The 115,094-nt window shown below is 70.9% G+C and carries 101 protein-coding genes and 2 pseudogenes (1 of these 103 running past the window's edge); 36 read left to right on the top strand and 67 right to left on the bottom strand.

Features of this window, described 5'->3' with window-relative positions; genetic code table 11:
• Positions 1–325 precede the first annotated feature (325 nt).
• A pseudogene (locus tag ABD220_RS18055) lies at positions 326–478 on the top strand (IS30 family transposase); the annotation flags it as partial.
• A gap of 240 nt (positions 479–718) precedes the next feature.
• On the opposite strand, the gene ABD220_RS06395 reads toward ABD220_RS18055, so the two are convergent.
• The 5 genes from ABD220_RS06395 to ABD220_RS06415 all read right to left on the bottom strand — a co-directional run bounded on the left by ABD220_RS06395 (position 719) and on the right by ABD220_RS06415 (position 5,857).
• The gene (locus tag ABD220_RS06395) at positions 719–1,123 is read right to left on the bottom strand and encodes a cytochrome c oxidase subunit 4 (protein WP_344120841.1); all 405 of its coding nucleotides are present in this window, start codon (positions 1,121–1,123) and stop codon (positions 719–721) included.
• 2 nt (positions 1,124–1,125) lie between these two features.
• On the bottom strand, positions 1,126–2,838 hold the full coding sequence (ctaD, locus tag ABD220_RS06400; RefSeq protein ID WP_344120843.1) for an aa3-type cytochrome oxidase subunit I: 1,713 nt from the start codon (positions 2,836–2,838) through the stop codon (positions 1,126–1,128).
• Positions 2,839–2,847: 9 nt separating this feature from the next.
• The gene (ctaC, locus tag ABD220_RS06405) at positions 2,848–3,729 is read right to left on the bottom strand and encodes an aa3-type cytochrome oxidase subunit II (RefSeq protein ID WP_344120845.1); all 882 of its coding nucleotides are present in this window, start codon (positions 3,727–3,729) and stop codon (positions 2,848–2,850) included.
• A 250-nt stretch (positions 3,730–3,979) separates the two neighbouring features.
• A complete protein-coding gene (locus ABD220_RS06410; protein WP_344120847.1) occupies positions 3,980–4,351 on the bottom strand; it encodes a HesB/IscA family protein in 372 nt (123 codons plus the stop codon).
• 84 nt (positions 4,352–4,435) lie between these two features.
• On the bottom strand, positions 4,436–5,857 hold the full coding sequence (locus tag ABD220_RS06415; RefSeq protein WP_344120849.1) for a dipeptidase: 1,422 nt from the start codon (positions 5,855–5,857) through the stop codon (positions 4,436–4,438).
• A gap of 106 nt (positions 5,858–5,963) precedes the next feature.
• On the opposite strand from ABD220_RS06415, the gene ABD220_RS06420 reads away from it, so the two are divergent.
• Positions 5,964–6,524, top strand: coding sequence for a DUF3043 domain-containing protein (locus ABD220_RS06420; protein WP_344120851.1), 561 nt, complete (start codon positions 5,964–5,966; stop codon positions 6,522–6,524).
• Positions 6,525–6,628: 104 nt separating this feature from the next.
• Here ABD220_RS06420 and ABD220_RS06425 read toward each other — a convergent pair whose 3' ends face one another.
• Positions 6,629–7,714 (bottom strand): quinone-dependent dihydroorotate dehydrogenase, encoded by a 1,086-nt coding sequence (locus tag ABD220_RS06425; protein ID WP_344120853.1) that lies wholly within the window; start codon positions 7,712–7,714, stop codon positions 6,629–6,631.
• A gap of 88 nt (positions 7,715–7,802) precedes the next feature.
• On the opposite strand from ABD220_RS06425, the gene ABD220_RS06430 reads away from it, so the two are divergent.
• A complete protein-coding gene (locus ABD220_RS06430; protein ID WP_344120855.1) occupies positions 7,803–8,861 on the top strand; it encodes an alpha/beta hydrolase in 1,059 nt (352 codons plus the stop codon).
• Here the strand turns inward: ABD220_RS06430 and ABD220_RS06435 are convergent.
• The 8 genes from ABD220_RS06435 to ABD220_RS06470 form a co-directional block, all read right to left on the bottom strand.
• Entirely contained in the window at positions 8,813–9,607 is a 795-nt protein-coding gene (locus ABD220_RS06435) for an isoprenyl transferase (RefSeq protein ID WP_344120856.1), read from the bottom strand. The genes ABD220_RS06430 and ABD220_RS06435 overlap by 49 nt on opposite strands.
• A gap of 2 nt (positions 9,608–9,609) precedes the next feature.
• On the bottom strand, positions 9,610–10,362 hold the full coding sequence (recO, locus tag ABD220_RS06440; protein ID WP_344120858.1) for a DNA repair protein RecO: 753 nt from the start codon (positions 10,360–10,362) through the stop codon (positions 9,610–9,612).
• A 112-nt stretch (positions 10,363–10,474) separates the two neighbouring features.
• A complete protein-coding gene (gene leuA, locus ABD220_RS06445) occupies positions 10,475–12,220 on the bottom strand; it encodes a 2-isopropylmalate synthase (RefSeq protein WP_344120860.1) in 1,746 nt (581 codons plus the stop codon).
• A 174-nt stretch (positions 12,221–12,394) separates the two neighbouring features.
• Complete coding sequence (locus ABD220_RS06450) at positions 12,395–13,864, bottom strand: LCP family protein (protein ID WP_344120862.1); 1,470 nt, start codon at positions 13,862–13,864, stop codon at positions 12,395–12,397.
• 150 nt (positions 13,865–14,014) lie between these two features.
• Positions 14,015–15,094, bottom strand: coding sequence for a GTPase Era (locus tag ABD220_RS06455; protein ID WP_344120864.1), 1,080 nt, complete (start codon positions 15,092–15,094; stop codon positions 14,015–14,017).
• Positions 15,087–16,418 carry a hemolysin family protein gene (locus ABD220_RS06460; RefSeq protein ID WP_344120866.1) on the bottom strand — a complete coding sequence of 444 codons (1,332 nt, stop codon included), beginning with the start codon at positions 16,416–16,418 and terminating at the stop codon, positions 15,087–15,089. Before ABD220_RS06460 ends, ABD220_RS06455 begins: the two co-directional genes overlap by 8 nt.
• A gap of 6 nt (positions 16,419–16,424) precedes the next feature.
• A complete protein-coding gene (gene ybeY / locus ABD220_RS06465; protein WP_344120868.1) occupies positions 16,425–16,931 on the bottom strand; it encodes an rRNA maturation RNase YbeY in 507 nt (168 codons plus the stop codon).
• Positions 16,931–18,001, bottom strand: a complete 1,071-nt coding sequence (locus ABD220_RS06470; protein ID WP_344120870.1) for a PhoH family protein — start codon at positions 17,999–18,001, stop codon at positions 16,931–16,933. Before ABD220_RS06470 ends, ybeY begins: the two co-directional genes overlap by 1 nt.
• A gap of 287 nt (positions 18,002–18,288) precedes the next feature.
• Between ABD220_RS06470 and ABD220_RS06475 the strand changes: the two genes are divergently transcribed.
• Positions 18,289–19,236 (top strand): GerMN domain-containing protein, encoded by a 948-nt coding sequence (locus tag ABD220_RS06475; protein WP_344120872.1) that lies wholly within the window; start codon positions 18,289–18,291, stop codon positions 19,234–19,236.
• Between the two features lie 25 nt (positions 19,237–19,261).
• On the opposite strand, the gene ABD220_RS06480 is transcribed toward ABD220_RS06475, so the two are convergent.
• The 3 genes from ABD220_RS06480 to hrcA form a co-directional block, all read right to left on the bottom strand.
• Positions 19,262–20,041: a 16S rRNA (uracil(1498)-N(3))-methyltransferase gene (locus ABD220_RS06480; protein ID WP_344120874.1), complete on the bottom strand. Its 780-nt coding sequence runs from the start codon at positions 20,039–20,041 to the stop codon at positions 19,262–19,264.
• The gene (gene dnaJ / locus ABD220_RS06485; protein WP_344120876.1) at positions 20,038–21,189 is read right to left on the bottom strand and encodes a molecular chaperone DnaJ; all 1,152 of its coding nucleotides are present in this window, start codon (positions 21,187–21,189) and stop codon (positions 20,038–20,040) included. The genes ABD220_RS06480 and dnaJ overlap by 4 nt, the downstream gene beginning before the upstream one ends.
• Before the next feature lie 72 nt (positions 21,190–21,261).
• Positions 21,262–22,269: a heat-inducible transcriptional repressor HrcA gene (gene hrcA / locus ABD220_RS06490; protein WP_344120877.1), complete on the bottom strand. Its 1,008-nt coding sequence runs from the start codon at positions 22,267–22,269 to the stop codon at positions 21,262–21,264.
• Positions 22,270–22,444: 175 nt separating this feature from the next.
• Here hrcA and ABD220_RS06495 point away from each other — a divergent pair, with 175 nt between their 5' ends.
• Positions 22,445–23,308 carry a DUF3097 domain-containing protein gene (locus ABD220_RS06495; protein WP_344120879.1) on the top strand — a complete coding sequence of 288 codons (864 nt, stop codon included), beginning with the start codon at positions 22,445–22,447 and terminating at the stop codon, positions 23,306–23,308.
• A 153-nt stretch (positions 23,309–23,461) separates the two neighbouring features.
• Positions 23,462–23,926 carry a DUF4870 domain-containing protein gene (locus ABD220_RS06500; protein WP_344120881.1) on the top strand — a complete coding sequence of 155 codons (465 nt, stop codon included), beginning with the start codon at positions 23,462–23,464 and terminating at the stop codon, positions 23,924–23,926.
• A gap of 130 nt (positions 23,927–24,056) precedes the next feature.
• On the opposite strand, the gene hemW is transcribed toward ABD220_RS06500, so the two are convergent.
• Both hemW and lepA read right to left on the bottom strand, forming a co-directional pair.
• The gene (gene hemW / locus ABD220_RS06505; RefSeq protein WP_344120883.1) at positions 24,057–25,295 is read right to left on the bottom strand and encodes a radical SAM family heme chaperone HemW; all 1,239 of its coding nucleotides are present in this window, start codon (positions 25,293–25,295) and stop codon (positions 24,057–24,059) included.
• Positions 25,295–27,151 (bottom strand): translation elongation factor 4, encoded by a 1,857-nt coding sequence (gene lepA, locus ABD220_RS06510; protein WP_344120885.1) that lies wholly within the window; start codon positions 27,149–27,151, stop codon positions 25,295–25,297. Before lepA ends, hemW begins: the two co-directional genes overlap by 1 nt.
• 168 nt (positions 27,152–27,319) lie before the next feature.
• On the opposite strand from lepA, the gene ABD220_RS06515 reads away from it, so the two are divergent.
• Positions 27,320–27,895 (top strand): type II toxin-antitoxin system PemK/MazF family toxin, encoded by a 576-nt coding sequence (locus ABD220_RS06515; protein ID WP_344120887.1) that lies wholly within the window; start codon positions 27,320–27,322, stop codon positions 27,893–27,895.
• Between the two features lie 191 nt (positions 27,896–28,086).
• Positions 28,087–28,347, top strand: coding sequence for a 30S ribosomal protein S20 (gene rpsT, locus ABD220_RS06520; protein WP_058873591.1), 261 nt, complete (start codon positions 28,087–28,089; stop codon positions 28,345–28,347).
• 122 nt (positions 28,348–28,469) lie between these two features.
• On the opposite strand, the gene holA is transcribed toward rpsT, so the two are convergent.
• Positions 28,470–29,471 (bottom strand): DNA polymerase III subunit delta, encoded by a 1,002-nt coding sequence (holA, locus tag ABD220_RS06525; protein ID WP_344120890.1) that lies wholly within the window; start codon positions 29,469–29,471, stop codon positions 28,470–28,472.
• A 220-nt stretch (positions 29,472–29,691) separates the two neighbouring features.
• On the opposite strand from holA, the gene ABD220_RS06530 reads away from it, so the two are divergent.
• Positions 29,692–29,916 (top strand): hypothetical protein, encoded by a 225-nt coding sequence (locus ABD220_RS06530; RefSeq protein WP_344120892.1) that lies wholly within the window; start codon positions 29,692–29,694, stop codon positions 29,914–29,916.
• 267 nt (positions 29,917–30,183) lie between these two features.
• Positions 30,184–32,889 (top strand): cation-translocating P-type ATPase, encoded by a 2,706-nt coding sequence (locus tag ABD220_RS06535; RefSeq protein WP_344120894.1) that lies wholly within the window; start codon positions 30,184–30,186, stop codon positions 32,887–32,889.
• Between the two features lie 54 nt (positions 32,890–32,943).
• Here ABD220_RS06535 and ABD220_RS06540 read toward each other — a convergent pair whose 3' ends face one another.
• From ABD220_RS06540 to leuS, 3 genes are all read right to left on the bottom strand, one after another.
• Positions 32,944–35,523: a ComEC/Rec2 family competence protein gene (locus tag ABD220_RS06540; RefSeq protein WP_344120895.1), complete on the bottom strand. Its 2,580-nt coding sequence runs from the start codon at positions 35,521–35,523 to the stop codon at positions 32,944–32,946.
• On the bottom strand, positions 35,520–36,569 hold the full coding sequence (locus ABD220_RS06545) for a helix-hairpin-helix domain-containing protein (protein WP_344120897.1): 1,050 nt from the start codon (positions 36,567–36,569) through the stop codon (positions 35,520–35,522). Before ABD220_RS06545 ends, ABD220_RS06540 begins: the two co-directional genes overlap by 4 nt.
• Before the next feature lie 213 nt (positions 36,570–36,782).
• Positions 36,783–39,275, bottom strand: a complete 2,493-nt coding sequence (gene leuS / locus ABD220_RS06550) for a leucine--tRNA ligase (RefSeq protein ID WP_344120899.1) — start codon at positions 39,273–39,275, stop codon at positions 36,783–36,785.
• A 222-nt stretch (positions 39,276–39,497) separates the two neighbouring features.
• Here leuS and ABD220_RS06555 point away from each other — a divergent pair, with 222 nt between their 5' ends.
• The 9 genes from ABD220_RS06555 (at position 39,498) to ABD220_RS06595 (ending at position 48,175) form a co-directional block, all read left to right on the top strand.
• Positions 39,498–40,631: an alpha/beta fold hydrolase gene (locus ABD220_RS06555; protein ID WP_344120901.1), complete on the top strand. Its 1,134-nt coding sequence runs from the start codon at positions 39,498–39,500 to the stop codon at positions 40,629–40,631.
• Positions 40,628–41,749 (top strand): glycosyltransferase family 4 protein, encoded by a 1,122-nt coding sequence (locus ABD220_RS06560; protein WP_344120903.1) that lies wholly within the window; start codon positions 40,628–40,630, stop codon positions 41,747–41,749. Before ABD220_RS06555 ends, ABD220_RS06560 begins: the two co-directional genes overlap by 4 nt.
• Positions 41,750–42,231: 482 nt before the next feature.
• Positions 42,232–42,795, top strand: a complete 564-nt coding sequence (locus tag ABD220_RS06565; RefSeq protein ID WP_344120905.1) for a dihydrofolate reductase family protein — start codon at positions 42,232–42,234, stop codon at positions 42,793–42,795.
• A 210-nt stretch (positions 42,796–43,005) separates the two neighbouring features.
• Positions 43,006–44,142 (top strand): hypothetical protein, encoded by a 1,137-nt coding sequence (locus ABD220_RS06570; protein WP_344120907.1) that lies wholly within the window; start codon positions 43,006–43,008, stop codon positions 44,140–44,142.
• A gap of 618 nt (positions 44,143–44,760) precedes the next feature.
• Positions 44,761–45,192, top strand: a complete 432-nt coding sequence (locus ABD220_RS06575) for a hypothetical protein (protein ID WP_344120909.1) — start codon at positions 44,761–44,763, stop codon at positions 45,190–45,192.
• A gap of 11 nt (positions 45,193–45,203) precedes the next feature.
• Entirely contained in the window at positions 45,204–46,472 is a 1,269-nt protein-coding gene (locus tag ABD220_RS06580) for a serine hydrolase domain-containing protein (RefSeq protein ID WP_344120911.1), read from the top strand.
• Positions 46,469–46,996, top strand: coding sequence for an anthrone oxygenase family protein (locus ABD220_RS06585; RefSeq protein WP_344120913.1), 528 nt, complete (start codon positions 46,469–46,471; stop codon positions 46,994–46,996). The genes ABD220_RS06580 and ABD220_RS06585 overlap by 4 nt, the downstream gene beginning before the upstream one ends.
• A 356-nt stretch (positions 46,997–47,352) precedes the next feature.
• Entirely contained in the window at positions 47,353–47,694 is a 342-nt protein-coding gene (locus tag ABD220_RS06590) for a CPBP family glutamic-type intramembrane protease (RefSeq protein ID WP_344120915.1), read from the top strand.
• 208 nt (positions 47,695–47,902) lie between these two features.
• On the top strand, positions 47,903–48,175 hold the full coding sequence (locus tag ABD220_RS06595) for a hypothetical protein (protein WP_344120916.1): 273 nt from the start codon (positions 47,903–47,905) through the stop codon (positions 48,173–48,175).
• 587 nt (positions 48,176–48,762) lie between these two features.
• On the opposite strand, the gene ABD220_RS06600 is transcribed toward ABD220_RS06595, so the two are convergent.
• The 5 genes from ABD220_RS06600 to ABD220_RS06620 form a co-directional block, all read right to left on the bottom strand.
• A complete protein-coding gene (locus tag ABD220_RS06600) occupies positions 48,763–49,506 on the bottom strand; it encodes an alpha/beta fold hydrolase (protein WP_344120918.1) in 744 nt (247 codons plus the stop codon).
• Between the two features lie 302 nt (positions 49,507–49,808).
• On the bottom strand, positions 49,809–51,017 hold the full coding sequence (locus ABD220_RS06605; RefSeq protein WP_344120920.1) for an FAD-dependent oxidoreductase: 1,209 nt from the start codon (positions 51,015–51,017) through the stop codon (positions 49,809–49,811).
• Positions 51,014–51,622: a TetR/AcrR family transcriptional regulator gene (locus ABD220_RS06610; RefSeq protein WP_344120921.1), complete on the bottom strand. Its 609-nt coding sequence runs from the start codon at positions 51,620–51,622 to the stop codon at positions 51,014–51,016. The genes ABD220_RS06605 and ABD220_RS06610 overlap by 4 nt, the downstream gene beginning before the upstream one ends.
• 758 nt (positions 51,623–52,380) lie before the next feature.
• A complete protein-coding gene (locus ABD220_RS06615) occupies positions 52,381–52,872 on the bottom strand; it encodes a TspO/MBR family protein (RefSeq protein ID WP_344120923.1) in 492 nt (163 codons plus the stop codon).
• A 106-nt stretch (positions 52,873–52,978) separates the two neighbouring features.
• Positions 52,979–53,626, bottom strand: coding sequence for a TetR/AcrR family transcriptional regulator (locus tag ABD220_RS06620; RefSeq protein WP_344120925.1), 648 nt, complete (start codon positions 53,624–53,626; stop codon positions 52,979–52,981).
• Positions 53,627–53,702: 76 nt separating this feature from the next.
• Between ABD220_RS06620 and ABD220_RS06625 the strand changes: the two genes are divergently transcribed.
• From ABD220_RS06625 to ABD220_RS06635, 3 genes are read left to right on the top strand one after another with little or no spacing between them, the layout of a single operon-like run.
• A complete protein-coding gene (locus ABD220_RS06625) occupies positions 53,703–54,665 on the top strand; it encodes an NAD-dependent epimerase/dehydratase family protein (protein ID WP_344120927.1) in 963 nt (320 codons plus the stop codon).
• 11 nt (positions 54,666–54,676) lie between these two features.
• Complete coding sequence (locus ABD220_RS06630; RefSeq protein WP_344120929.1) at positions 54,677–55,624, top strand: CPBP family intramembrane glutamic endopeptidase; 948 nt, start codon at positions 54,677–54,679, stop codon at positions 55,622–55,624.
• Positions 55,621–56,133: a hypothetical protein gene (locus ABD220_RS06635; RefSeq protein ID WP_344120931.1), complete on the top strand. Its 513-nt coding sequence runs from the start codon at positions 55,621–55,623 to the stop codon at positions 56,131–56,133. Before ABD220_RS06630 ends, ABD220_RS06635 begins: the two co-directional genes overlap by 4 nt.
• Before the next feature lie 318 nt (positions 56,134–56,451).
• On the opposite strand, the gene ABD220_RS06640 is transcribed toward ABD220_RS06635, so the two are convergent.
• The 7 genes from ABD220_RS06640 to ABD220_RS06670 all read right to left on the bottom strand — a co-directional run bounded on the left by ABD220_RS06640 (position 56,452) and on the right by ABD220_RS06670 (position 64,273).
• On the bottom strand, positions 56,452–57,180 hold the full coding sequence (locus tag ABD220_RS06640) for an SDR family NAD(P)-dependent oxidoreductase (protein WP_344120933.1): 729 nt from the start codon (positions 57,178–57,180) through the stop codon (positions 56,452–56,454).
• Positions 57,181–57,487: 307 nt separating this feature from the next.
• The gene (locus ABD220_RS06645; RefSeq protein ID WP_344120935.1) at positions 57,488–58,048 is read right to left on the bottom strand and encodes a GNAT family N-acetyltransferase; all 561 of its coding nucleotides are present in this window, start codon (positions 58,046–58,048) and stop codon (positions 57,488–57,490) included.
• A 121-nt stretch (positions 58,049–58,169) separates the two neighbouring features.
• Positions 58,170–59,012: an ABC transporter permease gene (locus ABD220_RS06650; protein ID WP_344120937.1), complete on the bottom strand. Its 843-nt coding sequence runs from the start codon at positions 59,010–59,012 to the stop codon at positions 58,170–58,172.
• A gap of 5 nt (positions 59,013–59,017) precedes the next feature.
• Positions 59,018–59,941 carry an ABC transporter ATP-binding protein gene (locus tag ABD220_RS06655; protein WP_344120939.1) on the bottom strand — a complete coding sequence of 308 codons (924 nt, stop codon included), beginning with the start codon at positions 59,939–59,941 and terminating at the stop codon, positions 59,018–59,020.
• A 304-nt stretch (positions 59,942–60,245) separates the two neighbouring features.
• Complete coding sequence (locus ABD220_RS06660) at positions 60,246–63,503, bottom strand: heavy metal translocating P-type ATPase (protein ID WP_344120941.1); 3,258 nt, start codon at positions 63,501–63,503, stop codon at positions 60,246–60,248.
• Positions 63,504–63,531: 28 nt separating this feature from the next.
• A complete protein-coding gene (locus ABD220_RS06665; RefSeq protein WP_344120943.1) occupies positions 63,532–63,981 on the bottom strand; it encodes a hypothetical protein in 450 nt (149 codons plus the stop codon).
• Positions 63,982–64,030: 49 nt separating this feature from the next.
• Positions 64,031–64,273 (bottom strand): heavy-metal-associated domain-containing protein, encoded by a 243-nt coding sequence (locus ABD220_RS06670; protein ID WP_344120945.1) that lies wholly within the window; start codon positions 64,271–64,273, stop codon positions 64,031–64,033.
• A gap of 133 nt (positions 64,274–64,406) precedes the next feature.
• Here ABD220_RS06670 and ABD220_RS06675 point away from each other — a divergent pair, with 133 nt between their 5' ends.
• Together ABD220_RS06675 and ABD220_RS06680 are read left to right on the top strand one after the other, a co-directional pair.
• Positions 64,407–67,151, top strand: a complete 2,745-nt coding sequence (locus tag ABD220_RS06675) for an ATP-binding protein (protein ID WP_344120947.1) — start codon at positions 64,407–64,409, stop codon at positions 67,149–67,151.
• Positions 67,152–67,269: 118 nt separating this feature from the next.
• Complete coding sequence (locus ABD220_RS06680; protein ID WP_344120949.1) at positions 67,270–67,773, top strand: DUF6010 family protein; 504 nt, start codon at positions 67,270–67,272, stop codon at positions 67,771–67,773.
• Between the two features lie 221 nt (positions 67,774–67,994).
• Here ABD220_RS06680 and ABD220_RS06685 read toward each other — a convergent pair whose 3' ends face one another.
• Positions 67,995–69,044 carry a serine hydrolase domain-containing protein gene (locus ABD220_RS06685; protein WP_425552529.1) on the bottom strand — a complete coding sequence of 350 codons (1,050 nt, stop codon included), beginning with the start codon at positions 69,042–69,044 and terminating at the stop codon, positions 67,995–67,997.
• 545 nt (positions 69,045–69,589) lie between these two features.
• On the opposite strand from ABD220_RS06685, the gene ABD220_RS06690 reads away from it, so the two are divergent.
• From ABD220_RS06690 to ABD220_RS06720, 7 genes are all read left to right on the top strand, one after another.
• Positions 69,590–70,399, top strand: coding sequence for an ArsR/SmtB family transcription factor (locus ABD220_RS06690; RefSeq protein WP_344120953.1), 810 nt, complete (start codon positions 69,590–69,592; stop codon positions 70,397–70,399).
• Positions 70,396–70,965, top strand: coding sequence for a maleylpyruvate isomerase family mycothiol-dependent enzyme (locus ABD220_RS06695; protein ID WP_344120955.1), 570 nt, complete (start codon positions 70,396–70,398; stop codon positions 70,963–70,965). The genes ABD220_RS06690 and ABD220_RS06695 overlap by 4 nt, the downstream gene beginning before the upstream one ends.
• A 312-nt stretch (positions 70,966–71,277) precedes the next feature.
• On the top strand, positions 71,278–72,105 hold the full coding sequence (locus ABD220_RS06700; RefSeq protein WP_344120957.1) for an AraC family transcriptional regulator: 828 nt from the start codon (positions 71,278–71,280) through the stop codon (positions 72,103–72,105).
• Entirely contained in the window at positions 72,102–72,527 is a 426-nt protein-coding gene (locus ABD220_RS06705; RefSeq protein WP_344120959.1) for a VOC family protein, read from the top strand. The genes ABD220_RS06700 and ABD220_RS06705 overlap by 4 nt, the downstream gene beginning before the upstream one ends.
• 189 nt (positions 72,528–72,716) lie before the next feature.
• Positions 72,717–72,971, top strand: a complete 255-nt coding sequence (locus ABD220_RS06710) for a hypothetical protein (protein WP_344120961.1) — start codon at positions 72,717–72,719, stop codon at positions 72,969–72,971.
• Between the two features lie 1,170 nt (positions 72,972–74,141).
• Positions 74,142–76,319 carry a LuxR C-terminal-related transcriptional regulator gene (locus tag ABD220_RS06715; RefSeq protein WP_425552520.1) on the top strand — a complete coding sequence of 726 codons (2,178 nt, stop codon included), beginning with the start codon at positions 74,142–74,144 and terminating at the stop codon, positions 76,317–76,319.
• Between the two features lie 217 nt (positions 76,320–76,536).
• Entirely contained in the window at positions 76,537–77,007 is a 471-nt protein-coding gene (locus ABD220_RS06720) for a hypothetical protein (RefSeq protein WP_344120965.1), read from the top strand.
• A 192-nt stretch (positions 77,008–77,199) separates the two neighbouring features.
• Here the strand turns inward: ABD220_RS06720 and ABD220_RS06725 are convergent.
• Together ABD220_RS06725 and ABD220_RS06730 are read right to left on the bottom strand one after the other, a co-directional pair.
• Positions 77,200–77,385, bottom strand: a pseudogene (locus ABD220_RS06725) (recombinase family protein); the annotation flags it as partial.
• 133 nt (positions 77,386–77,518) lie between these two features.
• A complete protein-coding gene (locus ABD220_RS06730) occupies positions 77,519–77,707 on the bottom strand; it encodes a hypothetical protein (protein ID WP_344120967.1) in 189 nt (62 codons plus the stop codon).
• Between the two features lie 296 nt (positions 77,708–78,003).
• On the opposite strand from ABD220_RS06730, the gene ABD220_RS06735 reads away from it, so the two are divergent.
• Complete coding sequence (locus ABD220_RS06735) at positions 78,004–80,418, top strand: hypothetical protein (RefSeq protein ID WP_344120968.1); 2,415 nt, start codon at positions 78,004–78,006, stop codon at positions 80,416–80,418.
• Between the two features lie 980 nt (positions 80,419–81,398).
• Here the strand turns inward: ABD220_RS06735 and ABD220_RS06740 are convergent.
• The 5 genes from ABD220_RS06740 to ABD220_RS06760 all read right to left on the bottom strand — a co-directional run bounded on the left by ABD220_RS06740 (position 81,399) and on the right by ABD220_RS06760 (position 83,883).
• Positions 81,399–81,635: a hypothetical protein gene (locus ABD220_RS06740; protein WP_344120970.1), complete on the bottom strand. Its 237-nt coding sequence runs from the start codon at positions 81,633–81,635 to the stop codon at positions 81,399–81,401.
• 126 nt (positions 81,636–81,761) lie between these two features.
• Entirely contained in the window at positions 81,762–82,601 is an 840-nt protein-coding gene (locus tag ABD220_RS06745; protein ID WP_344120971.1) for a sigma factor, read from the bottom strand.
• A 51-nt stretch (positions 82,602–82,652) separates the two neighbouring features.
• Positions 82,653–83,045: a RidA family protein gene (locus ABD220_RS06750; RefSeq protein ID WP_344120973.1), complete on the bottom strand. Its 393-nt coding sequence runs from the start codon at positions 83,043–83,045 to the stop codon at positions 82,653–82,655.
• Positions 83,042–83,638: a CGNR zinc finger domain-containing protein gene (locus ABD220_RS06755; RefSeq protein WP_344120974.1), complete on the bottom strand. Its 597-nt coding sequence runs from the start codon at positions 83,636–83,638 to the stop codon at positions 83,042–83,044. Before ABD220_RS06755 ends, ABD220_RS06750 begins: the two co-directional genes overlap by 4 nt.
• Positions 83,635–83,883, bottom strand: a complete 249-nt coding sequence (locus ABD220_RS06760; protein ID WP_344120976.1) for a YdeI/OmpD-associated family protein — start codon at positions 83,881–83,883, stop codon at positions 83,635–83,637. The genes ABD220_RS06755 and ABD220_RS06760 overlap by 4 nt, the downstream gene beginning before the upstream one ends.
• Positions 83,884–84,125: 242 nt before the next feature.
• Here ABD220_RS06760 and ABD220_RS06765 point away from each other — a divergent pair, with 242 nt between their 5' ends.
• Positions 84,126–84,716, top strand: coding sequence for a GNAT family N-acetyltransferase (locus ABD220_RS06765; protein WP_344120978.1), 591 nt, complete (start codon positions 84,126–84,128; stop codon positions 84,714–84,716).
• A gap of 287 nt (positions 84,717–85,003) precedes the next feature.
• Here ABD220_RS06765 and ABD220_RS06770 read toward each other — a convergent pair whose 3' ends face one another.
• Both ABD220_RS06770 and ABD220_RS06775 read right to left on the bottom strand, forming a co-directional pair.
• Positions 85,004–85,828, bottom strand: a complete 825-nt coding sequence (locus ABD220_RS06770; protein ID WP_344120980.1) for an alpha/beta fold hydrolase — start codon at positions 85,826–85,828, stop codon at positions 85,004–85,006.
• A 146-nt stretch (positions 85,829–85,974) separates the two neighbouring features.
• Positions 85,975–87,510: a glycosyltransferase family 39 protein gene (locus ABD220_RS06775; RefSeq protein WP_344120982.1), complete on the bottom strand. Its 1,536-nt coding sequence runs from the start codon at positions 87,508–87,510 to the stop codon at positions 85,975–85,977.
• 1,121 nt (positions 87,511–88,631) lie between these two features.
• Here ABD220_RS06775 and ABD220_RS06780 point away from each other — a divergent pair.
• Positions 88,632–89,033 carry a YciI family protein gene (locus tag ABD220_RS06780; protein WP_344120984.1) on the top strand — a complete coding sequence of 134 codons (402 nt, stop codon included), beginning with the start codon at positions 88,632–88,634 and terminating at the stop codon, positions 89,031–89,033.
• A gap of 3 nt (positions 89,034–89,036) precedes the next feature.
• A complete protein-coding gene (locus tag ABD220_RS06785; protein WP_344120986.1) occupies positions 89,037–90,284 on the top strand; it encodes an RNA polymerase sigma factor in 1,248 nt (415 codons plus the stop codon).
• Positions 90,285–90,494: 210 nt separating this feature from the next.
• On the opposite strand, the gene ABD220_RS06790 is transcribed toward ABD220_RS06785, so the two are convergent.
• From ABD220_RS06790 to ABD220_RS06810, 5 genes are all read right to left on the bottom strand, one after another.
• Positions 90,495–90,785 (bottom strand): putative quinol monooxygenase, encoded by a 291-nt coding sequence (locus ABD220_RS06790; protein WP_344120989.1) that lies wholly within the window; start codon positions 90,783–90,785, stop codon positions 90,495–90,497.
• 342 nt (positions 90,786–91,127) lie between these two features.
• Positions 91,128–91,946, bottom strand: a complete 819-nt coding sequence (locus tag ABD220_RS06795; RefSeq protein ID WP_344120991.1) for an alpha/beta fold hydrolase — start codon at positions 91,944–91,946, stop codon at positions 91,128–91,130.
• A 15-nt stretch (positions 91,947–91,961) separates the two neighbouring features.
• Positions 91,962–92,771: an alpha/beta fold hydrolase gene (locus ABD220_RS06800; protein WP_344120993.1), complete on the bottom strand. Its 810-nt coding sequence runs from the start codon at positions 92,769–92,771 to the stop codon at positions 91,962–91,964.
• The gene (locus ABD220_RS06805; protein WP_344120995.1) at positions 92,768–93,277 is read right to left on the bottom strand and encodes an SRPBCC family protein; all 510 of its coding nucleotides are present in this window, start codon (positions 93,275–93,277) and stop codon (positions 92,768–92,770) included. Before ABD220_RS06805 ends, ABD220_RS06800 begins: the two co-directional genes overlap by 4 nt.
• Positions 93,274–93,615, bottom strand: a complete 342-nt coding sequence (locus tag ABD220_RS06810; protein WP_344120996.1) for an ArsR/SmtB family transcription factor — start codon at positions 93,613–93,615, stop codon at positions 93,274–93,276. Before ABD220_RS06810 ends, ABD220_RS06805 begins: the two co-directional genes overlap by 4 nt.
• A gap of 449 nt (positions 93,616–94,064) precedes the next feature.
• Between ABD220_RS06810 and ABD220_RS06815 the strand changes: the two genes are divergently transcribed.
• Entirely contained in the window at positions 94,065–94,652 is a 588-nt protein-coding gene (locus tag ABD220_RS06815) for a recombinase family protein (RefSeq protein ID WP_344120997.1), read from the top strand.
• 4 nt (positions 94,653–94,656) lie between these two features.
• On the opposite strand, the gene ABD220_RS06820 is transcribed toward ABD220_RS06815, so the two are convergent.
• The 17 genes from ABD220_RS06820 to ABD220_RS06900 form a co-directional block, all read right to left on the bottom strand.
• Positions 94,657–95,250 carry a recombinase family protein gene (locus ABD220_RS06820; protein WP_344121284.1) on the bottom strand — a complete coding sequence of 198 codons (594 nt, stop codon included), beginning with the start codon at positions 95,248–95,250 and terminating at the stop codon, positions 94,657–94,659.
• Positions 95,251–96,225: 975 nt separating this feature from the next.
• Positions 96,226–97,707 (bottom strand): glutamate-cysteine ligase family protein, encoded by a 1,482-nt coding sequence (locus ABD220_RS06825; protein WP_344120998.1) that lies wholly within the window; start codon positions 97,705–97,707, stop codon positions 96,226–96,228.
• A gap of 128 nt (positions 97,708–97,835) precedes the next feature.
• A complete protein-coding gene (locus tag ABD220_RS06830) occupies positions 97,836–99,950 on the bottom strand; it encodes a primosomal protein N' family DNA-binding protein (protein WP_344120999.1) in 2,115 nt (704 codons plus the stop codon).
• Positions 99,951–99,952: 2 nt separating this feature from the next.
• A complete protein-coding gene (metK, locus tag ABD220_RS06835; protein ID WP_344121000.1) occupies positions 99,953–101,158 on the bottom strand; it encodes a methionine adenosyltransferase in 1,206 nt (401 codons plus the stop codon).
• An 81-nt stretch (positions 101,159–101,239) separates the two neighbouring features.
• Positions 101,240–102,466, bottom strand: a complete 1,227-nt coding sequence (coaBC, locus tag ABD220_RS06840; RefSeq protein ID WP_344121002.1) for a bifunctional phosphopantothenoylcysteine decarboxylase/phosphopantothenate--cysteine ligase CoaBC — start codon at positions 102,464–102,466, stop codon at positions 101,240–101,242.
• Positions 102,467–102,500: 34 nt separating this feature from the next.
• Entirely contained in the window at positions 102,501–103,046 is a 546-nt protein-coding gene (gene rpoZ, locus ABD220_RS06845) for a DNA-directed RNA polymerase subunit omega (protein WP_344121003.1), read from the bottom strand.
• A gap of 29 nt (positions 103,047–103,075) precedes the next feature.
• Positions 103,076–103,675, bottom strand: a complete 600-nt coding sequence (gene gmk, locus ABD220_RS06850; protein WP_344121005.1) for a guanylate kinase — start codon at positions 103,673–103,675, stop codon at positions 103,076–103,078.
• 72 nt (positions 103,676–103,747) lie between these two features.
• Positions 103,748–104,062, bottom strand: coding sequence for an integration host factor, actinobacterial type (gene mihF, locus ABD220_RS06855; protein WP_344121006.1), 315 nt, complete (start codon positions 104,060–104,062; stop codon positions 103,748–103,750).
• Positions 104,063–104,238: 176 nt separating this feature from the next.
• On the bottom strand, positions 104,239–105,141 hold the full coding sequence (gene pyrF / locus ABD220_RS06860; protein WP_344121007.1) for an orotidine-5'-phosphate decarboxylase: 903 nt from the start codon (positions 105,139–105,141) through the stop codon (positions 104,239–104,241).
• Complete coding sequence (gene carB / locus ABD220_RS06865; protein WP_344121009.1) at positions 105,134–108,454, bottom strand: carbamoyl-phosphate synthase large subunit; 3,321 nt, start codon at positions 108,452–108,454, stop codon at positions 105,134–105,136. The genes pyrF and carB overlap by 8 nt, the downstream gene beginning before the upstream one ends.
• A 1-nt stretch (position 108,455) precedes the next feature.
• A complete protein-coding gene (gene carA / locus ABD220_RS06870) occupies positions 108,456–109,712 on the bottom strand; it encodes a glutamine-hydrolyzing carbamoyl-phosphate synthase small subunit (RefSeq protein WP_344121011.1) in 1,257 nt (418 codons plus the stop codon).
• A 73-nt stretch (positions 109,713–109,785) separates the two neighbouring features.
• Positions 109,786–110,289, bottom strand: a complete 504-nt coding sequence (locus ABD220_RS06875; RefSeq protein WP_344121013.1) for a PH-like domain-containing protein — start codon at positions 110,287–110,289, stop codon at positions 109,786–109,788.
• 39 nt (positions 110,290–110,328) lie between these two features.
• On the bottom strand, positions 110,329–111,639 hold the full coding sequence (locus ABD220_RS06880) for a dihydroorotase (protein WP_344121015.1): 1,311 nt from the start codon (positions 111,637–111,639) through the stop codon (positions 110,329–110,331).
• A gap of 5 nt (positions 111,640–111,644) precedes the next feature.
• A complete protein-coding gene (locus ABD220_RS06885; protein ID WP_344121017.1) occupies positions 111,645–112,643 on the bottom strand; it encodes an aspartate carbamoyltransferase catalytic subunit in 999 nt (332 codons plus the stop codon).
• Positions 112,640–113,263 carry a bifunctional pyr operon transcriptional regulator/uracil phosphoribosyltransferase PyrR gene (gene pyrR, locus ABD220_RS06890; RefSeq protein ID WP_344121018.1) on the bottom strand — a complete coding sequence of 208 codons (624 nt, stop codon included), beginning with the start codon at positions 113,261–113,263 and terminating at the stop codon, positions 112,640–112,642. The genes ABD220_RS06885 and pyrR overlap by 4 nt, the downstream gene beginning before the upstream one ends.
• 129 nt (positions 113,264–113,392) lie before the next feature.
• Positions 113,393–114,184: an ABC transporter permease gene (locus ABD220_RS06895; protein ID WP_344121020.1), complete on the bottom strand. Its 792-nt coding sequence runs from the start codon at positions 114,182–114,184 to the stop codon at positions 113,393–113,395.
• Positions 114,174–115,094 carry the 3' portion of an ABC transporter ATP-binding protein gene (locus ABD220_RS06900; RefSeq protein WP_344121021.1) on the bottom strand. Its footprint extends 12 nt past the window's final position, so only the last 921 of its 933 coding nucleotides appear in the window; its start codon lies beyond the right edge, outside the window — the gene reads right to left on this strand; the stop codon is at positions 114,174–114,176. The genes ABD220_RS06895 and ABD220_RS06900 overlap by 11 nt, the downstream gene beginning before the upstream one ends.

The following is a 115,094-nucleotide window of genomic DNA, read 5'->3' on the forward strand; positions in this document are numbered from 1 at the left end:
ACACCTCGGAACCGACACGCTCCCTAGCGCCGCCATCACCGAGCAGACAAACTAACCACAACCACGTGGCCCACTATTCGACGAGCACCACCGGCCCACAATTCCAAGAGCGCTGACACGGGCGGATTCCGCGGTGGGTTCCAGCGTGTCGAAGCCGTCTGGATACTGGCCCTCAGGCGCGGGGCGGGTTCCAGCGGTCGTCGCAACATCCCTGGTCGATGGAGGGATGGAGATGGGCCTCAGAGGGCGCAAGCGGCGGCTGGTCCTGGAGAACGAGTACCGGGCGCTGCTGTGGGCTGGGGCGGGCACGGTCGAGGCGTGCCGGATGTTCGGTATCGGGCGCACGACCGCGTATCGGTGGCGAGCCGAGCTCGGCGGATTGGCTCCCGACCGGAGAGTCGGGGCGCAGCAGTCGGAGCGGTACCTGTTGTTGCTGGGACGAGAACGGATCGCCGTGCTGCGCCGACACGGCCTGTCGATCCGGGCGATCGCCGCCCGGCTGGGCCGGGCGCCCTCGACGGTCTCCCGGAAGCCGCGGCGCCACATCGTCGCACACGACCGCGGGGGCTGCGACCCGGTGCCGGCCCACGCCCGGGCCCGCACGGCCCCCGATGGCACCGGCCCGAAGTGCTGGCCCACGACGAGCAGCGGTCCGGAGGGACGCGAGAGGCCCCGGACACCAGGTGTCCGGGGCCTCATCGAGGAACAGCTGTGCGCCTCAGTGGGCGTGGTCGCCGCGGGAGTACTCGAAGATCAGACCCAGCAGGCTCAGCACCGCCACGGGAGCGGCCACCCACAGGATCCACCAGCCCATGGCCAGGGCGGTGAACGCCAGGGCGCAGCCCGTGCCCAGCAGCAGGGGCCACCAGCTCCACGGGGAGAAGTGACCGTACTCACCGGCCGACTCGACGATCTCACCGTCGAGCTTGTCCTCCGGGAGGACGCCACCGGTGTTGCGGTCCACGAGCCAGAGGTAGACCGCCAGCATGAACGACATGGCACCCACGGCCAGCAGCCCGGGGAAGCCCACGAGCTCGTCGAAGCGCGTCAGGAAGCCGTAGACCACGGCGGCCGCGAGGCTGAACCCGCCCAGGAGAATGAACAGTTTGATGGACAGTTTCATGCTCAGCCCTTTCGCGTGGCGATGGCGCCGTCGTCGACCGGGGACTGCTGCGGGGACTCCGCGGCCAGCTCCGGGTGGTGCAGGTCGAGTGCCGGCCGCTCGGAGCGGATCCGCGGCAACGAGGTGAAGTTGTGCCGCGGCGGCGGGCAGGAGGTCGCCCACTCCAGGGATCCGCCGAAGCCCCAGGGGTCATCGACCTCGACCTTCTTACCGTTGCGGTGGGTGATGTAGACGTTCCAGAACCACGGGATCATGGATACGCCGAGCAGCATGGCCCCGACGGTGGAGATCTGGTTCATCCAGGTGAAGTTGTCCTCCGGCAGGTAGTCCGCGTAGCGGCGCGGCATGCCGTCGACGCCCAGCCAGTGCTGGATGAGGAAGGTCATGTGGAAGCCGACGAACAACAACCAGAAGTGGATCTTGCCGATGCGCTCGTTGAGCATGTAGCCGGTGAACTTGGGCCACCAGAAGTAGAAGCCGGCGAACATGCCGAACACCACGGTGCCGAAGATCACGTAGTGGAAGTGGGCGACCACGAAGTAGGTGTCCGAGACGTGGAAGTCCAGCGGCGGGGTCGCCAGGATCACGCCCGTGAGCCCGCCGAACAGGAAGGTGAACAGGAAGCCCAGGACCCACAGCATCGGCGTCTCGAAGGTGATCGAGCCCTGCCACATGGTGCCGATCCAGTTGAAGAACTTCACGCCGGTGGGCACCGCGATCATCATGGTCATGAAGGCGAAGAAGCTCAGCATCACCGCGCCGGTGACGTACATGTGGTGGGCCCACACGGTCACCGACAGGGAGGCGATCGCGATGGTCGCGAACACCAGGCCCTTGTAGCCGAACAGGGGCTTGCGCGAGAAGACCGGGATGATCTCGGACACGATGCCGAAGAACGGCAGGGCGAGGATGTAGACCTCGGGGTGGCCGAAGAACCAGAAGAGGTGCTGCCACAGCACCGCTCCCCCGTTGGCCGGGTCGAAGATGTGCCCGCCCAGGGTCCGGTCCATGCCCAGTGCGAAGAGTGCGGCCGCCAGGGGCGGGAACGCCATGATCACGAGCAGAGACGTGATGAGCACGTTCCAGGTGAACAGCCCCATCCGCCACACGGTCATCCCCGGAGCACGCATGCACAAGATGGTGGTGATGAAGTTGACCGCACCCATGATGGTGCCGAAGCCCGACAGGGCCAGGCCGAACACCCACAGGTCTCCGCCCACCCCGGGGGTGAACGAGGCGTTGCTCAGCGGGGTGTAGGCCGTCCACCCGAAGGAGGCTGCGCCCTGGGGGGTCAGGAAGCCGGCGGTCGCGATCAGCGAGCCGAACAGGAAGAACCAGAAGGCGAGGGCGTTGAGCCGCGGGAACGCCACGTCCGGGGCGCCGATCTGCAACGGGACGATGACGTTGGCGAAGCCGGCGAACAGCGGGGTGCCGAACATGAGCAGCATCAGTGTGCCGTGCATCGTGAACAGCTGGTTGTACTGCTCCTTGGTCTCCAGGATCTGCATGCCGGGCTGGAAGAGCTCGGCGCGGATGAGCAGCGCCATGACGCCGGCGATGCAGAAGAACCCGAAGGCTGAGATCAGGTAGTGGTACCCGATGACCTTGTGGTCGGTGGACGTCAGGAGCTTGACGGCCCACCGCCCCCTGGACTGGGGTACCACGCGCGGAGCGACGGAGGCTGCCTCGTCCCGTGAATACTCGAGTGTGGACACCGGTACTCCTTAGTTGTTAAAAGTTTCGTCTTGCTGGCTGTCCGCGCTCGGGTAGGAGTCGCGGCTGTACTCCTCGCCCAGGGCCCCGGTCTGGCCGGCGTCGCGCAAGGACTGGATGTGGGCGTCGTACTCGGCCTGGCTGACCACGTTGACGTTGAACAGCATCTCGGAGTGGTACTCGCCGCAGAGCTCCGTGCACTTACCGAAATACTCGCCCTCGCGGCCCGTGGTGATGCTGATGTTGTTCGTTCGTCCCGGGAACATGTCCGCCTTCTCGAGGAACGCGGGGACCCAGAAGGAGTGGACGACGTCGCGCGAGGTGACCTGCAGCTCGACGTCGCTGTCGACGGGCAGGTACAGGGTGGGCACCCGTTCGGGGACGCCCTCCTCGCCGTCGAGGTGGCCCTGGAGGCCGGTGTCCCAGACGTCCTCGCTCAGGTAGTTGAAGTCCCACGCCCACTGCTTGCCGTAGACCTGGACGGTGACGTCCGGGTCGTCGTGCACGGCGGTGATCTCGGCCTGGGTCCGCTCGGTGAAGAAGAACAGGGACATGATCAGGGCGATCGGGACGATCGTGTAGAAGACCTCGAGGGGGGCGTGGTAAGCGACCTGCCGCGGGTAGCCGGTCTCGTACTTGCGGCGGCGGTAGGCGATCATGCACCAGAGCATCAGACCCCAGGTGATCAGTCCCACCACGAGGGCGGCGATCCACGACCCGATCCACAGGTCGAGGATCATGTCGGCGTTGTCGGTGGTGCCACGCTCGGTGGGCATCCAGCCGAGCTTCGCCTCTTCCGAGCATCCCGTCAGCGCGGTTGCTGCCAGGACTGCTACCGCAGACACCTTCGCCGTGCGGCGCCGGAGGCTGTCGGTTCGTGTGTGCGAACTCACAGACGGCCCTTCCTCTTCTTCTCGTGCTCGTCGTCTGCGCGCCGAAGGCCCCGATTCGAAGAGCCCGGACACAGTCAGGTGAAATGTTTCCCTCCGAGCTTACCCCGTGCCGCTGACATCTGGTGACACAGTGTCAGCTTCCGCGCGGCGCCCGGAGGCCCCTGTGGGAGCCGTTCGCAGGGGGCTTCCGGAATGCCGAGAGGCCCGTCGTCCGGGCGGACGACGGGCCTCTCGCGACGCGCGGGCGGACTCAGTGGAAGGAGTCGCCGCAGGCGCAGGATCCTCCTGCGTTGGGGTTGTCGATCGAGAACCCCTGCTTGGAGATCGTGTCCTCGAAGTCGATGGTCGAGCCGTCGAGGTAGGGCACGCTCATCTTGTCCACGACGACCTCGACGCCGCCGAAGTCACGCACGGAGTCCCCGTCCAGGATGCGCTCGTCGAAGTACAGCTGGTAGATGAGGCCGGAACAGCCGCCGGGCTGCACGGCGACGCGCAGCCGGAGGTCGGTGCGGCCCTCCTGCTCGAGCAGAGCGCGGACCTTCTGGGACGCGACGTCGGTCAGGTTGACACCGTGGGTGGGCAGGCCGTCCACTGCGGCGCCGTTCTCGGTCGAGACGCTCATGATGCTCACTTTCTGTGGAGGGGTGCCGCACGGGGTCGGGCCGGCGGCGGGTCTGTCACGGGCACAACGGATGGGAGTCCGGGTTCATTCCCGGCGACCCTGCGCAGCACGGGCCGCGTCGTCGAGGGCGAGCAGCATGTGCGTCTCCGCGACCACGGCGCGCTCGAACTCGGCCAGGTGGAGGGACTCGTTGGCGCTGTGGGCGCGGGAGTCGGGGTCCTCGACGCCCGTGATGAGGATGGCGGCGTCCGGGTACACCTCCATGAGGTCCGCCGTGAAGGGGATGGAGCCGCCGATCCCCATCTCCACGGCGGGCCGGCCCCACGACTCCCCCAGCGCCCAGCGGGCGATCCGGGCGGCCTCGGAGTCCATGCCGGTGCGGAAGGACTGTCCCGTCTCCTCGAGCTCGAAGCTCACGTGCGCGCCGAACGGCGCATGCTCCTCGACGTGGCGCCGGAGTGCCTCCGCGGCCTGGGCAGGGTCCTGCCCGGGGGCTGTGCGCAGGCTCAGCTTCGCCCGGGCGGAGGGGGCGATCGTGTTGGCGGCGATGTCCACGGGCGTGACGTCCATGCCGGTCACCGACAGGGCCGGCTGCGTCCAGAGCCGGGAGGCGATCGAGCCGCGGCCGGCCAGCCGGACGCCGTCCCTGACCGCGGCGTCGACCCGGAACCGCTCCTCGTCGTAGACGAGGTCGGTGCGGTCCTCGGCGAGCAGCCCCTCGACGGCGACGGCGCCGTCGTCGTCGTGCAGGGTGGCGATGAGGCGGGCCAGCAGGGTGGGAGCGTCCAGGACCGGTCCGCCGTACATGCCCGAGTGGACGGCGTGCTCGAGCACGGACAGCTCCACGACCGCGCCGACCATGCCGCGAAGACTCGTGGTCAGGGCGGGTACGCCGACCTCCCAGTTGGCGGAGTCCGCGATCACGATGACGTCGGCGGCCAGCCGGTCCCGGTGGGCCTCCAGGAAGTCCCGGAAGGACGGGGAGCCGGCCTCCTCCTCCCCCTCCACGAAGACGGTGACACCGAGGCCGAAGCCGTCCCCGCGGCCGGCGGTCGCGGCGCGCAGGGCACCGACGTGTGCCATGATCCCGGCCTTGTCGTCGGCCGCGCCCCGCCCGTAGATGCGGCCGTCGCGCTCCTCGGCGGCGAACGGCTCCGAGTCCCACAGCTCCCGCCGTCCCGGGGGCTGGACGTCGTGGTGGGCGTAGAGCAGGACGGTGGGGTGACCGGGCGCGGGCCGGCGGTGGGCGACGACGGCGGGGTGGCCCGGGCCGCCCCCCAGGGGCACGCGGAGGATCTCCACCTCGTCGAGCCCGGCGTCCGCGAGCACGCCGGCCACGGCCACCGCGCTGCGCTCCAGCTGCGCGGCGTCGAAGGACTCCCAGGCGATGCCGGGGATCGCCACGAGCTCCACGAGTTGCTCGAGGGTCCGTGGCATGCCCGCGTGCACGGCCTCGCGCACGGCGTCGACGGGAACGGGGTCGGTCGGGGCCCAGGGCTCGCTCATGGCCCCACCCTATGTCCGGTGCCCGGCGGGGACCGGCAGGTCCGTCGGCTATCCTTGACGGGTGTTTGGACGCAAGAAGGATGCAGACCGAGCAGGGTCAACGTCGGTGACCGCTGCGCCCGCCCCCACGGAACCGGTGGCCGCCCCGCGGCGGACGCCGGGCAAGGGCCGGCCCACGCCCAGCCGCCGGCAGCAGGAGGCCGCCCGCCGCCGCCCCCTGGTCCCGGAGGACCGCAAGGCCGCGAAGGCCCAGTCCCGCGACGCCGCCCGCGAGCAGCGGATGCGGGCGCAGGCCGGCATGGCCGCCGGGGACGAGCGCTTCCTCGGGCCGCGGGACCGGGGCCCGCAGCGTCGCTTCGCGCGGGACTGGGTCGACTCCCGGCTCAACGTCGGCGAGTACCTCATGGTCGTGGCGCTGCTCGCGCTCGTCATCCTGTTCTTCCCGGTCCAGGACGTGGCCGCCTACGGCGTCTACGTCATCTGGGCGCTGATGGTCCTCGGCATCGTGGACGCCGTCCTGTCGACGGCCCGGATGAAGAAGGCGATGCAGGCGAAGTTCGGGACCGTGGAGCGGGGCGTGCGCTGGTACGCCGCGATGCGCTCCTTCACGATGCGCCGCCTCCGCCTGCCCAAGCCCCAGGTCGCACGCGGTGAGCGCCCCTCCTGAGCCCCCCGGCCCGTGTCCGACGCGGACGCGGGGCCCGGCCCCGACAGCACTGCCCCCGGACCCTGCGGTCCGGGGGCAGTGCTGTTCCGGCTCCGTGGCCGCCGTCAGCGCGGGGCCCGGCCGGCCCCGGCCAGGCCCCGGTTGATGCGGCGCGCCCAGAAGGGGCCCTCGTAGAGGAAGGCGGTGTAGCCCTGCACGAGGGTGGCGCCGGCGTCGAGGCGCTCCCGGACGTCCTCGGCCGTGGTCACGCCGCCCACGGAGACCAGGGCCAGCCGGTCCCCCACGCGCTCGCGCAGCAGCCGCAGCACCTCGAGGGAGCGCCGCCGCAGCGGGGCGCCGGAGAGCCCGCCGGTCCCGTGGGCCTCGATCTCGGCGGGGTCGGAGAGCAGGCCCAGCCCGTCCCGCGCGATGGTGGTGTTGGTGGCCACGATGCCGTCCAGGCCCAGGTCGAGGGCCAGGTCCGCGACCGCCAGCACGTCCTCGTCCGAGAGGTCCGGGGCGATCTTCACGAGCAGGGGGACGTGCCGGTCCGCGGACTCGTCGGCGGTGCGGCCCACCGCGCTCAGCAGGGGCCGCAGGCTCTCGATCTCCTGCAGCTGCCGCAGCCCCGGGGTGTTGGGCGAGGACACGTTGACCACGAGGTAGTCCGCCAGCGGGGCGAGGGCCCGGGCGCTCTGCAGGTAGTCGTCGACCGCGTCCTCCAGCGGCACCGCCTTGGTCTTGCCGATGTTGACGCCCAGCACCGGCCGGGCGCGTCCGCGGTGGTCCGCCTCGAGCGCGCGGCGTGCCTGCGCCAGGCGCGGGGCCACGGCCGACGCCCCGTCGTTGTTGAAGCCCATCCTGTTGATCACCGCGCGGTCCCGCACGAGCCGGAAGAGGCGGGGCCGAGGATTGCCCGGCTGGGCCTGCGCGGTCACGGTGCCGATCTCGACGTGGCCGAAGCCGAGATCGGTGAGCGCGCCGATTCCTTCCCCGCCCTTGTCGAAGCCCGCCGCCAGCCCGAACGGGGACGGGAAGCGCAGGCCCAGGGCCTCGACCTCGAGCGCGGGTTCGGGCCGGGTGTACACCCGCAGTGCCGCGCTGGTCCGCGCGGCCCGGGCCGCCCGGATGCCGAGGAAGCCGACGTGGTGGGCCTTCTCGGGATCCATCCGGGAGAAGACGGCCCTGAAGAACGTAGGGTAGAAGCGCATGGTCCCAGTCTTCCACAGGGCGCTCCTCCGGCCGGGCGGTCGCGGAGGGGCCGGCGCCCCCGACGGACCGCCCGCGCGAGGTGAGGGCATGAGCGCTCCCCCGGACCCATGGGTGCCCGACGTGCTGGGGACGGGCTTCCGCGCGCGGACCGTGGACCTGGGCCCCCATTCCGCCCCCCACTCCACCGCCACGGTGGTCCGCTACCGGCCGGGGGACGTCCCGCCGGCGCCGGGCAGCCTGCGCGGGGCCGTGCTGTACCTGCACGGCTGGTCCGACTACTTCTTCAACGCCGAGCTGGCCCGCACATGCGCGGCCGCCGGCTACGCGTTCTACGCCCTGGACCTGCACGGCTACGGCCGGAACCTCACGGACGAGGTGCTGGCCGTGGCGGACGGCTGCCCGGGGCACGCCACGGACCTCGCGGACTACGACGACGACATCGCCGCCGCGCTCGACGTGCTGGCCGAGGACGGGTTGCCCGGCCCGGAGGGCCGGCTCGTGCTCATGGGCCATTCCACCGGGGGTCTCACCGCGGCGATGTGGGCCTCACGGCACCCGGGCCGGCTGGACGGCCTGGCCCTCAACGCCCCCTGGATCGGCAGCCACGGCTCCGACGCCGTGGGCGCCGCACTGCGCCCCGTGGTGGCCAGGCTCGCGGAGCAGCTCCCGGACCACGCGGTGCGAGCCCGGCTGCGCAGCCACTACTACCGGGTGATCAGCGAGCACGCCGAGGGAGAGTGGCCGATCGACTCCCGCTGGCGTCCCGAGACCAGCTTCGACATCACCCCGGGCTGGCTCAACGCTGTGCTTCAAGCTCAGGGTGAGGTTGCAAAGGGACTGAACCTTCACCTTCCAGTACTGGTGCAGACCTCGGCCCGGTCCTGCATCCGCCCATGGTGGAGCGAGCGGATGCGCTCGGCCGACACCGTGCTGGACGTCCGGCAGATCCGACGGCACGCGTCCGACCTCGGCACGGACGTGACGCTGCGCTCCTACGAGGGCGCCGTCCACGACGTCCATCTCTCCCGGGAGGCCGTGCGGCGGGCCGCGCAGCGGGACCTCGCGGCCTGGCTGCGCGGCCTGCGGCGGCGCCGGCCTCAGCCGGAGGCGCCGGGGCCGGCCACGCGGTCGACGGCCCCGCCGTAGCGGCGGTCCCGGCGCGCGTACACCTCCACGGCCTCCCACAGGGTGCGGCGGTCGACGTCCGGCCAGAGCACGTCCTGGAAGACGAGCTCGGCGTAGGCGGACTGCCACAGGAGGAAGTTCGAGATCCGCTGCTCCCCGGAGGAGCGCAGGAAGAGGTCGACGTCCGGCAGGTCCGGCTCGTCGAGGTAGCGCTGGACGGTCTTCTCGTCGATGCTGCGCGGGTTCAGGGTGCCCGCGCGGGCGTCGGCGGCCATGGCCGCGGCGGCATCGGCGATCTCGGCCCGTCCTCCGTAGTTCACGCACATGGTGAGGGTGACGACGTCGTTGTCGCGGGTGGCCCGCTCCGCCTCCTCCAGGCGGTTGATGACCGAGCGCCACAGGCGGGGCTTGCGCCCGGCCCACCGGATCCGGATCCCCCACTCCTGGAAGGTGGGCAGCTGGCGCTCCATGACGTCGGCGGTGTAGTTCATCAGGAACGTCACCTCGTCCAGGGAGCGCTTCCAGTTCTCGGTGGAGAACGCGTAGGCGCTGACGTAGGGGATGCCCATCTCGATGGCCCCGGCCATCACCTCGATCAGGGCCGCCTCTCCCGCCTTGTGGCCCTCGTTGCGCGGCAGGCCGCGCTGGTTGGCCCAGCGCCCGTTGCCGTCCATGACCACGGCCACGTGCCGTGGCACGAACTGCGGCGGGATCGGCGGGGCGCAGGCGCCGCTGGGATGGGCGGGCGGGGCGGCAAAGCCGGGCATGGTCAGCTCCGTTCCACGAGGTTCAGGGACCGGACGGCCCTTTCCAGGTGCCACTGTACGTAGGTGGCCACGATGCCGGCGGCGGCCCGGGCCGTGCGGGGCTCCGCGGCGTCGATCCGCTCCCACTCCCCGGTGAGCAGCGCGGAGAGGTGCTCGACGGTCGCGGGGTCGGGGGCGGCGGCCCCGGGCGGGCGGCAGGCGGGGCAGACGGCGCCGCCGAGCGGTGCCGAGAACGCCTCGTGCGGGCCGGGTGCGCCGCACCGGGCGCAGTCGGTGAAGCTCGGGGCCCACCCGGCCGTGGACACGGCACGCAGCAGGTAGGAGTCCAGGACGGCCCCCGGTGCGTGCAGCCCGCGAGCCAGGGCGGACAGGGCGCCGACGAGCAGCCGGTACTGCTGGGCCGAGGACTCGTCGTCGTTCTCCGTGAACTTCTCCGCGGCCTCGGTCATGGCCGCGGCGGCGGTGTACTTGGCGTAGTCGGCGGCGATGACCGACCCGTAGCCGCGCTTGCCGAGTGCCTGCGAGACGATGTCGAGGTTGCGGCCGGTGACCAGCTGCAGCTCGGCGACGTTGAACGGCTCGAGCCGGGAGCCGAAGCGCGACGTCGTGCGCCGCACGCCCTTGGCGACGGCCCGGACCTGCCCGTGGTCCCGGGTCAGGAGCACGACGATCCGGTCGGCCTCGCCGAGCTTGAAGGTGCGCAGCACGACGGCGTCGTCCCGGTAGCTGCGTGATGCGAAGGTCGTCCTGGCCACCGGATCATTCTCCCACGCCGGTCGGACGGCACAGCCGGACGGACCGGCCGGGACGACGGCGGCGGGCCGCCCCTCGCCAGGGTTGGCCCGCCGCGCCGCGGTGGCTCGGCGCTCAGTCCTGGGCGTCCCGCACGGCCCGGTTCACCGCGGAGACGACGGCCTTCAGGGAGGCGCGGGTGGTATTCGCGTCGATGCCGACGCCCCACAGGACCCGGTCTCCCACGGCGGCCTCGACGTAGCTGGCGGCCTGGGCGTCACCACCGGCCGAGAGGGCGTGCTCGCTGTAGTCGAGCACGCGCACGTCGACGCCCTCCGCCCCGAAGATCCCCAGCAGCGCCTCGATGGGGCCGTTGCCCTGCGCCGTGCGGTGGTGCTGGACGCCGTCGACGTCCAGGCCGATCTCCAGGGTGCTCTCCCCGTCCTCCTCGGAGGTCGTGGTGATGTTGGTGATCCGGTACCGGCCCCAGCGCCCGGCGTCCCCGTCCTGGACGGTGGGCAGGTACTCGTCCGCGAACACCTTCCACAGCTCCGCGCCGGAGACCTCCCCGCCGGAGGTGTCGGTGTGCTCCTGGACCACGCGGGAGAACTCGATCTGCGCCCGCCGCGGCAGGTCCAGCCCGTGCTCGCTGGCGAGCAGGTAGGCGACCCCGCCCTTCCCGGACTGCGAGTTCACGCGGATGACGGCCTCGTAGGTCCGGCCCAGGTCCTTGGGATCGATGGGCAGGTAGGGCACGGCCCACACCAGCTCGTCGACGCTCCGGCCCTGCTCCTGGGCGTCCCGCGCCATCCTGTCGAAGCCCTTCTTGATGGCGTCCTGGTGGGAGCCGGAGAACGCCGTGAACACGAGGTCCCCGCCGTAGGGGGCACGCTCGGGGACGGGCAGCTGGTTGCAGTACTCCACGGTCCGGCGGATGTCGTCGATGTCGGAGAAGTCGATCTGCGGGTCCACACCCTGGGTGAGCAGGTTCAGGCCCAGGGTGACCAGGTCGACGTTGCCGGTCCGCTCGCCGTTGCCGAACAGGCAGCCCTCGATGCGGTCGGCGCCGGCGAGGTAGCCCAGCTCGGCCGCGGCCACGCCGGTGCCGCGGTCGTTGTGCGGGTGCAGGGACACCACGGTGGCGTCCCGGTCGTAGAGGTTGCGGCACATCCACTCGATGGAGTCGGCGTAGACGTTGGGGGTGGCCATCTCGACGGTGGCGGGCAGGTTGAGGATCATCTCCCGGTCCCCGCCGATCTCGAAGATCTCGGCCACGGCGTTGGCGATGCGCGCGGCGAACTCGAGCTCCGTGCCGGTGTAGGACTCCGGGGAGTACTCGTAGGTCACGGAGGTGCTCTTCAGCTGCTCCTCGTACTTCCGGCACAGCCGCGCCCCGGTCAGGGCGATGTCCACGATCCCGTCCATGTCCTGGTCGAACACCACGCGCCGCTGCAGCGTGGAGGTCGCGTTGTAGAGGTGCACGATCGCCTTGTCGGCGCCGTCGATGGCCTCGTAGGTGCGCTCGATGAGGTGCTCGCGGGACTGCGTCAGGACCTGGATCGTGACGTCGTCGGGGATCCGGTCCTCCTCGATGAGCCGGCGCACGAAGTCGAAGTCGGTCTGGGAGGCCGAGGGGAACCCGACCTCGACCTCCTTGTAGCCCATCCGCACGAGCAGCTCGAACATCCTGAGCTTGCGGTCGGAGTTCATGGGATCGATCAGCGCCTGGTTCCCGTCGCGCAGGTCCACGGCGCACCAACGGGGGGCCTCGGTGATGACCCGGTCCGGCCAAGTGCGGTCGGGGAGGTCGACGGGGAACTGCTGCTGGTACGGGACGTACTTGTGGATCGGCATGCCGGAAGGCTGCTGGTAGTTGCGCATGGGATTGGCCTGTTCTGCTCGAGACGTCTACGGGTGGCCGGGCATCAGGAACTCCGCAACGGGAGGCCGGCCATACGACGACGGGTCAGGCCCCGTTGCGGCACGTAAGGAGGAGGGTCCCAGTCCGCATGCGTCCAACTTACCACGGGCCGTCCGGCGCGCCGGGTCGCGTTCTCACCAGTCGCCGGCCGCCTGCTGGCAGGTGTACTGCTCGGCGGTCTGCCCGTTGAGCCCCCCGGGCAGCTCCGTTCCCAGCTCGAGCCGGTCCCCCTCGCGGAAGTCCTGGCCCACCGAGACGAACACCCCCGAGACGTCCGTGGTGGGCACGATCTGCGAGGAGGGGACGCCGAGCAGGTCGGCGATCTCGACGGCCGCCTCATACCAGCCCGCGCCGAAGAAGACCTGTGTGCCCGGCAGCTCGGTGGCCTGCGGGCCGGACTCGACGGCGGTGTAGCCCTCGTCCTCGAGCACGTCGGCGATGTCCGCGTCCCGGCCGTCGACGCCGGAGACGTTGGCGACCGTCAGCGGGACCGTGGCCGGGTCGACCGTCGGGGCCGGGTCGGTGGTGCCGGGGGACGGGGTCGCGGAGGAGGTCGGGTCGCCGGTCGGCTCCGCGGAGGGCGAGGTGAGCGGCCGGTCCTCGCGCAGGGCCTCGAAGAGGCGCTCGGCCGGCTCCTCGTCGAGCTGGAGCCGGTTGGGATCCAGCACGTAGGGCTCGTTGGGCACGGTCACGAAGACCATGCTGCCCAGGTCGATCCCCCGGACCGCCGTGCCGAGGCCGACCACCGTCGGGACGGAGGCCAGCCCCTCGTCGACGTGCAGGTTGCGCGTGGCCACGTCGGCGATCTCGTAGAGCTTCGGCAGGTCCCACAGCGTGCCCTCGTCCTTGATCTTGCGCGCCAGGGATGCGAGGAACGACTGCTGGGACCGGATCCGGCTCGTGTCCCCGCCGTCGCCGAAGGCGGCGCGGCTGCGCAGGAACGCCAGGGCCTGCTCGCCCTCGACGGACGACACCCCGGCGGGCAGCTTCAGTCCCGACTTCGGGTCGTCGACGGCGTCGTTGACGCACACCTCGACACCTCCCACGGTCGAGGAGAGCTCTTTCACGGCGTTGAAGTCGGCGAGCATGAAGTGATCGATCTTGAGACCGGTCATCTCGTTGACGGTCGCGACCGTGCACCCGGGGCCGCCGTTGGCGATCGCCGAGTTGAGCATCGCGTCCTGCGCCGCCGGATGGACCTCGCCGGACTCGGGGTCCGTGCAGCGCGGGATGTCGGCGACCAGGTCGCGCGGCAGGGACACCACGGTCACGCCGCTGCGGTCCTCGCTGACGTGCATCAGCATCATGACGTCGGTCAGGCCGGCTCCGCTGCTGTCCTCGTCGTCGCCGTACCGGTCGTTGCCCTCGCCCTCACGGGTGTCCGTGCCCATGACCAGGATGTCCAGCGGGCCGGACTCGGGCTCGGTCCCGTCGCCCAGGTCCAGCGGGGAGGTGTTCAGGTTGGACTGCAGCCGCCAGGTGGCGGCCACGCCGGCCCCGAGGACCGCGAGCAGCACCACGACCAGCGCGACGGCGGCCCAGCGCCTCCGGGACCATCGGCGGATTCGGTGGCGTCCTTGGGCGTCGGGGGGCGTTGAGGACACGGTGACTCTCTCCTGGCAGGTCCCGGGCACGAGGGCCGGGGTGGGGGACGGCGCCCGGCCGGGGCGCCGGGTGTCATGGTAGCCGCCCGCCCCGGCGCACGGGGCGGGCGACGCGGCGGGGCGCGGGTGCGATCGGGGCGCGCCCGCGGCTCAGAAGCCCAGGCGGGAGAGCTGCTTGGGGTCGCGCTGCCACTCCTTGGCGATCTTCACGTGCAGGTCGAGGTAGACCTTCGTGCCCAGCAGCGCCTCGATGGCGGTCCGGGACCGGGTCCCGATCTCGCGCAGCCGCGAGCCGCCCTTGCCGATGATGATGGCCTTCTGCGACGACCGCTCGACGTAGACGTTGACCCGCACGTCGAGCAGCGGGCGGTCCGCGGGTCGGCCCTCGCGGGGGACCATCTCCTCGACCACGACCGCGAGGGAGTGCGGCAGCTCGTCGCGCACCCCTTCCAGGGCCGCCTCCCGGACGAGCTCGGCGACCATCGTCATCTCGGGCTCGTCGGTCAGCTCGCCGTCCGGGTACAGGGCCGGGGACTCCGGCATCCGGCCGATGAGCAGCCCGGCGAGGGACTCGACCTGGAACCCGTCCACGGCGGAGACGGGGATGACGTCGGCCCAGCCCGGGTCGCCGGCGTCGGGACGGGGCGCGTGCGCGGCTCCGGCGCGGTGGCGGGGCTTGCGGGCGGCCCGTTCGGCCCGCTCGGCGCGGACCTGGTGCTCGGCCTCCATCACGGAGCGGCCCAGCTCGGTCACCGCCAGCAGCTGCTCGGCGAGCTCGGCGCGGGAGACGGTGTCCGTCTTCGTCACGATCGCCACGACCGGCTTGTTGCCGGAGGCCGCGAGCTGCTGGGCGATGAACCGGTCCCCGGGTCCGATCTTCTCGTCGGCGGGCACGCAGAAGCCGATGACGTCGACCTCGGCGAGGGTGTCGGCCACGAGGTCGTTGAGCCGCTCGCCGAGCAGCGTCCGCGGCCGGTGCAGGCCCGGGGTGTCCACGAGCACGAGCTGGCCCTCGGGCCGGTGCACGATCCCCCGGATGGTGTGCCGCGTGGTCTGCGGCCGGCTCGAGGTGATCGCGACCTTCTGCCCGACCAGGGCGTTGGTGAGCGTGGACTTCCCGGCGTTGGGGCGGCCGACCAGCACGGCGAAACCGGCGCGGAACGGGACGTGCTCCCCGGCTGCCGCGGGCTCGTCCGCTCCGGCGGGAACGGCGGGTGTGGGCTCAGACATGGTGGTGGGTCTCCTCCTCGGACTCCTGGGCGGCGGGGTCCACGGCCGTGGAACCCGGGGGGACCCAGTCGGGGTCCCGGTGGACCTCGAGCTGGCCCACCCGGTTGCGCCGGCCCTCCAGGGTGACGGCCTCGAGGACGATGCCCTCGACGGTGGCGCGGGAGCCCACGATGGGCACCCGGCCGATGGACTTGGCGAGCAGCCCGCCGGCCGTGTCCACCTCGTCGTCCTCGAGGTCGACGCCGAACAGGTCGCCCAGGTCCTCGACCCCGAGCCGGGCGGAGACGCGGTAGCGGCCGTCGCCGAGCTCGGCGACCTCGGGCTTCTCCCGGTCGTACTCGTCGACGATCTCCCCGAGCAGCTCCTCGATGAGGTCCTCCAGGGTGACGAGCCCGGCGGTGCCGCCGTACTCGTCCACGACGATCGCCACGTGGATCGACTCGAGCTGCATCTCGCGCAGCAGCTCGTTGACCTTCTTCGACTCGGGCACGTACCGGACCTCCCGGGCGAGCTCGGAGAGCCCCGTGAGCCGCAGCCCGGTGCCCAGGCGGTGCACCCGCTCCGCGAGATCCTTCTGGTACAGGATGCCGAGGACCTCGTCGGCGCTCTCCCCGATCACGGGGATCCGGGAGTAGCCGGAGCGGAAGAAGAGGTTCAGGGCGTTGTCCACGGTGTCGTCGTCGTCGACGGAGACCATGTCGGTGCGGGGCACCATGACCGCCCGGACGTTGGTGTCGTCGAGGTCGAAGACCGAGTGGAGCAGCTCCGCCTCGTTGTCCTCGATCAGGGCCTGGCCGGTGGAGCGGTCCACGAACTCGAGCAGCTCCTCCTCGGTCAGATAGCCCGGGGCGGTGCGCTCCGGGTCCCGAGCGACGGACGAGCCCAGGCGCACGAGCATCCCGGGGACCGGGCCGAGCACGATGCGAAGCACGCGCACGAGGCCGGCGGTCGCCCGGACGGTGCCGGCGGCGTTGCTGCGCCCGACCTGCCGGGGCGAGACCCCGGTGAGGACGAAGCCGACGGCGGCCATCACCACGGTGGCCAGCAGCCCGGCGAGCCAGACGTCGTCGAAGCCGTCGAACATCGCGAGGGCGACCGCCACGGCGGAGGCCGTCTCGAACCACACGCTCCAGAAGCGCAGGGCCTGCAGGTGCGCGGTGGGCGTGGCCAGGATCCTGGCCGCGGAGGAGTCGGGGTCGTCCCGGGCGATGGCCTCGGCGTCCGCGCGGGGCAGGTAGGTGAGGCCGGTCTCGGCGGCCGTGAGGACGAAAGCCGTGCCCAGGAACACGATCGCCGCGACGACCAGGACGGCAGTGGTCATCATGGGGCGCTACTCCATGGTCTCGACCGGCGCGGGCCGGCCGAGGAAGTCCGTGAGCAGATCGCGCTGGAGGGCGAACATGACCCGCCGCTCCGCGGGCTCCGCGTGGTCGTGCCCCAGCAGGTGCAGGATCCCGTGCGTGGTGAGCAGGCACAGCTCGTCCGCGACGGAGTGCCCGGCGGCCTCGGCCTGCCGGCGCGCCACCGGGGGGCACAGCACGATGTCGCCCAGCGTCCCCTCCGCGGGCTCCTCCGGGGTGCCCGGGCGCAGCTCGTCCATGGGGAAGGACAGGACGTCCGTGGGGCCGGGCAGGTCCATCCACTCGACGTGCAGGCGCGCCATCTCGTCCTCGTCGACCACCGCGATCGACAGCTCCGCGTCGGGGTGGACGTGCAGCCGCTCCAGGACGTGCTCCGCGAGCCGGCTCAGCAGGTCGACGTCGACCGCCTCGTAGGCCATCCGGTCCTCGGCGGGGACGTCCCGCGGGTCGGCCTGCAGGTCGAACTCGACGGCCATCAGGCCTCGGCCCCGTCCGGGTCGGCGGCGCGGGCGGCACGGGCGTCGTCCTTGCGCCGGCGCCGCTCGTTGCGGTGCCGGTTGGTCGTGTCGAAGGCGTCGTAGGCGCTGACGATCCTGCTGACGAGCTCGTGGCGCACCACGTCCTCGGCGGTCATCTCCGTGAACGCGACGTCCTGGACCCCGCCGAGCACGTGCTGCACCTGGCGCAGCCCCGAGGACGCGCTCCCGGGCAGGTCCACCTGGGTGACGTCCCCGGTGACGACCATCTTGGAGCCGAAGCCGAGCCGGGTGAGGAACATCTTCATCTGCTCGGGCGTGGTGTTCTGCGCCTCGTCCAGGATGATGAACGCGTCGTTGAGGGTGCGTCCGCGCATGTAGGCCAGTGGTGCGACCTCGATGGTGCCCGCCTCCATGAGGCGGGGGATCGAGTCCGGGTCCATCATGTCGTGCAGCGCGTCGTACAGCGGGCGCAGGTACGGGTCGATCTTCTCGCTGAGCGTCCCGGGCAGGAAGCCGAGCCGCTCCCCCGCCTCCACGGCCGGGCGGGTGAGGATGATCCGGGACACCTCCTTGGCCTGCAGCGCCTGGACGGCCTTGGCCATGGCCAGATAGGTCTTGCCCGTGCCGGCGGGACCGATGCCGAAGACCACGGTGTGCTCGTCGATGGCGTCGACGTAGGCCTTCTGGTGCAGCGTCTTGGGGCGGATCTTGCGGCCGCGGCTGGAGAGGATGTTCTGGGTCAGGGCGCCGCTGGGGCGGACGGAGAGGTCCCGGCCGATCAGCTCCAGCAGCTGGCTGATGACCTGGGGGGTGATCGCGGTCTCGCGGCCGGCCAGGACCTTGAGCTCGTCGAAGAGCGTGGCGGCGATCTGCACGGGGCCGCTCGGGCCCTCGATGCCGAGCTCGAGACCGCGCGGGCTGGTCGTGAGGCCGGGGAACGCCGTCTCCACCTGGCGCAGGGTGTCGTCCCCGGAGCCGAGGCACCGGACCATCGTCTCCCGGTCGGGGAAGGTGATGACGGTGCGGGCCGTCAGGGGGTGCGTGGTGCCAGGCAGCGTCTCAGTCATGGGTGCGGCCGCGCGGGCCGTGCTCTCGCTCTCTTGTGGGTGCCGACGGAGGGACGGGCGTACGGGACCCGTCCTCCTCCAGGGTACCGCGCGGTTCCGGCTCCGGGGGGCCGCCGGCCGCACATTCCGATTTGGTATCGGTCACGGCTGCCGGGGCTTCTCGGCTGGGGCGTCCACAGTCGCTGTGCTGGAATGGTCCGGTCCTCCGGCAGGGGGACGGGTGCGGCCTCCCCCGGTGCCGGCACCGCCCCCCACGAATCCCGGAATGCCGAGGTGAGCGTCCCCCCATGTCCACAGCCCGCTCCCGGCCCGCCCGAGCCCGCGGCCGGGTCCCCGTGCTCGCGCTCTCCGCCGCGGGCGTCCTCGTCCTCGGCGCGTGCGGCACCGGTCCGGAGCCCGCTCTGGACGGCACGGCCATCACGTCGGCCACCACGTCGGCCACGGCGCCCGCCACGTCCACCGCGGCGGACGCCGCCGACGGCAGGGTGCCCACCACGAAGCTGCCCGTCTACTGGGTGGGCCGCGCGGACGGCGAGGAGCGGTTGTTCCGGGAGTTCCGCGACGCCTCGGAGGCGGCCGCGGCCGTGGACCCCATTGCCGCGGCCGCGACGCTGATGACCAGGGCGACCCCGGAGGACCCGGACTACCGGACCCTCTGGTCCCCGGTGGACCGGGTGGGCGCCTCGACGTCCCCGGGAGGGACCATCACCGTGGACCTGCCGTCCGGGGCCTTCCGCACGGACCTCGACGACCGCGAGGTCCGGCTGGCCCTCCAGCAGCTCGCGCACACGGTGACCGCCACGGCGGTCACCGCGGGCCTGCTGCCCGTGGGCTCCGAGGCCGAGGTCGTGGTGCTCGTGGACGGACGGCCCGGCGAGGAGGTCTTCGGGTCCGTGCGCCTCGACGGCCCCCTCCGGCCCGACGACGGGGTGGAGGCGCCGCTCTGGCTCGACGAACCGCGGCAGGACGAGCGGTCCGAGGGGTCCCTCACCCTGTCGGGCCGGGCCCTGGACGGCGTCCGGGGCTGCCGGTGGAGCGTGACCGGGCCGGACGGGGAGCGTGTCTCGGGCGGTGCGGCGGCCGTGCTCCCGCAGGGCGGCGGGACCACCGCGTTCCGGGTGGAGCTCGAGCTGGAGCCGGGCGAGTACGTGGTGACGGTCGTCGGCCGGGACGCCGGGGGCGGGACCGTGCGCGACGACAAGGACGTCGAGGTCCTGCCCGGTCCGACCGGCTGAGCCGGCTGCACCCGCCCGGCCCGGCTCAGTCGGATCCGGCCGACCAGCGGCCGAGGGCGGCGCTGAGCACCGCCAGTGCGGCGGGTCCGGCGGTGGAGCTGCGCAGCACCTCCGCGCCGAGCCGGACCGTGCGGGCCTGCCCACCGGTCAGGACGTCGAGCTCCGCCGGGGCGATGCCCCCCTCGGGGCCCACCACCAGGACGATCCGCTCGGCGCCCTCCCACGGTGCGCCCTCGGCCCTCGACAGGTCGGCGAGGGAGTCGCGCGCCTCCTCGTGCAGGACCAGGCCGCGCGTGCCCGGCTCGCCGAGCAGGCGGGCGAGCTCACGGGTCGCGCACAGGGGCAGCACCTCGGGCCAGGCCGCCCGCCGGGACTGCTTCGCGGCGGCCGCGACGGTGTGGACCCACTTCTCGTGGCTCTTGGCGGCGCGCTCCTTCTTCCACCGCACGATCGAGCGGTCGGCCTGCCAGGGCACCACGGCGTCGACGCCCAGCTCGGTGGCCGTCTCCACGGCCATCAGGTCCCGGTCGCCCTTCGCGAGGGCCTGGGCGAGGACCAGCCGGGGCGTGCGGGCCGGCTCGGCGGCCACCGAGAGGACGCGGACCTCCATGCTGTCCCGCTCCCCCGTGCGCAGCTCCCCCGTGGCCCGGGTCCCGGCACCGTCGACGAGCTCGAGGCGCTCACCGGGCGCGAGACGGCGCACGGTGACGGCGTGGCGGGCCTCCGGGCCGGTGACGGTGAGCGCCGCGCCGGGGTCGAGGCCGTCGAGCCGGCCCGGCTCGACCTTGAAGACCGGCAGGCTCACAGGTCGGAGAACCTGTCCTTGAGCCGGGAGAAGAAGCCGCCGGAGCCGGCCGGGGAGTTCAGGGTGGTGCCGGTGGACTGGTCCTCGCCGCGCAGCCGCGACAGCTGCTCGAGCAGTTCGCGCTGCTCGTCGTCGAGCGCCGTGGGGGTCTCGACCTCGAGGTGGACGAACAGCTCTCCCCGGCCGCCGCCGCGCAGCCGCGTGGCCCCGAGCTCGTGCAGGGTCACAGTGTGGCCGGTCTGCGTGCCGGGGCTCACGGGCACCTCGCGCTCGCCGTCGAAGGTCTCGAGGGTGACGGTGGTGCCGAGGGCCGCGGAGGTCATGGGCACCCGGACGCGGGCGTGCAGGTCGTCGCCCTGGCGCTCGAACGTGGGGTCGGGGTCGACCTTGAGCTCGACGTAGAGGTCGCCGTTCGGGCCGCCGGCGGTGCCGGCCTCGCCCTGCCCCGAGAGGCGGATCCGGTTGCCGGTCGAGACGCCGGCGGGGATCTTCACGGTGAGCGGGCGACGGTCGCGCACGCGGCCCTCGCCGTAGCACTCGTGGCACGGGTGCTTGATGACGGTGCCGAACCCCTGGCAGGTCGCGCACGGCGCCGCCGTGACCACGGTGCCGAGGATCGACTGGACCTGGCGCTGCACCTGGCCGGACCCGCGGCAGACCTCGCAGGTCTCGGGCTGGGTGCCCGCCTGGCAGCAGGTGCCGTCGCAGGTGGGGCAGACCACGGCCGTGTCCACGGTGATCTTCTTCTCGGTGCCGAAGACCGCGTCCTTGAGGGTGACCCGGACGTTGATCAGGGCGTCCTGGCCCTGGCGCGTGCGGGACGCGGGCCCGCGCCGGCCGGAACCGGCGCCGCCGGCGCCCTGGAAGAAGGTGTCGAAGATGTCGGCGAAGCCGAAGCCCGTGCCCGGGAAGCCTCCGCCGAAGCCGGTGTCGGTGCCGTTCTCGTTGCCGGTTGCGTCGTAGACGCGCCGCTTCTCGGGGTCGGAGAGGACGTCGTTGGCGTGGGAGAGGCGCTTGAAGTCCTCGGCGGCCTCGGGGCCGGGGTTGACGTCCGGGTGCAGCCGCCGGGCCTTCCTGCGGTAGGCCTTCTTGATCTCTTCCTGGCTGGCGTCCCGGGACACACCCAGGGTCTCGTAGTGATCGCTCACCGTGGTCCGTTCTGTCGAGAGGTCTGTTGTGGGTTTCGCTGGAGGGCCCCGGGGAAGGGGGCCCGCGGGGGCTCAGCCCCCGAGGATACGGGAGAGGTAGCGGGCGACGGCGCGCACGGCGGCCATCGTGGACGGGTAGTCCATGCGCATGGGGCCCACGACCCCCACCTTCGACTGCGGCCCGTAGCCGGTGGCGACGACCGCCGCCTCGGACAGGGGGCCCTCGGCGTTCTCCGTGCCGATCCGCACGGCGACCCCGCGGGCGTCCTGCTCCATCTCGGAGAGCAGCCGGAGCATCACCACCTGCTCCTCGAGGGCCTCGAGCACCGGGCCGATGCTCAGGTGGAAGTCCCCGGTGGCACGGGCGAGGTTGGCGGTGCCGGCCATGACCATCCGGTGCTCGGCCCCGCCCGCCGCGAGGGCGCCGACGGCCTCCCCCACGGCCGCCGCGGCCGGCTGCAGCGGCGGCGCGGTGCCCGCCGCCATCACCGCGAGGGCGTCCGGCACCGCGGTCAGGGAGCGCCCGACCACGGCGGCCAGCACCCGGGCGCGCAGCTCGAGCAGCTGGGACTCCTCGAGGGGCGTCCGCAGCACGACCACCCGCTGGGCCACCCTGCCGTTGGTCGGGATCAGCACGACGAGCACCCGGCCGGCCCCGAGGTCCACGACCTCCACGTGGCGCACGGTGACCCCGGAGGCGTGCGGGTACTGCACGACCGCGACCTGCTGCGTGAGCTGCGCGAGCAGCCGCACGGTGCGCTCCATGACGTCGTCGATGTCCGCGGCGTCGTCGAGCAGCCGCTGGATGGCCCGCCGCTCCGGGCCCGAGAGCGGCTTGACGGCCGCGATCTGGTCGACGAACGTGCGGTACCCCTTGTCCGTGGGGATCCGACCCGAGCTCGTGTGGGGGGCCGTGATCAGGCCCTCCTCCTCGAGCGCGGCCATGTCGTTGCGCACGGTCGCGGAGGAGACGCCGAGCCGGTGCCGATCCACCAGGGCCTTGGAGCCCACGGGCTCGCGGAAGTGCACGTAGTCCTCCACGATGGCCTGCAGGATCTGCAGTCGTCTCGGATGGTTCACGTCGCTCCTCCCCGGTTCGTCGGCGCCCCCGAGCCTTCTTGGCACTCGGGCGGCCACAGTGCCAGCGCAGTCCAGTGTAGCCCCCGTGCCCGACGGCCGGTCCGGCACCCCTGGTTTGGTACGCTTCCGGCTGATCCGCGCCGGACGCGCGGCACGGCGACCCGGGAGGACGACCATGAGCGACCACGGCTGGGGGCCGCGCAGCCTCGACGACGACGCCCTCGCCCGCCGCCGGCCCGTTTCCAGGGAGGTCCCGGTCGCCCCGGGGATGCTCCTGGAGGACGTCACGACCGGCTGGGTCGGCGCCGTCGTGTCCCTGGAGACCATCGGCGGCATGCGCGTGCTGGGCCTCGAGGACCGGAGGGGGCGGGTCAAGGCCTTCCCCCTGGGACCGGGCTTCCTGCTCGAGGGCGAGCCCGTGGTCGTCGTCGGGCCCCGCCAGGCTCCCGGCACGAAGAAGCCCTCCCGCACGCGCTCGGGCTCGGTGGCCGTCGAGGGGCTGCGCGCGAGCACCGCGAAGGCCTCCCGCGTGTGGGTCGAGGGCTACCACGACGCCGAGCTGGTGGCCAAGGTCTGGGGCCACGACCTGGCAGTGGAGGGCATCGTCGTGGAGCCGCTGCACGGCATCGACGACCTGCCCGCCGCCGTGGAGCAGTTCGGGCCGGGGCCCGGGCGGCGGCTCGGCATCCTCGTGGACCACCTCGTGGCCGGCTCCAAGGAGTCCAGGATCGCCGCGGAGACCATGCGCCTGCCCGGCGCGGCGGGCAACGTCCTGGTGCTGGGGCACCCGTACGTCGACATCTGGCAGGCGGTCAAGCCGCGCACCCTCGGCGTCGACGCCTGGCCCGTGGTCCCGCGGGGCACCGACTGGAAGACCGGCACCGCCGCCGCCCTCGGGTGGCCGCACCGCACCCCCGGCGACCTGGGCCGGGCCTGGCAGCACATCCTCTCCCGCGTGGACAGCTACGCCGATCTCGAGCCGTCGTTGCTGGGACGGGTCGAGGAGCTCATCGACTTCCTCACCGCCCCCGGGGCCTGACCCGGCGGCCCCGCGCGCGGGCGCGGCCGCGGGACGTCACAAAAGCACACGCGCGCGGGCGCGGGCGCCCGGCCGGGCGGACCGGTCGGTAGGATGGTCGTGTCCCACCCACCGTCCGCGGCCCCGCCGCGATCCCACCGCCGAAGGACATCCGTGCCCGTGCAGACCGACCCCCGATCGAGCCGCGACGACGCCGGGGCCCCGTTCGAGGGCCTCTCCCCCGTGGCCCAGCCGCTGACCGTCACCGAGGACCACCAGTGGGCGACCCTGGCGCACTTCGGCGGCGTCGTCGGCTTTCTTCCCTCGTTCCTGGTCCACCGCGTCTTCCGCGGACGGGGACCGTTCACGGAGCAGGAGTCGATGGAGGCCATGAACTTCACCCTGTTGCCGACCCTCGTGGTGGTGGCCGGGATCCTGCTCGCCCCGGTGCCGTTCATCGGCTGGTTCTTCGCGCTCGCCGCCGCTGCCGCGTGGCTGCTGCTGGCCGTCGGCTCCCTGATCGGCGGGGTCAGGGTCAACCGCGGCGAGCCGCACCTCTACCGCTTCAACACCCGCCTCTACGACCGGCTCGCCGACCGGCTCCGCGCGCGGTCCCGGGAGCGCACCGCGCGCGGCTGAGACCGTGCCCGCCGGGCGCACCCGACCGGGGTGCCCGGCTCCGGTGCCGGCGTCCCGGACAGGAGCCGCGACCGTGGCGCCGCGGACCGGGGGGCTCCCGGCGCGGGCGCTCCGGACCGGGGCGCCCGCATCAGGCGAGCAGCCGCCGCACCACTGCGTCGCCCAGGAGGCGGCCCCGCAGGGTCAGCACCACCGCGCCGCGCAGCGCCGCCGCGGGCTCCACCAGCCCGTCGGCGATCAGTCCGGCCACCGCGGTGCGCCCGCCCTCGGGGAGGGCGGCCGTGGGCAGCCCGTCGCGGATCCGGGCCTCCAGCATCACGCGTTCCAGGTGCCGGGTGTCCGCGTCGAGGATCTCGCGCCCGGCCGCGGGCGACTGTCCCGCGCGCACCCGGTTCGTGTAGGGCACGGGGTGCTTCAGGTTCCACCAGCGCGTCCCGCCCACGTGCGAGTGCGCCCCGGGGCCGATCCCCCACCAGTCCTGGTTGCGCCAGTAGGCGAGGTTGTGCCGGCTGCGGTGGGCCCCGGGGTCCGTGCCGGGGCGGGCCCAGTTGCTCACCTCGTACCACTCGAAGCCGGCCTCCGCGAGGATCCGGTCGGCGAGCTCGTACTTGTCGGCCTGGTCGTCCTCGTCGATCGGCGGGACCTCCCCGCGCCGCATCCGGGCCGCCAGCTTCGTGCCGTCCTCGATGATCAGCGAGTACGCCGAGACGTGGTCGGGCTCGTAGCCCACGGCCGTGCGCACGGAGTGCTCCCAGTCGGCCAGGGACTCCCCGGGGGTGCCGTGGATGAGGTCCACGCTGACGCCCAGGCCCGCCTCGCGCGCCCACCGGACCGCGCGCGGCACGTTGTCGGGGTCGTGCGTGCGGTCCAGGACGGCGAGCACGTGCGGGACGGCCGACTGCATCCCGAAGGACACCCGGGTCACCCCCGCGGCCGCGAGCACCGCCAGGGACCCGGGCGTCACGGAGTCCGGATTGGCCTCGGTGGTCACCTCCGCCCCCTCGGCGAGCCCGAAGCTCTCGCGGGCCTGCGCGAGCACCGCGGCGAGGTCCTCGGCGGGCAGCAGCGTGGGGGTGCCGCCGCCGAAGAACACGCTGTGCAGCGGGCGGGTGGCCACCCCGGAGTCGTCCAGCACCCGGCGCGCCCAGCGGACCTCCGCCGCGGCGTCGCCGGCGTAGGCGTCCTGGGACACCCCGGGGCCGAGCTCCACGGCCGTGTAGGTGTTGAAGTCGCAGTACCCGCACCGGACCGCGCAGAACGGCACGTGCACGTAGAGACTCAGTGTGCGCTCGGCGGAGCCTTCCGCGGCAGAGGGCGGCAGCAGTCCGTCGAGCGGGCCGGGCAGGCCCTCCGGCTGGGCGGGGGCCACTACTTCTTCTTGTCCTTCGCCCCGGACTCGTCGGAGGACAGCGCCGCGACGAACGCCTCCTGGGGGACCTCCACGCGCCCGACCATCTTCATCCGCTTCTTGCCCTCCTTCTGCTTCTCGAGCAGCTTGCGCTTGCGCGAGATGTCGCCGCCATAGCACTTGGAGAGCACGTCCTTGCGGATCGCCCGGATGTTCTCGCGGGCGATCACCCGGGAGCCGATGGCCGCCTGGATGGGGACTTCGAACTGCTGGCGCGGGATGAGCTCGCGCAGCTTGCCGGTCATCATCACACCGTAGGCGTACGCCTTGTCCCGGTGGGTGATCGCGCTGAAGGCGTCCACCGGCTCGCCCTGCAGCAGGATGTCCACCTTCACGAGGTCCGCGGCCTCCTCGCCCTCGGCCTTCCAGTCCAGGGAGGCGTATCCCTTGGTGCGCGACTTCAGCTGGTCGAAGAAGTCGAAGACGATCTCGGCCAGGGGCAGCCGGTAGCGCAGCTCCACCCGGTCCTCCGAGAGGTAGTCCATGCCCTTGAGCTGACCGCGCTTGGACTGGCACAGCTCCATGATCGCGCCGATGAACTCGGACGGGGCCAGCACCGTCGCGGCGACCATGGGCTCCCGGATCTCGGCGATCTTCCCCTCGGGGAACTCCGACGGGTTCGTGACCACGCGTTCGGAGCGGTCCTCGAGGGTGACGTTGTAGCTCACGGAGGGCGCCGTCGAGATCAGGTCGAGGTTGAACTCGCGCTCGAGGCGCTCCCGGACGATCTCCAGGTGGAGCAGGCCCAGGAAGCCGCAGCGGAAGCCGAAGCCCAGGGCCGCGGAGTTCTCGGGCTCGTAGACCAGGGCGGCGTCATTGAGCTGGAGCTTGTCCAGCGCGTCGCGCAGGACCGGGTAGTCGGAGCCGTCGATGGGGAACAGTCCCGAGAAGACCATGGGCTTGGGGTCCTCGTAGCCGCCCAGGTTCTCGGCCGCCGGCCGCTGGTGGTTGGTCACGGTGTCCCCCACGCGGGACTGGCGCACGTCCTTGACCCCGGTGATGAGATAGCCCACCTCGCCCACGCCGAGGCCCTCGGTGGGCTTGGGCTCCGGTGAGATGACCCCGATCTCCAGCAGCTCGTGCTGCGCGCCGGTGGACATCATCCGGATCCGCTCGCGGGGGGTCAGCCTGCCGTCGACCACCCGGACGTAGGTGACCACCCCGCGGTAGGTGTCGTAGACGGAGTCGAAGATCATGGCCCGCGAGGGTGCGTCCGCGGCGCCCTGGGGGGCGGGGATCAGCTCCACGATCCGGTCGAGCAGGGCCTCGACGCCCTCGCCGGTCTTGCCCGACACCCGCAGCACGTCCTCCGGGTCCACGCCGATGAGGTTGCCGAGCTCCTGGGCGTACTTCTCCGGCTGGGCCGCGGGCAGGTCGATCTTGTTCAGCACCGGGATGATCGTGAGGTCGTTCTCCATGGCCAGGTAGAGGTTCGCCAGGGTCTGCGCCTCGATGCCCTGGGCGGCGTCCACCAGCAGCAGCGCGCCCTCGCAGGCGGCCAGGGAGCGGGAGACCTCGTAGGTGAAGTCCACGTGCCCGGGGGTGTCGATCATGTTCAGGGCGAAGTCCTGGCCGTCCACGTTCCAGGGCATCCGCACGGCCTGGGACTTGATGGTGATCCCGCGCTCGCGCTCGATGTCCATCCGGTCCAGGTACTGGGCCTTCATCTCGCGCGTGGTGACCACGCCGGTGGCCTGCAGCATCCGGTCCGCCAGCGTGGACTTGCCGTGGTCGATGTGGGCGATGATGCAGAAGTTGCGCAGGATCGACGGGTCGGTCGAGGCGGGAACCGGGGGGTTGACGGCCAGCGGTGACACGGGCGGTCCTTTCTCCGGGAGATCGTCGCTTCCGGCAGGTCCTGGGGCTACCGGCGGGTGGACGCGCCGGGTGATTCAGCTGTCCAGTTTCCCACGTTCGGTCATGGAGGGCCATTTCGCTCCGCAGGGGACCGGCGACGCCGGAACGCCCCTGGCTAGAGTGGGCGCATGACGCTGAACCTCGGCACCCTGGCCCGGCTCGCCGCCCGCGCCGCTGACACCTACCGGCGCGCCGGACGACACCGCCCGGAGCGCCCCCGGCCGGGCGGGAGCGCCGTCTCCCGTCCGGCGCGGCCCCGGCCCACCGTGCCGTCCCGGGCCGGCGCCGACCGCCCCGAGGGCCTCTCCCGGCCCTACCCCGGGGACTGGGCCGGACCGGTCCGGCCCGTCTACCGCCCGCTGTCCGACGGCGAGGCCGATCCCGGCGAGATCGTCTGGACCTGGGTGCCCTTCGAGGAGGACCACCGCCGCGGCAAGGACCGGCCCGTGCTGGTCGTGGACCGGGCCGGGGACCGCCTGCTGTGCCTGATGCTCACCTCGCGGGACCACCACGACGGGCCGGCGCAGGATCCCGACCGCGTGGACGTCGGGACCGGGCCGTGGGACCCCCGTGGCCGGCCCTCCGAGGTCAGGCTCGACCGCGTGGTCCAGGTGCTGCCCGCCGACGTCCGGCGGGAGGGCGCGGTGCTGCCCGAGCACCTCTTCGACCGGGTGGCGGGACGGCTCCACCGCCTGCGCGGCTGAGCTCACGGCGCCGTGTCGGCGCCGCCCGGCGCCGGGGCTCGGTCTGCTAGACTGTTCTGCTGTGTGTCCGCGCTGGTCGTCGGGCACTGCAGGGCGGTCGCCACACGGGCGTCCCCACTCCCACTCAGTCACATGGCCGGCCTGTTTGCCCTCACTGACCGAATTCCGCACCCATCGCCAAGGAGTTATACGTGGCCAACATCAAGTCCCAGAAGAAGCGCAACCTCACCAACGAGAAGGCGCGCCTGCGCAACAACGCGTACAAGTCCGAGCTGAAGACGCTGGTCCGCCGCGTCGACGAGGCCGTCGGCGCCTCGGACAAGGAGACCGCCCAGGACGCCCTGCGCGTCGTCTCCCGCAAGCTCGACAAGGCCGTCAGCAAGGGCGTCCTGCACAAGAACAACGCGGCCAACAAGAAGTCCGGTCTGGCCAAGCTGGTCGCCAAGATCTGATCACGGTTCCCCGCGAACCGCGCCCGCCGCACCGGCGGGACGCACGGAGGCCCCGTCCCGCGCAGGGACGGGGCCTCCGTGCGTCCCGCCGGCGATCCGGCCAGGCCGGCGCCGGGGAGGGCTCAGCGGCGGCCGGACAGGGCGATGGTCGTGATGGCCCGCTCCACCGCGTAGGCGGGGTCCCGGCCCTCCCCCTTGACCTGGGCGTCGGCCTCGGCCAGCGCCCGCAGCGCCCGCACGAGGTCCTCCTCGGAGAAGCGCCGGGACTCCTCCTGGGCCCGCTCCACCTGCCACGGGGCCGCCCCGATGCGCTGGGCGAGCTGGCCCGCGCCGCCGCGGGTCCCGTGCACCTGGGCGATCGTGCGCAGCTTGGCGGCCAGCGCCCCGACCATCGGGACCGGGTCCACCCCGGTGTCGAGCGCCTGGCGCCACAGCTTGAGGGCGCTCTCCGCGCGCCCGGCCAGCGCGGCGTCCGCGACCTTGAACGCGGTGGCCTCCACGCGCCCGCCGTAGTACTTCTCGACGTCGTCGAAGCTGATGCTCTCCGGCCCGTCGGAGAGCAGCTGGGCGCACGCGGCGGCCAGCTCCGCCGTGCTGCTGCCCACGGCCGCCGCGAGCGCGCGGGCGGCGTCGGGGTCGATGCGGCGCCGGTGGGTGCGGAACTCGGTGACGATGAAGTCGGTCTTGTCCCGGTCGTTCTTGAGGGGCTTGCACTCGACGACGGCGGCGCCGGCGGCCTTGAGGGCGTCGAGGAGCTTCTTGCCGCGGTTGCCGCCGCTGTGCTCCCAGAGCACGACGACGTCCGGGTCGGGTGCCCGGACATAGGCGAGGCCGTCGGCGAGGCAGTCGTCGTTCATGGCGGCGAGGTTGGTGACGTGGATGAGCTTGGCGTCGTCGAACAGGGAGGGGCTGGCGAGCGCCGCGAGCTGCCCGGGGGCGTAGGCGGCGGCGTCGACGGTGGACAGCTCGACGGGGCCGCGCCGGTCCTTGAGGGCGGCGCGGACGCGGTCGCGGGCGCGGGCGGCGAGGTAGTCCTCGGGGCCGGTGAGCAGGACGAGCGGGGCGGGCTCGACGTCGCGCCAGGTGGGTCCTGCGGTGGGTGCGGGGCGTCTCGGTGGGGTCATGGCCGCCTCCTCCTGTCGTGGCGGCCGGGTCGGGCCGCGTGCTGCGGTGGGTCCCAGCCTCTCACGGCGTGGGGACACCGGCCGGCCCGGGCCGCCGGGTGGTGGACCCGGCGGGTCTGCGCCGGAACTCGCGGCGCGGAGAACGGTGGAACGGACGGCCGGCCTCCTGTACGGTCGGGAACGGCATGTGAGACCCGTCACCCCCCTCGAAGGACGCCCCATGACCGCGCTTCCCCGCCTCGCCGTCCCCGCACTCGCCCTGGGCGTCCTGAGCATGGCCGTCTCCCCCGCGACGGCCGGCCAGACCGGTCCCGCCGCCGGGTCCGTCACCGAGACCGCGCCCGCCGCCGCGTCCAGCGCCCCGGGCTACGCCGTGGCCGGTGCGGGCGTGCTCGCCGTGGTCGGCTCCGCCGTGGTGGCACGGCGCCGCAGCGGCATCCGCTGAGGCACCGGCTCGCCGGGTCCTCGCGGGACAGCCGCCCGAAGCGGGTTCTCCGGTCGGCGGGCCGGCCCGCAGCGGTGGCCCGCGCGCCGCGCCCGGATCGTCGCCTCCGGCACCGCGGAGCCGCAGCGCTCCCGGTGCCGGCCGCTGCCTCGCCGGGAGGGGGCCGGGGCGCCGATCGCCGCCGGGGCCGGAAAGGTGCTGCCCTGCTCCGACCGGCCGCGATCGACGGCGCTAGTCTGGGGGCACAGTCGAGCAAGCGAGGCCGCCATGAGCATTCCTTGGCACATCCGTCCCGCCGCAGACGTCACCGGAGTTCTCGGCGTGGACCCGGCGCAGGGGCTGTCGAGCGGGCAGGTCGCGGAACGGACCCGGCGCCACGGCGCCAACGTGCTGGCAGAGCCCGCCGGGGTCCCGGTCTGGCGAAAGGTCCTGAGCCTGCTCTCGGACCGGATGACGGTCGTGCTGCTGGTCGCGGCGGTCGTCTCCGCGCTCGTGTCCCGGGAGTGGAAGACACCGGTGGTGATCCTGCTGGTGGTGGGCTTCAACACGGTGCTCAACTACGTCCAGCAGGCGCGGGCCGAGTCCTCCCTGGCCGCGCTGCGGACGCTGTCCGTGGTCACCGCCCGGGTGCGCCGGGACGGCCACGTCGTGGAGGTGGACCAGGCCGAGCTGGTGCCCGGGGACATCGTGCTGCTGGAGGCCGGGGACCTCGTCCCGGCCGACGCCCGGGTGCTCGAGGCGGCACAGCTGCAGGTCGCCGAGGCGGCTCTGACCGGGGAGTCCCAGCCGGTGGACAAGAGCTCAGCCGCGGTCCCCGATCCGGACGTGCCGCTCGGGGACCGGTCCGACCTGGTCTTCATGGGCACCGAGATCACCCGCGGGCGCGGTGTCGGGGTGGTCACCGACACCGGGGCGGCCACGCAGATGGGCGCGATCGCCGGGATGCTCGAGGCCGCCGGCGAGGCCCGGACGCCGCTGCAGCGACGGATCGACCGCCTGGCCCGTCTGCTGACCCTCATCGCGTTCGTGGTCGTGGGCATCGTCGTCGTCCTCGGCCTGGTGCGCGGGCAACCCTGGACCGAGCTGATGCTGACCGCCGTGTCCCTGGCCGTGGCCACCATGCCCGAGGGGCTGCCCGCGGTCGTCGCCTTCACCCTGGCGATGGGCGCCCACCGCCTGGCCCGGCGCGGGGTGATCATCAAGCAGCTGGCGGCGGTGGAGACCCTGGGGTCCACCACGCACATCGCCACGGACAAGACGGGCACTCTCACCCTCAACGAGATGACGGTGCGGCAGCTGCTCCTGGAGGGCTCCGCGTACCGGGTCACCGGTGAGGGGTACTCCACGGAGGGGGACATCGTCGGTGACGGCGACGCCCCGGTCCGGCCGTCCCCCGAGGTCTACCTCGCGATGGCGCTGTGCAGCAACGCCACCGTGCGCGACGGGCAGGCGATGGGCGATCCCACGGAGGGCGCGCTGGTCGTGCTGGCCGGCAAGGGCGGCGTGGACGTCGAGCGGGCACGCCGGCAGCACCCGCGCGTGGCGGAGGTGCCCTTCGACTCCGCCTACATGTTCCACGCCACCTTCCACGCACAGACGGTCGCCCACGGGAGCGCCGGCTACCGCATGTTCGTCAAGGGTGCACCGAGCGTGCTGCTGGACCGGGCCGGCTCCATCCTCACCGCCGAGGGCCCCCGGCCCCTGACGGCCCAGGACTGCGACCGCATCCTCGCCGGTGTGGACGAGCTGGCCGGGCAGGGACTGCGCACCCTGCTGATCGCCGGCGGCCGCCTGGACGGTGGCGAACCGGACGCGGACCCGCTGCCCGACGACGGGGCGCAGCTGCGTGACCTCGTGCGGAGCCTGACCCTGTACTGCCTCGTGGGCATCATGGACCCGCCGCGGCCGGAGGCCGCCGATGCCATCGCCGCGGCGCACGGCGCGGGCATCGCCGTGCACATGATCACCGGGGACCACCTGCGCACCGCCTCGGCCATCGCCGAGTTCCTCGGGATCCCCGCACGTGCCGTCTCCGGAGCGGACCTCGACGCGATGGACGACGCCGAGCTGGCCGAGCGCGCCACCGGCTACGGGGTGCTGGCCCGGGTCGCCCCCGAGCACAAGATCCGCTTCGTCAAGGCCCTGCAGTCGGGCGGGGAGGTGGTGGCGATGACCGGCGACGGCGTCAACGACGCCCCGGCCCTGAAGCAGGCCGACATCGGCATCGCCATGGGCATCACCGGCACCGACGTGGCCAAGGGCGCGGCCCGGATGATCCTCACCGACGACAACTTCGCCACCATCGTGGCCGCCGTCGAGGAGGGACGGGGCATCTACGCCAACATCCTCAAGTTCGTGCGCTTCCAGCTCTCCACGACCTGGGGGTTCGTCATGGTCTTCCTGATCTGCGGGGTGACCGGGATCGCCGGCGGCGCGCCGTTCACGGCCCTGCAGATCCTGTGGGTCAACGTCATCATGGACGGTCCCCCCGCCCTGGCCCTGGGCGTGGATCCCACCGACCCCGAGGTGATGCGCCGTCCGCCGCGCCCGCCCGGGGAGGCCCTCCTGACGAGGGGGCGGGTGGCGCGCATCCTCCTGGCCGCGACCGTGATGACCGCGGGCACCCTGTCGGTGCTGCTGCTGGCCGGCACATGGTTCCCCGGCATCCCGGCCGCCGGTGCCACGGCCCTGGCGTTCACCACCTTCGTCTTCTTCCAGGTCTTCAATCTGCTCAACGTCCGCTCCGAGCACCGCACCGTGTTCAGCCGGCGCACGTTCAGCAATCGCGCCGTCTGGGCGGCCCTGGCCGCGGTCGTGGTGCTGCAGGCCGCGGTGGTGCACACCCCGCTGCTGCAGGGCGTGTTCGACACCGCCGCGTTGACCGGCGCCCAGTGGTGCGTGGCCGTGGCCATCGGGTCGACGGTCCTGTGGGCCGAGGAGCTCCGCAAGCTCATCGGGCGGACACGGCGCTGAACGCCGGCGTGCCGACAGGACTGTGCGCGGGCACGGGCGGTCCCCCGGCGCCACCTAGCGCAGGGGCACGGCGAGCAGGCGGTGCTCCCGCTGGACGATCGCCACGGCGCCGTGCTCGTCGGTGCGCAGCAACGGCACGCCGCTGCGCTCCAGATGGGCGAGGATCGCCGGGTGGGGGTGTCCGTAGTCGTTGTCCCGCCCGGCGGAGACGACGGCCAGCGCGGGGTCGGCGGCGTCGATGATGGCGGTGCCGCCGTTGCGGGCGCCGTGGTGGGAGACCTTCAGGACGTCGACGTCGACGAGCGGGCCGGCGGTGCGCAGGAGGGCGCGGGCGCCGTCCTCCTCGAGGTCCCCGGTGAGCAGCCAGGAGGTGGTCACGCCGTCCTCGCCGGTGAGCTCGGCGCGCAGCACGAGAGAGGCGTTGTTCTCGTCGGAGGAGGTCGGGTCGCTCCAGCGCCCCGGTGCGGTCGGCGGCGGGGCGAGGACGGTGAGACGCAGTCCGCCCAGGGTCCGGGTCTCCCCGGGGACGGGACGGCGGGCCGGGGTCCCCGGCAGGGCCTCGGTCAGCCCGCCCGGCGGCGCCGCACCCGCGGTGGCGTACCAGACCTCGCCGATCCGCCCGTGCTGCGCGAGCGCGGGCAGCCCGCCGGTGTGGTCCGCGTGGGCGTGGCTGAGGACGACGAGGTCCAGGTGCTCGACCCCGCTGCGCCGCAGGCACCGGGCCAGGGCCTGCGGCTCGGGACCGGTGTCCACGAGTACGGCCCGCCCGGGCGCGGTGCGCAGGAGGACGGCGTCCCCCTGGCCCACGTCGCAGAGCACGGCCTCCCACACCGGCGGCGGGCGCCGGCCGTCCACGGCGGCGCGGACGGCCAGCAGCGCGACGACGAGCAGCACGGCCGCGGCGGCGGCCGTGCGCCGGCGCCGACGCAGGTGGGCCAGCCCCCGCCAGTGCTCCTCCGGGAAGGGGGCCGGGGCGGGGCCCTCGTGCAGGGCCCCGGCCGTCGGGGCCGGGCGCCGACGGCGCACGTCGAGGGCGTGCACGGTGCACAGGAGCGCCGCGGCGGCCAGGGTCATCAGCAACACGCCCGGCAGGCCCTGGGGCCACGGGGCCAGCGCCCCCGGGACCCCGGCCAGCGCCCGGGCAGTGCCGGCGACGAGCCGCGCCGCGAGCGCGCCCGCCTCCAGTGGCAGCAGGGCCGCCGCGGCCCCTGCGCCGCCGGCGAGGTTCAGCAGCAGCAGGCCTGCCAGCCCGCACACGGTGACCACCGGCACCAGCGGTGCGGCGAGGACGTTGGCCGGCAGCGAGTACACGGGCACGGCGGGCTGGAGGAGCACGAGCACCGGGGCGCACCACAGCTGGGCGGCCGCCGGGATCGCGACCGCCACGGCGAGCACGTCCGGCACCCCGGTGCCCAGCCACCGGGTCAGGGGCCGGCCGCTGACCACGATCCCCGCGGTGGCCAGCACCGAGAGCACGAAGCCGTACTCGGCGGCGAGCGCCGGGCGAACGACGACGAGGACGATCACGGCGCCCGAGAGGGTGGCCAGGGACACGGCGGTGCGTCCCGTGAGCAGGCTGAGGGCGGCGAGTCCCCCCATCACGGCCGCGCGCAGCACGGAGGGGTCGGGGCCGACGAGGAGCACGAACGCCGCCAGGGCGCCGAGGCCGGCGGTGAGGCAGGCCCGCCGGCCGGCGCCGAAGGAGAGCGCCGCGTGCCCTGCCAGGGCCGTGACCAGGGCACAGTTGGCACCGGAGACGGCTGTCAGGTGGGTCAGCCCGGTGTCCCGCATGGCCTGCTCGAGCTCGGGCCCGATCCCGGCGCGCTCGCCGAAGGTCATCCCGGGCAGCAGCCCCGCGGCGTCGGGGCCCAGTCCGGCCGTGGCGAGCACGAAGCGCTCCCGGACCTGCTCCCGCCGGCCGGGCTCCCGCCCCGGCAGGTCCGCGGGCGGGGCGGCGGCCCGCAGCACCGGGGGCCCGGGGGACGGCGGGCCGGCGGTGAGCACCGCGGTGATCCGCTGGCCCGGGACCAGCCCCGCCCACGCGGGCCCGTCCGCGAAGACCGTGGCCGTGGCGTCGGCGGGTCCGTCACGGCCCTCGTGGGTGACGTGCTCGAGGCGCAGCTCGAGGACCACGCCGGTGCGGTCCTCACCCTCGGGTGCGGGCCCGGAGGCGGGCGCGGTCCACCGCCGGGGCGGCTGCGCGACCTCCGCCGTGACGGCCAGCGTCCCGCCTGCGGCGAGGGCCTCCCCGAGCGGGCCCCGGGAGGTGTCGTGCCGGACGGCCGCGTCGCTCAGCAGCACCGCCGTGACGGCGAGGGCGCTCAGGGCCACGGCCGACCACGGCAGGGCCCGCCACGGCCCGGCGGCGCGGGTCCGCCCGGGCGGGGGCCCCTCCCGCCGGAGGGCGCGGGCCACGACGGGCACCAGGGCGGCGCCGAGCAGCAGCGCCGCCAGGTAGAGCGCCCCGGCGGCCGCGACCCGTTCCGGGGGCAGGTGCACGGTGAGCAGGCCGGTGAGCCACGCGCCCAGGGCTGCGGGGACGAGCCGCAGGTCCCACGTGCGGCCCGGGGCGCGGGCGTCGCGGTGCTCCTGGTGCTCCAGGGCACCGGCCCACCAGTCGGCGGGGTGCCTCACACGGTCACCAGCGGGCCGATGGCCTCCATCAGGGCCGGGCCGATCCCCGGCACGGCGTCGAGGTCGGCGACAGCGGCGTATCCGCCGTGCTGCTCGCGGAACTCCACGATCCGGCCGGCCAGCACCGGGCCGACCCGTGGGAGGGTCTCGAGCTGGGCCGCGGTGGCCGTGTTGAGGTTCAGCACTCCGCCGGGGGCCGCGCCGTCCGGCTGCCCGGTCCCGGGCGGCGTTCCGGGGCCCCCGGGCGGCAGCGGGGCTCCGGGCCCGGCCTGGGTCCCGGCGTCCGGGACGGGAGCGGCTGCGCTGTCGGGGACGAGCACCTGCTGGCCGTCCGTGACCGGGGCGGCCAGGTTCACGGTGTCCGTCACCGCGGCGTCCGTGAGTCCGCCGGCGGCCTCGACCGCGTCGACGACACGCGCCCCGGCCGCGACGGACACGACGCCGGGGCGAGCCACCTCCCCGGTCACGTGGACGTACAGCGTGGACCCCGCCGAGGGCGCCGGCGCGCCGGGCGGCCCCGGCGGTACCGTCCCGGGTCCGGTTCCCGCCCCGGTGTCCGCACCGGCCGAGTCACCGTGCCCGGTGCCGTGCCCCAGGCCCTGCCCGCCGCTCTGCTGGGCGCCCGGTGCGGCAGCACCGTCCAGCTGCGCCTCGGCGAGGACGGGGCGGCCGGCGGTCTCCGGGGCCTCCCCGGTGTCCTGCCCGGGTCCCAGGACCGTCCAGGCTGGCCAGACGAGCGCGGCCACGGCGATGAGCAGCAGCGTGCCCGGGACCCGGGTCCGGGCGGCGACCTGCCGGCGGTGCCCGGGGCGCGCTCCCGGCGGCCGGTCCGGCGAGCGTCCCTCCTGCTCGCGGGCACCGGGGTGCGTGCCGGCTTCGGCCAGCAGCGCCGCCAGCCGTTCGGCGGGCCTCGCAGCGCCGGGCACCGCGCTGTCGGCGCCGGCCGCCACGGCGGGAGCAGGAGGGTCGTCGGGGGCGGAGAGGGTGCCGGGCGCAGGCGGGGTGGAGGTCGTTCGCCGTCGGTCGCGCGGCACGGTACCGTTCATGCCCCCAAGCTCACCCCGGCCGGGCACCCCCGGGGGACGGCCGGGCCCCGGCTGGGGACGCGTGAGGTCGTGGAGGGTGTCTGTGGAGCGGGGGCACCGGCCGGGGCCCGGAACCCGGTGCAAGACCCGGTGCGGGACTCGGTGCACGCCGCCGCGGGGCGGGATCCCCCAGCCGCGGGGCGGCGGAGTGCCCCCCGCGGCGGGAGCGCCTGCTCAGGCCACGATGTTGACGAGCTTGGGCGCGCGCACGATCACCTTGCGGATCTCGGCGTCGCCCAGCTGGCGGCGGATCGTCTCCGAGCCCAGAGCCAGTTCGCGCAGGTCGTCCTCGCCGATGTCGGCGGGCACCTCGAGCCGGTCCCGGACCTTGCCCTTGATCTGCACCACGGCGGTGACGGTGTCGTCCACCAGCAGCTGCGGGTCGACCTCGGGCCAGCCGGCCACGACGACGGAGCCCTCGTGGCCCAGCGCGTGCCACATGTCCTCGGCCGTGTACGGGGCGACCAGCGACAGCAGGACCGCGACGGCCTCGACGGCCTCGCGCACGGCGGGGTCGGCGGGCCCGCAGCCGGAGTCGATGGCCTTGCGGATCACGTTGACCAGCTCCATGGTCTTGGCGATCACCACGTTGAACTTCGCGGCGTCGAGCAGCTGGGCGGCGTCGTCGACGGCGCGGTGGGCGGCCCGCCGCACGGAGACGTCGCCCGCGGCCGGGTCGGTCCCCGGGGCACAGGCCACGTCCTGGGCCAGGCGCCAGGCTCGGGCCAGGAACTTCTGGGAGCCCTGCGGGGAGACGTCGGCCCAGTCCACGTCGTCCTCCGGCGGGGAGGCGAAGACCATGGTCAGGCGCACGGCGTCGACGCCGAACCGGTCGAGCTGCTCGCCCAGGTCCACGCCGTTGCCCAGGGACTTGGACATCGCCCGGCCCCCGTTGAGCACCTGGCCCTGGTTCAGCAGCGCCTTGAACGGCTCGGTGAAGTCCACCAGCCCCAGGTCGAAAAGCACCTTGGTGAAGAACCGCGAGTAGAGCAGGTGCAGGATCGCGTGCTCCACGCCGCCCACGTACTGGTCCACGGGCAGCCACTTGCGGGTCTCCTCGAGGTCGAACGCGGCGTTCTCGTCGTTCGGGGAGGCGAAGCGCAGGTAGTACCAGGAGGAGTCCACGAAGGTGTCCATGGTGTCGGTGTCGCGCTGGGCGGGGCCGCCGCACGCGGGGCACGCGACGTTGACCCAGTCCTCGGCCGCCGCCAGCGGGGACCGGCCCTTGGGCGCCAGCTGCTCGCCGCGCAGGTCGTCGGGCAGCCGCACCGGGAGCTGCTCCTCGGGCACCGGCACCTCGCCGCACGCGGGGCAGTGCACGATCGGGATGGGCGCGCCCCAGAAGCGCTGGCGCGACAGCAGCCAGTCGCGCAGCCGGAAGTTGACCTGGCGGTTGCCCGTCCCGGCGGCCTCGACCAGACCGATGGCGCGCTCGATGGCCTCGGTCTTCTCCAGCCCGGACAGCTCGCCGGAGTTGATCAGGGTGCCCTCGCCCGTGGTCGCGGTCCCGGTCGCGGCGGGGTCCTCCTCCCCGGTGTCCAGCACCGCGCGCACGGGCAGCCCGAAGGTCCGGGCGAAGTCGAGGTCGCGCTGGTCGTGGGCGGGCACGGCCATGATCGCGCCGGTGCCGTAGTCGGCCAGCACGTAGTCCGCGGCCCACACGGGCAGCTTCTCGCCGTTGAGCGGGTTGACGGCGTGCCGGCCCAGGAACACCCCGGTCTTCTGCCGGTCGGTGGCCTGGCGCTCGATGTCGGACAGCGCCTTGACCTGCTCGCGGTAGGCGGCCAGCTCCTCGGCGTGCTCCGGGGCGACGATCTCCCCGGCCAGCTCCGCGTCCGCGGCGACCACGAAGAACGTGGCGCCGTAGAGGGTGTCGGGGCGGGTCGTGAACACGGTGACCTCGCGGTCCGTCCCGCCCTCGCCGGCGCCCTCGATGGCGAAGCGCACGTGGGCGCCCTCGGAGCGCCCGATCCAGTTGCGCTGCATGGCCAGCACCCGCTCGGGCCAGTGCCCCTCGAGGGCGGACATGTCCTCGAGCAGCCGGTCGGCGTAGTCGGTGATCTTGAAGTACCACTGGTTCAGGGCCTTCTTCGTCACCGGGGTGTGGCAGCGCTCGCACGCCCCGTTGACGACCTGCTCGTTGGCGAGCACCGTCTGGTCCTTCGGGCACCAGTTGACCGGCGAGTTCTTCCGGTACGCCAGGCCCTTGCGGTGGAACTGCAGGAACAGCCACTGCGTCCACCGGTAGTACTCGGGATCGGAGGTGTGGATCTCCCGCGACCAGTCCGCGCTGATCGCGTAGCGCTGGAAGGAGGCCTTCTGCGTCGCGATGTTGGCGTAGGTCCACTCCGCCGGGTGGGCGTCGCGCTTGATCGCCGCGTTCTCCGCCGGCAGCCCGAAGGAGTCCCAGCCGATCGGGTGCAGCACGTCGTAGCCGCGCTGGCGCCAGTACCGGGCCACCACGTCGCCCATCGCGAAGGCCTCCGCGTGCCCCATGTGCAGGTCCCCCGAGGGGTACGGGAACATGTCCAGGACGTAGCGGCGCTCCCGCGAGCCGTCGTCGACGGGCGCGTAGACCTGCTGCTCGGCCCAGAACGACGGCCACGCCGCCTCGATGGCGCGGAAGTCGTACCCGGTGGTCTCGGTCGTGTGCTGCTGTTCGGTCACGGTCCTCGCCTTCGCGGTGGTGGACCGGGCGCCTGCCCAGGAACGGGCGGCGCGCGGTCGCGTGGGCGGCACCCGGGCATCACGGATGCCCGGCGGTGCGCCGACGGTGGTGGAATCCGTCCCATCCTAGCCCAGGGCCGCCCGGCGTCCCGGCCCGCAGGCGCTAGCATCGACAGCGGGCCGGGGCGCACCGGGTGCCTGCCGGGCCCGCAGGGAGGAACCATGGCGGCAGCGGCCGGCGCACCGGGCGGCGGCGGGCCCACCGGCACCGGGCACGACGCCGGCGTGCCCGCCGGCGCGCTGGAGAACCCCTGGGCCGAGCGGCGCAGCATGGTCCTGGACGGGCACAAGGTCCGCTACTGGTTCTACGACGTCGACCGGGCCCCCAAGCCCCTGCTCGTGCTCGTCCACGGCTTCCGCGGCGACCACCACGGCCTGCAGCTGATCGCCGACCGGCTGCGCGAGCGCTACCACGTCGTGGTCCCCGACCTGCCCGGCTTCGGCCGCTCCGAGCCCTTCCCCGACCGGCCCCACGACATCGCCGGGTACGCGGACTTCCTGCGCGACTTCGTCACGGCCCGCACGGGCGGCGCGGTGCACGACGGCGCCGAGCACGGGGTCGCCGTCCTGGGCCACTCCTTCGGCTCCGTGGTGGCCGCGCACTTCGCCGCCGCCCACCCGGCCATGGTCGAGCGGCTGGTGCTCGTCAATCCCATCTGCGAACCGGCCCTGGAGGGCGCGCAGGCGCTGCTGAGCCGCCTGACGGTGGGCTACTACCGGCTGGGCCGGGTCCTGCCCCGGCGGCTGGGCCACCGGCTGCTCTCCAGCTGGCTCGTCACGGACGCGATGAGCGGGGTGCTGACCACGTCCCAGGATCCGCGGGTCCGCGGCTACGTCCGCCACCAGCACCGGGCGTACTTCTCGGCCTTCGCGAACCGCGACGTGCTCCTGGAGGCCTACGAGGCCTCGATCTCGCACACCGTCGCGGAGGTCGCGATGCAGCTGACCATGCCGACCCTGCTGGTCGTGGGCGCGCAGGACCAGCTGGGCTCGGTCGCGGCGCAGCGGACCATGGCCTCCTGGATCCCCCGCCACCGCCTCGAGGTCCTCGACGGCGTGGGTCACCTCATCCACTACGAGTGCCCCGGGCGCACCGCCGAGCTGGTCCACGACTTCCTCTCCTCCCCCGCCCCCGGGCCGGCTCCCGGCCCGGCTGCCGGGCCGGGCGGCGAGCCGCCCGCGCTGCACGCGCAGGCGCCCCCCGCCGACGCCCCCGCCGACACCGCCCCGTTCACCGGGCTGCAGCGCATCGTGCGCCGCGCACGCCGTGGCCCACGACGAGGACACCGCCGGTGAGGCTGCTCCTGGACGCCCGCTACACCCGCCTCGACCGCCACGACGGGATCAGCCGCTACGGGGCGAGCCTGGCCGGGGCCGTGGCCGGTCTCGCCGGCCGGACCCCGGGGCTGGACGTGGCCGTGCTCGTCAGCGACCTGCGCCAGCTCGCCCTGCTGCCGGACCTCCCCCACGTCACCGGCCCCTCCCCGGTGTCGGCCGCCGAGGCCGCCACCGCGCTGGTGCTCAACCGGTACGCCCCGGACGTCGTGTTCTCGCCCATGCAGACCATAGGCTCCGCGGGCCGCCGGCACGGGCTGATCCTCACCCTGCACGACCTCATCTACTACGACCACCCCCAGCCGCCCGCGGACCTGCCCGCCCCCGTGCGCGCGGGCTGGCGGCTCTACCACCGGGCCTGGTGGCCCCAGCGGGTCCTGCTGGACCGCGCCGACGCCGTGGTGACCGTCTCGGACACCACCCGCGAGCTCATCGCCGCCCACCGGCTCACCCGCCGGCCCGTGCACGTGGTGCCCAACGCCCCCCAGCCCGGCTCCGTGCTGCCCACCGCGGAGGCACTGCAACGGCTGCCCCGGCGCGGCAGGAAGCTGCTCTACATGGGCTCCTTCCTGCCGTACAAGAACGTGGAGACCCTGCTGCGCGCGGCGGGGCGGCTGCCGGAGCACGAGCTGCACCTGCTCTCCCGGATCTCCCCCGCCCGCCGCGCCCAGCTGGAGGCCCTGGTGCCGGAGGGGGCACGGGTCGTCTTCCACGACGGGGTGGACGAGGCCGAGTACACCGCCCTGCTGGCCGAGGCGGCCGTCCTGGTGCACGCCTCCCGGGCCGAGGGCTACGGGCTGCCGCTCGTGGAGGCGCTCGCGGCCGGTACCCCGGTGGTGTGCAGCGACCTGCCGATCTTCCGGGAGGTCGCCGGGGCCGCCGCCGCCTACGCCGCGCCCGACGACGACGCCGGGTTCGCCGCCGCCGTGCGCGCCCTCGAGGACCCGGCCCGGGCCCGCGCCCAGGTGCTGGCCGGGCTGGACCGGGCCCGGTCCTACTCGTGGGAGGCCTCGGCGCAGGAGCTGCTGGCGGTCGCCCGCGGGGTGCACGAGCGCCGCGCCGGCCGCGGCTCCGCCTGATCCCGCCCCGCGGGTCCGGAAGCGAACGCAAGGACGAAGTGGCTTGTCGTGTGCGCCACTGCATCGCCAGGCCTCCTTGGAGGTCTGGTGTTCCGACGACTCCGTGACCCCTGATCCAGGATGCCCCTGCGGCAAATTGTCGCCTGGACGTGGCGGGTACTGGGTTCCGGCCCCTTGGAGTCCGCGCCAGTTGGTTCCAGGACGGGCTCGGCATGACTCACCGCCACATGCCGTGTCCACAGATCGCCCGGCGAGGCAAAGGTCGAGGAACAGCGGCCAGGCGCCGGACTGTCCGCCTGATCGTCTCGGATACCGATGACGGTGTCCGCGGATCCGCCATATGTACCGTGCAGAGCGTCTAGTTGCCTTGTCGTCCCGCGAGGGTCCGCGGGGCAGCCGCAAAGCGTGCGACGCCGGCAGGGGAACCTCGATTGCGCTCCTCCTCTTGTGCCCGAGGATCTCAGGCGGGTTGAGTGGGGGTCATGGGGAAAGTGATCTACTCCGTCGCCTCCTCCTTGGACGGCTACAACGCCGACGACCAGGGCGACTTCTCCTGGGCGGTGCCCGACGAAGCCGTCGTCGCCGCCCTGACCGCGGACCTGGCTTCGGTGAGCACTTACCTCTACGGGCGGCGCATGTACGAGACCATGGCCGTGTGGGAGACCGATCCGGCCGCCGCGACATGGTCTCCGGAGTCGGCGCACTTCGCGGACACCTGGAAGCGCGCCGAGAAGGTGGTCTTCTCTTCAACCCTCCACCAGACCTGGACCGAGCGCACCCGAACCGAGCGGGATCTCACCGCCGAGACTGTCGCGCGCGCGAAGTCCGAAGCGTCCGGTGACCTCACGATCGAGGGACCGACCCTGGCCAAAACGGCTCTGCAGCTGGGGGTGGTCGATGTGATCGAGCTCCTGCTGTGCCCGGTCACCATCGGAGGCGGCACCGCGGTCTTCCCGGACGGGCTCTCACTGGACCTGCGTCTTGTGCGCGAGCGACGCTTCGACAACGGCATGGTCCAGATCACCTACGAACTCGCGCGCCGCTAGCTCACCGGACGCAGACGAAGCGCACAAGCCCACCACTATTGCAACGCCGCACTCTGGCCTTCCACCACCGGGCACGGACACCTGGCACCCGGGCGTGATGCCCTTGGCGCTGCCACGGGAGCCGGCCGTGGCCACCAGGGGCGTTGACAGGGCACGGCGGGAAGCTCACCGTGATGGTGATCGGGCATGTGCACCGATGGAAGGACGGCCATGGCGGCTGCGAAGCAGAATCCGATGGGCTCGGCCGGTCCGGGCGAGGCGTTGTTGACCGCGATGGTCAGCGCGTCCTGGGACCGGCCGGTGCGCATCGCGTCCTGGGAGGTGGAGAAGGTGGACTACCCGTTCGCCTCACCGGCCACCGCGGGGCTGTTCCGGGTCCGGGGCACCACTGGGGAGAACCAGCCGTGGTCGCTGTTCGCCAAGGTCCTCCAGCACCCCCGGCACTGGGCGGGCATCGACCAGGTGCCGGCGGAGTTGCGGGAGGACTTCGAGGCGGCCTTCCCCTGGCGCGGTGAACTCGTGGCGTGGGAGCCGGCTTTCGTGGCCGCTCTGCCACCGGGGCTGCGGGTGCCGTTCCTGCACCGGGTGGTGGACCTGGGCGCGGACCGGCTGGTGCTGTGGATGGAGGACGTGGACATCGACCCCGGCCCCTGGGATCCCCCGCGCTTCGCCCGGGCAGGGCATCTACTCGGGGGACTGGCCGCGCGCCGCTGCGATTGCCGGGCACTGGCAGCATCCGGGGTGCCCGCCGGTCTGGGGTTGCGCCGCTACGTCAAGGGCCGGGTGCTGCCCATGCTCCAGGTGCTCCAGCGCGACGAGTTCTGGGCGCACCCTCTGGTCGCGGCCGTCGTCGATGCGCGGCTGCGTCGGGATCTGGCCGAACTGGCCGGTCGGCTGCCCGCGGTCCTGGACCGCCTGGATCGGTGCCCGCAGTCCCTGCCCCACGGTGATGCCAGCCCGCAGAACCTCCTGCCGGTCAGGAACGAGCCGGGCACCCTGGTGGTCATCGACACCGCCTTCCAGTGCCCGCAGGCCATCGGCTTCGACCTCGGCCAGCTGCTGATCGGGCTCGTGCACGCCGGGGAGCTGTCTGCTGCCTCCCTGGAGTCCGACGATGCGCAGATCATGGCCGCCTTCGCCCGGGGACTGGCCGAGGGAGGTGTCGACGTCCCGGCCGCCGAGGTGGTCTACGGTCATCACGGGAGCCTGCTGGCCCGGGCCGGCTTCACCGCCTTCCCCCTGGAACACCTCGGTGATCCGCCCACTCCCACCCTGGAGGAGCTCTTCGCCCAGCGCGCCGCACTGACCCGCTACATCGCCGACTCCGCTCTGGCCCTGCAGCCCTGACCCGCACCCGTTGCCGCCCCAGCAGTGAACCCCTTGCGCAACGTGGCAGGTCGCCCTGGTCCTGCACAGCTGTTAGCGCTGCCGACTCCCGGGACCCAGCCGGTGGTGCCGGCATCGGTTCGGCGCCTACTCGTCGGTTAGGGAAATGTGGGCCGGACACGGTGGAGATCCGTGGCGCGCTGAGGGAACGCTTTCTACCGTCGAGACAGGCCCCTGCCTGGGACCGATGATGTCGCCCGCGTTGAAGGGTGCCGCCATGGACCACAGGATGTCCGTGCTCGTCCCGGCCGATCGTGGTGCTCACCGGGTGCGCCTGGTGAGCACCGGATGTCTGAGCGAGGCCAACCGGTTCGCCCGGTGGCCCCTGCCCCGGCGGGCGCGGACGTCGGGACCCTCGGCGACGATCGGCACCGGCCGCACCGCTTCCGAGCACGTGGCAACGATCGCGGTCCAGCTGTTGCCCTGGACCCACGATCATCAGCACGACCGATTCCGGGACGGCGTCGGCCCGGCAAAGATCCTCGCCGGCGCCCAGTGGTCGGATCATCCACCCGCCCCCACCGGCCGGTCCGGACATGCGGGGACCGGGCTCCAGCGTCCGGGGTGAAAGAGGCCACCATGAGCACAGAAGATGTCCGGCAGTACCGCTCTGCGCGCAGCCTGGGGGGACTGCCCTTGATTCACGTGGCGCTGGGCGGCCGCGGCGCGCACGGCCGGTACCGGCTGGGGCGGGCCCGGGGGGTGATCGCCATCGGCGACATCTCCGTGGGCGTGGTGGCCGTCGGGGGTGTGGCCGGCGGGCCGGTCGCGATCGGCGCGTTGGCCGTAGGCCTGCTCGCCGTCGGTGCCGTGGCGGTTGGGCTGCTGGCGGTGGGCGGGGTCGCGGTGGGGGTGCTGGCCATCGGTGCCGTGGCCGTCGGGGTCGCCGTCATCGGAGCCCTGTCCCTGGGCGGGACCCAGGCCGGGGTCTTCGTCCTGGGACGACACACCCTGGCCACGGAATCGGACGGCAAGGCCCCGGCGGCACCCGCCCCTGAGACGCGGCGGTAGGCGGGCCGGTGATGGCGTCGGTGTCGGGCGCGCTCTTGGCGGTGGTTCTGCTCGCCGGTGCGGGGTGGTGCGCGTGGGTCACCGCGCGCTCCGTGCGTCGGCACCGCGGCACAGTGGTCGCGGCCGTCGTGGCCGTCGTCATCCTCGCCGGGACGGGGCTCCTCGCGGTGCAGGTGTGGGCCCGGGCGATGCTGGAGAGCTCCACGGTGGCCCGGTCGGTGGTGTGGCTGGAGGCCGACACCGAGGACTGGCGCCGCCTCCCGGCCCGGCACCTCCAGGCCGCGGCCTCGCCGCTGCCACTGACGCCCGTGGCCCTGCCCCCGGAGGCCCTGCAGACGGTCCCCGTGGCCGAGGGCGGACCTGTCATCCCCTTGGCCCAGCTGCTGGCAGAGACGAACACCACCGCCTTTCTCGTCCTGCGCGGGGAGGAGATCCTGATGGAGACCTACCCCGACGGCTCCTCCCGCGAGACGGTCCGGACCTCGTTCTCGGTGGCGAAGTCTCACCTGTCCACCCTGCTCGGGACCGCCGTCGAGCGCGGTGAGATCGGCAGTCTCGAGGACCCGGTCACCGACTGCGTCCCCGAGCTGCTGGATCAGGACCCCGCGTTCGCCCGGGTTGCCCTGGGCCATCTGCTGACCATGTCCTCCGGCATCGGTAACGAGGAGACCGGCACCTCCTGGGGCGACGACGCCCGCACCTACTACGCCCCGGACCTGCGGGCGACCGCACTCCCGGCGATGGTGGTGGAGCCTCCCGGACGCCGGTGGCACTACAACAACTACGACCCGCTGCTGATCGGCCTGGTGCTCGAGCGGGCCACCGGCCAACCCGTGGCCGACTACCTGGAGCAAGTACTGTGGCAGCCGATGGGCGCCCAGTACGGGGCCTCCTGGAGCCTGGACAGCACCGCCGGCGGCTTCGAGAAGAAGGGGAGCGGTCTCAACGCCACCGCCACCGACTACCCCCGCTTCGGTCACCTCTTCGCCCACGAGGGCCGCACCGCCGGACGGCAGGTCGTGCCCACCGACTGGGTCCAGGAAGCCACCGCTGCCGGCACCGCCGCGGACCCGGCCGCCCACTACCAGTACTGGTGGTGGGTCGACACCACCCGCCAGCACCGCTACTACGCCCGGGGCAACTTCGGCCAGTACATCTACGCCGACCCCGATACGGACGTGGTCGTGGTCCGGCTCGGCGAGGACACCGGCGGGGCGGACTGGCCGGCAATCCTGCGCGATGTCGCCGACCAGGCCCAACGCCTCCCCCGGCAGGGATGAGCGTGGTGCTGGCGATCGCCCGGTTACTCCACCTGCTGCTGGTGGCGGTGCTGGCCGGGCTGCTGGTGGGGGTCGCACTGGTGGAGCTCGCGCTGCTGGAAGTGGGGCCCTCGGTCTACACCGCCGTCCAGAAACCCAAGCACCAGGTCTTCGCCCCGATCATGCCCGTGCTCAACACCCTGGTCATCGCCGCGGGCCTGCTGGTGCTGCTCCTGATGACCCGCGCCCCGCGCACCCTGGCACCAGGTGCTCTGGCCTTCACCGCGGCAGGGTTGGCGTGCACCATCGCGCTGACGGTCACCACCGTGCTGGTCAACGTCCCGATCAACGCGGAGATCATCAGCTCCTGGTCGGTGGAGCACCCGCCGGCGGACTGGGCCCAGGTGCGGGACCGGTGGAACCTCTTCCACGCCGTGCGCACCGTGCTGGCGCTGCTGGCGGTGGGCTGCCTGCTGGTGGCCATGCTGCCCGCCCCGCACGGGCGGACCGGCACCGCAGGTGGGCGCGCCCGGGGTGGTGCATGAGACCGTGACGATCTCTCCCCTGTCCTGCGGGAGGCACCGACCATGACCGTCTTCCCCCGTTCGCACCCCGCACCGCGCCCGTCTGGTGCTCGTGGCCGTCGGACTGACTCTGTGGTGGTTGCTGGTCCTGCACCGGGCCGCCGCCCTGGTGCCGCCGGCCACGGTCGCCTGGGTGAGCGACCTGCGGGCGGCCGCAGTCAACCTCATCGCCGCGTGCGTGCCTGCGACCGTGATCCTCCGGTGGCCGTGGTGGACGCGGGCGGGCCTGGGCGCCCCGCCCGAACCGCTCCTGGTGGGCGCTGCTGCCGCTGCTGGTGGTGTCGGCCGGCTACGCCGCCGGTGGGATCAGCGGGTCGGTGGCCACCTTGGCTTCCGGCGCGGTGCCGTTCCTGCTCCTGGGCATCAACGAGGAGATGATGTTCCGCGGGCTCGTCCAAGGAGTCCTCGACCCGTTCCCCCTGGGGTCCCGGTGCGTGCTGGTCGGGCTGGTCCTCGGCGCCCAGCACACCGCCAATCTGCTCTTCGGCCACACCCTGTACGACACCGGCGCCCAGGTGCTCTCGGCCACCGGCTCCGGGTTCGCCTACGCCGCCGCTCGCGCCCGCATCGGAACGATCTGGCCGCTGGCCCTGCTGCACGGGCCGGGCAACTTCTCCGACACCCACGCCACGGTCCCGTTCACCCCAGCCTGCACCTGACCTATCCGGTCCTCGAGCTGGTCTACGGGACCTGGCTGATCCACCGGACCCGCCCACCCGGCCCGTGGCAAGAACTCGGCGACCACGACCTCGGCAGCGCCGCGACCGGTGCGGAGGCCCCCCACGAGCCGATCGAACCGCAGCCGTGGCTCGCGGGATCGGCGTCGCTCTTCCTACAATTTTGGATGCGCACCCACGAGGAGGAGAAGTGATCCTCATCATCGCCGAGGTCGCCGACTTCGATCAGTTCCTGAAGACGTTCTCCACCAAAGGTGTCAAAAAGCGGGAGGAGCACGGTTGCAAGGGCTCCTGGGTCTTCCGCGATCCCGATGACCCCAACCGCGTGTGGGCAGTCTTCGATTGGCAGCTTGAGGACTACGACAAGTTCCTGGCCGACCCCGAGATCCCGGCCATCGCCGCGGAGCTCGGAGTCCGAGGGGCGCCCCTGATGGCTGCCCCTGTCGCCCGGTTCGACTCCTGACAGCACCGCGCCGCAGAAGTCGTGAGCGAAGGGAAGGGGCGGCAGTGAAGGTACCAGTGGCCAGAGTTTTCTCGACCCGGGACGAGGAGGGAGCGGTCCAGTACGAGGAACAGGCGATGTTCATCAGCCCGGCCGTGGAAAAAGCGACGACCGCCCGCTGAGTGCCTGCACCGCCTCACTCAGCCGCGGGGAGCGAGCCGATCTGCCAGCGCCCTACGACGAGGTATGGGTGGTGTTGCGCGGCCGCATCCGGGTCGGCGAGGGCAGCCATGTGATCGAGGCAGGCGCCGGGGACTACGTCCATGTCCCCCAGAACACTCCTGGTGAGTTGTTCGCAGTGGAGAAGACGACGATGGTGTGTGTAGCCGCACCAGCCCACTGATCGGTCCACCGTCATGGAACGGCTCCCGCGGCGGAGAACCAGGGCAGCAGGGGACGCATCGGTTGCCAACCAGCGCAGACGCGGCCACTCGTCCCGGCCCCGCCCGCAAGAATCCGGGGAACCCCTGTTGCAACGTTGGTCGCAACGCGTACTGGTGCCGGCCGGCAGCGTGCGGAGCGTCGCTGGTGCTGCGTGCGGCTGGTGATCACCGGTGTCCTCTGCGACGTCGTATCGGGGCGAACGTCGCCGGCTTGTCGGCGGCGTGGAAGTCGGTGATCAGCTGAGCGCACAGGCCAGGCTTCTCGACCAGCACCCCGTGAGAGGCGTGCGGGACCACGGCCAGCTCCGCGTGCGGCAAGGCCCGGTACATGGCCACCACATGCTCGAGGCGGACCTCGTCGTCGTCACCGGCGAGCACCAGCACAGGCACCTGCAGCCTCGCCAGATCAGTGTCCGCGAAGGCTGGCTCCACCGCGTGCATCTGCTGCAGCTTCTCCACCACCTGCCCGTAGTGCTCACGCCCGTCGGGTGAAACCTCCGCGTAGGCATCGACCATGAACTCCGGGACCTCCGCCGCACCTTCGAGGACTCCCGGCTCCCAGCCGTTGTGGTGGTAGACCCCGGAGGCGAAGACCAGATCGCGGATCAGATCAGGACGCTTCATCGCCACGTGCAGGGCGATGACAGCCCCGTCGCTGTAGCCCAGCAGATGCACCGGCACCGGTGTCTCCTGCTCGAGGAAGGTGATCGTGTCCTGGGCCATCGCCGCATAGGACAGTGGTCCGCCCCAGTCCCGGGTGTGGCCGTGGGCGCGCTGCTCGGGGGTGATTGTTCGATACCGGTCGGCCAGTTCCTCCACCAGCGGCCCCAACGCTCGAGAATCCGTGCCGCCGGGGTGGAGCAGCACGAAGGTCTCCCCCACCCCGGCGGCACTGAACCACATTGGCATGGCTCGACCCGCTGTCTCATCGCTCATGGAGCCCAGTATCGCCAGCCCCCAGGCCGGCCCACCAGCCTTACAGCATGGCGGCGGTGGGTCTTCGGTGCGGCTCGCCACCAAGCCCAGCTCAAGCGCTATGAGCGGAGGTAAGGCCCGGACAGGAACCCCTATGGCAACGCAACCCGCCTCTGACCGGACCATATGTGAAGCACTACGACCAGCCGCCCCTGCATCCGGTGTACGTGGACGAACCGAAGACTGCACAGCCACCCCTCGGACCTCGGCCACGCCCGTCCAAGGGACAAGCCGGATCAGATGTCACCCATCCGTACACCAGTCCCCTCGCTCGCGCCCAGCTCTGTCAGGGACTGAGGTGTCTTGCCCACCAGGCTGGCGCCGATGATCTTGTCCCAGCCGGGCAGGGCGGCCAGAGCCAGCGAGGCGCGACGCAGCCACAGCCGCGCCCGTGAGGAGGGCAGGAACCACTGCGCGCTGCGGCGGCCGGCTTCCTGCTTCGCCTGGACGACCGGCCTCCAGGCCCACTCGTAGCGGGACAAGGCGTCCTCGACTGAGTTCTCGGTCATCAGCTGCTCGCCGAGGACATAGGCGCCGGCGACCGCCAGTGAGGCGCCCTGGCCGGCGAGCAGGGAGACGGCCTGACAGGCATCGCCGAGCAGGACGACGCGGCCGCGATGCCACCGTGGCACCTCGACCTGCGCGACCAGGTCGTAGAACAGTTCGCTCGGAGGCGGACAGCTCTCCAGCGCTCGGGGTACGACCCAGCCGAGCGAGGAGTAGGAGTCTCGCACCGCGGCGCGGGTGTCCGCCGGGATCACCGCTGCCGGGTCGCGGTGAACGGCGAAGGCGGCGACTCGTCCGTCCCGCAACCCGTAGAACCCCATCTCACGGTCGACCGTGTCGGTCAGGGCGTACCGGTCGCCGATGCGCCGCCGGATCACCGGGTCCTCGAAGACGTAGGCCGCCGTATGGATGCCCAGATAGCGCAAGAACCGCGCTTCGTCCCCGAAGACCATCTGACGGACCGAGGAGTGAATGCCATCCGCGCCGACCAGCAGATCAACCTCCATGACAGTGCTATCGGTCAGGATCACGCGGACGCTGTCCGGCCGGGGCTCCAGGGACGCGACCGTGCACCCGAACCGCAGCTCGGCCACCGGTGCGACCTGCTCACGCAATACCCGTTCCAGATCGGGCCGCATCAGAGTCAGCAGCCGCCCTCCGGCCAGCCGGGCCCCGCGCACGTAGTCGATGCGTGCGCGGGGCCGTCCCGACGCATCGACGTAGGTCACCTCCTCGATCGGATAGGCGAGCTCACGCAGCCGCGGCAGCAGACCCATTGCCTCGGCCGCGTCGTAGCCCAGGCCGAAGAAGTCGATCATGTACCCCTGCTCCCGGGGACGCGGCGTGCGCTCCACGACGGTGACCGCCCACCCGTGGGCGCTCAACCGATGCGCCAGCGCGAGACCGGCGATACCGGCTCCGCAGATCAGTGCTCTCATCGTCGCTCGCTCCGCTCCTTCTCCTGCGTGCCGCTCCCGGGGTCACCCAGCAACCGGCGCAGCACGGGCCCGATCTCCCCCGTGGTCATCGCCGGCTGCAAAGCGCGGTGCAGCATCACACCGTCCAGCGCTGCTACCAGCACGGCGGCCGTCGCGGCGGGCGTCGGTGTGCCCTGCGCGTCGAGCCATGCCGTCAGGGCAGCGCGCACCTCGTCGAGCAGGCCGCTGAGCTCCGCCCGCAGCTGGGAGTCCCGGGTCGCCGCCAGGTACGCCTCGAGGAACAGCAGAGACGTCGAGTCCGTGCCATCGAAGTCGTCGAAGGACGCGAGCAGTTGCCCCAGCGCCTCCTCCCCAGATCCTGCTCCTGAGAGCACAGGCGGGACCGCAGCCAGCACTTCCCCCATCACCTCGACGACGGCCTGCCGGAGAAGCGACTGCACCGAGTCGAAGTGGTAGTGCACCAGCCCCGGGGCCACGCCGGCCTTCTGGGCTACGGCCCGGGTGCTCACCCCGCGCCAGCCCACCAGGGGGATCAGTTCCGCGGCGGCCGCAAGCAATCGCCGGCGGACCTCGACACCGCGCTCGGTCGACGTCAATGGAGTCACCGCCTGCACCTCGATTTGGGCAATCGCCTTGGGCATCTGCCCAAATAATATCCGAGCCTTGTCCGGAGCGGAAGACGGAGGTTCCGAGGCGGTCTTCGATCCACGGGTCGCTACGCACATCCTCACCTCTGCACCGGCCCGAAAACCATAGAAAAGCCTCGTACGCCGCTGGAGCGACAGACCCCGGTTCATCCCCAGACCATGACTCGAGGCCGATTCGAAGCCCTACCCCTAAACCGCTGTTGCGCGCCGATGTCGCTGGTGATGAGGAAACCTGTCTTTGACCGGCCATATGCAAAGCGGAAGGATACTGGAGCGAGATCAGATGTCATCCGATGGCGCGGCAGTTCCCTCGACCGTGACCCTCGCGGCACGAAACTCCACCTGTCACCTATCGGTGCGGCAGTCCCCGGAGATCGGCTCGTGGAGCAGTTCCAACGCACCCGGCGTGACCATCAAGACCGAGCTCTGTCGATCAGAGGGTTGACGAGCAAGCATCGGGTGCACCGGTGCAAGGTGCGCGCGGAACCGACATGCGGTCCCTCCAGTTCGCCAGGCTCCCGAGCGTACGGCGCCGGTGCTGACCCAGGACCGGGGCGCGCCGCGCAAGCAGCGGCACACCGCCCGCAGGCTCTGACAGCGGCTGCTCGAGAAAGAGGAGGGGCGCAGGTGGCCGAGTCCACGCTGGGCAACACGGTCGCGCGGTTGCGCATCGCGGTCGGCGCGTGCCGGGCGCAGCTGATGAGCGGGCCGCCCGGTCAGTGCTGGGTAACACGATTCAGTCGCCACAGGCTGTACGTCCAGGGCAGGTCGTAGCCGATGACCCATAGGGTGTACGGGGTCAGGGCGAGGACAGACGGCCGGTCTGTGGCCACGGCCTTCTGCAGCGCCAGAAGCGGCGCCAAGAACGCGATGATCCCGAGGAACCCGGCGCGTGGATCGCGCCGCCCGAAGAACGACGCATTCCAGAGCTCGTTACCCGCGAGCACGAGGAGGGCGAGCCGCCGAACGCGCCGGTCGTCGTTGCGGTGAGCGCGATAGAGTACGGTGCCGATCTCGAGGTAGTAGATCGCTCCGACGACACCGAAGGCGGGCAGGGGCAGTTGCATCCGCGGAGCCTTCAGCTGACGGAACCAGCCCATGGCCTCCTTGCCGATGAAGGAGTTCCCCAGCACTGCGGCGACCACCGGTGGACCGCCCACGGCGGTCCATTGCCTCACGCGAGCCCAGTGCTTCATGGGGTTCAGCATGCCACTTGCAGCCGCCCAACACCGTCACGTACCACGAGTGGGGAAGACCACGAGTGGGGAAGGGCTGGATAGGACGTGCCGCCACGAAAACCGGACGGTCAGGAGCTCAACGACCATCGCTCGCAGGGGACACCAACCCGGTCAGATAGCTGCCCACCACCGCGGCGATCTCGGCCTGGGACTGCGGCGTTCCGGGGTCGGCTGCTGACAGCGAGCCCACCCCCACGAGCCGGTCGAACTGCAGCCCGTCGATCAGGGCGACCAGGCCGTCGGCCTGTCGCGGCGGGTCACCGGCGCCGAGCCGGGTGAGGGCAGCGATCGCCATCTTTCGGAAGACGTCTCCTGCGTGCAGGATCTCGCGCAGGTCCGAATCTGAGGCGACCTCGATCTCGCAGGCCATCCGGGCCAGGGTGTGTTCCCGCTGCTGGGTGAGCTGATCATCGATGAACACCGCGATCCGTTGGGCCAGCTGATCGGCTTCCGCGAGCCGGCCGGCCCGCGTGGCCGGCACGTCAACGGCCTCGGTGGGTGGACCCGGCACCCGGGACAGCCGCTCGTGGTTGATCTCCGCGATCCGCGAGAGCACGCCGCGCAAGAGGTCGCGGCGGGTCCGGAAGTGGTAGGAGGTCGTTCCGTACGGAACCCCGGCGGCGGCGTCCACCGCCCGGTGGGTGAGCGCCCGCATCCCGCTGCCGGCAATCACGCCGATCGCGGCGTCGGCCAGCAGTCGTGGCCGGTCCGTCTTGACAGGCATCGCTCTCGTAATCCCTTCCACTTTCCCCACTACGGCTGTAACGTACCCACTACACATGTAATGCTACATGTGTAGCATGAAGAAGGAGACAGCGATGTCTGGACAACCACTCCACGTGGTGGTCGGGGCGGCTGGAGCGACCGGACGACGCGTAGTCGCCCACCTCGTCGCGGCCGGGTGCGAGGTGCGGGCACTCACGCGCGACGGCCGCTCGATCGGTCACCCGGAAGCGGAGCTTGGCGCCGCCGACGCCACTGATCCGGCGGCGCTGGTGGCGGCGACGGTCGGCGCCTCGGTGATCTATCACTGCGCGATGCCATTGATCGGCCGGTGGCGGCAGGACTTTCCCTCCCTCACGGACGCCGTCGTGAGCGCTGCGGAGGAGGCCGCCGCCCGGGTGGTCTTCGCCGATGACACCTGGATGTACGGGCGGGTCGGTGGGCCGATGACCCCGGATCTGCCCTACCGGCCGCTCAGCTCTCTGGGGGTGTTGCGCGCGTGGCTGGCGGAGCGCCTGCAGCACGCGGCGGCTGCGGGGCGCATCCGGCTGTCCCTCGTCCGGGCCGGGGAGCTGTACGGGCCCGGAGTGCGCTCGATGATCGCCGGCAACGTGTTCCACGCCCCTGGCCCCGGGGGCCGCGCATTCTGGTTCGGCTCACCCGACCTGCCGATCACGCCGACGTTCATCGAGGACTTCGCTCGCACCATCGCCACGGTGGGTCGGGAGGACACCTCGGACTGCGCGACCTGGCACGTGCCGCATCCGGAACCGACCACTGGGCGCGCTCTGGTCGCGTTGGCCGCTCGCGAAGCGGGCCGGCGGACCGCCGTGACCGCTGTCCGCAGCTGGCGCCTGCGCGCGCTGGGCACCGTTGTGCCACTCGCCCGCACCGGCGTTGAGCTGCTCTACCAGTTCGAGCAGCCATTCGTCGTCGACGGAACAGCGACCACGAAGGCGTTCGATCTGTGGCCGACCCCGTACGTCGTCGGCGTGCGCGAGACCCATCGCGGCGCGGGTCTCCAGCACTCCTTCTCCTGACGGGAGCAGACATGTCCGCGGCATTCAGGCGCGAGAGCTCGACAGCGCTCCCTCCGGACGGTGGGCCGGTCGTCCGGTTCGTCCGCCGTCGCCCCCTGGTGTCGTTCCTTCTCTGGGCCTACACCGTGGGGCAGGTCTTGCCCTGGTCGGTGGTGCTGACCGGGCTTGCGGACCGGGGTTGGTGGTTGCAGGGATCGGTGCTGGTCAGCACCCTTCTCGGCCTGCTGCTGCCCGCCCTGCTCATCACCTGGATCACCGACGGACGCGATGGGCTGCGCGCCCTGTGGCGACGGACGGTGACCCTGCGCGTCGGCCCGGGGTGGTATGCGGCGGCCCTCATCCTGGTGCCAGCGCTGACCCTGACCATTGGCGTACTGATCGGCGGCACCCCGGCAGATCGGTCCGCCGGGTTCCTGCTGACCGGGCTGGGCGCGCACTTCCTCCTGCCGTTGCTGATCACTTTCGTGTTGATCAACTGGTGGGAGGAGGTCGCCTGGATGGGTTTCGTCCAGGCCAGACTCCAGGACCGGCAAGGCGCACTGCTGGCCGCGCTCACCGTGGCACCGCTGTTCGCACTACAGCACAGCTCCCTGGTCGCCGGCCATTCCCTGATGGCGGGGGCGGTGATGCTGGTCCTGCTGGCAGCCCTCGCGGTGCCGTTCCGGTTCGCGCTCGGGTGGTCCTACAACCGCACCGGAAGCCTCTTCCTGGTCGGGCTCCTCCACGCCGCCGGCAACGCCACGACCGGCGGCGACGGGTTCAACGCCGGCTACCTGCGCAACCTGTACCCAACCGATACGAACGTGACCATGGCGCACCTCGTGGCGATGTTTCTGCTCGGTCTGCTCGTCGTCTTTGCCACACGCGGGCGGCTCGGACACCGGACCTCGGGTGCTCCGCCGGCGGAGCGCTTCGAAGGGGTGGGGGCGGCCACCCCCGGAACAGCGGAGGAGTCATGATCGGGTCCCGCTGGGGAGTGACCGACAGTGAGACCGCGCTGCGCTACCCGTGCGACGCGTTCCTTCCCGCACCCACACTCGAGGCATGGCGCGGCGTCACCGTCCAGGCGGAGCCAGAAGCACTCTGGCCATGGCTGACACAGATCAGGGTCGCGCCGTACTCGTACGACTGGATCGACAACCTCGGGCGCCGGTCCCCGCGCAGACTCCTCCACCTGCCTGAGCCAAGAGTCGGCGACGCGTACACCACCGCCGGGCGCCGCGAGATGGGTCGTATCGTCGCCGTCGAACGCGAACGTCATCTCACCGGAAAGATCCTCGGGGCGTACATGTCCTACCTGCTGGTGCCCGGAGAGCACGAGACCACGCGGCTGCTCCTGAAAGTCATCGCGGAGGTCAGCCCACTGGTCGCGCCAGCACTGTCCGTCGGTGACCTCGTGATGGCCAGACGACAACTACTGAACCTGAAGGCCCTCGCCGAGGAAACACCCAGCCCGGGAGGCCGGTGAACTCACCGGCGTTCGCTGGAACCCCTCGCAGGACAAAGACGTCTGCCCAGACCAGCGCGCCTCCACGCTCCGTGACCGCGAGGTGTCCACCAGCACCGCTCAACAGAATCCGGTGCACGCTGGACGCATCATGATGTGCAGAGGAAAGACGGACTCAGATGGTCGTCGGGAGCTCCCGTAGCGTGGTGGCCGGTAGCTGGGCCATATGTGAACCCGGTGGGTGCACTGCTCGTGTGTGCCGGCGACAAGTGGGATTGGTTTCGCCCGCGGTGTCTACGATCAGGTCCTGGACATGCTGATGCGCCGCCCGGGGGCGCGTCAGAGTCCTCCGGTGATCCGCAGGGTCGTCCCGGTGGCGTAGGAGGCGTCCTCGGAGAGCAACCAGGCCACCGCCCCGGCGATCTCCTCGGGCCGCCCGGCACGGCCCATCGGGATCGTCGCGGCGACCTTGGCCGGCCGGTCCGGGTCACGGTGGAAATCCGTCCACACCGTGCCCGGGGCCACCGCGTTGACCCGGATGTTCACCGCGGCCAGTTCCTTGGCCAATCCCACGGTGAAGGCCTCCACCCCGGCCTTGGCCGCCGCGTAGTGCACGTAGGTACCGGGCCCGCCCAGAGACGCGGCGACCGAGGAGATGTTCACGATCGCGCCGCCGCCGGCGCGCCGGAGCGGGCCGATGGCGTGCTGGGTGCAGGCGATGACCCCGAAGAGGTTGACCTCCAGGTCTCGGCGGATGTCCTCGAGGTCGTTGGTCTCCAGCGGGCCCACCGCCGTGGCGGCCCCGGCGTTGTTGACCAACCCGGTCAGGGCCCCGAAGGCGGAGACCCGGTCGAAGAGCTCGGCGATCGAGCCCGGATCGGTCATTTCCACCGCCGCAACCAGGGCGCGGCGGCCGCTGCGGCGCACCTGGTCGGCGACGTTCTCGGCGGCGTCCTGGTCCCGCCGGTAGGTGATGACCAGGTCATGGCCGGCCGCGGCGAGGCGGCGGCTGATCGCGGCCCCGATGCCGCGGCCGCCCCCGGTGACGACGGTCAGCTGGGTCGACATCGTGCTCCTCCTCGCGCCGGCGGTGTCAGGGACCGCCCACGCTAGTCGAGGTCGACGCCACATCATCCTCAGCGCCGAGAAGTAAGACGTACCCGGACAGAAGCCACCAGGCGCGGACATCACGGACCCAGGTGGCACCCCGACTGCAACGAGGCCGTTGTAGAACATGGCCCATGATGGTTTCACGGTTGCATCCATCCCTTTGGTCTTGCCTGGCGCGCAGTCTCCGGGGCTTGATCGCAGCCGATTGGAACTTCGCGCACGTGTCTCCCTTGTTTGATGCAGCGGCGGGCTGGATGGACACCGGTCAGCTGGTGCGGGTCATGATCCACACCGGAGGGCCCGGAGTGCTCACGAGAGCATCGGTGGTGAAGCCGAGGCGTCGGTAGAACGGCAGGTTCCGGGGATCGGAGGTCTCCAGCAGGCAGGTTCCACCGTGGCCGTCGATGGCCTCCACCCCAGCGCTGACCACAGTTCTGCCCAGTCCGTGGCCCTGGGCCGTAGGAGCCACGCCCACCGTGGCCAGTACCCAGTCGTGGACGGGTCTGCGGGCCGCCACCAATTCCTCCGCTTCCAGCAGGGCCGCCAGACGGTCCCCGTGGGCATGCGTGACTTGTTCCAGCACCGCCGATGGCAGGTCCGGGATCGGAGAGGGCAGGAAAGCGGCGACCGCGGTGTGATCGGGCACTGTCCACACCATGCCGTACGGCAATCCCGCGTGCTTGAGGTAGAGCAGTTGCAGTGCGCGGATCCGCTCGTGTCGGTCCTGGGTCGGGATGGTCCAGTTCGTCCAGGCATAGTCGTTGAAGGCGTCGGCGAGGACATCGGCCAGCCGGGGCAGATCGGCGGCAGTGGCGGGTCGTGGCACGGGGGTTCCTTTCAATGGGGGGGTGTCCATGACGTGTGGAGCCCTTCTGCTCCGGCATGAGTGTGGTGGCCGTGGTGTCGACCACCACGGCCATCACATCAGGGAGGGGTGCCGTGCTCGGTCAGACGTCTCGTCGCTTCAGGAGCACGGTTGCGGCGATCAGGGGCACGAGGGCCCAGACACCCATGACCAGCCCTCCCTGGAGCTGGGTGAGGGCGTCGTCGGCGATCTCAATGGCCACGAGCTGGTTGCCGGCGTTGGACGGCAGGTACTCGGCGATCTCGGCCACCAAGTCCCCGGAAATCACGCTCAGGGCGGTGGGCAGCACCAGCAGCAGGGCACTGAGGGTGACGATCCCCCCGGCGCTGTTGCGCAGCAGAGCGCCCAGAGCCAGGGCCATCAGGGCGACCAGGGCCAGGTAGAGACCGGTGCGGGCGATGCTGCCGGCCACCCCTGTCGTGGTGAGGACGAAGTCCAGGTCGTCGGGGCGCAGGAGGGGCTGGACGGCGGCGTGGGTGAGCAGCGCGGAGCCGGTGCCCACCGCGTACGAGACGGCCGCGATGATCAGGGCCTTGGCCGCCAGTACCGCGGTGCGGGTCGGGACGGTGGTCATGGTGGCCTGGATCATTCCCGAGGCGTACTCGGTGGAGATGAACAGCACGGCCAGGGCGCCGATGAGCAGTTGCCCGAAGGCCAGGCCCCCGCTGGGCAGGGCGTGGATCATCGCATCCGTGACGGGTTGCCCGTCGTCCATGGCCGCGGTCAGGCCCCAGGCGCTGAGGGTGCCGAGTCCGACCATGGTGGCCACCGTGGCCAACAGCAGATAGAGAGTGGAGCGCAGGCTCCGGAACTTGATCCACTCGGCGTGCAGGACCCGGCCGAAGGTGACGCGGCCGGAGGCGATCGCTGCGGATCCCCGGTGGTGGAGGGTGGTGGTCATACTGGTGGTCGTACTGGTGGTCATGGTGGTCATCGTCCTTCGGTGGCGAGTTCCAGGGAGTGGTATTCGACGTCGTCCTTGGTCAGTTCCATGTAGGCGTCCTCCAGGGAGGCCTGCAGGGTGACGAGTTCGTGGACGAGCACGTGGTGGTCCAGGGCGATGCGGGCGATCTGTCGTGTGGTGAGTCCTGTCGCCTCGAGGGCGTCGCTGCTACCGGTTATCACGTGTCCGCCGGCGCTGGTGAGCAGGTCCGCCAGGCGAGCCGGTTCCTCGGTGCGCACGCGGGTGCGGGCGCGGGTGCCGCCGTCGAGGATCTCGCGCATCGGGGCGTCGGCGATGAGCCGGCCTCGTCCGATGACGATGATGTGGTCGGCGGTCTGGGCCATCTCGGACATCAGGTGCGAGGACAGGACCACGGTGCGCCCCTCGGCAGCCAGTTGCCGGGTGAGGGTGCGCACCCACAGCACGCCTTCGGGGTCCAGGCCGTTGACCGGTTCGTCGAGGATGATCGTCTGCGGATCACCCAGCAGGGCCGCGGCGATGCCCAGGCGCTGGCCCATGCCCAGGGAGAAGCCACCGACCCGTTTGCCGGCTACGGCGCTGAGCCCGGTGAGGTCGATGACCTCCCGCACTCTTGTCCTGGGGATGCCGTGGGTGGCGGCCATGGCGCGCAGGTGGTCATAGGCGCTGCGGCTGGGGTGCACGCCCTTGGCGTCGAGCAGGGCCCCGACCTGGTGGACCGGTGCCCGGTGCTGTGCGTAGGGCTTGCCGTTGACCGTGACGGACCCGGTGCTGGGGCGGTCCAGTCCCAGGATCATGCGCATGGTGGTGGACTTGCCGGCTCCGTTGGGGCCCAGGAAACCGGTGACCCGGCCGGGCTGGACGGTGAAGCAGAGGTCGTCCACGGCGGTCTTGGCGCCGTAGCGTTTGGTCAGGTGGTGTGCCTGGATCATCGGGGTGTCCTTTCAGCGGGTGCGATGTGTGTCGTTGTCTGTGCCGTCGGATCGAGGTGGGCGCCGCAGTGTCGGTGCGGTGTGCGGCAGCGGCTCGGAGAGACAGTTGGTGCTGTTGCCTGGCATCCAGGTTCCGATGCCGGGTCGGCGGCTCGCGCCGGTGGAATTGCCGGGATGCGATGACGTGTCGCCGGGTGTCCGAGCGGGGAGCGTCCACGTCGTTCCAGAGCAGGAGCCGTCGGGCACGACTCGCCTGCGGAGCGATTTCGAGCGGTGTCCCGGGCGGCGCCCGGTCGGAGGACTGTCAGTCGGCGTCGACGGTGAAGGGCACGGTGAGCACCCGGCCGTCGGCGAGGCGGAACTGCCCCCACAGCTGGTGAAGGCCTGGCTCCTCGAAGTGGGTGTGCACATCCAAGGTGGGTCCGTACTGCTGACCCGGCAGGGCGAAGACGGGGTTACCGTTCTCGTCCTCGACCTCAGCGTGCTCGTGGGCGAAACTGTGACCGGCGGCGTCCATGACGACGACGTGACCGGCGGCGGCGAGATAGGGCTGCAGGTCTTCGACGGGTTGCCCGGTGGCCGCGTCGGCGAAGGCGAAGGTCAGGTCGCCGGTCTCCCCCACCCGGGCGTCGCCGGTCAGGGTGATGCGCACACCGTCGACCGTCCGGGCCCGTGGGCTCGGAGTGAGGTCCACCGGGGCCGGGGCGGTGCCGTCGACGACGACCTGCTGAGTGTCATGGACGTCGGTCATCTGCCCCTGGCGGCGGAACTCGGTGTCCATTCGGTAGGTGCCGGCCGTCGGGAAGGTCACATCCACCGCCAGCTGCCCTGGTTCCCCGGTGGGCTCGGGGTGCAGGTGGGCGAAGCTCCCCAGATCCGTCCGGGTGACGATCAGGTGCATCCAGACCTCGTGGCTCCGCCCCAGGTCCTCCACCGGTGTCCCGGTGGCGGCGTCGGTGAGGCTGACCAGCACCCGGGCAGGTTGCCCGGGGCGGACGTCGCCGGGGATGTCGAGGCGGACGTCGATCCGCGCTTCGACGGCGGGGATTGGGGCGGTCTCGGTGGTCATCATGGTGCTCATGGCCGGGCGCATGGGCATGCCGGTGGACTGTGCCCAGGCCAGCACCCCGTTCATGCCCCGCTGGGCGGGATGGCTGTAGCTCAACGCAGTGAGGGCGGCCCCGATGACCAGGGCGAGCCCGGCGACGCCGGCCAGGTAGGCGTAGTGGCCCACCCGAGTGCGCAGCGGCGGGTGCAGGATCTCCTGCACTCCGGCCGGGCGGGTGAATCCGCGCAGGCGCAGGGCGTTGGTGATGACACTGACCGAGCTCATGGCCATGGCTGCCGAGGCCAGGATCGGGTCCAGCAGCAGCCCCGTGGCCGGGTACAGGGCACCGGCGGCCACCGGGATGAGCAGGGCGTTGTAGGCGAAAGCCCAGAACAAGCCTTGCTTGATCGTCGCGACGGTGCGCCGTGACAGGGCGACGGCCGAGACGATGCCGTTCAGGTCACCGCCGATCAAGGTGATGTCGGAGGCGGCGATGGCCACGTCGGTGCCGGTGCCGATGGCGATGCCCAGGTCGGACTGGGCCAGAGCCGGTGCGTCGTTGATGCCGTCACCGGCCATGGCCACGATGTGCCCCTGGGCCTGCAGGGCCGCGATCTGCTCGGCCTTCTGGGCGGGCAGCACCTCGGCCAGCACGTGGTCGATGCCCACGGCCGCGGCCACGGCGGTGGCGGTGTCGGCGTTGTCACCGGTGACCATCCATACCTGAAGCCCGAGGGCCTTCAGCTGGGCGACGGCTTCGACGGCCTCGGGCCGCACGGTGTCGGCCACACCCAACAGCGCTGCGGCCTGTCCGTCCACCGCCGCGAACACCGGGGTCGATCCCGTCCGGGCCGCTGTGGTGGCCGCAGTGGCCAGGCTCGAGATATCCACCCCGTGGGCGGCCATCAGGGCCGGGTTGCCGATCAGCACCGTGTGCCCGGCCACCACGGTTCGGAGGCCGTGGCCGGGCAGAGCTTCGAAGTGCTGCACGGGCGGCAGTTCCAGCCTGCGGTCCCGAGCGGCGGCGACGAGGGCTTCCCCGAGGGGGTGTTCGCTGCCCCGTTCGGCGGCCGCTACCAGGGCCAGGATGTGATCCGGTGCCCATTCCCCTGCCGGGGTGATGTCGGTGAGGGCTGGGCGCCCGGTGGTGATGGTGCCGGTCTTGTCGAGCACGATCGCACTGACCCGGCGGGCCTGCTCGAGGGCTTCACCGTTGCCGATGAGGATGCCCAGTTCGGCGGCCTTCCCGGTGCCGACCATGACAGCGGTCGGGGTGGCCAGACCCAGGGCGCAGGGGCAGGCGATGATCAGCACCGCGATGGCGGTGGTGATGGCCAGGGTCATGCGGTTCTCGTCGGGACCGAAGAGGGCCCAGGCGGTGAAGGTGGCCGCGGCGAGGAGCAGGACGGCGGGGACGAACCAGGCCGAAACCGCGTCGGCGAGCCGTTGCATCGGGACCTGTGAGCCCTGGGCGTCCTCGACGAGACGGACGATCTGGGCCAGGGTGGTGTCCGCGCCCACGGCGGTGACCGACACCACGAGGGAGCCGGTGCGGTTGGTGGTGGCGCCGATGACGGTGTCCCCGACCGCCTTGTCCACCGGGACGCTCTCCCCGGTGAGCATGCTCTCGTCCACGCTCGAGGCCCCCTCGACGACGGTGCCGTCGACCGGGATCTTCTCCCCGTGGCGCACCCGCACCAGATCGCCGACCACGACGTACTCCACCGGCACATCGAGCTCACCGCCGTCGCGGATCACTCGGGCGGTGGGCGGTGCCAGGTCGGTCAGCGCCCGGATCGCGGCGGCGGTGCGCTTCTTCGCCCTCGCCTCCAGCCACCGTCCCATCAGCACCAAGGCCAGGATGACCAAGGAAGTCTCGTAGTACACGTGCAGGGGCAGACCCCAGGACTCCGCGGCACCGGGCCAGAGGGTGACGAAGGCGCTGTAGCCGTAGGCGACCCCGGTGCCCAGGGCGACCAGGGTGTTCATGGTGGTGGTGCCGTGGCGGGCCGCAGCCCAGGCGGCGGCGTAGATCCCGCGCCCGGCCCAGAACTGCACGACCGTGGCGACCACCAGCAGTCCTGGCATCAGCCAGTCCATGGCGTCGATGGGCAGCGGCACGTACATCAGCACCATCAGACCCAGGCCGGTCGTGAGGGCCACCTGCCACTTGCGCCGCAGGGCGGTCAGTTCGGCGTCCTGCTTGGTCTCGCGGTCGTCCGTGGCGGTCGGTGGCACGGCGGTGGGTGGTGCCGGTGTCGGACTCGTCCCCTGTGTCCGGCCGGTTCCTCGTGGCCGACCGGTGTAGCCGGCCGCCTCCAGTGCGGTGGTGAGGTCCTCCAGCTGGACCGTGTCGGGGTCGAAGGCGACCGTGGCCGTTTCGGCGGCCAGGTTCACGTGCGCAGCACTGACCCCTTCGAGCTTGGTCAGGGCCTTCTCCACCCGCCGCACGCAGGAGGCACACGTCATGCCGCCGACCTCGAGGGTGCATTCGGTCAGGGTCTGGGTGCTCATGATCACTCCTTCAGCTGGGCAGGCCTTCTCAGACCTGCTGCGCGGCGTGGTGGGCGTGGGTGTACTCCTGCGGGCGCAGCCGCATGGCCCCGGCCATGGCCACCAGCATCAGCAGGTGCCCGGCGACCATCAGGGCGGCCTCGGAGATCAGCCCGGCCCACAGGGGCACGAACAGGATGATGAAGGGCAGGTACATCGCTGCGGCCATCTCGGCGATCGGGGCCCACCCGTGGCCGCGGAATCGCATCCAGGCCGACATGGCAATGGTCATGTCGGTGGCCATCACCAGGGCGGCCAGGTCCGGGCGGGCAAACAGCTCGATGGCGCCGATCCACTCAGCGACCCAGGACCAGACCGGGGCGAGGGCGATCATGCCCACGAACATGGCGACCACCATCTCCAGGTAGTGGCGGGCGAAAGCCCGGGCAGGCCGGTATCGGGCGGTGGACGGGACAGTGGCGGTGTGGGTGGTGCTCATGGCGTTTCCTCCGGAACGTGGATGCGGTGTTGCGGTCAGCGGGACGGGGTCACAGGAGGGTGCATCCGGCCTCTTCGAGGGCAGCGGCGACGGCGCTGCGGGTGAGGGGGCGGTTGCTGAGCACCGTTACGTGCCCGGTGGACAGCTCGACGTCGACCGCACCCACGCCGGTCAGAGCGCCGACCTCCTCGATGACGGCGGCGCGGCAGTGCCCGCAGGACATGCCAACGACCTGATAGGTGGCGCGGACCGTGTGCTCCGCGGCGGAACGGGACGGGACGGGAGCGTGCATGGTTCCTCCTCAAGATGGTTCGAAAGCAGCTCGGCCACCGATGACCGGTGGATTGAGCATGTGCGCCCGTCACAGTGCCTCGGACCGGTGAAATCACCGGGTTTGCCACCCGGCGCGTCAGTAGACTGCCGCCGTGATCCAGGGACGACAGCAGGAACGCGCTGCTATCACAGCGCTGATCGAACAGGCCCAGGCCTCGCGTGGTGGAGCCCTGGTCGTGCGTGGCCTGCCGGGGGTCGGCAAGTCCGTGTTGCTCGAGGACGCCGCCGCTGGCACGCAGGCGGTGCAGGTGCTGCGCACCCGGGGGGTGGAATCCGAATCGCCATTGGCGTTCGCGGCCCTGCACCGTCTGCTGCGCCCGCTGCTTGCGCACATCGGACAGTTGCCGGCTCCGCAGGCCCACGCTCTGCGGGCGGCGTTCGGGGAGATCACCGCAGAGGGCGTGGATCGGTTCCTGGTCTTTCTGGCCGTGCTGAGCCTGCTGGCCGAGGCCGCCGAGCACTGCCCTGTGCTGGCCGTGGTCGACGACGCCCAGTGGCTGGACGACGTGTCGGCGGCCGCTCTGCTGTTCGTGGCCCGCCGGCTGGACGCTGAACGCGTCGCGCTGCTGTTCGGCGCCCGGGACGGGGACGAGCGCCGCTTCGACAGCGGGGATCTTCCCGAGCTGAATCTCACCGGGCTCGACACCATGGCCGCTGCTGAGCTGCTCGAGCGGCAGTCGGGGACTGCCGTGCCCGCCGACGTGGTCCGAGAACTCACAGCGAGCACGGGCGGCAATCCGCTGGCTCTGGTGGAACTGGCCCGGTCCTTGACCCCGGAGCAGCTGGCCGGCACGTCCCGGCTACCCCGTCCCTTGCCGTTGACCACCGGGGTAGAACGGGCCTTCCTGGACCGGTGTCGGCGCCTGTCCGAGGCCGCCCAGACCTTTCTGCTGGTCGCCGCAGCAGACGACACCGGCCGGCTGACGACCGTATGCCGGGCAGCACACACCCTGGGTGCCGGCGACGAGTCCTTGGACGTCGCCGAGGCCTCAGGGTTGCTGCGCATCGCGGGAGGGCATCTGGAGCTGCGGCACCCCCTGGTCCGTTCCGCCGTTTACGGGGCCGCCACCGACTACCGCCGCCGCCGCGTGCACCAAGCCCTCGCTGAGGTCCTGACGGGCGAGGACGCCACCGAGCGGCGCGTGTGGCACCTGGCCGCCGCTGCGCAGGGGCCCGACCCTGCCGTGGCCGCCCAGTTGGATGAGGTGGCCCACCGATCCCGCTCCCGGGGCGGGCACGAAGCCGCCAGTGCGGCCTGGGAACGGGCCGCGGAGCTGACCACAGCGGCCGAACGGCGCGCCGAGCTGCTCTACGAGGCCGCGCAGAGCGCCTATCTGGCCGGGCAGATCACCCGTGCCAGAACACTGAACGAAACGGTGGCTGCCGTCACCCAGGACCCGGGTCTACGCGCCGATGCCGTGCGCCGCCGGGCTCGGATCGAGTGGAACACAGGTTCACTGCAACTGGGACATCACATGATCCTGCAGGGAGCCCAGGAGGTTGCCGGGGCCGATCCCGCCCGGGCCCTGGAGATGGGGATGTTTGCCGCCGCCGTGGCCACCTTCGGGGGAGACTCCGGGATCGACATCCGCCCCACCACACTCATCCCAGAGCCTGCCACCACGGCTCCCGCCCGTGTGCACTGCTTTTGGCACCTGCTCGTGGGCCTGGACCACATTGCCCGCGGCGACATCAACCAGGGCGTACCAGCCCTGCGCGCAGCCTTCGCTGACAAAGTCACGTTGGAGGGCATCGATCAGGACCTGTTGCCCAACCTCGGCATCGCCGCCCTGCACCTGGGTGATGACCACGCGGCCCGCCATTACCACGATCTGTTGCTTTCCAGAGCCCGCTCCACCGGCGCCTTGGTGATGGTGCTCTATGCCCTCACCCGGCGAAACCTCACCGACATCGCCGTCGGCGACTGGGCCACCGCCCGTGCAGGGGCCACCGAAGCCCTGCAACTGGCTCAGGGCATCGGCCAACCCGGCCTCATGGCGTTTCCCCATGCTCTGCTCGCCCTGCTGGACGCCCTCCAAGGTCAGGAGACATACCTCCAGCATCTGGCTGCAACCGAGCAGATCGTCCGGCGCCATCCGACGGGTATTGTCACCGGAATCGTGCATGACCTGCTCCACTGGGCCAAAGCCGTCACCGGCGAGGACCCGGCATCCACGCAGCACCACCTGGCCCAGATGAGGCTGCCGATGGTGTGCCGCCAGGCCGCCATCGATCGCGTTGAGACCGCCGTGCGCGCTGGGCACCCCGACCAGGCCCGCGCCTGGGTCGACGACGTGAAGAGATTCGCCGAGGCGACCGGCACTGCTTGGCCTTCTGCCGCGGCACTTCACGGTCAAGCTCTGCTCACCGACGGGCCTGAAACCGAAACGTACTACCGCGCAGCCTTGGACTGCCATCAGAACTCTTCACGTGTGTTCGATCGCGCCCGTACCCAGCTGGCCTACGGCGAGTACCTGCGGCGGATACGCCGCAGGGTCGATGCCCGCGCCCCACTGCAGGCGGCCCTGGAAACCTTCACCGATCTCGGGGCCATCCGCTGGGAGCAACGCGCCACACAAGAACTACGGGCTTCAGGGCGCACGGCCCGCCGCAGGAGTTCCTCCACGACCGTCTCCCTCACCCCACAGGAACTCCAGGTCGCTGCCCTGATTCAGCAGGGAATGACCAACCGGGAGGCTGCCGCCCATCTGTTCCTCAGCCCCCGCACCATCGATTTCCACCTGCGCAACGTCTACGCCAAGCTCGGCGTCTCCAGCCGCTCCGAGCTCATATGCCACCCCCTCGACGCCAGCCCACTCATTCCCAGCGCTTCCTGACCCCGGTGATTTCACCGGTGTGAGTCCCAACGAGACCTTCCTATCTTGATGCCAGTCCCCTGAGACACCGGCCGGACCCCCGGCAGCAGGGGCATCACCGCATAGGAAGGATCCGATCATGGAGATCTCAGTGCCGTCGGCCAGCTACCTGCTGGGCGGAGCCGTCAACGGCGCCATCCTGGCTTTTGTGGCGTATCTGCTCTCCCGCTACGTACGGGACATCGCCGGCCGAGCGCTGCTGGCCGTCGTTCTCGTGGCCACCGGTGGCTTCTATGTCGGCTTCGCCATCACCGCCGGAGCCGGCCCCCATTGGGTGGTACTCGAACTGGTCCAGACCGGGGTCCTGGCCACCTTCGCCGTGCTCGGCCTGCGCCGGTTCCCCTACTGGCTCGCCGCCGGCTGGGCCCTCCACCCACTCTGGGACATCCCCCTGCACCTGTGGGGCCCCGGACACGCCTTCGCTCCGGAGGCCTACGCCGTCTCGTGCCTGACCTATGACTGGGCAGTGGCCCTGTACGTGATCATCGCCTACACCGCCACCGGTACAACGCGTTTTCGAGGCCGTCGTGCACTGATGACAACCGCACACCAGGAATCTCGTCAGCACCGGCCCACAACGTAGAACGACCTTGCACCGTCTGTTTCAGGTGTTGCGAGAGCACCGCCCGAGCCGGAGGCAATCTGGACCACCAGGTGCTGTTCCCCCTCGACGCGACCTACATCTTCGACCGTTCGGCAGCAGACGGCACCGCGGTAGCCGCGGAGGAAATCGCCTACGTGACTGCAGAGGTCCTGCACCGCGAAGTCGCCATCATCGTCACCACCGCCCAATGGCGGAAGGGCTCACGGCCAGGATGCGGTCGTGAGGAGAGCGAAGAGGGGCTCGAAGTCGTAGGTTGTGGTGCTGTTGGTCATGACCACGATGCCCAGGCCCTGTTCTGGGTAGAGGCGCATGACGTTCCAGAATCCGGCTCCGGCTCCCAAGTGCTCGACCCAGTCTCCAGCCTTCTGGGTGGGGCGGCGGAACCAGCCGATGCCGTGGTCGAAGGGCTTGCCCGGGTGCTCGATCACGCGCATGGATCGGGCCGTTTCGGCGGACAGGATGCGGCGCCCCTGGATCCGACCATCACCGAGGTGCAGTCGTAGAAAACGTCCGGCATCCGCCACGTCGCCGACCAGACCGCCGTAGGCGGCTCCGTCGACGTAGAAGGGCCGCAGGCCCAGGTAAGCGCTGTGACGGGTCCCGGCCACCCCGGGTGGGAGCAGGCGGCGCAGCAGTGGATCGGCGGCGCGCGGGGCACGTACGTAGCCGGTTGCGGCTGGAGTGCCTGGGCGGTAGGCGAACCCGGTGCCGGTCATACCCGCCGGATCCAGCACCGCTTGCTGCAGATAGGACGTCACCGGCATACCGCTCACTGCTTCAATGCTCTGGCCCAGCGCCAGATAGCCGATGTTGGTGTAACGGGCCATTTGCCCCGGGGCGTGCCGGTAGGCGCGTGGTCGGCTCATCACCGACCGCAGCAGGTCCTCGACCGCCGGCGGCTCCTGCTCGGCCGGGTGGACCCATCGCAGCGGCAGTGGATTGGACAAGCCCGCGGTGTGGGTGAGCAACTGCCCCACCGTGGGCTGAGAGGCACTCGGGGCGCGCAGGTAGTCCACGTAGTCGGCCGCCGGGGCGTCCAGCTGAAGGCGACCGTTCTCGACCAGGGTCATGGCGGCAGTGGCGGTGACGATCTTGGTCATGGAGAACCACAGGTACGCCGTCGTCGGAGCCGCCGGTGCCCCAGTGGCCGGATCGGCTGTTCCGAACCCACCGGCGTACAACGACCGTTTCGAGTCGACCACGACAAGGGACAGACCCGGGATGCGTCCGGTGTCCATCATGGTCGCCACCGCTTCCGCCAACCATTCAGGAGTCTCCCCTGGCGAGTCGGTGGAATCATCGGGGTGGTGCTCGGACGGATAGCTGTGCATGGCATCCCCCAGGTGCGCGGCTCAACGGACGTCGCAACGCCACCTTGAAATCCCATCGCTGTGCCGTCAAGGCCAGACCCGTCCACGCCGCCCGGAAGACGGAGTTCGCCAAGACGATGCTCCAGGCCTATCGGCACCACTCAACGACGAATCCCGCCCCGGACTCATACGGACTGCAGAGGACCGCTGCATCAGCAGGGGGAACATCTGCCGCAGCACAGTCCGCCGCTAACCGGGCCATATGTAAAGCGAAGGGGGTGGAACCGTCCGGAACACGCGCCGTCCGTGGAGCATCCAGGAGTTTTCCGGTGCCCTCTTGTCTCTGGCGCGGACAGACCGGGACGACCTGTGGCACTGGGTACACCCCAGTGCATTACGCGTCATCAGTGACTTGACGCTTATGCCGATGAGCACGCGCCAGGGTGCTACTTGATTATGCAGGCAATCACCTGCATAATAGTCGCATGAGCAAGCCTGAAAGCGGGCTGGACGCAGCATTCAAGGCCCTGGCCGATCCGACCAGGCGTCTGCTACTCGATCGACTCCGGGAGCGGAACGGCCAGACGCTGACCGAGCTGTGCCACAGCCTCGACATGACCCGCCAGTCAGCAACACAGCATCTCGACCTCCTCGCGGGCGCCAACCTGGTCACCGTCGTACGGCACGGGCGGCAGCGTCTGCATTACCTCAACCCCGCACCAATCCACGAGATCGGTGAGCGCTGGATCGGGGCGTACGACGCTCCCCGACTGGCACAACTGAGCACCATCAAGCGACGAGCAGAGGAGAACGCCATGACCGAACCCACCACACCCATGCCCACCTACGTCTACGTCACCTACATCCGCGCCAATGCCGAACAGGTGTGGACTGCCCTTACTGACGCGGATCTGACCGCACGCTACTGGGGACACTCCAACGTCTCCGACTGGCAAACCGGCTCACCGTGGGAGCACCGGCGGGTCGATGGCTCCGGCGCCGTCGACGTCACCGGAACCGTGCTCGAGGCCCACCCACCGACCCGCCTAGTGATCACCTTCGAGGACTCCGTCGAAGAACGCCCCCACGGGGCATCGGTCGTCACCTTCCTCGTCGAGCCCCACGACGACATCGTTCGGCTCACGGTGACCCATGAGAACCTGCCCAATACCGCCATGCTGGAAGGCATATCCCGTGGTTGGCCCGCGGTGCTGGCAAACCTCAAGTCCATGCTCGAGACCGGGGACGTGCTGCCGACCGCCCCTTGGGAGATGTCAGAGGCCGGGCACGCATGAGCAGTGAACTGTTCCGAGCAGCAACGGACTACGTCCGCGATGTGACGTCAGGCTTGAGCAATGACGCCCTGGGCTTTTCCACGCCGTGCGATGGCTGGGACACAGGCACAGTCGTGCTCCACCTTGCCGACGTGGCGGCCGCACTCGTCAGCTTGGTGGAGTCCGGCGAGATGCAGATGCCGGACTCGCCGAGAACTGATGCGGCCGACCCGGTGGCGAAGTTCCACCACATCGTTGCTCAGTTGGAGGCGGCGTTGTCGACCGCGCCTGACACGGAACGGGCAGAAGCCGCGATGCAGGCAGGGACGATCGAGTTCACCATGCATGGCTGGGACATCGGCATGGCTTCAGACCACGGTCACAAGATCCCGAAGCAGCTGGCCGGCGAGGTGCTGGAGCTCGCTACAGCACTGATCAGCGACGATGCACGTGGCACCAACTTCGCGGCACGCGTCAATGCCCCTACAACGGCTCTGATGAGCGACCGCCTGGTTGCCTTCCTCGGACGCCGGCCTGTCGAGCTGGGAGTGGTCGACGACCGCGACGTCTCCCGCAATGCGCCGTAGGCCACCCTCATCTACCGCGATCCGCTCGGCATGCTGTGAAGCGACCACCGCTTGGGCCGGCCCTGTGTCCGTCGATCCGAGGCCAGTAGGAGGAGGCAGATCCCGGGCCGGGTGCAGTGTTCCCTGACCCATATCGCCCGAACCCCAAGAATGGTGAGTCGTTCCGTAGTACGACATGGGGCAGCGCGGCCAGTGATGGTCGGCGACCAGAGATATCCGCAGGCCGCCGACGTGCAGGCACAAGAGTTCGTCTCGGCCCTGCACGCTGGGGGAAGAGTGACCCGGCTTGGTGTCGGGGCGCATGCTGGCTCCATGGAGTTCGTCCAGCACCTGCCTCCACCACCGCTGGCTGCTTTCGTCACCGCAGCCTGTGGCTACCGAGTGCCGGCCTACCCCTCGGGCTTGCACCGGGGTCTGCCCTCGTCCTCGATGACCTTGGTGATCGAGCTGGGCGGTCGGCTTCGGACCACGGGGTTGAGCACGGAGATCAGCTCGCAGGCGGTGGTGTGCGGGCTGCACACGCGTCCGGCGCTGATCGACGCGCGCGCCCCGATGGACGGAGTGCAGTACGCCCTGACCCCGCTGGGGTCACGGGCGCTGCTGGGCGTGCCCGCCGGCGAGCTGCACGATCGTCCGGTGGAGCTGGCCGAGGTGCTGGGATCGGCGGCGGTAGACGTGGTCGACCGGCTCCACGAGGCCCGCACGTGGGACGAACGCTTCGCCGTTCTCGACCGAGCCCTGGCGACCCACCTCGAGGATTCCGTTGCGCCGGTGCCGTCCGAGGTGCTCGAGACGTGGCGGCTGGTGATGACCGGGCAGGGACGGCTGCCGGTGTCGGCAATCGCAGCGCAGGTGGGCTGGAGCCGGCGGCACCTGGCGGAACGGTTCCGGTGGGCCACCGGGCTCACTCCGAAGCAGCTCTCCCGGGTGGCCCGATTCGAGGCCGCCCGCGCCCTGCTCACCGACCCCACCGGACCCTCACTGGCGCGGACGGCCGCACTCACCGGATACGCCGACCAGTCCCACCTGGACCGGGAGTGGCGCGCACTCGCCGGATGCAGTCCCACGACGTGGATGCGCGAGGAACTCCCATTCGTCCAAGACGATTCCCCGTCCTCCGCGGCAGACTCGGGAGCATGAACGAGAACAGCAACCACCCCACCGCCGGCTCACCCGCTCCGAGCGTGTGGCCCAGCCTCAGCTTCACCGACGTCGACGCCGGCATCGGCCTCCTCACCCGGACCCTCGGGTTCACCGTCACCGCCCGGTACCAGGACGAGAACGGGACTACGGAGCACGCCGAGGCTCGCTGGCCCGACGGCGGCGGGGTCATGTTCGGCTCCCGCGGCACACCCGGTGCCTGGGGCGCCCTGGGCCCGCAAGGGGTCTACGTCGTCGCTGCGGAGCCCGCCACCGTGGATCGAGCCTGGGCCCGGGTCCAAGAGAGCAACTGGGTGGAGATCCTCGAGCCGCTGACGGACACCGACTACGGCTCTCACCAGTTCACGATCCGCGATGGCGACGGCAATCTGTGGACCATGGGCACCTACCGCGGCGCCTGAGCCGCCGTGGGTGGACGCCGCGGCCCACGCTCCACCCTGCGCCTCCTGCGCCTGCAACACTGCAGTATGGCCATAGATCTCCCGGACCAGTCCCCGGGGACGTCGTCCTCCCCCGAGCGGTGGAGGAAGAGCTGCCGGCGGTGGCCCCGCTGCGCTGCCTCCGCCATCCTGAGCGGTCGGTACTGCCGCGTGAGCGCCGCTGACACCGTCACCGCCCTGTATCGCCAGTGCGTCGGAGACGCGCTGGACGCCGGCTACGACGACTTCGACGCCGCGCTGCTCAAGAACGTGCCGTCCAGGTCATCACGCAAGCTGTCTCCGCCCACCTGTACCTCCAAGGAGGTGTCGACGGCCTTCAGTTCGGATCCCGGCACGGCGACGAGCTGGACCTGTGGTGCCTCTACGAACAACCCCATGACTCGCGCATCAGCGCACACCTGCTGAAGCTCGGGGCGTTCGACCTGACCCCAGAAGATCCTCGACTACACCCGCCAACAGGACATCGGCAACATGCTCGGGAAGAACCCGCGGACACCCCGCAGCTGCAGCAAACGCTTGAGATGCTCGGACGGCGCTGGGCATCAACGGCACAAATCCAGACGACCTGGGTGCACCACAGGCCCGAGGAAACGAGTCGCATCAGATGCGAGAACTCCCGTCAGTCAGTGGCCGGTAACCCGCCATACGTAGAGCGGAGGGCATCGGGCGGCTCTTGCACGCGTGTCCAGCAGGAACCTCTCGGCCGTCCCGGGACCACGGCTGCCGCTTTCATGCCCAGAACGCAGGACACCCGCTGTAGAGCCCTACTGCACTACTGGTGTTGGGGGCGGTGGGGTGGGCATCCTGGCCGGGATTGCAGGCCCAGGGGTGGTTATGGCCAGCAGTCGTGGTCCGGAGCCGCGGCACCGACAGTGGCCGGACTTGGTGTGATGGACGCGAGCTTGAACCGTTTGACGACCAGCTAGATGCGGGCCCGGTGCGAACGCCGAGCCACCTTCCCGGGCTGCTGCGACTGGTCTGTGTCCTGATTTCCCATCGGCAGCTCACCACCAGAAAGAAGGTTCTATGAGGGCTGCGCGCCGGTGGAGGCGACCTCGCCTCCACCGGGACCGGGCGATTCACGGCTGCGTTCCGCAGCCTGTACAGGGGCCGGTGCTGGTGGTCGTTGCTAGCCCTCGCCGCACGCGGGAGGGACGTGCGGTACGGACCAGAGGCGGACCACTTCGTATCCTTGCAGGGCTTCCAACAGCGGCTGGAAGCTGCCGGAGACCACGCAGGTGAGGACCGTCCCCGAGACGTTGACCTCGCTGACCCCGGCGGCCCGCGCCAGACGTGTGGCTGGTGGTGTTCTCGTGAGATGAACCTCGACCCGAGAGGTGACCACTTTCTGATTCATCCCATGGACGATACGTGCCCCAGCGGGGTAGCGGATGCGGGTAGTGACGGAGTTGCCACTGAAGGTGCGGGACAACCGCGTCGTTCTGATGCCGGTGATACGGTCATCGGATGGCGAGGCGGAGCGAGCCGGCGGGGAACCTACCTGCGGAGGCCACCAGCTTTGTGGGGCGGCGGCGAGAACTCGGTGCGGCCAAGAACAGGTTTCAGACCGCCCGCATGGTCTCCCTGGTGGGCCCGGGAGGCGTGGGGAAGACGCGGCTCTCCCTTCGTCTGGCCGGGCAACTGAGCCGGAACTTCCCGGACGGCGTCTGGTTTGTTGAGCTCGCTGAGGTCCGTGATCCCACGCTGGTCGCCAGCACAGCACTGGCTGCCCTGGGCCTGCGCGAGCACGGCAAAGGTGACCCGGTGGCGGCCTTGTGCGCGCAGGTGCAGGACAAGCGGCTGCTACTTGTGCTCGATAACTGCGAGCACCTGATTGCACAAGTCGGGCAGCTGGCGAGCAGGGTACTTAAGTCCGGGCCCGGGGTACGCATATTGGCCACCAGCCGGGAACCGTTGGGCCTGATCGAGGAACATGTCGTCCCGCTGCCGCCCTTGGAGCTGCCGCCCCTCGACACCGAAGACCTTGGAAAGATTCGGCTCAACGAGGCTGTCCAGCTCTTCATGGAACGGGCCGCGGCCGCCTCGGGCGACTTCGAGCTCACAGGTGACAACCGGTCGTCGGTCGTGGAGCTGTGCCGTCGGCTGGACGGGATACCCCTGGCCATCGAACTGGCCGCGGTCAGGACCCGGGCCCTAACACCTGCGCAGATCTGTGGGCGGCTCGGGCGGCGTTTCTCGCTGCTGACTGGAGGGTCCCCGGCGGCTCTTCCAAGGCACCAAACACTCCAGGCAGCGATCAAGTGGAGCTACGAGCTGCTGGATGAGCAGGAAGCCCACATGCTGCGGCGGCTCAGTGCCTTCGCCGGCCGGTTCCAGATGGACGATGTGGAGATGGTCTGTCTCGACGAGGACTCCGCGTCCGCGGCCACCGAGCTGCTGTCCTCCCTGGTGGACAAATCGCTGGTGGTCCGCGATCTCGCAGCGCGCACGCCCTGCTATCGCCTCCACGAGTCCATGCGCGAGTTCGGTCACCTCCACCTGGTCGAAACCGGTGAGATCGACTGGATGTACGAGCGGCTGGCCACCCACTACACCCGCAGGTGCGGCCAGTTCGCTGCCGAGGGCCGTCACCGGCTGCTGCCGTGGCTGTTCTGGATGGAGCTCGAAGCTGACAACGTCCGTGCCGTTCTCGACCGGCTTACCCTCGCCGGCAACCCGGCGGGCCTCGACCTGGCCGCCAGCCTGATGTACTTCTGGATCACCCGGGCAACCAGCGAAGGTGCCCGGCGTTTCGACCGTCTCCTCGACACGGGCGATGGCGGGGCCCACCCGGTGGCGCACTTCGTCCGCGGCTTCTTAGCTGTGCTGCAGAACGACCCGCAGGTGGCCACCCGCAACCTTCTCAAGGGAATTGAGGCTGCGCGCGTGCAAGGACTGGACGCTCTCCTCGCGCAGCTGTTAGCGATGGCCTCCATTGCCTCGACCATGTCGAATCACCCAGGTGCTGCACGACGTCAGCTCGAAGAGGCCAAGGCCATCACCGCGGGCATTGACGAGGTGGGTGCCACCCTCATGGTGCACCAGGCGTCCGCGCTGAACGGCCTCCTCAACGGTCACCCCTCGGCGGTCATCGCCTCGGCCACCCCAGGGGCGGCCATGAGCCGCGAGATCGGCGACCAGTACAGCTTGGTGATGATGCTGATGAACCTCGGACTCGCCACCCTGCAGCTGGGCAGGACCACAGACGCTGAGCACCACTTCCTGGAAGCACTCGCCATTGCCCGGGACCTCGATGACCGGGTGGCCCAGTGCTACCTGCTGGGCGGCCTGGGATGCTGCGCCTCAAGGCGGCAGGAGCCACGGCTGGCCGCCCGGCTCTTCGGTGCCATGGAGACGCTGCGCGAGGAAGCCGGGGCCACGTTGAACACCGGAATCAGCCGCGCCCTTGACCCGGCCACGGCGACGGCTGCAGCGGCGCTGGGGCCCTCTCGATTCGCTGCCGAAACCGCCACCGGCCGCTCGCTCGAGCGCGCCGCGGCGGTACGGCTTGCCCTGGGAGAGAAACCTCCACCCTCCGACCCGTCGGCTTCGGCCACCGGCCCGGCCCCCTTGGGCCGCCGTGAACTGGAGGTCGCCCGGCTCGTCGCGCAGGGCTGCACCAACAAGGAGATCGGCGCCCGTCTCTTCCTCTCCGAACGAACGGTGGAGAGCCACGTGCGGAACACGCTCAACAAACTCGGCTTCAGCAAACGCGCCCAGATAGCCGCGTGGGCGGCGGCCCACGCCGACTGAAATTTCGATGTCCGGTTCAGTACCGGCTCCGTCGTTCCACTGATTCCACCAGCACCGGACCCGCCTACGTTGGAAATCGCTCCCACGGTCAGCTGATCGGACGGAGCCCGTTCGGATCTCCCGCTTCACACCGAAGCAGAGAACGAACATCCAACAGACGCAGCGGCCACCCCGGGTCCATCCGGTTCAGCCCTGTCATCACCCGGAGGAGACCATCATGCCCACTGCCCCGATCGCCGACTGTCCCGCCGTCGACACCACCGCCGCCGCCGCGCAGCACGGCGGGAACGACGGGCTGTCCACCCGCCGTCTGAACATCATGCGCTTGGGCTACGCGTTCATGGGCGTGGGACTGGTCATCGTCAAGTGGCCGCTGTTCGCCCAGGGCGTCCACACCTTGCCGTTGATGGAGGGCGTAGTTGCCTGCCTGCTGGCGGCCATGTCGCTTCTGGTGTTCCTTGGCCTCAGGTACCCGGTCAAAATGCTGGCGATCCTGCTGTTCGAAGCGGCGTGGAAACTCATCTGGTTCGCCGCGGTCGGCCTCCCCCTCCTCGTCTCCGGCGATGTGGACGCCGCAGCCGGTGAACTCCTCTTCAGTTGTTCCTTCGTCATCGTGATCATCGCGGTCATACCGTGGGGATACACCTGGCGACGGTTCGTCACGGCGCCAGGAAATGCCTGGCGGTAACGGTGACAGCTTCGCCCGCCGACTCGGGTCAGGTGTGCAACCAGTGACAACCAGAGCCAGCTGGGTAGAAATCCGGTGTCTGTGTGAGTAAGGCATCCGATAACGGATGCCGGAAGAGATCCACGAATCACGGCATCTGGACATACCCCTGATCAGGTCAGTGACAAGGAAACCGGGGGCAGTCCCGATCTGCGAATCCGTGATGCGTTCGCGTTTGATCTCCAACTCCATCTGGGCCAGGGCGGCCATGACGGTGAAGACCATCGAACCCATCGGGGTGGCGGTGTCCACGTCTCCCCCACCGGGGTCGACCACCCGCAACCCGGCACCACTGTCCCTCAGCGCCTCGGCAAAGGCTCGCATGTTCCGCCTCGACCGACGGTGCCCGCACAGGAACCCTTACTGCAACGTCGTTCTCATGGAAATTGGCCGCTAGCCGACCTTACGTAAAGTCCTAAAGACCTTACCTGCGGGTTCCGCACATCGCGAGGTTCCGGGTGAGGGCCTTGATTCATCGGAGCGACTTGCCTACCGACGAGCGGCGCACATACGACGATCCGCACAACTTGGTTGCCTCGCCCCGGCACATGTTCTCAGGAAGGGCCTCGGCCTCACACAGCTCGCTGCGACCGCGCCCGGCATCACGCACATCCGGCCGTGTCAGCAATGTGATGCCCTCATACCCGTTGTTGTGGGTCATGAGGTTCTTGTCACTGGTGCGGCGTTGAATTGAGGAGCGGGCCGGCCGCTACCAGCCCATGGTGCGCTGTCGGCTGGCGGAAAGTGCCTCATCGTGCAGCGCCCCGGGCACATATGAACAGCCGATCGTCCCGGACGTGGTCAACATGATCCGACGTACTCTAAGACATGGCACAGGCTACCCCGGAGAAGCGCCCGGTGGACGTCCGGCGGGGGGCTGCGCGAGGCGTCGAGCTGCGGACCGACACGGCGCGGGTGGTCCCTGCTGCTGGTGGCCAGTACGCGCCACGGCGTCCCTTGGACGCCGTCACCGTCCGGTCACTGCAGCGCAGTGTCGGCAACCGCTCGGTCCAGCGATTGCCCCGGCTATACGCCTCCACCGCGCCCGCTGTCGGTACTTACGGCCCGGTGATCCAGCGTGACGATACGAGCGAGATCACGCGAATGAGTATCACGGCCGAGTACACCAAGGGGCTGACCCCGGACCAGCTCGTGGAACGCCTCCGGCTCGTCCAGATCGAGATGAACCTCCTAGATCGCCGGGGGGAGCGGCAGAGCCTCGTGTATAGCACCCTCTACACCAATCGGCGCCTGCTGCGTGACGCGTTGGGCGATGCCGGGCGAACGGCCGAGCAGGAGATGGTTGCGTCGCTCTACAAGATGCCGCTCCTGAGCGCGCCGGACTCGGCCAAGCTTCGGCTCGCCATCGGGGGATCTCGAGCGTGGGAGGCCCTCGAGCACCGCAACTCGCTTGTCCGGTCGTTCCACCACAACCAGCGCCGCGGGATGGGCATCGCCAACTTCACCGTGGAGAGCCGCGACCGGCGTGCCCTGGCCGACGAGGCGCTGAACCGGGAGTTGGCCGCTCTCGGGATGTCGTCACCTCAGCAACTCGTCGAGCTCATGACGGTGCAGCTGCCGACCATGGTGCTGCAGCGGGCGAAACTCGTGGCTCTCGGGATGCTGGACCAAAACGAGGAGGCGGTCCAGCACGAGCTGGAGCGATACGGCCCCGCCGCCGACCTGCGAGACGTCGCCGGGCTGCAAGCGGCCGATCATGAGCTGCTGCAGCGCGAAGAGAAGATCCGCAGCCTCTCCGCCCGGATCGACAGCCTCGAGAACCGGCAGCAGCGCAATTCGAGCCGAGGTATGGGGATCGCCAACTTCACCACCAGCAATATCCAGGAAGCGGCGGCGGTCGGTGAGCAGCTGGAGATCGCACGCAGTGAGGCCAAGCAGGTCCTGGCGCAGTACTCCCTGCGGTTTCCTGTCCTCGGCGCCACGGAATATCGCCCAGGCATGTTCGCCGGCCTCACGCCGCAGCAGGCTGCCGCCCGGACAGCTGCGCCCCTGAACAGGGTGCTCTCGAACATCGCGAAGGTCCGCAAGGAGATCCAGGCTGACGAGCTCAAGGTCTGGAACATCAACCGTGCGATCTCGGTGGCGATGCTGGAGATGGGTATCGCCGGGCAGCCGCACATGGCACGTGCCGTGCAGAAGTGGATCGAGCGTAGGGCGATGGACGAGGCGTTCAAGGCCCTGGTGCTTGCAGCGACCGCCATCCTCACCACCGTGCTGTCCGGGCCGTTCGCGCCCTTCGTCGGTGCCGCTTGGGGCGGCTACTTCGCGGCGAAGGGCATCAACCAGTACGTCACGGAGGTCGCGGCTGAGAATGTCGCCCTCGACCCCGAGGTGCGCGACATCTCGGCGAACGAGCCGAGCCTCCTGTGGCTCGTCGTCGACATCGTCGGAGCCGTAATCGACCTCGGCGGCATCCTCCGCGCGTTGCGACCCGTCGCCCGGGCGGCGATGGCATCGGGCAAGATCGCCGACTTCGCGCGACTCGCCCGGCGGCTGGTCCCAGAGGCGGCGGAACGCCTGTTGATGAGCCTACGACGGCGGCTCCGCGGCGCCGAGGCGGCCTCCGACGTCGCCACAGGGGCACGCGGTGTCAGCGGCGCCAACCGGACCCTTGCACAGTATCTCGACGCTCTGCGTCAAGAAGCCCGAGCTCCGGGAACCATGCCAGGGCGGTGGGACCACGCGAACCAGCCACGCGGACTGCCCAACTCGCAATGGGAGCCGGGCATGCCGATGGACATGCCCAACACCGCCGGCAACTACCCGACGTACGACATTGCCCGACCGCGGTACTGGCGCAACCGGGCACATGCCGAGCTCCAGGCGCGGCAGAGCGGCGCAGCGACGCATGTCCCGGGCAACACGACCGACCCCGTCAAGGGCCTGACCAACCCACAACTCACGGACATGATGAGTTCCGGCCGCGCCCCGCGCTACGCGTTCCCCAACACTCCTGGCCAGACGTGGGAGCTCGAGCACGGCATCCCGCAACGGGTCGGTTCCGCACTGGTGGATCTGGGACTCTCCCGCGCCGACGCCGCCCGCTTGAGCCGGGCCTCGGACCCGCACAACCTCATGGAGGTCACCCCTCTGGAGCACTCCTTCCATGACGCCGAGGCACACGGCTTCGGCTCTCTGCGCGGCGACCGCGCAGGTGATCTGTGGGGCGGCACCCGTGCGGCGGACTCACGCCTGCAGAACTCCCTGAGGGACATGAGCGACGCCGACCTGATCACCCTGATCGACCGGACCCGCGGCATGGATTTCACACGCACCGCACGCACGCGCCAGCTGCTGGCCGACATCCGGGCAGCGTGCACGGGGCGCCGACTGCCCGTCACTCCTCCCTAGTGCTCCGGTACCACGAGGCAGGGTCCGGTGTAGCGTCGAGGCAGTTGGCTCGCACCAGGCAGGGAGCCGTGGTCGACGCGGAATGTATTCCTGAGGGTGTCGACGTAGAGCACGCCCGCGTGCAAGCTACCGATGATCAAAATCTCCCTTCGGTGCTACGACCCGTTTCACGAAACTGATGCTGCGTCACAGGACGATCTCATCAAACGAACCATTGATGGGATCGTCAGCTGCGCGTCTCCACACCCCGGGCACCCCGATATTTCACCGTCACCGCCTCTTCCCATCAATGTGTCCCACGAGAGTGCTCTCAGAATCTCTGCAATGGAACCTTTGACGGGACACCGGGGAACGGAACCGCTGTCACGCCTGCGCAACGCGCGGGTGAGCTTGGCCCAGCGGGACACAGCACTGCTGATCCGGAATCTGGAAGCCGCTGGCTATGAGCGCATCCAGGTTCAGGGACTCCCATTGCGACGTCAACATCGTGGAAAGTGTCCGGTAGCCGGACCATATGTATAGCAAAGTCGAACCGCTTTTACACTCGGTGTCCACCAACGGACCAGCGACTGCACGGTTGCGTCCTCGGACCTCGGATGTATCCGCCTCGCGGGCGAGCCGAATCGCGTGTCGCCTGATCGTGCATCAGTCCCATCGTCGGAGCGGCGCTGCCTAGCGTCGAGATGCCCATTGAACAGATGCTCGGGATTTCCGAGAGAAGTCCCGTACCTGAAACCCAGTCTGACCCTGCCTTTAAAGATGTTGCCGACAACGAGGATGCCGTTCATTCCTTGTACAGGCGCGCCCATGTACTTCCCATCCTCCACGATGTCGGAGTCAACCTCGAGGATCGTGCGGCGGGCACTCAAAAGCATCTGACCGCGCCATTCCGGGCGGGCTGCAATGAGGTCGTCGATATGCTCACTATGGTTTCATAGTTGCTCTCCGATCGGGCGTCATGGGGAGTCAGCTCTGGCGGGTCAGGCCTCGGAAAGCCCTGCAAAAGCCTTCTTGGTGTCGCGGTACCATTGCATGCCCTTGATCGGGTTCTTCCAGCGGCCTTTCATCGCCTCGTGGGCCTGTTGGTGGGTCGAGTCGCCGGACCGGACGGCTTCCTTGAGGTGCCGGTCTTGGGCCTTGATGACGTCGTCCGCGGTATCGCCACGAAGCGCCAGGTCACAGGGGCCGCCGAGTTGCTTGCAGGTCATGATTTTCATGGTTGGTTCCTTCCGCAGTGATGCGTTCAGTCGTGGGGTTTCATTTCGAGTCCCACCTTGATGACGAACGCGGCGCCGCTAATGTGACCACCCGGTGCCAGCAACCAGAAATCATAGAAGTCCACGCTACCTGCGCTCAGCAGCGGCCCGCCGGGTGAGCGTTACCAGCACGTCCTGCTCGGCACGGAAAGTGATCTTTCGAACAACACCGTTCGTGATGCTGAAGTCGAAGGCCACACGAGGTTGACCGCGATGGAACCAAGCGGCACCAGGGCGATCACCGACGAACACTGGTAGCGCGGCCTTCGCGGCACCGTCGAACATCATGGCGACCTCCTCCCGTCCCTCGAGTCGTTGAGGAGTACCAGCAACGACAGCCTCGGCATCAGCGGTCACCAGGACATCGGGTGCGAGGAGGTGGAGTAGGCGCGCGAAGTTGCCACCCCGGGCGGCTGCGAGAAAGGCATCGACGACTTCCCAGTCAGCCGGTGTCCCCCCTGGCGCAGCAGCCGAAACTTTCGAACGAGCTCGCGAGGCGAGCTTGCGGGCGGCAGGCGGGGAGACGACGAGGACGGTCGCAATAGTGCGAAAGTCCACACCGAAGGTGTCATGGAGCACGAATGCCACCCGCTCCGCCGGCGACAGGCGGTCGAGGACGATCTGCAGAGCAACCCCGACCGTGTCTGCCATAACCACATGCTCGACCGGGTCCGGCGCGATCTCTGTGTCAGTCAGTTGCACCGATTCAGTCGGCTCGGGAATCTTGGAACGGAGACGGTCCAGGCACAATCGCGTCGTGACCACCGTCAGCCAAGCGGGCAGATTGTCGATCACGGCCTCGGTGCCGTGGAGGCGCAACCACGCCTGCTGGACCATGTCTTCGCCCTCGGCCCGGTCATCGAGCAGGCCAGCGGCGATACGTATGAGCCGAGGACGCTGCGCCTCGAACTGCTCAGTCAGGTCCATGAGGACACACCATAGGTGCCACCACGATCATCTGCGTCCGGCCCTGCAGTATCACTCAGGGATGATTGCTACGGCGTCGATCTCCACCAGAGCGTCGGGACGAGCAAGTCCTGCGACGGTGAGAACGGTGATGGCCGTGCGGTGGCCGCCCCAGACAGACTGCGAGGCGGCGAAGCCGGCGCGGATGTCGACGCCTGCCAGGAGGTAGATGGTGAGCTTGACGACGTGCTCAGGTCCGGTGCCGGCGGCAGCCAGGACGCTCAGCACATTGCGCATGGCCTGAGCAGTCTGCGCCTCGAAGCCGTCGAGCAACGTTCCGGTTGCGTCGGTTCCGTTCTGCCCTCCGACGTAGAGCGTGGGGCCCGCAGGGGCGATCACGCCCTGCGTGAAGGCGGGGTTGCTGTGCAGCTCGACCGGATCAACGTGGGTGGTCACGGTAGTCATGAGTGTTCTCCTTGGATGGCTCGGGCGTAATGGGTTCGAGCTTTCGCGCGGCCGCCGCAGCGGCGCATCGAGCACCAGCGGCGGCTTCCGGGACGTGAGGTGTCGAGGAAGATCAGGTGGCAGTCATCGGCCGCGCACTCTCGCACCCGGCCGGGGGGTGCCGTGAAGGTGCGGATTGCGTCATGGGCGATACTGGCGAGCATCTGCTCCGGGCTCGCAGGTGAAGGGGCTCGTGTGCCGCCCGGCAGGTGCGGAGGCACTGCCGGCCGGGCGGCCCACCGGTTGATCGTGTCGATATCCGTCACCCGCAGAGCCCGCCCGGAGCTGACCCGTCGGGCGCTCGAGGTGATGGCCGCGCGCAGCTGCCGTGCCCCTGCGTAATCCGATGCGCCGCTGGCGGGTCGGGGCGGGCCGAAGCGATCGGTGAGCCACGCGTCCAGGTCAGCCGGCGAGCGCAAGCTCTCCCAAGCGTCAATGCCGTACCCGAAGTCGCCGGTATAGCCGAAGTCGAGGCTGATAGCACCGGAGTCGAAGAACCATCGGTGCCCATCAGAGGGAACGAGCCACTGGCCCGTCTGGTGCCTATCGCTCATGCCGGTTTCCGATCCTCGCGCGACGGGGCGTGCGCCATGCCCATGTACATCCCACCGCAGGAGAGTTCCTCGAGCATCTGCCCGATCCGTCGTGAACGCGTGTCCGCGTTCTGGGCTTGGCCTGTCCAGCCCAGGTAGTCGTTGCGCTGATACCCCGGCCGACCGTCGTCATCAGCCTGCACCCCTGCGGCGGCGAGGGCTGCGGCGACATCGTGGGGCATCGAATGGCGAGCCCGAGGTGACATGGCACCATTCTAACCACTTATAGTGGTTAGAGGACTACCTTTTCTGTGGAGCGGCAAGCCATCGCTGGACGCCTCTGCTCCCACCATGTGAGGCTCTTGCCCTTGAACAGATCAGAATCGTGCCTAGCGTCAACGTTCCTGGACATCACATCTATATGCGAGCTGGGGGTTAGGTCCTGGTCGCATAGCTGCAGATTGCCCTGATACCGGGCCGAGACGTCTCGGCTCAATAGCCTGGCGGCATGGACTTCCTTGCGATCCCGCCTCTGCGCGGTGCCCTGGCTTCGATCGAACCGTTGACGCCCGAGCATGCCGAGGAGCTGGCGGCGGCGGTGGCCGAGGACGAGCTCTACAAGCTCTGGTACACCCGTTTGCCCTCCCCGGATGAGATGAGCGCGGAGATCGAGAAGCGGCTGGCCGGCCACGCCGCCGGTCAGGTCGTGCCGTGGACCATCCGTGCCGCGGACGGGCGGGCGGTGGGGATGACCACATTCCTCAACATCCGCCCTGATCACCGCCGCCTGGAGATCGGCTCCACCTGGATCGCCCCCAGCGCACAAGGCACCGGGCTGAATACGCAGGTGAAGCTGCTGCAGCTCACCCACGCCTTCGAGACCCTGAACTGCATCGCCGTGGAGTTCCGCACCCACTGGCACAACCACCGCTCCCGCGCCGCCATCGCCGCACTGGGGGCCAAGCAGGACGGGCTGCTGCGCAACCACGACCTGTGGCGGGACGGGACCATGCGCGACGTGGTGGTGTTCTCCATCATCGACTCCGAGTGGCCCACCGTGCGGCTGTCACTGACGGAGAAGCTACGCACCCGCAGTTGAGCCCCGACGATCGCCACCACAGCCCTGGGGACCCCTCCCCGATGCGGTGGGAGGGCCCTCGACTCGTCGGTCGTGTGGTGGCGCAGACGACTCGTCGCAGACTGTGGAGCATGATCCCCAGCAACAACAGTGGCCGCAGCCTAGAACGGACTGAGGTCGTTGATACCCGGGTCTCCCGATCCCGAGGAGAAAGCCATGATCCGGCAGGACCATGAACGCCACCGTCATGCCAAGCACCGGCGTCGGGTAAGCGCCGATGGACTTCCACCCTGGACTTGGTTCTTCTTTTAGGTGCGGGAAAGCATCTGGAGCCACCGGGTGAGTTCGGTGGCCAATGCCACTGGAGCGTCATAGTGAATCAGGTGTCCTGATTGGGGGACGAGGGACAAGGTACTTCCCGGGATCACCTTGTGCAGGCGGTGAGCCCGGTCGGCTGGGATCCACGTGTCGTTCTCACCCCAGATGATGTGCGTCGGGATGCTCATCGATACCAAGAGTGGCTCCAAGACAGCGGTGTAGGCCTCGTCCGCTTGGGCGATCTGGCGGTAAAACGCTGCCTGTCCTATCGCCCCGCACCATGGGTCGGCCAGATCCGTCATGTTCTCCGCGCGGAGACCGTGGTGGCTCGCTCCGGCGATGTACGCCTCGAGCACGGCTCGATGCACGGCTTCAGGTAACTGGGCGAAGACCTCGGTGTTGTCCTTGATCAGATTGAAAAAAGGAGACCCCCAGGGACGTAACGCGACAGCGTCCACTAAGCACAGGGAAGCGAAGGGCGCACCGTGCAGGAGGTGGGCGCGCAAGGAGACCGCACCCCCATAGTCGTGGGCGATCACATGCGGATCCTGGAGGGCCCAGTGGTCTAGTAGCGCTAGGAATGCTTCGCCCTGCACGACCAGGTCTACATCGTGGGAGGGGTCCATTGACGAGGCCCCGTAACCGGGCATGTCCCACGAATAGACGGTGTGATCCTTCGCCAGGGCTTCAGCGAAGGGCGCCCACAGGACGGAAGACCACGGAGTGCCATGGCAGAACACGACCGCGGGCCCAGAGCCTTTGGTGCCCCAAGCGATGCGGCGGCCGCGCCAGGTGAACTGCTCCTTCAGATTCATGCGCCCATGGTCCCATCACCATCCCCTCGGATCTGTAGTGCTGGGATGGGCGAACCAGCTCAAGCGGCGAAGATGACGCTTCGACCGCCCATCCAACGCATCCCAGGCTCGTTCCCCTTGTTGCCCTTCTTCTTCGCGATGGGGCCCTATCCGAGGTGGCGCACTTGCGGCCACAACTGCGCCCAAGACGTCAGCCGGTCCTGGCAGATCCACACTGGAGTGCCCTGCTCGTCGTTGTCCAGCCCGACGCCGTTGTCGACGCGTGCGGCGGGCTCGACCGATCCGAACCAGCGTTGCAGGGACTCCCGGTCGTAGCCGACGACGATCACCGTCTGGGCATCCTCCGCTGGTGGGCCCCACTCGGCGTAGCTGTTGTGGCCGCTGTAGGCAGGTGGCAGGCCCAGCTCGGTGCGGTAGCGGTCGATCGCCCCGGCCTGTCCGTAGTTGCGAGTCAGCACCACCACGCCGGTCCGGTCCGCAGTGGGCAGGCCGGCCTGTATGTCGGCGATGGTGTGCACGAAGGCAGCCCAGCCGACGGTCTCGCCGGCGTCATAGTTGATGTCCACGACCGGGGTGGCCCCCAGGTGCTGGACCGGCACCAGTGGCAGGAACAGCACCGTGGAGATCGCCGCGCTCACCGCCAGAGCACCGGCGAGCAGCGTTCTGCGCAGCCGGGTGGCGCCCCGACCCGTCCAGCGCAGCACCGGATCCAAACCGGCGGCCAGCAGCACCGGATACAAGCCCGCCAGATAGTACGGCTTGCCCCCGGTTACCAAGAACACCCCTGCCAGCAGCGGGTAGGCGACGGCGAAGGCACGGAAGGTCCGCAGCGCGGGGTCCCGGGCCAGTCGCCACAGGCCCGCGCCCCACACCGGCACGAGCAACGGACTGATCAGGACCAACTGGTAGGGCAGGAACAGCCACCGGGGCTCGCTCGTGCCGGAGCTCCCGGCGGCGATCGCGCTGGAGAGCTCCAGCTGCGGCCAACCATGGGCTGCCTGCCAGAGCAGGTACGGGGCCCACAGCGCCAGCGCGACCGCGGCCGCCAGCCACGGCCAGCGACTGCGCAGCACCTTACGAGGCCCGACGAACAGTAGACCTGCTGCCAGTCCCGCCAACAAGAACACGACCAGCACCTTGTTCTGCAGGCCGACCCCGGCGAGCAAGCCGACCAGCAACCAGTGGTAGCCACCGTGACGCAGCGCGCGGACCACCGCCCAGGACACTGCCGTCCAGCCCAGGAGGTCAAATGTGCTCGTGGACAGCAGGTGCCCGACGGCGAGCAGGATCGCCGAGACCGCCATGCACGCTGCGGCGAGCACCTGAGCACCACGCGTCCCGCCGAGCTCTCGAGCAAGCAACCCGGTGAAGAACACCACCAGCCCCACGGTCACCGCGGAGGCCAGACGCAGGCCGACCAGAGAGCCCCCGAACAGCTCGCTGGCCACCCGGGCCAGCAAAGGCGTCAGCGGTGGCTGGTCGACGTAACCGAACGCGAGTTCCTGTCCGGCGCGCAGGAAGTACAGCTCGTCGCGGTGGTAACCGTATTCGCCACTGAGTGAGATCAGCACCCCCACGACCAGTGCGGCCACGCCACCCAGCGCCGGCCATGCGAGCGGGGCCGGTAGTAATTCCTGACGGGGGGACGCATCCAGTGCCGAGGAACCGGTGCTCACGGTCATGGAATTCCTTTCTGGCCATAGGGGCACCACGCACTTCGTCCCCACTCCACGAGTAGCGAGGTCGGGTTGGCATACGTCTCAGCGACCCGGACCGGACAGCGCCGTCCGCAAGCCGCGTCCGGATCAAGTGATCCTGGAGGGCCGGGCGAAGCGGTCCAGGTACCGCCGTCGACGACGGGCCCGCTGCGCCTCCGCACGATGTTCGTGATGCTCCGGCCAGATCAACTCGGGCGACAGGAACGTCATTGTGGTACCTCTCGGTGAGGGCGCGGATCTCTCCGTGCGACTGTTGATGGCAGCAATGCTCCTCGCCATGGCATCTCGCCACCAGTGGCACTCATGACGGTGTACGTCGAGTTTCTGCCATATCCGTGCGGCCCTGAGGACATGATCCGTACCGTCTCCACTGTGATCTTCGACGAGATCTCCCCTCTCGAGCTGGGGGTGTCCTACGAGGCGTGGGGTATCGACAATTCCTACTCGTGGCTACGCTGGCGGAGTGCACGATGATCGGTCAACTGGCCATCCCGGCCGAGGATCGGGTGCCGTTGAACGAACTGAGTTGATCAGGATAGGTGCACACATTGCAACGCAGCCCCGTGTTCCTCGGCAACTGCGCCCCTCAGCACGGCAGCCGCTTGCGGTAGGTGGTCGAAGCGGTCAGGGAGCCTGTGACCCCCGAGCCAGGACCCCCGCTCATCTCTGCCGGCTTCCCTTTCTCATCGTCCCGTGCTTTCAGGGCGATCCCGGTTGCTGCGGCATCACATCTGCGTCTGGCAAACCCGATGAGCCCAGTGACAACTGGATCGACTTCCACATCAGCATATGAACTCCTTCCGGAGGGAACATTGACCGAGGAATCGTCATCGTGCGCCTCCACGCGCCGGACAGGAACTACTCCTGGCCTTGACGACCGCAAGGTCATGAACTACCAGACATGTCGTACGTGAACAGAGGTCACGGACCGCGGTACGAGGAATCGGGCAGGCTGACTGGCGCAGACGGCCTCGACCGCCTGCAGGAGGCGCATAATTCACCAGCGCGAAGTGTCGAAGCTGCGCTGTGTGGTCCGACAGTGGGGTGAGGCGCCAGGATGGCGTCCGAGACGGAGGGAGTTCGTGATGAGGTACATGCTGTTGATGAACTACGAAGGTGGTGCCGGCTGTGACGTGCCGATGAGCGAGTGGGCGCCGGAGGACATCGCCGCCCACATCGAGTTCCAGCACGCTCTGGGCCGCGAGCTCACCACCACCGGTGAGCTGGTGGACGGCCAGGGCCTGGCCGCCCCGGACGCCAGCAGAACGGTCACCTGGGACGGGCGCAACGCGCCGGTGGTCACGGACGGGCCCTTCGCTGAGTCCAAGGAGTTCCTGGCCGGGTACTGGACCGTGGACGTGGACTCCGTGGAGCGTGCCCTCGAGATCGCGGCCAAGGCCTCCGCCGCCCCGGGCAAGGGCGGGGTGCCCATCCAGCAGCCCATCGAGGTGCGGCAGGTGATGGCCGCCCCCACCGTGGAGAGCTGACCCGTGTCGACGGCCGACGTCCCCGAGGACCTGCTGCGCGAGCTCACCCCGCAGGTTCTCGGGACGTTGGCCCGCCGCTGCGGCGACTTCACCGCGGCCGAGGACGCCGTGCAGGAGGCGTTGCTGGCCGCCGTCGAAGCCTGGCCCCGATCCGGGATGCCGGCCAACCCGGCCGGATGGCTGGTGCGGGTCGCCCAGCGACGTCTCATCGACCAGATCCGCAGCGAGGCGGCTCGACGCGCCCGGGAGGAGCTCCTCGCCGCTGATCCCACCGCACCCGGCGGGGGACGCCATGACACGGCCTCCAGGACTGAGGCAGAGGACGACACGCTGACGCTGCTGACGCTGTGCTGCCACCCGTGTCTGCCCCCTGCCTCCGCGATCGCCCTCACGCTGCGTGCGGTGGGGGGACTGACCACGGCTCAGATCGCGGCCGCCTTCCTCGTCCCGGAGTCCACCATGGGACAGCGCATCAGCCGGGCGAAACAACGGATCCGCGCCGCCGGCGCCCGCTTCGAGCTGCCCGCGCCCGAGGATCGCCGCCAGCGGGGCAGGACCGTGCTGTCGGTGGTCTATCTGATGTTCAACGAGGCCTACGTCTCCCACGGGGACGGCCTGGACCGGCCGGACCTGGCCGTGGAGGCCATCCGGATCGCGCGCCTGCTGGTCGATTCCGCGCCGGAGGACCCCGAGAGTGCGGGCTTGCTCGCACTGCTGCTGCTCACGCATGCGCGTCGTCCGGCACGGACCGACCACGCCGGACGTTTGGTGCCCCTGGACGAGCAAGATCGTCGGCTGTGGGACGCGCACCTCATCCAGGAAGGCCGCCAACTATTACTACACGCTTTGAGCACCGGGACTGTCGGTCCTTATCAAGTGCAAGCGGCCATAGCGGCGCTGCATGACGAGGCGTCCTCGACCCAGGCAACTGACTGGCCGCAGATCGCCGCCCTATACACGCTCCTGGAACGGATGGTACCCAGCCCCATGGTGACGTTGAACCGAGCGGTTGCTGTAGGGATGGTCTCCGGCCCGCTGGCGGGACTCGATCTGCTCGAAGGCCTGGAGGCTCTATCGGATCACCATCGGCTCCACGCCGTGCGCGCGCACCTGCTTCAACGTGCCGGGCGATCGGTGGAGGCTCGCGCCGAGTTCGAGCTCGCCGCCCGGCTGAGCACCAACATCTCGGAACGCTACTACCTGACGACCAGGGCGGCACAACTCAACAGCACCGGGACCGACCGTCATTGACCCAGTCAACCCCTCGCCTCAGGTTTCCTGGCTCCATTCCGACGCACTGACCTCGATCTCGCCGCTTCTCCGTGGGAGCGGCGACGTGCCACCGTTGATCCCTCACTCGGAAGTTGCGACCGCAGAGGAACCCCTACTGCAACGTCGCTCCCGTAGGCAGTGTCCATTAGCCGGCCATATGCAAAGCGGCAGGTGGCGCAGGTGGCCCGCTCAGCCGAAAACTGGACCGGTCTTGGCGATGTAGTACTTGGCCATGTGGCCGCCTCGAAAATCGAGTTCCAGCCGAGGTGGGTTTGCTACGCTGCGCCACGCCAAGAGGTCCTCTTCGTTGTCCCACAGCTCATAGTTGTTGACACGGGTCGGGTCGACAGGGTCGGCACTGATGGCCAGGTCCACGCATCCTTCTGTCTGACGGGCACGTACGACGAGTTCGACGTGTGCGTCAACGTATCGATCCCGGTCGGAAGCATCCAGTTGAAAATATCCGGCGATGATGATCATTTAGGGTGCTTCCTTTTCGATGATCACAATGCGATCGTGGGACTCGGTGATGACTGCAGCCAGGATCTGTGATGCCCGTTGGTTTGCTGAATGGCCCTGACCGTGTCCCACAGCAGCTTTGAATGCACGGGGCGTGGCGTCTTGAATTCGTCCACCGGCGGTGCGGAGCCACGACGATCGACGTTCGATCCCGCGGGGTGGGCCGATCGCAGGGGGTCGACGATCGAGGCGACAATGATCTCGATCGACGCTCCGACGGCACTCCGTGATCGAAGGGGTGTCTTTTCCCATCTCCGTGGCTGCCGATGACGACCGAGAGGCGTTCCAGGGTGTGAATGGCTCCTACGCTCCTTCGTCCGTCAGGACCGCGCGCAGTGTTGTGGCGAAATTCTGGGGCTGGGCGAGGAAGCCTGCGTGGTCGCCGGGGAATTCGACCGGCCGTGTGCCGAGCAACTGCGCCAGTGCCGTTGATGCACGATAGGTGTCCAACCCGCCCGAATCGGACCCGATGCCCACGATGATGCGGGTCGGTATGGCCTTCAGCGCGGCGATGTCGGGGACATAGCGGGTAGTGCCCCGAATCTCGTGGGCGAAGAAGTGTGCGCCGTCGGCGAGAGCCTGCGCCGAGGGCTCCCTCGGCGGCTCGGCATGGACGTCGTCGCTGTCGTCGAATTCGGCGGCGGCCAAGAATTCCTTCCATGCCGGCCCTTGTCCCTCCCGGTGGAAGGTGTCGATGAGGTCCTCGATCCAGAGGCGCCGCTCTGCCGCCTCGGGCAGCAACTCCAGCAGCGGAGGTTCGTGGGCGATCAGGGTGCGCACCCGCCCGGGATGCCGAGCGACCAGCGCCAGCCCTGTCACCGCTCCACCGCTGGTGCCGAACACGTCGGCGGTTTCGGCGCCGAGGGCGTTGATGAGGGCGGCGACGTCGTCCGCCCGCACCTCAGGGGTGGAGTCCCGCTCGGGGTCGTCGAGGGTGCTTCTTGAGATGCCCCGCGGGTCGTGAGTGACGACGGTGTGGTCGCCCGCTAACGCCTCGGCCAGCGGAGCGAAGGCCGCAGCTGCCATCGGCGCTGCCGTGATCAGCAACAACGGACCCGTCGTACCGCGGACTTCGTAGTACAGGCGTGCCCCGGGGACATTGAGAACATGGGTGCTGGTCATGAGCGGTCCCGTCCTTTATGAGTCATCGGACGCGGTGACGGAGGCCCGGTCCGGATCGGTTGCCAGGAACCGCGCAATAACAGGACCCACTTCATCGGCGACGATGTCATGGGACTGGCCCTTGAGGACGTAGAGCGAGCCATCGGGAAGGCGGTTGGCCAGTGTCTTGGCCGCCTGAGTGACGCTGGGCGGGCTGTCGGATCCGGCGATCACGAGAGCGGAGGCGACGACGCGTTCCGGCAGACCGGGATCGGCGGCAAGGATGATGGACTCGTACTCGAGTGTGGGAGCGATCTGTTCCAATGCCGACCAGACCGGCGCCTGACGGATCTGCGCGACGACCTCTGGTGGGATGCCGACGGCTCGGGTCTGGAATAGTTCGACAGCGTCGCCGCGCCTGCCCTCCGTCAGTGCCGTGCGGATGTCGGCCGCCAGCTGATCGAAGAACTCCGCAGACTTGTCCTCGAGCGGGAACGGCGGGTCGTAGAGGGCGAGCCCGGTGATGGGCAAGCCCTTCTCGGCGGCGATCATGGCCAGGACGGCACCGGAGGAGTATCCGAACACCGCTGCGCTGCCGCCGGCCACCTCGATCATCGCTGCCAGATCTTCGACCTCGCGATCCACGTCGTAGGGCAGCGTGTCACCGCTGTTCCCGCGGCCCCGCCTGTCGTAGTTGATGACGGTGAAATGTGGGGCGAGGTGGGCGGCCAGAGCTTCTCCGGCCGAGCGGTCGTTGAAGGCCCCGAGCACCAGGACGAGCGCAGAGCCGGATCCGTGATGGTCGAAGCCGATCGGGGTTCCATCTGCTGAATGCACCGTAGTCATTGGGTCCTCCGTCGAATTGCGGGATCGCTGGCTGGTTCGGTGAGGGTTTTCGCGTACGCGGTGAAACGATCGAGCGAGGTGAGAAAGCCGGCCTGCGCGTCGGCTGCCATGATGGGTCCGGGAACGCGGGCCTGACGGATGTGCACCTCGGTGCGATCGTCACTCAAGTCGGTGAAGTCAATTGTGGTGACCATGCCGGAGTCGACGTCGGTCCAGACCAGCCGCTCGGGTTCGGTGACCTCATCGAAGACTGCGCGCATCCGGTATCGGCTGCCGTCTCTGTCGTTGACCATCATCGTCTCGAATACCCCGCCTGGGCGGGGGTCGATCACGATGCCGTCGATCGGGGTGGTCGTTCCGGTGGGGCCCCAGAAGTGCGTGAGGTGCTGTGGGTCGATCATGCATCGGAAGACGAGGGCCGGCGGTGCCTTGAATATCCGGGAGAAGTTGAGTTCTCCGGTGGGTTGTGCAGGGTCGTCGGTGCATGCTGCGGGGTCATTCGTCATTGCGGGGCCTCCTCGGGGTCCTGGATGTCGCGCAGGTGGGAGTCGAGCTTGTCGAAACGATCGGACCAGAGACGGCGGTTCTCTTCGATCCACGATTCAGCGGCGTCGAGGGCGGCCGTTTCGAGGCGGCACGGTCTGAACTGGGCGCGGCGTGAGCGCGAGATCAGCCCGCAGCGTTCCAAGACCTTGAGGTGCTTTGACACTGCCGGGAGTGTCATGGCGAACGGCTCGGCCAACTCGTTCACCGTGGCATCGCCCAGCGCGAGCCGGTCGATGATGGCCCGACGGGTGGGGTCGGCCAGTGCCAGGAATGTCGCATCCAATTGAGCAGTGGTCATAATCGAACTATACCTATTGGTTAAATAACCTGCAAGGAAAATACGCAAGGCGAGGCGGCGTCGCCCATCGGCTCGACTCCGAACCGGTCATGGCAGGAGTCGATGTGGGCGACAACCCCAGCGGTGGCCACGTACTCCTGGTCGCAAAACCGGATTTGTCGGGGCTTGTTCACCCTGCACACATGCCGGCACACGGAAAGGAGCAGACGGTTGCACGGGATGCTCATCGCGGCGCACCTGCAGATACGGCGCCTTCGGCCATCGGCACTCCACCCCCTGGTGCACCTCAGCATGGCGTACGGATTGTCTGAGCCCGCACCCCTTCCGGAGCGAGGCGAGGAAACGCTGGCCCGCAGGCGAGGACAAGGGCAATGACATGGGAACACCTCCGGAGAAGGTGTTGCATCGATCAACAGAACCCGGTGCCCGTTCTGCGCAACACTGGATGCATGGCGGGGAAGAAGGTCGGGTACGCCCGCGACCCCACCATCGAGCAGGACCTCACCGTGCAGCGCAAGGCGCTGCTGCACCTGGAGGTGGCCGAGGACCGGATTTGCGTGGACCACGGTCCGGCCGGGGCGCACCGGACCCGCCCGGGGTTGCGGGAGGCGATGGCTGCTTGCTGGCCGGGGGACACTTTGGTGGTCACCAAGCTGGATCACCTGGCCCGGTCGGTGCCGGATGCCCGGGGCACCGCCGATGAGCTCACCACCAAGGGTGTGGTGCCCTCCCCGGGCGGCAGTCAGTACGACCCGACGGATCCGGTGGGCCGGTTGCTGTTCAACGTGCTGAGCATGGTCGCGGAGTTCGAGTCCGACCTGATCCGGATGCGCACCCACGAGGGCATGTCCCTCGCCCGGGCCAAGGGCCGGCTGCGCGGCAAGCAGCCAAAGCTCTCGATCCTGCAGCGGCGCCATCTCATGGCGCTGCACGAGCAGCGCGAGCACAACAGGACCGAGCCGGCGGAGCTGTTCGGGGTGTCCCGGACAATGATCTACCCCACCATCCAACGGGAGACCACCAAAATCCCCCATTGAGAGCTCAGATGGCCGTAGTCTGCGGCAGCTCCCGAATCCGCCGGTAGAGGGTGGGCCTGGACATGCCCAGGTCGCGGGCGACCTGGGTGGCCGGCTCCCCACCGTCGATCAGCCGGAGGGCATTGCGGATCTGGGAGTCGGTGAAGGTCTGCCGGCGCCCGCCGAGGTCCTTGCCGGCGGCCCGGCGTTTGGCCACCGAGTCGGCGACCCGTTCGCGTTTGATCTCCAACTCCATCTGGGCCAGGGCGGCCATCACGGTGAACACCATCGACCCCATCGGGGTGGCCGTGTCCACGTCTCCCCCACCGAGGTTCAGCACCCGCAGGCCGGCTCCCCTCCCCCACAGCGCCTCGGCGAAGACCAGCATGTTCTGCGTCGAGCGTCCCAGCCGGTCCAGCGTGGTGATCACCAGAGTGTCGCCCTCCTCGAGCGCGGCCACCGCCCGGTCGAACTGCGGGCGCGAAGCACGTCCTCCAGACACTCCATGGTCCACATAGAGGTCATCACGCCGCACGCCGGCGGTCAGCAGGTCGGACACTTGACGGTCTGCGTCCTGCTGCCGCGTCGACATCCGGGCGTATCCGATCAGCTTCCCCACGTCCACTCCATCTGTCTCGCAGCCAACGTTGAGCATCCGATTCCAGGAGCATGGATAAAGCACAAGGATGCGAGACACACCGAACCACAGGAACATGCGACCGCAAATTCTCCGGACGAGACGTCTCGCATCCCATCGCGTGCGGTACGTCGAGCGTTTTGCTTCACTTCGCTCTTCTTCTGATGCAGATACACGGCGCAGGAGCGGGTGGGGGTGGGCGCCGGTGACCTCATACTTCTCCTGGGCGTCCAGCGTGTCGAAGCGCAAACGTTGCAGATCTTGCTGGTCCAAGAGGGAGACGGAGTTCTCGATCGCACCTTCCCCGATGGAGCGGCCACATTGATACCTGGCCGTTCGGACGTCGTGCAGACGGCATGTGGGCAACAAAAGGGAGGTGATCTGCTTAATCGCCTCCAGCAGACTGAGGGCCCCCGACTACAAGCGGTTCCATACGACCTCGGTCCTGCCCTTGTGTTCTCCGGTGATCGTCAGCAGCCCCCATGAGACTCTCCTGGACAGCTGTTGCCCCGTGGCGGCTCGGACCGCAGCGGGCAGTAGGCCCGGGGCAGCGGGGATGGACGGGGCGGGAATTCCACACATAGGTCCTACCCGCACGAACTCCCCGTCGAGCGTCCACGGGACCGACACCAGGCAGAACCGGTGCTCCCTGCTGGCCCGATTCGCCATGGACGGACTGACAGCCGAGGACTGCTCACGAATGCGCCCGTACGACCCAACCCGATCCGGACCGCGCCCGGGGCCATCGGAAAACGTGCAGACATCGCCTGAGAACTGAAGACGACTCTCACCGCACTGTCGCTCGGCCTGCGAAGACGCCGCACATCGGTTGAGCGGTCGAGTCACTGCGCACCGGTTCGGGTGCTCAGACTGCTGCCATGCACGGCTAGATAGGCCCTGCACGAGTTCGAACCCGGGTTTCCCGAGGATTGTCCAATGTCGCCCTCATCTCGACAGCTAGGGCACCGACCAGGTGTGCACCGGCTCGTTGTCGTCCATGTGCTCCGCGTAGGCCTGCAGCATCCGGCGCAGCGCGGTGGGCCGGTCGGCGCCGTGGCGCTCGAAGTGCTCGACCGCCCGGGTCTGCCACACCGCCCCGTTGACCCCGGAGACGCACCGGCCCTCGATGATCCCCAGGTAGCGCTCGCGCACCTCCGGGGCGACCCCCCACTCCTCGAGGCCCTGGTGGGCCAGCGGGAGGAGGTGGCGCAGCACGAGCTCGTCGGCGCTGACCTCCCCGAAGCCCGGCCAGTAGAACCGGGCGTCGATGCCGTCCCGGGCCGCGCGGGCGAAGTTCTCGGCGCAGGCGGGGAAGCTCATCCGCGTCCACACCGGCCGCTCCTGCCGGGCCAGCACGCGCCCGGCCCCGTAGTAGAACGCGGCGTTGGCCATCACGTCGGTGATCGTCGGGCCCGCGGGCAGCACCCGGTTCTCCACCCGCAGGTGCGGGCGCCCGTCGACGACGTCGTAGATCGGCCGGTTCCAGCGGTACACCGTCCCGTTGTGCAACCGCAGCTCCGGAAGGTCCGGGGCGAGCCCGGCCCGCAGCTTCGCGGCCGGGTCCTCCGCGGAGCACTCGGCCAGCAGCGCCGGGAACCAGCGGACGTTCTCCTCGAACAGGTCGAAGATCGAGGTGATCCAGCGCTCGCCGAAGAAGACCCGGGGGCGCACCCCCTGGTTCTTCAGCTCGATCGGGCGGGTGTCCGTGGCCTGGGTGAACAGCGCGATCCGGGTCTCGGCGTGGAGCCGCCGGCCGTAGAAGTACGGGCTGTTGGCGCCGAGGGCGACCTGGGGTGCCGCCAGCGCCTGGGCGGCGTTCCAGTGCGCGGCGAACTGCGCGGGGGTGACCTGCAGGTGCAGCTGGACGCTGGTGCACGCCGACTCGGGGGCGATCGAGTCGCACCACGTGTCGACGCGCTCGCCGGTGGGACCAGCAATCTCGAGCCGGATGTCCTCGCCGCGGGCCACGAAGATGGAGTCGTTGAGCGCCGTGTAGCGGTTGTTGTCGCTGATCCACTCCTGCTCGTAGTGCTCCGGCCGCAGGGTCGGCAGGATCCCGATCGTCACGATCCGCGAGCCGACCCCGCGGGCGGCGGCGTCCGCGGCGTTGAGCGAGGCGCGCAGGTCCTCCTCGAGCTCGAGCGCGGCCCGCCCGGGCAGCGGGCGCGGGGGGACGTTGAGCTCGATGTTGTACCGCGCCAGCTCGGTCTGGTACCCGGGATCGGCGATCGCGGCGAGCACCTCGTCGTTGTGGAAGTGCGGGTCGAACTGCCCGTCGACGAGGTTGAGCTCGATCTCCAGGCCCGTCATGGGCCGGTCGAACTCGAACGAGGAGCGGGCGAGCATCTGCTCGAACACGTCGAGGTCCGCACGGACCTTCTCCCGGTAGCGCTGGCGCTGCTCGCGCGTGTAGCTGCGGGAACTGACCTCTTCGCCCACGGTGGCCTCCGACTCCCGGCCGCGGCGCGGCCCCAGGACACCAACCAACCACACCGCGGCCCGCGCGCCAACACCCGGTTCCGCAGCGGGCGGACCGCCGCCCGCGGGCGGCTCCGGGCCGGCGGGCCTCAGAGCAGGTCGGTGACGTCGCAGCGCACGTGCACCGGGGGGTGCTTGCGCAGCGCGGAGGCCTTGGACCGGGTGGCCCGCAGGCGGCGGGTGACCTCGCCGGCCACGCCGTAGCCGAAGAACAGCAGGGCCCGGTGCGGGGCGGGCTCCCCGTCCGGACCGGGCTCGTGGTCCTCCAGGGGCGTGGGACCGATGACCCGCACGGCGGGCGGCAGCTCGAGGTCGGCCAGGAACGCCGCGACCGCCGCGGCCGGGCCCGTCACGGCCGCCGAGCGCACCGCCGGGGGCAGGCCCAGGGACTGGCGCTCCACGAGCTCGCGCTCGGCGTACCCGGCCGGGTCCCACCGCACGAGCGCGCCCACCGCGGCCTCGTGCTCGGCGGTGACCACCACGGTCCCGCCGTCCCGGGCACGGCGCACGAGCGCGGCCGCGTTGAACCACCGGCGCAGCGTCTGCTCCGCGGCGCGCAGGGCGGGGCGCATGAGCATCTGGTTGCCGTCCAGCAGCAGGGCCGCCGCGTAGCCGCCCTCCGCGACCGGCTCGGCCCCCGGGGTGGCCACGACGAGGGCGGGGGCGCCCGGGACCTCCGCGCGCACCGCGTCGCCCGAGGACGCCACGACCGGCACCTTCGGGAACGCCCGCCCGAGCTCCTCGGCGGTGCGCAGCGCCCCGACGGTGACCAGGCGCATCCGCGGGGACCCGCACGCGGCGCAGGACCAGGAGTGCGCCGAGCGGCCGCACCAGCCGCACCGGGGCGCCCCGCGCCGGGACACGACCCCGAGGGGCCCGTCGCAGGCGGTGCAGCGGGCGGGCTCCCGGCAGCGCTCGCACGCGAGGTGCGGGGCGTAGCCGGCGCGGGCGACCTGGACCAGGACGGGGCCGCGCTCGAGGGCCTCGCGGGCGGCGCGGTAGGCGGTCTCGGGCAGCCGCGCCCGGGAGGCCAGCGGGTCCCGGGCGGCGTGGAAGGAGTCCGCGGTGGAGACGATCCGGGGCGTGTGGACGCGCAGCACGTCCCGCGGGGGGGCGATCCGGCGGGCCCACCCCGAGCCGACGAGCCGCTGGGCCTCGGGGCTGACGGCGTGACCGGCGAACAAGGCGGCGCACCCGCTGCGCCCGGCGCGCAGCAGCAGCACGTCCCGGACGTGCTGGTAGGGGGCGCGCTGCTCCACGAGGTTCTCGTCCCCGTCGTCGAAGCAGGCCACGAGCCCGAGGTCGTCCACCGGCGCGTAGGCGGCGGAGCGGGTGCCGAGCACCACCCGGACCTGGCCGGTGGCGGCGGCGAGGAACGCCCGGTAGCGCGGGGTGGGGCCGTCCTCGGCGTGCAGGCGCACGAGGTGCTCCCCGCCGATCTCGTCCACGACCGAGCGCTCGAGCCGGGCCAGCGCCTTCTGGTCCGGGACCACGGCGACCGCCCCGCGGCCGGCCCGCCACGCCGCCCCGACGGCGGCGGCGAGGACGTCCGTCCAGTCGTGGGCGGGATGGGCGGGCAGCACCTCGACCACGGCCCGGGGCGAGGCCCCCGCCGCCAGCTCCGCCAGGAACCTCGGACCGCCGGCGTAGTCCGCCAGCGCGGCGTCGTGGGAGGGGCCCGGGGCGTGCGGGGACAGCCCGGTGGAGTGGCGCGGGGCCTCGGCCAGCCGCTGCTCGACCTCCTTCTCGACGCGGGCGACGCGGGGCGGGACGGCCACCCGGACGACGTCCGCTGCCGTCCCGGCCGAGCGGGCGGCGACGTCCTCGGCCAGCCGCGCGATCTCGGGGGCGAGCACCGGCAGCGGGGACATGACCCGGCGCAGGGGCTGGATCCGGTGCATGACCTCGGAGCCGGCGGTGCGCTCGAGCACGTAGCCCGTCAGCTCCTGGCCGCCGAAGCCGACCTTGACGCGGGCGCCCGGCACCGCCGCCGCGGCCAGCTCGGCCGGCACGAGGTAGTCGAACGGGCGGTCGAGGTGCGGGACGTGGGTGTCCAGCAGCACCCGGGCCACGGGGTCGTGCTCGGCCGGCAGCACCGCGCCCACGCCCTTCGCGTCCTCGCGGGGCGGCCGGGGCGGGAAGCCCGAGAGGAGCGACAGCTGCCGCGGGCCCTCCGCGGCGGCACCGGCGTCCTCCGGGTCCACGGTCAGACCCCGGCGGCCGACCGCAGGTCCGCGACGCGGTCGGTGCGCTCCCAGGTGAACTCGGTGTCGGCGCGGCCGAAGTGCCCGTGCGCGGCGGTGCGCGCGTAGATCGGGCGCTTGAGGTCGAGGTCCTCGATGATGGCCAGCGGCCGCAGGTCGAAGACCTCGCGGATGGCACGCTCGATCCGGGCGGGGTCGACCTTCTCGGTGCCGAAGGTCTCGACGTAGAGCCCGACGGGGGCGGCACGCCCGATCGCGTAGGCGACCTGGACCTCCACGCGGTCCGCCAGACCGGCCGCCACCACGTTCTTGGCGACCCAGCGCATCGCGTAGGCGGCCGAGCGGTCCACCTTCGAGGGGTCCTTGCCGGAGAAGGCGCCCCCGCCGTGGCGGGCCATGCCGCCGTAGGTGTCCACGATGATCTTGCGCCCGGTCAGGCCCGCGTCCCCCACGGGCCCGCCCCGGACGAAGTTGCCGGCCGGGTTGATGATGACCTGGGTGCCGGACAGGTCCAGCCCGGACTCCTCGAGCACGGGGCTGATCACGCTCTGCCGCAGGTCGGAGGCGAGCTGGTCGAGGTCGTAGCCCTCGACGTGCTGGGCGGAGACCACCACGGTGTCCACGGCCACGGGGCGGTCGCCGTCGTAGCCCAGGGTGACCTGCGTCTTGCCGTCGGGGCGCAGGCCGGGCAGCACCGCGGTCTTGCGCACGCGGGTGAGCTGCTCGGAGAGGCGGTGGGCGAGGAAGATCGGCGCCGGCATCAGCACCTCGGTCTCGTTGGACGCGTAGCCGAACATGATGCCCTGGTCGCCGGCGCCCTGGGCGTCGCGGGCGTCGCGGGCGGTTCCCTCACGGACCTCGAGGGACTGGAACACGCCCTCGTAGATCTCCGGGGACTGCTCGCCCACGCTGATGGACACCCCGCAGAACTCGCCGTCGAAGCCGTGCACCGAGGAGTTGTAGCCGATGTCGAGCAGCGTCTTGCGCACCACGTTGGGGATCTCCACGTACCCGCGGGTCTTCACCTCGCCGGCGACGTGCACCAGCCCGGTGGTCACCATGGTCTCGACCGCCACCGAGGACTCGGGGTCCTGGCGCAGGAGGTCGTCCAGGATGGAGTCGCTGATCTGGTCGCAGATCTTGTCGGGGTGTCCCTCCGTGACGGACTCGGAGGTGAACAGTCTCAGGTGCTGGGTCGTCTCGCTCACGGGAGACCACACTACCGGGCGCCCCGGACGGCGCAGCGCCGACCGGCGTCCGCGCCCGCCGGCCCGGGCCCGGAGGCCGGTTCAGGCGCGGACGCCCGCCAGTTCCTGCGCGATCCGCGCCACGAGCCCTCGGGCCACGTCGGCCTTGGACCCTTCGAGCACCTGCTCGGGGGCGCCGGTGGCGCTGAGCACGGTCAGCGCGGTGGTGTCCTGGCCGAAGACCAGGTTCTCCCCCACGTGGTTGACGGCCAGCAGGTCGCAGCCCTTGCGCACGAGCTTCCGGCGGCCGTAGGTCAGCGGGTCGGTGTCGGCGTCACCGGTCTCGGCGGCGAAGCCGACGAGGAGCTGGCGGCGCCGGGCGGTGTTGCGCAGGTCCACGAGCTCCCGCAGGACGTCGGGGTTGCGCACCAGCTCGAGCACGGGGTTGGTCCCGTCCTCGGCCTTCTTCAGCTTGGCGTCGGCGATCCGCGCGGGGCGGTAGTCGGCCACCGCGGCCGCCATCACCACGACGTCGGCCCGCGCGGCGGCGCGCACGCAGGCCCGGCGCAGCTGCTCGGCGGTGCCCGCGTGCACGACCTCGACGCCGGCGGGCACCGGGGTCTCCAGGTGGGCGGCCACGAGGGTCACCGCGGCGCCGGCGTCCCGGGCGGCGGCGGCGATCGCCACGCCCTGCTTGCCGGAGGAGCGGTTGCCCAGGAACCGCACGGGGTCCAGCGGCTCGCGGGTGCCGCCCGCGCTCACGAGCACCCGGGTGCCGGCCAACGGGCCCGCGGGGGCGTCGCCGCGCCCGGCCAGGCGCAGCGCGGCGTCACGGACGGTCTCGGGCTCGGGGAGCCGGCCGGGGCCGGAGTCGGGGCCGGTCAGCCGGCCGTCGGCGGGTTCGAGCACGGTGTGCCCGTGGGCGCGCAGCGTCGCGACGTTGGCCTGCACGGCGGGGTTGAGCCACATCTCGGTGTGCATCGCCGGGGCGAACAGCACCGGGGCGCGCGTGGCGAGCAGCGTGGTGGTGAGCAGGTCGTCGGCGTGCCCGTGGGCGGCGCGCGCCAGCAGGTCGGCGGTCGCCGGGGCGACGACGACGAGGTCGGCGGACTGGCCCTGGTGGACGTGGTTGACCTCGTCCACCCGGTCGAAGACGTCCGTGCTGACCCGCTGCCCCGAGAGCGCCTCCCAGGTCGGGGCGCCCACGAAGCGCAGCGCGGCGGCGGTGGGCACGGGCACCACCGTGTGGCCGCCCTCGGTGAACAGGCGCAGCAGCAGCGCCGCCTTGTACGCGGCGATGCCCCCGCCGATGCCGAGGACGATCCTCATGCCGCCGCGCCCCGCCGCCGGGGTGCCGGCCGGCTCACAGGTCCTGGAGGTCCCCGGGCTCCCGCCCCGGCTCCTCCGGAGCGGCGTCCGCGGCGTCGCCGGCGCCGTTGGGGGGGTTGTCCTCGCCGCCGCCGGGCAGGTCGCCCAGCGGCTCGACCGGGGTGTCGGCGCCCGAGGAGAAGTCCACCGAGGTGCCGCCGGAGAAGGGGGCGTCCCCGGAGAAGTCCACGGTGCTCTCCTCGGTGCCCTGGGCGAAGAAGTCGGCGCCGAAGACGTCGGCGGCGAGGTCGGCCTCCGTGGTGAGCTGGCCGTTCTCGGCGAAGCCGGCGTGCTCGACCGGGCGGCCCTCGATGAGGCCCTCGTCGATCTCGCGGAACGCGATGGACAGCGGCTTCTCGTTGAGCTGGGTGTCCACGAGGGGACCGACGTACTCGAACAGGCCCTCGTGCAGCTGCGAGTAGTAGGCATTGATCTGCCGCGCCCGCCGGGCGCCGAAGATCACGAGCCCGTACTTGGAGTCGGACTTCTTCAGCAGGGCGTCGATCGGCGGGTTGATGATGCCTTCGGTGTGGGTAGACAAGCGATTGCTCCAGACGGGGTGGACGGGTCTCAGGGTGCCGGCTCGGGGTCGACCCCCATGAGCTGCACGAGTTCGGCGGCGGCGCGCTCGACCCGGTCGTTGATCACGGTGTGGTCGAACTCCGGCTCTGCCGCGAGCTCCAGTTTAGCGGTTTCCAGCCGGACCCGCTGTTCGGCCGCCGTCTCGGTGCCACGGCCGACGAGCCGGGCGACCATCTCGTCCCAGCTGGGCGGGGCGAGGAAGACGAAATTGGCCTCCGGCATGGTGTCGCGGATCTGCCGGGCGCCCTGCAGGTCGATCTCGAGCAGGACGCTGCGCCCGCGCGCGAGGGCCTGCTCCACCGTGGAGCGCGGGGTGCCGTAGCGGTGCGAGTTGTGCACCACGGCCCACTCGAGCAGCCGGCCGTCGCGGGCCATGGCGTCGAACTCCTCGTCGGAGACGAAGAAGTAGTGGATGCCGTCGACCTCCCCGGGGCGGGGGCCCCGGGTGGTCGCGGACACGGACAGCCACACCTGCGGGTAGTGATCCCGGACGTAGGTCGAGACCGTGCCCTTGCCCACGGCAGTGGGGCCGGCGAGCACGGTCAGGGACGGGCGCGCGGCGCGGGGCGCGTCGGGGCTCACGGGCATCCTCCTGGGACTGGGGTGTTTCCCCCAATCTAGCGGATCGCGCCCGGGCCGTTCGCGCCCCGCCCGCGGACCTCAGCGGTCGAGGTGCTCGATGAGCGCCTTGCGCTGGTGCACGCCGAGCCCGCGCAGGCGCCGGGTGCGGGCGATGCCGATCTCGTCCATGATCGCCGCGGAGCGGACCTTGCCGATGCCGGGGGTGGCCTCGAGCAGGTCCGAGACCTTGAGCCGGCTCACGGCCTCGTCCCGGTCCGCCCGCTCGAGGATCTCGGCCACCGTCATGCGGCGCTCGCGCAGCCCCTTCTTCACCTCGGCGCGCGCCGTCCGTGCCCGGGTGGCCTTCTCCCTCGCGGCGGCTCGCTCGTCGTCGGTCAACGGACGCAGTGCCATGTGGTTCCTCCTCGTCGCCACGGACTGCAGCCCCCGTCCCGCGAGAGGACGGACAGCCCGTTTGCTAAAGAAACTACATGAAGATCGATGCTTCGCAAGGCGACACGACCGTGGCGTGACCAGGGGTGTCGTCGCCGGGCGACCGGCCGGAGCGGGCCCGCCGACCCGTCCGGGGCTCAGCCCAGCGCGCCTGCCAGCTCCCCGGCGGAGCGGCGGACCGCCTCCCGCAGGGCCGCGGCGTCCGGCCCCCGGCGCAGGATCGCCCGGCTCGAGGCCGCGAGCACCTGCCCGCCCGCGGCGCCGAACACGGCCGGGAGCTCCTCGGCGCGGGCGCCCTGGGCGCCGTAGCCGGGGGCGAGCAACGGGCCGCGCACGGCCGTCAGGTCGATGCCGAGCTCGGTGAGGGCCCTGCCGACCGTGGCGCCCACCACGAGCCCGCAGGAGCCCAGGCCGGCCCGGGCGGCGGGCTGCCCCCCGGTTCCCGGGAACCGGGCGTTCTCGGCGGCGGCCGCGGCGCACACGGAGGCCGCCACCGACTCCCGGCCCCCGACGTGCTGGACGGAGCGGCCCTCGGGGTTGGAGGTGAGCGCCAGCACGAACGTCCCGCGGCCGGTGCGGGCCGCCAGGTCCAGGGCCGGGCGCAGCGACTCGAAGCCGAGGTAGGGGCTCAGGGTCACGGCGTCCGCCGCCAGCGGGGACTCCTCCCCCAGCCACGCGGCCGCGTAGGCCTCCATCGTGGAACCGATGTCCCCGCGCTTGGCGTCGGCGACCGTCAGCAGGCCCGCGGACCGCGCCTGCACGAACAGCTCCTCGAGCACGGCGAAGCCTGCGGCGCCGTAGGGCTCGTAGAGCGCCACCTGGGGCTTGAGCGCGGCGGCGTGCCCCGCGGCCGCCTCCAGGACCGTCAGCGTGAACCGCCGCAGGCCCTCGGCGGTGCGGGGCAGCCCCCACGCGTCCAGCAGCACGGGGTGCGGGTCGACGCCCACGCACAGCGGCCCGTGCTCGTCCATCGCCGCGCCCAGCCGCGACCCGAAGGGCGTGCGGCCGGGCGCGGGGGGCCGGGCGGGAACCTCAGGCACGGACGACCTCGGGCTCGTCCGCGCCGACGAGGGCCTCCAGGCGCTGCTCGTGCTCCTGCAGGCTCGTCACGTCCCACGAGTAGGCGCGCAGCGCGGTGACGGCCTGCAGGGCGGCGCCCAGCACGGAGACCGTGGTCATCAGGGGCACGCCCACGCTGGTCGCCGCCGCGCGGATCTCGTAGCCGTCGCCGCGGGCGGCGCCGCCGGCCGGGGTGTTGAAGATCAGGTCGATCTCCCCGTCCCCGATGAGGTCCACGATGGTCCGCTCGCCGGGGGCCGTCTCCCGGATCTTGCGGACCAGGGTGGACTCGATGCCGTTGCGGCGCAGCACGTCGGCGGTCCCGCCGGTGGCGAGGATCTCGAAGCCGAGGTCGCGGAACATCCGCACGTAGGCGATCGAGGAGCGCTTGTCCTTGTTGGCCACCGAGACGAACATCCGCCCGGACGTGGGCAGGGACACGTTCGCCGCGGCCTGTGCCTTGGCGAAGGCGGTGTCGAAGTACTTGTCCAAGCCCATGACCTCGCCGGTGGAGCGCATCTCCGGGCCGAGCAGGGAGTCGACCACGGCCCCCTCGGCGGTGCGGAACCGCGCGAAGGGCAGGACGGCCTCCTTCACGGCCACCGGGGCCGAGGCGGGCAGCGTGGACCCGTCGATCCGCTGGGGCAGGTGGCCCTGCGCCCGCAGCTCGGCGATGGTCGTGCCGGTGCCGATGAGCGCGGCGGCCTTGGCCAGCTGCACGCCCGTGGCCTTGGAGACGAACGGCACGGTGCGGGAGGCCCGCGGGTTCGCCTCGATGACGTAGAGGATGTCGGAGGCCACGGCGAACTGGATGTTGATGAGCCCGCACACGCCCACCCCGCGGGCGATGGCCAGGGTGGCCTCCCGCACGCGTTCGACCACGTCCGGGCCCAGGGTGATGGACGGCAGGGTGCACGCGGAGTCCCCGGAGTGGATGCCGGCCTCCTCGAGGTGCTCCATGACCCCGCCCACGTAGAGCTCCCGGCCGTCGTAGAGGGCGTCCACGTCGATCTCGATGGCGTCCTCGAGGAACTTGTCGATCAGCGCGGGCCGCGAGGCGGAGACCTCGGTGGCGTTCTGCAGGTAGCGGGCCAGGGCCGGCTCGTCGTAGACGATCTCCATGCCGCGGCCGCCGAGCACGTAGGAGGGGCGCACCAGCACCGGGTAGCCGATCTCGTCCGCGATCCGCTTGGCGCCCTCGAAGGTGGACGCCGTGCCGTTCTTCGGCTGGCGCAGACCGGCCTCGGCGAGCACGCGGGCGAACTCCCCGCGGTCCTCGGCGAGGTCGATGGCCTCCGGGGTGGTGCCGAGGATCGGCACGCCCGCGGCCTTGAGCTGGGCGGCGAGCTTCAGCGGGGTCTGCCCGCCCAGCTGCACGAAGACCCCCAGCAGCCCGCCCGTGCGCCGCTCCGCCTCGACGACCTCCATGACGTCCTCGAAGGTCAGCGGCTCGAAGTACAGCCGCGTGGAGATGTCGTAGTCGGTGGAGACGGTCTCCGGGTTGCAGTTGACCATGACGGTCTCGTACCCGGCCTCGCGCAGCACCATGGACGCGTGCACGCACGAGTAGTCGAACTCGATGCCCTGCCCGATCCGGTTCGGCCCCGACCCCAGGATCATGATCGAGGGCCGCTCGTGCCGGCCGACCTCGCTCTCCTCGTCGTAGGAGGAGTAGTGGTACGGGGTGAACGCCTCGAACTCCGCCGCGCACGTGTCGACGGTCTTGAACACGGGCCGGATGCCCAGGGCGTGGCGCACGCCGCGCACGACGTCCTCGGACAGGTGGGCGAGCTCGCCGATCTGCGCGTCGGAGAAGCCGTGCCGCTTGGCCAGGCGCAGGGTGCGGACCGTGAGGTCGGCGTCCTGGCGCACGACGTCGGAGACCTCGTTGAGCAGCACCAGCTGGTCGAGGAACCAGGGGTCGATGCCGGTGGCCTCGTAGAGCCGCTCCACGGACGCGCCCGCCAGCAGGGCCTGCTGGACCTGCCGGATCCGCTCCGTGGTGGGCGTCCGGGTGGCGTCGACGAGCCGCGTCAGGGCGTCGTCGTCGAGCTCGGGGCGCATGAAGGAGAAGCTGGAGTCCTTCTGCTCGAGGGAGCGCATGGCCTTCTGCAGCGCCTCCGTGAAGTTGCGCCCGATCGCCATGGCCTCGCCGACCGACTTCATGGTGGTGGTCAGCGTGGGGTCCGCGGCCGGGAACTTCTCGAACGCGAAGCGCGGGATCTTCACGACGACGTAGTCCAGCGTCGGCTCGAAGGAGGCGGGGGTCTTGCGGGTGATGTCGTTGGGGATCTCGTCGAGGGTGTAGCCCAGCGACAGCTTCGTGGCGATCTTGGCGATCGGGAAGCCGGTGGCCTTGGAGGCGAGGGCCGAGGAGCGGGAGACGCGCGGGTTCATCTCGATGACGACGACGCGGCCGGTGTCCGGCTCGATCGCGAACTGGATGTTGCACCCGCCGGTGTCGACGCCGACCTCGCGGATCACGGCGATCGCGATGTCCCGCAGGTTCTGGTACTCGCGGTCGGTCAGCGTCATGGCCGGGGCCACGGTGATGGAGTCGCCGGTGTGCACCCCCACGGCGTCGAAGTTCTCGATGGAGCACACGACCACGACGTTGTCGTGCTTGTCGCGCATCATCTCCAGCTCGTACTCCTTCCAGCCGAGGATGGACTCCTCGAGGAGCACCTCGGAGGTGGGGCTGTACTGGATGCCGGCGCCGGCGATGCGGTGCAGGTCCTCCTCGTCGTAGGCCATGCCCGAGCCCAGCCCGCCCATCGTGAAGGACGGGCGGACCACCATGGGGTAGCCCAGCTGCTCCGCGGCGGCCAGGGCCTCCGGCATGGAGTGCACGATGACGGAGCGGGCGGACTCCGCGCCGCAGCGCTCCACGACGCCCTTGAACTTCTCCCGGTCCTCGCCCAGGTTGATGGCCTCCACGTTGGCGCCGATCAGCTCCACCCCGTACTTCTCGAGCACGCCGTTGGCGTCGAGGGCGATCGCCGTGTTGAGCGCCGTCTGCCCGCCCAGGGTCGGCAGCACGGCGTCGGGCCGCTCCTTGGCGATGATCTTCTCCACCACCGCGGGGGTGATGGGCTCCACGTAGGTCGCGTCGGCGAACTCGGGGTCGGTCATGATGGTGGCCGGGTTGGAGTTCACGAGGATGACCCGCAGGCCCTCCTCCTTGAGCACCCGGAGGGCCTGGGTGCCCGAGTAGTCGAACTCCGCGGCCTGTCCGATGACGATCGGCCCGGAGCCGATGACCAGAACGCTGGTGAGATCTGTCCTGCGCGGCATGTCAGTTCTGCCCTTCTTCCTGTGCGTTCGGGGTGTCCTCGGCGCTCTGGGCGCCCTGGGCGCCGCCGGGGACGGCGTTGTCGACGGCCGGGTCGGCGCGGCCGTCCCGGTGGCTGTCCATCAGCTCGATGAACCGGCCGAAGAGATAGGAGGCGTCGTGCGGACCGGCGGCGGCCTCCGGGTGGTACTGCACCGAGAACGCGGGCAGGTCGAGGCAGTTGAGGCCCTCCACCACGTCGTCGTTGAGGCACACGTGGCTGACCTCGACGCGCCCGAACTCGCCCAGGGGCGCCTCGACCGGGCCGTCCAGGGGCGCGTCCACGGCGAAGCCGTGGTTGTGGGCGGTGATCTCCACGCGCCTGGTCCTGCGGTCCAGCACGGGCTGGTTGATCCCCCGGTGGCCGAAGACGAGCTTGTAGGTGCCGAAGCCCAGGGCCCGGCCCAGCAGCTGGTTGCCGAAGCAGATGCCGAAGAACGGGATGCCCGCGCGCAGCACCTCCCGCAGCGTCTCCACCTGCTGCTCGGCCGTGGCGGGGTCGCCGGGGCCGTTGGAGAAGAACACCCCGCGCGGGGCCAGGGCCCGGATCTGCTCGAACCCGGTGTCGGCCGGCACCACGTGCACGCGCACCCCGCGCTCGGCGAAGCGGTGCGGGGTCATCGACTTGATCCCGAGGTCCACCGCCACGAGCTCGTGCAGCACCTCGCCGGTCCAGCCGTGCTCGGCGGGCTCGACGACGTAGGCCTGCCGGATCGAGACGGTCTCGGCGAGTCGGCGCCCCTCCATCCGCTCGGCGGCGCCGACCTCGGCCAGGAGCTCGGCGTCGGGGCGCAGCGCGGCGTCCCCGGAGAAGATCCCGCCGCGCATCGCGCCGCGGTCCCGCAGGTGGCGGGTGATGGCCCGGGTGTCGACGTCCTGGATGCCGACGACGCCCTGCGCCGCCAGCTGCTCGTCGAGGGTGCCCTCGGAGCGCCAGTTGGACGGGCGGCGGGCGGCGTCGCGCACGACGTAGCCGGACACCCAGATCCGCCGGGACTCGGCGTCGGCGGCGTTGACGCCGGTGTTGCCGATGTGCGGGGCGGTCTGCACGACGAGCTGGCCCGCGTAGGACGGGTCGGTGATGGTCTCCTGGTAGCCGGTCATGCCGGTGGAGAACACGGCCTCGCCGAGGGCGGTGCCGCGCGCGCCGTAGGCGCGGCCGCGGAAGACGCGGCCGTCCTCCAGGACGAGCACGGCGGGGTCGGTGGTGATCGAGCTCAAGGGTCGTCCTCACGTTCGGTCAGATCAGATCTGTGGGTCGGGAAGGCGGGGCGGCGGCGGGTGCCGCCGGAGGTCAGGAGTGCGGTGCCGGGGCGATCGCCTCCACGGCGGCGAGGAGGCGCTGCTTGTCCTCGGCCCGCTGGGTGCGGAAGCCGGTGTCCACCACGGTGGAGCCCAGCTTCCAGGTGAGCACGGCGAGCCCGTCCTTCTCCACGAACTTGCCGACCATGCCGGAGCTGGTGCCCACGGCCACGAGGTCCGCGGCGGGGACGAACAGCGCCGGGGCGCCCTGCCGGTCGAGGAGCACGCCGTCGTCGAGGACCAGGGCCGTCGCCCGGGCGCGGACGCCCAGCCCGTGGGCGGCGATCCGCTCGAGGGGGGCACCGGTCTCCGTGGTGCTCACGTACATGCCCGGCACCACGAGCCGGGGCTCGCGCTCCTCGATCCCCGCCGGCGGCGCGGGCGGCGCGGCGATTCCGGACTGGCGTCGCACGCGCGTGGTCCAGCCCCGGCGGAGCAGGGCGAAGAGCACGGCCAGGATGAGGACCGTGACGAGCACGGTGGTGAGCTGGTCCATGGGACGGGGGCCTCCGGGCGGTGGAAGGGGTCGGCGCGGTCAGGCGGTCGGGGCGGGGGTGTTGAGCGCCCCGTCGAGCACGGTGGGGTGGCCGCGGAAGAAGGTGGCGCGGACAGCGCCGGGCAGCTCCATGCCGCGGTAGGGGCTGTTGCGGCCCTTGGACGCGTGCCGGGCGGGGTCCACCACGGTGGTCGCGGCCGGGTCCCACAGGGTGATGTTCGCGGGCTCGCCCTCCTCGAGCGGCCGGCCCTGGCTGCTCAGGCGCCCGATCCGGGCGGGGGTCGCCGAGGTGATCCGGGCGACGTCCCGCCAGGTCAGCAGGCCGGTGTCGACGAGGCTCAGCTGCACCACGGACAGGGCGGTCTCCAGCCCGGTCATCCCGTTGGCCGCGCAGGCCCACTCGCACTCCTTGTCCTCGGCCGGGTGCGGGGCGTGGTCGGTGCCGATCACGTCGATGGTGCCGTCGGCCAGCGCCTCGCGCAGGGCGTGCACGTCCTCGTCCGTGCGCAGCGGCGGGTTGACCTTGTACACCGGGTCGAAGCTGCGGACCCGCTCGTCGGTGAGCAGCAGGTGGTGCGGGGTGGCCTCGGCGGTGACGTCGATGCCCCGTTGCTTGGCCCAGCGCACGATGTCCACGGAGCCCCTGGTGGAGAGGTGGCAGATGTGCACGCGGGAGCCCACGTGCTCGGCGAGCAGCACGTCGCGGGCGATGATGGCCTCCTCCGCGACGGCGGGCCAGCCCGTCAGCCCGAGCTCTGCCGACACGGAGCCCTCGTTCATCTGGGCGCCCTCCGTCAGCCGGGGCTCCTGGGCGTGCTGGGCCACGACGCCGTCGAAGCCCTTGACGTACTCGAGGGCCCGGCGCATGAGCACCGGGTCGTGCACGCACATGCCGTCGTCGGAGAACATCCGCACGCCGGCGCGGGACTCGGCCATCGCCATGATCTCGGACAGCCGCTCGCCCTTCAGGCCCACGGTGACCGCGCCCACGGGCCGCACGTCGACCCAGCCCGCCGAGCGGCCCAGCTCGTGCACCTGCTCCACGACGCCGGCCGTGTCCGCCACGGGGTCCGAGTTGGCCATGGCGAAGACCGCGGTGTAGCCGCCGAGCGCGGCGGCCCGGGTGCCGGTCTCGACGGTCTCGGCGTCCTCCCGGCCCGGCTCGCGCAGGTGCGTGTGGATGTCCACGAGCCCGGGCAGCGCCACGAGCCCGGTGGCGTCGAGGACGCGGGCGTCGCCCGCCGTCGCGGCGAGGTCGGGGCCGATGCGCCGGATGACGCCCTCCTCGACGAGGATGTCGGCGGTCTGCTCGCCGAGCAGCCGGGCGCCCTGGATGAGGTACGAGGTCACGGGGTTCAGCGCTCCTGGGGGTGCGGGGTGGAGGTGGGGTCGAGGTCGTCGCCGGACAGCAGCAGGTAGAGCACCGACATCCGCACGGAGACGCCGTTGCGCACCTGGTCCAGGACCGTGGATCGCGGGGAGTCCGCCGCGGCCGAGGAGATCTCCAGGCCGCGGTTCATGGGTCCCGGGTGCATGATGGCCGTGCTCGCCCCGGCGTCGTCGAGGGCGGCGACCCGCTCGGGCGTCAGCCCCCACTCCCGGGCGTACTCCTGGGCGGTGGGGAAGAACGCGGCGTGCATCCGCTCCCGCTGCACGCGCAGCATCATCACGGCGTCCGGGGCGGGCCGCAGCGCCTCGTCGAGGGAGAACACCACCCGGCACGGCCAGTCCGCGATGCCGACCGGCAGCAGGGTCGGCGGGGCCACGAACGTCACGCGGGCGCCCAGGGTGGTGAACAGCCACAGGTCGGAGCGGGCCACCCGGGAGTGCAGGACGTCGCCGACGATCACCACGTGCATGCCCTCGAGGTCGAGCCCGCGGGTGCTGTCGCGGCCCTCGGTGCGGGCGCGGTGCTGGCGCAGGGTCATGGCGTCGAGCAGGGCCTGCGTGGGGTGCTCGTGGGTGCCGTCGCCGGCGTTGACCACGGCGGCGTCGATCCAGTCGGACTCGGCCAGCTGCTGCGGGGAGCCGGAGGCCGAGTGCCGGATCACCACGGCGTCGGCGCTCATCGCCGCGAGGGTCTGGGCGGTGTCCTTGAGGGACTCGCCCTTCGAGACCGAGGATCCCTTCGCGGAGAAGTTGAGGACGTCCGCGGACAGGCGCTTGGCGGCCGTCTCGAAGGAGATGCGGGTGCGGGTCGAGTCCTCGAAGAAGAGGTTGACCACGGTGCGGCCGCGCAGCGCGGGGAGCTTCTTGACGGAGCGCTGGCCCACCGCGGCCATCTGGTCGGCGGTGTCCAGGACCGTCAGGGCGGCGTCGTAGGTGAGGTCCTTCGTGGACAGCAGGTGCCTCACGCGCCGGCTCCCGGCGCGCTGGTCTCGATGACCACGCAGTCGGCGTTCTCGGCGGGGCGCGGCTCCGGATCGGTCTCGGCCAGCCGGACCCGGACCTTTTCCTGGGAGGAGGTGGGCAGGTTCTTGCCCACGTGGTCGGCGCGGATGGGCAGCTCCCGGTGGCCTCGGTCCACGAGCACGGCGAGGCGGACCACGCGGGGGCGCCCGACGTCCACGAGGGCGTCGAGGGCGGCGCGCACGGTGCGCCCGGAGTACAGCACGTCGTCGACGAGGACCACGGTGCGCCCGTCGATGCCCTGCACGGGGATGCGGGTCGGCCGGGGGGCGCGGGCGGGGTTCCTGCGCAGGTCGTCGCGGAACATCGTGACGTCGAGCTGGCCGAGGCTCGCGGCGGCGTCGAAGCCGGTGTCGGTCGCGGCGATCTTGGCGGCGATCCGCTGCGCCAGCGGATAGCCGCGGCGCGGGATGCCGAGCAGGACGAGGTCCGAGCTGCCCTTGTTGGCCTCGAGGATCTCGTGGGCGATGCGCGTCAGGGCGCGGTCGATGTCGGCTGCCGAGAGGATGACGCGCGCGGCCGCGGGTCCCGTCGCGGGACCGGCCGTGGAGGTGTCGTCAGTCATGGGTGCCGCCTCCTTCCCCGCCTCACAGGACGGACTTAAAGGTTGCTTGCTCGCCCCAAACTAGCACAGCGGCCGTCCCCCTCGGGCCGGACGTGATCTGCGCCTCTCCCGGCGACCCCCCCCTCCGGGCTAGGCGCTGTGGTCGGCCCGCTCCCACCAGGCGGCGGTGGCCGCGGCCGAGCCGAGGGCGACGAGCACGACGCCGGGGATCCCGGCCGGGCCGGCGTCCTGGGCACCCGGGCCGGCGGTGCCGGCGAGCAGGGCGGGCACGGCCCAGGGGAACCACGCGCCGTGCCCGACGGCCGCGAGCACCTGGGCGACGAGGACCGTGAGGAACAGGACCGCCACGCCGGGCAGGTAGCCCCGGCCCACGCTCGCGGCCAGCCCGTAGGACGCGGCCAGGCCCGCCGTCAGCAGCCCGGTGCCGAGGACGCCCCCGGCGCCGCGCACGGCCGCGCCGGCGGACCAGCCGGGCAGCCCGAGGGCCGCGCCGAGCACGAGCACGAGCGCGACGAGGAGCACGGTGAGCGCGACGCACCAGGCGAGCAGCAGCAGCAGCTTGGCCAGGACCACGGCGGTGCGCGAGGTGGGCAGGGCCAGCAGGTCGGTCGCAGTCCGGTCGGAGAACTCCCGCCCGAAGAGCCAGATCGCGGCGGTCCCGAAGATGATCAGCCCGCCCACCGCGACGGTCTGCGCGGTGAGGGAGAAGTATCCCGGCCAGTCCGCGGTGCCGCCGGTGAGCTGCGCCTTGGCGCCGAGCAGGCCCAGGGACCGGGCGCGCCCGACGTCCTGCAGCACGAACATGAAGAACGCCCCGACGGCACCCGCGAGGGCGATGGCCCCGGCGGTGGCCCACGGCACGCGGGAGCGGCGCAGCTTCAGCGCCTCCGCCCGGACGGCGGCCGCCAGCTCACCGGGCACCGGAGCGCTCCTCCGGGTGCCCCGCGCCCACCAGGCGCAGGAAGTGGGCCTCGAGGTCCTCCCGGATCACCGCCAGGCCGGTGGGCGGCACGCCGCCGTGCACGAGGGCGGTGGCCACGGCGTCGGGCCGGTCCGTGGCCCGGGCGTCCTGGAGCACGACCGCCCCGGGCCCGCGGTGCGCCGCGAAGCCGGCGGCGGCCAGGACCCGCACCGCACGGTCGTCGTCGCGCGTGGTGAGCTCCAGGTGGCGGCGGACCCGGTCGGGCAGGGCGGCCGTGGCGAACTCGTCGAGCAGCCGGCCGCGGTGCAGGACCCCGATCCGGGTGGCGACGCGGGCGACCTCGCCGAGGATGTGGCTGGAGAGCAGCACCGCGGTGCCCTGCTCGCGGGCGAGGCGCTCGAGCAGGGTGCGGACCTCCACGACACCGGCCGGGTCCAGGCCGTTGACCGGCTCGTCCAGGACCAGCAGGGACGGGCGGTGCAGCATGGCCCGGGCCAGCGCCAGCCGCTGCAGGTTGCCCTGGGACAGGACGCGGGCGCGGCGGTCGGCGTGCTCCCGCAGCCCGAACAGCTCCACGGCGTCCTGCACCGCGGTCGGCGAGCCCAGCCGGCGCAGCCGGCGGGCGACCTCCAGGTTCTCGCGCACGGTCAGCTCCGGGTAGGCGGAGGCGGCCTCCACGAGATAGCCGACCTCCGCCCGGACCGACCGGTCGCCGAGCCCGCGGCCGAGGACCGTGACCGAGCCGGCCGAGGGCCGGACCATGCCGAGGACCGTCCGCAGCACCGTGGTCTTCCCGGCGCCGTTGAGCCCCAGGAGCGCGTAGAGCTGCCCCGGGCGCACCTCGAAGCTGACCCGGTCGACCGCGCGCAGGGTCCCGTAGTTTTTCGACACGCCCTGCAGGCGCAGCGC

It is taken from the genome of Kocuria aegyptia (assembly GCF_039530085.1).
Lineage (GTDB): Bacteria > Actinomycetota > Actinomycetes > Actinomycetales > Micrococcaceae > Kocuria > Kocuria aegyptia.

Bases quoted from the DNA above. Each gene is read 5' to 3' on its own strand.
- ABD220_RS06395 (WP_344120841.1), bottom strand. From the start codon at position 1,123: ATGAAACTGTCCATCAAACTGTTCATTCTCCTGGGCGGGTTCAGCCTC.
- ABD220_RS06410 (WP_344120847.1), bottom strand. From the start codon at position 4,351: ATGAGCGTCTCGACCGAGAACGGCGCCGCAGTGGACGGCCTGCCCACC.
- ABD220_RS06415 (WP_344120849.1), bottom strand. From the start codon at position 5,857: ATGAGCGAGCCCTGGGCCCCGACCGACCCCGTTCCCGTCGACGCCGTG.
- ABD220_RS06425 (WP_344120853.1), bottom strand. From the start codon at position 7,714: ATGCGCTTCTACCCTACGTTCTTCAGGGCCGTCTTCTCCCGGATGGAT.
- ABD220_RS06430 (WP_344120855.1), top strand. From the start codon at position 7,803: ATGAGCGCTCCCCCGGACCCATGGGTGCCCGACGTGCTGGGGACGGGC.
- ABD220_RS06435 (WP_344120856.1), bottom strand. From the start codon at position 9,607: ATGCCCGGCTTTGCCGCCCCGCCCGCCCATCCCAGCGGCGCCTGCGCC.
- leuA (WP_344120860.1), bottom strand. From the start codon at position 12,220: ATGCGCAACTACCAGCAGCCTTCCGGCATGCCGATCCACAAGTACGTC.
- ABD220_RS06455 (WP_344120864.1), bottom strand. From the start codon at position 15,094: ATGTCTGAGCCCACACCCGCCGTTCCCGCCGGAGCGGACGAGCCCGCG.
- ABD220_RS06460 (WP_344120866.1), bottom strand. From the start codon at position 16,418: ATGATGACCACTGCCGTCCTGGTCGTCGCGGCGATCGTGTTCCTGGGC.
- ybeY (WP_344120868.1), bottom strand. From the start codon at position 16,931: ATGGCCGTCGAGTTCGACCTGCAGGCCGACCCGCGGGACGTCCCCGCC.
- ABD220_RS06470 (WP_344120870.1), bottom strand. From the start codon at position 18,001: ATGACTGAGACGCTGCCTGGCACCACGCACCCCCTGACGGCCCGCACC.
- ABD220_RS06475 (WP_344120872.1), top strand. From the start codon at position 18,289: ATGTCCACAGCCCGCTCCCGGCCCGCCCGAGCCCGCGGCCGGGTCCCC.
- ABD220_RS06495 (WP_344120879.1), top strand. From the start codon at position 22,445: ATGAGCGACCACGGCTGGGGGCCGCGCAGCCTCGACGACGACGCCCTC.
- ABD220_RS06515 (WP_344120887.1), top strand. From the start codon at position 27,320: ATGACGCTGAACCTCGGCACCCTGGCCCGGCTCGCCGCCCGCGCCGCT.
- holA (WP_344120890.1), bottom strand. From the start codon at position 29,471: ATGACCCCACCGAGACGCCCCGCACCCACCGCAGGACCCACCTGGCGC.
- ABD220_RS06530 (WP_344120892.1), top strand. From the start codon at position 29,692: ATGACCGCGCTTCCCCGCCTCGCCGTCCCCGCACTCGCCCTGGGCGTC.
- ABD220_RS06535 (WP_344120894.1), top strand. From the start codon at position 30,184: ATGAGCATTCCTTGGCACATCCGTCCCGCCGCAGACGTCACCGGAGTT.
- ABD220_RS06545 (WP_344120897.1), bottom strand. From the start codon at position 36,569: ATGAACGGTACCGTGCCGCGCGACCGACGGCGAACGACCTCCACCCCG.
- ABD220_RS06555 (WP_344120901.1), top strand. From the start codon at position 39,498: ATGGCGGCAGCGGCCGGCGCACCGGGCGGCGGCGGGCCCACCGGCACC.
- ABD220_RS06565 (WP_344120905.1), top strand. From the start codon at position 42,232: ATGGGGAAAGTGATCTACTCCGTCGCCTCCTCCTTGGACGGCTACAAC.
- ABD220_RS06570 (WP_344120907.1), top strand. From the start codon at position 43,006: ATGGCGGCTGCGAAGCAGAATCCGATGGGCTCGGCCGGTCCGGGCGAG.
- ABD220_RS06575 (WP_344120909.1), top strand. From the start codon at position 44,761: ATGAGCACAGAAGATGTCCGGCAGTACCGCTCTGCGCGCAGCCTGGGG.
- ABD220_RS06580 (WP_344120911.1), top strand. From the start codon at position 45,204: ATGGCGTCGGTGTCGGGCGCGCTCTTGGCGGTGGTTCTGCTCGCCGGT.
- ABD220_RS06585 (WP_344120913.1), top strand. From the start codon at position 46,469: ATGAGCGTGGTGCTGGCGATCGCCCGGTTACTCCACCTGCTGCTGGTG.
- ABD220_RS06600 (WP_344120918.1), bottom strand. From the start codon at position 49,506: ATGCCAATGTGGTTCAGTGCCGCCGGGGTGGGGGAGACCTTCGTGCTG.
- ABD220_RS06605 (WP_344120920.1), bottom strand. From the start codon at position 51,017: ATGAGAGCACTGATCTGCGGAGCCGGTATCGCCGGTCTCGCGCTGGCG.
- ABD220_RS06615 (WP_344120923.1), bottom strand. From the start codon at position 52,872: ATGCTGAACCCCATGAAGCACTGGGCTCGCGTGAGGCAATGGACCGCC.
- ABD220_RS06620 (WP_344120925.1), bottom strand. From the start codon at position 53,626: ATGCCTGTCAAGACGGACCGGCCACGACTGCTGGCCGACGCCGCGATC.
- ABD220_RS06625 (WP_344120927.1), top strand. From the start codon at position 53,703: ATGAAGAAGGAGACAGCGATGTCTGGACAACCACTCCACGTGGTGGTC.
- ABD220_RS06630 (WP_344120929.1), top strand. From the start codon at position 54,677: ATGTCCGCGGCATTCAGGCGCGAGAGCTCGACAGCGCTCCCTCCGGAC.
- ABD220_RS06635 (WP_344120931.1), top strand. From the start codon at position 55,621: ATGATCGGGTCCCGCTGGGGAGTGACCGACAGTGAGACCGCGCTGCGC.
- ABD220_RS06640 (WP_344120933.1), bottom strand. From the start codon at position 57,180: ATGTCGACCCAGCTGACCGTCGTCACCGGGGGCGGCCGCGGCATCGGG.
- ABD220_RS06650 (WP_344120937.1), bottom strand. From the start codon at position 59,012: ATGACCACCAGTACGACCACCAGTATGACCACCACCCTCCACCACCGG.
- ABD220_RS06655 (WP_344120939.1), bottom strand. From the start codon at position 59,941: ATGATCCAGGCACACCACCTGACCAAACGCTACGGCGCCAAGACCGCC.
- ABD220_RS06660 (WP_344120941.1), bottom strand. From the start codon at position 63,503: ATGAGCACCCAGACCCTGACCGAATGCACCCTCGAGGTCGGCGGCATG.
- ABD220_RS06665 (WP_344120943.1), bottom strand. From the start codon at position 63,981: ATGAGCACCACCCACACCGCCACTGTCCCGTCCACCGCCCGATACCGG.
- ABD220_RS06670 (WP_344120945.1), bottom strand. From the start codon at position 64,273: ATGCACGCTCCCGTCCCGTCCCGTTCCGCCGCGGAGCACACGGTCCGC.
- ABD220_RS06680 (WP_344120949.1), top strand. From the start codon at position 67,270: ATGGAGATCTCAGTGCCGTCGGCCAGCTACCTGCTGGGCGGAGCCGTC.
- ABD220_RS06690 (WP_344120953.1), top strand. From the start codon at position 69,590: ATGAGCAAGCCTGAAAGCGGGCTGGACGCAGCATTCAAGGCCCTGGCC.
- ABD220_RS06695 (WP_344120955.1), top strand. From the start codon at position 70,396: ATGAGCAGTGAACTGTTCCGAGCAGCAACGGACTACGTCCGCGATGTG.
- ABD220_RS06700 (WP_344120957.1), top strand. From the start codon at position 71,278: ATGGAGTTCGTCCAGCACCTGCCTCCACCACCGCTGGCTGCTTTCGTC.
- ABD220_RS06705 (WP_344120959.1), top strand. From the start codon at position 72,102: ATGAACGAGAACAGCAACCACCCCACCGCCGGCTCACCCGCTCCGAGC.
- ABD220_RS06715 (WP_425552520.1), top strand. From the start codon at position 74,142: ATGGTCTCCCTGGTGGGCCCGGGAGGCGTGGGGAAGACGCGGCTCTCC.
- ABD220_RS06720 (WP_344120965.1), top strand. From the start codon at position 76,537: ATGCCCACTGCCCCGATCGCCGACTGTCCCGCCGTCGACACCACCGCC.
- ABD220_RS06730 (WP_344120967.1), bottom strand. From the start codon at position 77,707: ATGACCCACAACAACGGGTATGAGGGCATCACATTGCTGACACGGCCG.
- ABD220_RS06740 (WP_344120970.1), bottom strand. From the start codon at position 81,635: ATGAAAATCATGACCTGCAAGCAACTCGGCGGCCCCTGTGACCTGGCG.
- ABD220_RS06745 (WP_344120971.1), bottom strand. From the start codon at position 82,601: ATGGACCTGACTGAGCAGTTCGAGGCGCAGCGTCCTCGGCTCATACGT.
- ABD220_RS06750 (WP_344120973.1), bottom strand. From the start codon at position 83,045: ATGACTACCGTGACCACCCACGTTGATCCGGTCGAGCTGCACAGCAAC.
- ABD220_RS06755 (WP_344120974.1), bottom strand. From the start codon at position 83,638: ATGAGCGATAGGCACCAGACGGGCCAGTGGCTCGTTCCCTCTGATGGG.
- ABD220_RS06760 (WP_344120976.1), bottom strand. From the start codon at position 83,883: ATGTCACCTCGGGCTCGCCATTCGATGCCCCACGATGTCGCCGCAGCC.
- ABD220_RS06765 (WP_344120978.1), top strand. From the start codon at position 84,126: ATGGACTTCCTTGCGATCCCGCCTCTGCGCGGTGCCCTGGCTTCGATC.
- ABD220_RS06770 (WP_344120980.1), bottom strand. From the start codon at position 85,828: ATGAATCTGAAGGAGCAGTTCACCTGGCGCGGCCGCCGCATCGCTTGG.
- ABD220_RS06775 (WP_344120982.1), bottom strand. From the start codon at position 87,510: ATGACCGTGAGCACCGGTTCCTCGGCACTGGATGCGTCCCCCCGTCAG.
- ABD220_RS06780 (WP_344120984.1), top strand. From the start codon at position 88,632: ATGAGGTACATGCTGTTGATGAACTACGAAGGTGGTGCCGGCTGTGAC.
- ABD220_RS06790 (WP_344120989.1), bottom strand. From the start codon at position 90,785: ATGATCATCATCGCCGGATATTTTCAACTGGATGCTTCCGACCGGGAT.
- ABD220_RS06795 (WP_344120991.1), bottom strand. From the start codon at position 91,946: ATGACCAGCACCCATGTTCTCAATGTCCCCGGGGCACGCCTGTACTAC.
- ABD220_RS06800 (WP_344120993.1), bottom strand. From the start codon at position 92,771: ATGACTACGGTGCATTCAGCAGATGGAACCCCGATCGGCTTCGACCAT.
- ABD220_RS06805 (WP_344120995.1), bottom strand. From the start codon at position 93,277: ATGACGAATGACCCCGCAGCATGCACCGACGACCCTGCACAACCCACC.
- ABD220_RS06810 (WP_344120996.1), bottom strand. From the start codon at position 93,615: ATGACCACTGCTCAATTGGATGCGACATTCCTGGCACTGGCCGACCCC.
- ABD220_RS06815 (WP_344120997.1), top strand. From the start codon at position 94,065: ATGGCGGGGAAGAAGGTCGGGTACGCCCGCGACCCCACCATCGAGCAG.
- coaBC (WP_344121002.1), bottom strand. From the start codon at position 102,466: ATGAGGATCGTCCTCGGCATCGGCGGGGGCATCGCCGCGTACAAGGCG.
- gmk (WP_344121005.1), bottom strand. From the start codon at position 103,675: ATGCCCGTGAGCCCCGACGCGCCCCGCGCCGCGCGCCCGTCCCTGACC.
- mihF (WP_344121006.1), bottom strand. From the start codon at position 104,062: ATGGCACTGCGTCCGTTGACCGACGACGAGCGAGCCGCCGCGAGGGAG.
- carB (WP_344121009.1), bottom strand. From the start codon at position 108,454: ATGCCGCGCAGGACAGATCTCACCAGCGTTCTGGTCATCGGCTCCGGG.
- ABD220_RS06875 (WP_344121013.1), bottom strand. From the start codon at position 110,289: ATGGACCAGCTCACCACCGTGCTCGTCACGGTCCTCATCCTGGCCGTG.
- pyrR (WP_344121018.1), bottom strand. From the start codon at position 113,263: ATGACTGACGACACCTCCACGGCCGGTCCCGCGACGGGACCCGCGGCC.